At 70.7% G+C, this 111,711-nt stretch carries 113 protein-coding genes, 4 tRNA genes and 2 pseudogenes (2 of these 119 running past the window's edge); 24 read left to right on the top strand and 95 right to left on the bottom strand.

Annotated elements, in window-relative coordinates; genetic code table 11:
* From rplM to QSJ40_RS02345, 61 genes and pseudogenes are all read right to left on the bottom strand, one after another.
* Positions 1-92: the beginning of a 50S ribosomal protein L13 gene (rplM, locus tag QSJ40_RS02645; RefSeq protein WP_006213478.1), read on the bottom strand. Its footprint begins 352 nt before the window's first position; the window shows 92 of its 444 coding nt (coding positions 1-92); its start codon is at positions 90-92; its stop codon lies off the left edge, out of view.
* Positions 93-338: 246 nt separating this feature from the next.
* Positions 339-1,262, bottom strand: a complete 924-nt coding sequence (gene truA, locus QSJ40_RS02640) for a tRNA pseudouridine(38-40) synthase TruA (RefSeq protein WP_285728494.1) — start codon at positions 1,260-1,262, stop codon at positions 339-341.
* Positions 1,263-1,495: 233 nt separating this feature from the next.
* Positions 1,496-2,275, bottom strand: a complete 780-nt coding sequence (rplQ, locus tag QSJ40_RS02635) for a 50S ribosomal protein L17, sunset domain variant (RefSeq protein ID WP_053447817.1) — start codon at positions 2,273-2,275, stop codon at positions 1,496-1,498.
* 85 nt (positions 2,276-2,360) lie between these two features.
* Positions 2,361-3,362, bottom strand: coding sequence for a DNA-directed RNA polymerase subunit alpha (locus tag QSJ40_RS02630; RefSeq protein ID WP_006213481.1), 1,002 nt, complete (start codon positions 3,360-3,362; stop codon positions 2,361-2,363).
* A gap of 151 nt (positions 3,363-3,513) precedes the next feature.
* Positions 3,514-3,918 (bottom strand): 30S ribosomal protein S11, encoded by a 405-nt coding sequence (gene rpsK, locus QSJ40_RS02625; protein ID WP_006213482.1) that lies wholly within the window; start codon positions 3,916-3,918, stop codon positions 3,514-3,516.
* Between the two features lie 78 nt (positions 3,919-3,996).
* A complete protein-coding gene (gene rpsM, locus QSJ40_RS02620) occupies positions 3,997-4,365 on the bottom strand; it encodes a 30S ribosomal protein S13 (RefSeq protein WP_006213483.1) in 369 nt (122 codons plus the stop codon).
* 182 nt (positions 4,366-4,547) lie between these two features.
* Positions 4,548-4,661 carry a 50S ribosomal protein L36 gene (gene rpmJ / locus QSJ40_RS02615; protein ID WP_006213484.1) on the bottom strand — a complete coding sequence of 38 codons (114 nt, stop codon included), beginning with the start codon at positions 4,659-4,661 and terminating at the stop codon, positions 4,548-4,550.
* A 61-nt stretch (positions 4,662-4,722) separates the two neighbouring features.
* Positions 4,723-4,944 carry a translation initiation factor IF-1 gene (gene infA, locus QSJ40_RS02610; RefSeq protein ID WP_006213485.1) on the bottom strand — a complete coding sequence of 74 codons (222 nt, stop codon included), beginning with the start codon at positions 4,942-4,944 and terminating at the stop codon, positions 4,723-4,725.
* A 275-nt stretch (positions 4,945-5,219) separates the two neighbouring features.
* Complete coding sequence (gene rlmN / locus QSJ40_RS02605; protein ID WP_081609413.1) at positions 5,220-6,380, bottom strand: dual-specificity RNA methyltransferase RlmN; 1,161 nt, start codon at positions 6,378-6,380, stop codon at positions 5,220-5,222.
* A gap of 237 nt (positions 6,381-6,617) precedes the next feature.
* A complete protein-coding gene (gene map / locus QSJ40_RS02600) occupies positions 6,618-7,448 on the bottom strand; it encodes a type I methionyl aminopeptidase (protein WP_285728488.1) in 831 nt (276 codons plus the stop codon).
* 155 nt (positions 7,449-7,603) lie between these two features.
* Positions 7,604-8,167, bottom strand: coding sequence for an adenylate kinase (locus tag QSJ40_RS02595; protein ID WP_285728486.1), 564 nt, complete (start codon positions 8,165-8,167; stop codon positions 7,604-7,606).
* Between the two features lie 71 nt (positions 8,168-8,238).
* The gene (secY, locus tag QSJ40_RS02590; RefSeq protein WP_006213489.1) at positions 8,239-9,549 is read right to left on the bottom strand and encodes a preprotein translocase subunit SecY; all 1,311 of its coding nucleotides are present in this window, start codon (positions 9,547-9,549) and stop codon (positions 8,239-8,241) included.
* A 293-nt stretch (positions 9,550-9,842) separates the two neighbouring features.
* Positions 9,843-10,334 carry a 50S ribosomal protein L15 gene (gene rplO, locus QSJ40_RS02585; RefSeq protein ID WP_006213490.1) on the bottom strand — a complete coding sequence of 164 codons (492 nt, stop codon included), beginning with the start codon at positions 10,332-10,334 and terminating at the stop codon, positions 9,843-9,845.
* Between the two features lie 2 nt (positions 10,335-10,336).
* Positions 10,337-10,546, bottom strand: a complete 210-nt coding sequence (gene rpmD, locus QSJ40_RS02580; protein ID WP_024289934.1) for a 50S ribosomal protein L30 — start codon at positions 10,544-10,546, stop codon at positions 10,337-10,339.
* Complete coding sequence (gene rpsE, locus QSJ40_RS02575; protein ID WP_285728483.1) at positions 10,546-11,259, bottom strand: 30S ribosomal protein S5; 714 nt, start codon at positions 11,257-11,259, stop codon at positions 10,546-10,548. Before rpsE ends, rpmD begins: the two co-directional genes overlap by 1 nt.
* Complete coding sequence (gene rplR, locus QSJ40_RS02570) at positions 11,256-11,630, bottom strand: 50S ribosomal protein L18 (protein WP_024289933.1); 375 nt, start codon at positions 11,628-11,630, stop codon at positions 11,256-11,258. The genes rpsE and rplR overlap by 4 nt, the downstream gene beginning before the upstream one ends.
* A gap of 2 nt (positions 11,631-11,632) precedes the next feature.
* Complete coding sequence (rplF, locus tag QSJ40_RS02565; protein ID WP_024289932.1) at positions 11,633-12,169, bottom strand: 50S ribosomal protein L6; 537 nt, start codon at positions 12,167-12,169, stop codon at positions 11,633-11,635.
* A gap of 30 nt (positions 12,170-12,199) precedes the next feature.
* The gene (gene rpsH, locus QSJ40_RS02560) at positions 12,200-12,598 is read right to left on the bottom strand and encodes a 30S ribosomal protein S8 (RefSeq protein ID WP_006213495.1); all 399 of its coding nucleotides are present in this window, start codon (positions 12,596-12,598) and stop codon (positions 12,200-12,202) included.
* Positions 12,599-12,662: 64 nt separating this feature from the next.
* Positions 12,663-13,223 (bottom strand): 50S ribosomal protein L5, encoded by a 561-nt coding sequence (gene rplE / locus QSJ40_RS02555; RefSeq protein ID WP_006213496.1) that lies wholly within the window; start codon positions 13,221-13,223, stop codon positions 12,663-12,665.
* The gene (rplX, locus tag QSJ40_RS02550; RefSeq protein WP_006213497.1) at positions 13,223-13,567 is read right to left on the bottom strand and encodes a 50S ribosomal protein L24; all 345 of its coding nucleotides are present in this window, start codon (positions 13,565-13,567) and stop codon (positions 13,223-13,225) included. The genes rplE and rplX overlap by 1 nt, the downstream gene beginning before the upstream one ends.
* A complete protein-coding gene (gene rplN / locus QSJ40_RS02545) occupies positions 13,567-13,938 on the bottom strand; it encodes a 50S ribosomal protein L14 (protein ID WP_006213498.1) in 372 nt (123 codons plus the stop codon). The genes rplX and rplN overlap by 1 nt, the downstream gene beginning before the upstream one ends.
* Positions 13,939-14,407: 469 nt before the next feature.
* The gene (gene rpsQ / locus QSJ40_RS02540) at positions 14,408-14,695 is read right to left on the bottom strand and encodes a 30S ribosomal protein S17 (RefSeq protein WP_006213499.1); all 288 of its coding nucleotides are present in this window, start codon (positions 14,693-14,695) and stop codon (positions 14,408-14,410) included.
* On the bottom strand, positions 14,692-14,916 hold the full coding sequence (gene rpmC / locus QSJ40_RS02535; protein WP_006213500.1) for a 50S ribosomal protein L29: 225 nt from the start codon (positions 14,914-14,916) through the stop codon (positions 14,692-14,694). Before rpmC ends, rpsQ begins: the two co-directional genes overlap by 4 nt.
* A gap of 30 nt (positions 14,917-14,946) precedes the next feature.
* Entirely contained in the window at positions 14,947-15,363 is a 417-nt protein-coding gene (gene rplP / locus QSJ40_RS02530) for a 50S ribosomal protein L16 (protein ID WP_006213501.1), read from the bottom strand.
* The gene (gene rpsC / locus QSJ40_RS02525; RefSeq protein WP_006213502.1) at positions 15,363-16,181 is read right to left on the bottom strand and encodes a 30S ribosomal protein S3; all 819 of its coding nucleotides are present in this window, start codon (positions 16,179-16,181) and stop codon (positions 15,363-15,365) included. Before rpsC ends, rplP begins: the two co-directional genes overlap by 1 nt.
* Entirely contained in the window at positions 16,182-16,547 is a 366-nt protein-coding gene (rplV, locus tag QSJ40_RS02520) for a 50S ribosomal protein L22 (protein WP_006213503.1), read from the bottom strand.
* Positions 16,548-16,599: 52 nt separating this feature from the next.
* A complete protein-coding gene (gene rpsS / locus QSJ40_RS02515) occupies positions 16,600-16,881 on the bottom strand; it encodes a 30S ribosomal protein S19 (protein ID WP_006213504.1) in 282 nt (93 codons plus the stop codon).
* A 12-nt stretch (positions 16,882-16,893) separates the two neighbouring features.
* The gene (gene rplB / locus QSJ40_RS02510) at positions 16,894-17,733 is read right to left on the bottom strand and encodes a 50S ribosomal protein L2 (protein ID WP_006213505.1); all 840 of its coding nucleotides are present in this window, start codon (positions 17,731-17,733) and stop codon (positions 16,894-16,896) included.
* Between the two features lie 33 nt (positions 17,734-17,766).
* Positions 17,767-18,069, bottom strand: a complete 303-nt coding sequence (rplW, locus tag QSJ40_RS02505; RefSeq protein WP_006213506.1) for a 50S ribosomal protein L23 — start codon at positions 18,067-18,069, stop codon at positions 17,767-17,769.
* On the bottom strand, positions 18,066-18,692 hold the full coding sequence (gene rplD, locus QSJ40_RS02500; RefSeq protein WP_006213507.1) for a 50S ribosomal protein L4: 627 nt from the start codon (positions 18,690-18,692) through the stop codon (positions 18,066-18,068). Before rplD ends, rplW begins: the two co-directional genes overlap by 4 nt.
* Before the next feature lie 5 nt (positions 18,693-18,697).
* Positions 18,698-19,354 (bottom strand): 50S ribosomal protein L3, encoded by a 657-nt coding sequence (rplC, locus tag QSJ40_RS02495; RefSeq protein WP_024289929.1) that lies wholly within the window; start codon positions 19,352-19,354, stop codon positions 18,698-18,700.
* A gap of 17 nt (positions 19,355-19,371) precedes the next feature.
* Positions 19,372-19,680 carry a 30S ribosomal protein S10 gene (rpsJ, locus tag QSJ40_RS02490; RefSeq protein WP_006213509.1) on the bottom strand — a complete coding sequence of 103 codons (309 nt, stop codon included), beginning with the start codon at positions 19,678-19,680 and terminating at the stop codon, positions 19,372-19,374.
* A gap of 524 nt (positions 19,681-20,204) precedes the next feature.
* Positions 20,205-21,395 carry an elongation factor Tu gene (gene tuf, locus QSJ40_RS02485; protein WP_006213510.1) on the bottom strand — a complete coding sequence of 397 codons (1,191 nt, stop codon included), beginning with the start codon at positions 21,393-21,395 and terminating at the stop codon, positions 20,205-20,207.
* A gap of 211 nt (positions 21,396-21,606) precedes the next feature.
* Positions 21,607-23,721 (bottom strand): elongation factor G, encoded by a 2,115-nt coding sequence (gene fusA, locus QSJ40_RS02480; protein ID WP_053447820.1) that lies wholly within the window; start codon positions 23,719-23,721, stop codon positions 21,607-21,609.
* An 87-nt stretch (positions 23,722-23,808) separates the two neighbouring features.
* Positions 23,809-24,279 carry a 30S ribosomal protein S7 gene (rpsG, locus tag QSJ40_RS02475; protein ID WP_006213512.1) on the bottom strand — a complete coding sequence of 157 codons (471 nt, stop codon included), beginning with the start codon at positions 24,277-24,279 and terminating at the stop codon, positions 23,809-23,811.
* On the bottom strand, positions 24,279-24,653 hold the full coding sequence (gene rpsL, locus QSJ40_RS02470; protein WP_006213513.1) for a 30S ribosomal protein S12: 375 nt from the start codon (positions 24,651-24,653) through the stop codon (positions 24,279-24,281). The genes rpsG and rpsL overlap by 1 nt, the downstream gene beginning before the upstream one ends.
* Before the next feature lie 262 nt (positions 24,654-24,915).
* The gene (locus tag QSJ40_RS02465) at positions 24,916-25,791 is read right to left on the bottom strand and encodes an IclR family transcriptional regulator domain-containing protein (RefSeq protein WP_006213514.1); all 876 of its coding nucleotides are present in this window, start codon (positions 25,789-25,791) and stop codon (positions 24,916-24,918) included.
* 14 nt (positions 25,792-25,805) lie between these two features.
* The gene (locus QSJ40_RS02460; protein WP_006213515.1) at positions 25,806-26,465 is read right to left on the bottom strand and encodes a 3-oxoacid CoA-transferase subunit B; all 660 of its coding nucleotides are present in this window, start codon (positions 26,463-26,465) and stop codon (positions 25,806-25,808) included.
* A 109-nt stretch (positions 26,466-26,574) separates the two neighbouring features.
* Positions 26,575-27,258 (bottom strand): 3-oxoacid CoA-transferase subunit A, encoded by a 684-nt coding sequence (locus QSJ40_RS02455; protein ID WP_251714571.1) that lies wholly within the window; start codon positions 27,256-27,258, stop codon positions 26,575-26,577.
* Between the two features lie 44 nt (positions 27,259-27,302).
* Positions 27,303-28,529 carry a thiolase family protein gene (locus QSJ40_RS02450; RefSeq protein WP_285728467.1) on the bottom strand — a complete coding sequence of 409 codons (1,227 nt, stop codon included), beginning with the start codon at positions 28,527-28,529 and terminating at the stop codon, positions 27,303-27,305.
* Positions 28,526-29,902 (bottom strand): bifunctional 3-oxoadipate enol-lactonase/4-carboxymuconolactone decarboxylase PcaDC, encoded by a 1,377-nt coding sequence (gene pcaDC / locus QSJ40_RS12870; protein WP_502875230.1) that lies wholly within the window; start codon positions 29,900-29,902, stop codon positions 28,526-28,528. The genes QSJ40_RS02450 and pcaDC overlap by 4 nt, the downstream gene beginning before the upstream one ends.
* Complete coding sequence (locus QSJ40_RS02435; protein WP_285728465.1) at positions 29,899-31,386, bottom strand: lyase family protein; 1,488 nt, start codon at positions 31,384-31,386, stop codon at positions 29,899-29,901. The genes pcaDC and QSJ40_RS02435 overlap by 4 nt, the downstream gene beginning before the upstream one ends.
* Before the next feature lie 123 nt (positions 31,387-31,509).
* Complete coding sequence (pcaG, locus tag QSJ40_RS02430; protein ID WP_006213520.1) at positions 31,510-32,079, bottom strand: protocatechuate 3,4-dioxygenase subunit alpha; 570 nt, start codon at positions 32,077-32,079, stop codon at positions 31,510-31,512.
* Positions 32,072-32,860, bottom strand: coding sequence for a protocatechuate 3,4-dioxygenase subunit beta (gene pcaH, locus QSJ40_RS02425; RefSeq protein ID WP_100244608.1), 789 nt, complete (start codon positions 32,858-32,860; stop codon positions 32,072-32,074). Before pcaH ends, pcaG begins: the two co-directional genes overlap by 8 nt.
* 232 nt (positions 32,861-33,092) lie before the next feature.
* Positions 33,093-34,307 carry a 4-hydroxybenzoate 3-monooxygenase gene (locus QSJ40_RS02420; protein ID WP_285728463.1) on the bottom strand — a complete coding sequence of 405 codons (1,215 nt, stop codon included), beginning with the start codon at positions 34,305-34,307 and terminating at the stop codon, positions 33,093-33,095.
* A 70-nt stretch (positions 34,308-34,377) separates the two neighbouring features.
* Positions 34,378-35,151, bottom strand: coding sequence for an IclR family transcriptional regulator (locus QSJ40_RS02415; RefSeq protein WP_285728462.1), 774 nt, complete (start codon positions 35,149-35,151; stop codon positions 34,378-34,380).
* A 30-nt stretch (positions 35,152-35,181) separates the two neighbouring features.
* A complete protein-coding gene (locus QSJ40_RS02410; RefSeq protein WP_235044712.1) occupies positions 35,182-35,403 on the bottom strand; it encodes a neutral/alkaline non-lysosomal ceramidase C-terminal domain-containing protein in 222 nt (73 codons plus the stop codon).
* Entirely contained in the window at positions 35,310-35,666 is a 357-nt protein-coding gene (locus QSJ40_RS02405) for a neutral/alkaline non-lysosomal ceramidase C-terminal domain-containing protein (protein WP_285728880.1), read from the bottom strand. Before QSJ40_RS02405 ends, QSJ40_RS02410 begins: the two co-directional genes overlap by 94 nt.
* Before the next feature lie 24 nt (positions 35,667-35,690).
* Positions 35,691-36,509 (bottom strand): annotated as a pseudogene (locus QSJ40_RS02400) (neutral/alkaline non-lysosomal ceramidase N-terminal domain-containing protein); the annotation flags it as partial.
* 12 nt (positions 36,510-36,521) lie between these two features.
* The gene (locus QSJ40_RS02395) at positions 36,522-36,665 is read right to left on the bottom strand and encodes a hypothetical protein (protein ID WP_285728461.1); all 144 of its coding nucleotides are present in this window, start codon (positions 36,663-36,665) and stop codon (positions 36,522-36,524) included.
* A 52-nt stretch (positions 36,666-36,717) separates the two neighbouring features.
* Positions 36,718-36,985, bottom strand: a pseudogene (locus tag QSJ40_RS12765) (neutral/alkaline non-lysosomal ceramidase N-terminal domain-containing protein); the annotation flags it as partial.
* 331 nt (positions 36,986-37,316) lie between these two features.
* Positions 37,317-41,198, bottom strand: coding sequence for a DNA-directed RNA polymerase subunit beta' (locus QSJ40_RS02390; RefSeq protein WP_006213528.1), 3,882 nt, complete (start codon positions 41,196-41,198; stop codon positions 37,317-37,319).
* Between the two features lie 63 nt (positions 41,199-41,261).
* Positions 41,262-44,768 carry a DNA-directed RNA polymerase subunit beta gene (gene rpoB / locus QSJ40_RS02385; protein WP_024289921.1) on the bottom strand — a complete coding sequence of 1,169 codons (3,507 nt, stop codon included), beginning with the start codon at positions 44,766-44,768 and terminating at the stop codon, positions 41,262-41,264.
* 403 nt (positions 44,769-45,171) lie between these two features.
* On the bottom strand, positions 45,172-45,558 hold the full coding sequence (rplL, locus tag QSJ40_RS02380) for a 50S ribosomal protein L7/L12 (RefSeq protein WP_006213531.1): 387 nt from the start codon (positions 45,556-45,558) through the stop codon (positions 45,172-45,174).
* Positions 45,559-45,645: 87 nt separating this feature from the next.
* Entirely contained in the window at positions 45,646-46,188 is a 543-nt protein-coding gene (gene rplJ / locus QSJ40_RS02375; RefSeq protein ID WP_058871821.1) for a 50S ribosomal protein L10, read from the bottom strand.
* Positions 46,189-46,471: 283 nt separating this feature from the next.
* On the bottom strand, positions 46,472-47,623 hold the full coding sequence (locus QSJ40_RS02370) for a GNAT family N-acetyltransferase (RefSeq protein ID WP_058871822.1): 1,152 nt from the start codon (positions 47,621-47,623) through the stop codon (positions 46,472-46,474).
* A 194-nt stretch (positions 47,624-47,817) separates the two neighbouring features.
* Positions 47,818-48,525: a 50S ribosomal protein L1 gene (gene rplA, locus QSJ40_RS02365; protein WP_006213534.1), complete on the bottom strand. Its 708-nt coding sequence runs from the start codon at positions 48,523-48,525 to the stop codon at positions 47,818-47,820.
* 96 nt (positions 48,526-48,621) lie between these two features.
* The gene (rplK, locus tag QSJ40_RS02360) at positions 48,622-49,053 is read right to left on the bottom strand and encodes a 50S ribosomal protein L11 (protein WP_006213535.1); all 432 of its coding nucleotides are present in this window, start codon (positions 49,051-49,053) and stop codon (positions 48,622-48,624) included.
* 251 nt (positions 49,054-49,304) lie between these two features.
* Positions 49,305-50,156, bottom strand: coding sequence for a transcription termination/antitermination protein NusG (nusG, locus tag QSJ40_RS02355; RefSeq protein WP_006213536.1), 852 nt, complete (start codon positions 50,154-50,156; stop codon positions 49,305-49,307).
* A gap of 101 nt (positions 50,157-50,257) precedes the next feature.
* Entirely contained in the window at positions 50,258-50,521 is a 264-nt protein-coding gene (gene secE / locus QSJ40_RS02350; protein ID WP_006213537.1) for a preprotein translocase subunit SecE, read from the bottom strand.
* Positions 50,522-50,648: 127 nt separating this feature from the next.
* Positions 50,649-50,721, bottom strand: a tRNA-Trp gene (locus QSJ40_RS02345).
* Between the two features lie 278 nt (positions 50,722-50,999).
* Between QSJ40_RS02345 and QSJ40_RS02340 the strand changes: the two genes are divergently transcribed.
* Positions 51,000-52,202 (top strand): pyridoxal phosphate-dependent aminotransferase, encoded by a 1,203-nt coding sequence (locus QSJ40_RS02340; protein ID WP_285728460.1) that lies wholly within the window; start codon positions 51,000-51,002, stop codon positions 52,200-52,202.
* Positions 52,199-52,579 (top strand): hypothetical protein, encoded by a 381-nt coding sequence (locus QSJ40_RS02335; RefSeq protein ID WP_006213539.1) that lies wholly within the window; start codon positions 52,199-52,201, stop codon positions 52,577-52,579. The genes QSJ40_RS02340 and QSJ40_RS02335 overlap by 4 nt, the downstream gene beginning before the upstream one ends.
* A 90-nt stretch (positions 52,580-52,669) precedes the next feature.
* Here the strand turns inward: QSJ40_RS02335 and ppk2 are convergent, their stop codons facing one another.
* On the bottom strand, positions 52,670-53,575 hold the full coding sequence (ppk2, locus tag QSJ40_RS02330) for a polyphosphate kinase 2 (protein WP_006213540.1): 906 nt from the start codon (positions 53,573-53,575) through the stop codon (positions 52,670-52,672).
* Between the two features lie 278 nt (positions 53,576-53,853).
* Between ppk2 and QSJ40_RS02325 the strand changes: the two genes are divergently transcribed.
* Positions 53,854-54,885: a 6-phosphofructokinase gene (locus QSJ40_RS02325; RefSeq protein WP_006213541.1), complete on the top strand. Its 1,032-nt coding sequence runs from the start codon at positions 53,854-53,856 to the stop codon at positions 54,883-54,885.
* 158 nt (positions 54,886-55,043) lie between these two features.
* On the opposite strand, the gene ygfZ is transcribed toward QSJ40_RS02325, so the two are convergent.
* From ygfZ to QSJ40_RS02310, 3 genes are all read right to left on the bottom strand, one after another.
* Positions 55,044-56,273 carry a CAF17-like 4Fe-4S cluster assembly/insertion protein YgfZ gene (ygfZ, locus tag QSJ40_RS02320; protein ID WP_006213542.1) on the bottom strand — a complete coding sequence of 410 codons (1,230 nt, stop codon included), beginning with the start codon at positions 56,271-56,273 and terminating at the stop codon, positions 55,044-55,046.
* Positions 56,270-56,866 (bottom strand): heme-binding beta-barrel domain-containing protein, encoded by a 597-nt coding sequence (locus QSJ40_RS02315; RefSeq protein ID WP_006213543.1) that lies wholly within the window; start codon positions 56,864-56,866, stop codon positions 56,270-56,272. Before QSJ40_RS02315 ends, ygfZ begins: the two co-directional genes overlap by 4 nt.
* 118 nt (positions 56,867-56,984) lie before the next feature.
* Positions 56,985-57,638 (bottom strand): hypothetical protein, encoded by a 654-nt coding sequence (locus QSJ40_RS02310; protein ID WP_235444520.1) that lies wholly within the window; start codon positions 57,636-57,638, stop codon positions 56,985-56,987.
* 175 nt (positions 57,639-57,813) lie between these two features.
* Here QSJ40_RS02310 and QSJ40_RS02305 point away from each other — a divergent pair, with 175 nt between their 5' ends.
* The 7 genes from QSJ40_RS02305 (at position 57,814) to asd (ending at position 63,828) form a co-directional block, all read left to right on the top strand.
* The gene (locus QSJ40_RS02305) at positions 57,814-58,506 is read left to right on the top strand and encodes a response regulator transcription factor (RefSeq protein WP_278856763.1); all 693 of its coding nucleotides are present in this window, start codon (positions 57,814-57,816) and stop codon (positions 58,504-58,506) included.
* A gap of 53 nt (positions 58,507-58,559) precedes the next feature.
* Positions 58,560-59,483: a mycothiol synthase gene (mshD, locus tag QSJ40_RS02300; protein ID WP_285728459.1), complete on the top strand. Its 924-nt coding sequence runs from the start codon at positions 58,560-58,562 to the stop codon at positions 59,481-59,483.
* Between the two features lie 178 nt (positions 59,484-59,661).
* Positions 59,662-60,645, top strand: coding sequence for an NUDIX hydrolase (locus tag QSJ40_RS02295; RefSeq protein WP_006213548.1), 984 nt, complete (start codon positions 59,662-59,664; stop codon positions 60,643-60,645).
* 145 nt (positions 60,646-60,790) lie between these two features.
* A complete protein-coding gene (locus QSJ40_RS02290) occupies positions 60,791-61,627 on the top strand; it encodes a thymidylate synthase (protein WP_006213549.1) in 837 nt (278 codons plus the stop codon).
* Positions 61,627-62,157 carry a dihydrofolate reductase gene (locus QSJ40_RS02285; protein WP_285728458.1) on the top strand — a complete coding sequence of 177 codons (531 nt, stop codon included), beginning with the start codon at positions 61,627-61,629 and terminating at the stop codon, positions 62,155-62,157. Before QSJ40_RS02290 ends, QSJ40_RS02285 begins: the two co-directional genes overlap by 1 nt.
* A gap of 109 nt (positions 62,158-62,266) precedes the next feature.
* Positions 62,267-62,614, top strand: a complete 348-nt coding sequence (locus tag QSJ40_RS02280; RefSeq protein ID WP_053447834.1) for a GNAT family N-acetyltransferase — start codon at positions 62,267-62,269, stop codon at positions 62,612-62,614.
* A 65-nt stretch (positions 62,615-62,679) separates the two neighbouring features.
* Entirely contained in the window at positions 62,680-63,828 is a 1,149-nt protein-coding gene (gene asd, locus QSJ40_RS02275; RefSeq protein WP_278856754.1) for an aspartate-semialdehyde dehydrogenase, read from the top strand.
* Positions 63,829-63,932: 104 nt separating this feature from the next.
* Here the strand turns inward: asd and QSJ40_RS02270 are convergent, their stop codons facing one another.
* The 11 genes from QSJ40_RS02270 to QSJ40_RS02220 form a co-directional block, all read right to left on the bottom strand.
* A complete protein-coding gene (locus QSJ40_RS02270) occupies positions 63,933-64,418 on the bottom strand; it encodes a PGPGW domain-containing protein (RefSeq protein ID WP_006213553.1) in 486 nt (161 codons plus the stop codon).
* Positions 64,415-65,533, bottom strand: a complete 1,119-nt coding sequence (locus tag QSJ40_RS02265) for a UDP-N-acetylmuramate dehydrogenase (RefSeq protein ID WP_285728457.1) — start codon at positions 65,531-65,533, stop codon at positions 64,415-64,417. Before QSJ40_RS02265 ends, QSJ40_RS02270 begins: the two co-directional genes overlap by 4 nt.
* 19 nt (positions 65,534-65,552) lie before the next feature.
* Entirely contained in the window at positions 65,553-66,869 is a 1,317-nt protein-coding gene (locus tag QSJ40_RS02260; RefSeq protein WP_251714560.1) for an MFS transporter, read from the bottom strand.
* Positions 66,866-67,369, bottom strand: coding sequence for a MaoC/PaaZ C-terminal domain-containing protein (locus QSJ40_RS02255; protein ID WP_024289902.1), 504 nt, complete (start codon positions 67,367-67,369; stop codon positions 66,866-66,868). Before QSJ40_RS02255 ends, QSJ40_RS02260 begins: the two co-directional genes overlap by 4 nt.
* Positions 67,366-67,815 carry an FAS1-like dehydratase domain-containing protein gene (locus QSJ40_RS02250; RefSeq protein ID WP_053447838.1) on the bottom strand — a complete coding sequence of 150 codons (450 nt, stop codon included), beginning with the start codon at positions 67,813-67,815 and terminating at the stop codon, positions 67,366-67,368. The genes QSJ40_RS02255 and QSJ40_RS02250 overlap by 4 nt, the downstream gene beginning before the upstream one ends.
* Positions 67,816-67,976: 161 nt before the next feature.
* A tRNA-Met gene (locus QSJ40_RS02245) sits at positions 67,977-68,050 on the bottom strand.
* A 59-nt stretch (positions 68,051-68,109) separates the two neighbouring features.
* Positions 68,110-68,181 (bottom strand) — tRNA-Thr (locus tag QSJ40_RS02240).
* Between the two features lie 52 nt (positions 68,182-68,233).
* Complete coding sequence (locus QSJ40_RS02235) at positions 68,234-68,659, bottom strand: hypothetical protein (RefSeq protein WP_285728456.1); 426 nt, start codon at positions 68,657-68,659, stop codon at positions 68,234-68,236.
* A gap of 64 nt (positions 68,660-68,723) precedes the next feature.
* The gene (locus QSJ40_RS02230; RefSeq protein WP_024289899.1) at positions 68,724-69,389 is read right to left on the bottom strand and encodes a response regulator transcription factor; all 666 of its coding nucleotides are present in this window, start codon (positions 69,387-69,389) and stop codon (positions 68,724-68,726) included.
* 78 nt (positions 69,390-69,467) lie between these two features.
* A complete protein-coding gene (locus QSJ40_RS02225; RefSeq protein WP_285728455.1) occupies positions 69,468-71,024 on the bottom strand; it encodes a sensor histidine kinase in 1,557 nt (518 codons plus the stop codon).
* Between the two features lie 33 nt (positions 71,025-71,057).
* A complete protein-coding gene (locus QSJ40_RS02220; protein WP_285728454.1) occupies positions 71,058-72,887 on the bottom strand; it encodes a DEAD/DEAH box helicase in 1,830 nt (609 codons plus the stop codon).
* Positions 72,888-73,266: 379 nt separating this feature from the next.
* On the opposite strand from QSJ40_RS02220, the gene QSJ40_RS02215 reads away from it, so the two are divergent.
* Complete coding sequence (locus QSJ40_RS02215; RefSeq protein ID WP_235444521.1) at positions 73,267-74,283, top strand: DNA-3-methyladenine glycosylase family protein; 1,017 nt, start codon at positions 73,267-73,269, stop codon at positions 74,281-74,283.
* A gap of 133 nt (positions 74,284-74,416) precedes the next feature.
* On the opposite strand, the gene trxA is transcribed toward QSJ40_RS02215, so the two are convergent.
* From trxA to QSJ40_RS02200, 3 genes are all read right to left on the bottom strand, one after another.
* Positions 74,417-74,809, bottom strand: a complete 393-nt coding sequence (gene trxA / locus QSJ40_RS02210; protein WP_040560385.1) for a thioredoxin — start codon at positions 74,807-74,809, stop codon at positions 74,417-74,419.
* Between the two features lie 180 nt (positions 74,810-74,989).
* Positions 74,990-75,071: transfer RNA gene (locus tag QSJ40_RS02205), tRNA-Tyr, on the bottom strand.
* Between the two features lie 132 nt (positions 75,072-75,203).
* Positions 75,204-75,401, bottom strand: a complete 198-nt coding sequence (locus tag QSJ40_RS02200; protein ID WP_006215872.1) for a hypothetical protein — start codon at positions 75,399-75,401, stop codon at positions 75,204-75,206.
* Positions 75,402-75,611: 210 nt separating this feature from the next.
* On the opposite strand from QSJ40_RS02200, the gene QSJ40_RS02195 reads away from it, so the two are divergent.
* Complete coding sequence (locus QSJ40_RS02195; protein WP_006215871.1) at positions 75,612-76,103, top strand: YajQ family cyclic di-GMP-binding protein; 492 nt, start codon at positions 75,612-75,614, stop codon at positions 76,101-76,103.
* A gap of 87 nt (positions 76,104-76,190) precedes the next feature.
* Here the strand turns inward: QSJ40_RS02195 and htpX are convergent, their stop codons facing one another.
* Both htpX and QSJ40_RS02185 read right to left on the bottom strand, forming a co-directional pair.
* A complete protein-coding gene (gene htpX / locus QSJ40_RS02190) occupies positions 76,191-77,069 on the bottom strand; it encodes a zinc metalloprotease HtpX (protein WP_024289893.1) in 879 nt (292 codons plus the stop codon).
* Positions 77,070-77,218: 149 nt separating this feature from the next.
* The gene (locus QSJ40_RS02185; protein WP_285728453.1) at positions 77,219-79,735 is read right to left on the bottom strand and encodes a sigma-70 family RNA polymerase sigma factor; all 2,517 of its coding nucleotides are present in this window, start codon (positions 79,733-79,735) and stop codon (positions 77,219-77,221) included.
* Positions 79,736-80,060: 325 nt separating this feature from the next.
* Between QSJ40_RS02185 and QSJ40_RS02180 the strand changes: the two genes are divergently transcribed.
* Entirely contained in the window at positions 80,061-80,600 is a 540-nt protein-coding gene (locus tag QSJ40_RS02180) for a Fur family transcriptional regulator (RefSeq protein ID WP_235444522.1), read from the top strand.
* An 82-nt stretch (positions 80,601-80,682) separates the two neighbouring features.
* Positions 80,683-82,203: a catalase gene (locus QSJ40_RS02175; RefSeq protein WP_285728452.1), complete on the top strand. Its 1,521-nt coding sequence runs from the start codon at positions 80,683-80,685 to the stop codon at positions 82,201-82,203.
* Positions 82,204-82,358: 155 nt separating this feature from the next.
* On the opposite strand, the gene QSJ40_RS02170 is transcribed toward QSJ40_RS02175, so the two are convergent.
* A complete protein-coding gene (locus tag QSJ40_RS02170) occupies positions 82,359-83,864 on the bottom strand; it encodes an SseB family protein (protein ID WP_285728451.1) in 1,506 nt (501 codons plus the stop codon).
* A 63-nt stretch (positions 83,865-83,927) separates the two neighbouring features.
* Here QSJ40_RS02170 and QSJ40_RS02165 point away from each other — a divergent pair, with 63 nt between their 5' ends.
* A complete protein-coding gene (locus QSJ40_RS02165; RefSeq protein ID WP_285728450.1) occupies positions 83,928-85,352 on the top strand; it encodes a DUF6882 domain-containing protein in 1,425 nt (474 codons plus the stop codon).
* Positions 85,349-86,344, top strand: coding sequence for an EamA family transporter RarD (rarD, locus tag QSJ40_RS02160; protein ID WP_278858139.1), 996 nt, complete (start codon positions 85,349-85,351; stop codon positions 86,342-86,344). Before QSJ40_RS02165 ends, rarD begins: the two co-directional genes overlap by 4 nt.
* 143 nt (positions 86,345-86,487) lie before the next feature.
* Here rarD and QSJ40_RS02155 read toward each other — a convergent pair whose 3' ends face one another.
* The 5 genes from QSJ40_RS02155 to QSJ40_RS02135 all read right to left on the bottom strand — a co-directional run bounded on the left by QSJ40_RS02155 (position 86,488) and on the right by QSJ40_RS02135 (position 91,529).
* Positions 86,488-86,598 carry a methionine/alanine import family NSS transporter small subunit gene (locus QSJ40_RS02155; RefSeq protein WP_081609431.1) on the bottom strand — a complete coding sequence of 37 codons (111 nt, stop codon included), beginning with the start codon at positions 86,596-86,598 and terminating at the stop codon, positions 86,488-86,490.
* Positions 86,595-88,289, bottom strand: a complete 1,695-nt coding sequence (locus QSJ40_RS02150) for a sodium-dependent transporter (protein ID WP_285728449.1) — start codon at positions 88,287-88,289, stop codon at positions 86,595-86,597. The genes QSJ40_RS02155 and QSJ40_RS02150 overlap by 4 nt, the downstream gene beginning before the upstream one ends.
* Before the next feature lie 113 nt (positions 88,290-88,402).
* Positions 88,403-89,458, bottom strand: coding sequence for a polyprenyl synthetase family protein (locus tag QSJ40_RS02145; RefSeq protein ID WP_061712246.1), 1,056 nt, complete (start codon positions 89,456-89,458; stop codon positions 88,403-88,405).
* An 11-nt stretch (positions 89,459-89,469) separates the two neighbouring features.
* Entirely contained in the window at positions 89,470-90,801 is a 1,332-nt protein-coding gene (locus QSJ40_RS02140; RefSeq protein ID WP_285728448.1) for a geranylgeranyl reductase family protein, read from the bottom strand.
* A complete protein-coding gene (locus QSJ40_RS02135) occupies positions 90,798-91,529 on the bottom strand; it encodes a demethylmenaquinone methyltransferase (protein ID WP_024289884.1) in 732 nt (243 codons plus the stop codon). Before QSJ40_RS02135 ends, QSJ40_RS02140 begins: the two co-directional genes overlap by 4 nt.
* A gap of 74 nt (positions 91,530-91,603) precedes the next feature.
* Here QSJ40_RS02135 and QSJ40_RS02130 point away from each other — a divergent pair, with 74 nt between their 5' ends.
* Positions 91,604-92,992: an isochorismate synthase gene (locus QSJ40_RS02130; RefSeq protein ID WP_285728447.1), complete on the top strand. Its 1,389-nt coding sequence runs from the start codon at positions 91,604-91,606 to the stop codon at positions 92,990-92,992.
* 261 nt (positions 92,993-93,253) lie between these two features.
* The gene (locus QSJ40_RS02125; protein ID WP_285728876.1) at positions 93,254-94,366 is read left to right on the top strand and encodes an MFS transporter; all 1,113 of its coding nucleotides are present in this window, start codon (positions 93,254-93,256) and stop codon (positions 94,364-94,366) included.
* Positions 94,367-94,410: 44 nt separating this feature from the next.
* Here QSJ40_RS02125 and menD read toward each other — a convergent pair whose 3' ends face one another.
* The 4 genes from menD to QSJ40_RS02105 all read right to left on the bottom strand — a co-directional run bounded on the left by menD (position 94,411) and on the right by QSJ40_RS02105 (position 99,953).
* Positions 94,411-96,228: a 2-succinyl-5-enolpyruvyl-6-hydroxy-3-cyclohexene-1-carboxylic-acid synthase gene (gene menD / locus QSJ40_RS02120; RefSeq protein ID WP_285728446.1), complete on the bottom strand. Its 1,818-nt coding sequence runs from the start codon at positions 96,226-96,228 to the stop codon at positions 94,411-94,413.
* Between the two features lie 40 nt (positions 96,229-96,268).
* Complete coding sequence (locus QSJ40_RS02115; protein WP_285728445.1) at positions 96,269-98,443, bottom strand: PhoX family protein; 2,175 nt, start codon at positions 98,441-98,443, stop codon at positions 96,269-96,271.
* A gap of 201 nt (positions 98,444-98,644) precedes the next feature.
* Positions 98,645-99,694, bottom strand: a complete 1,050-nt coding sequence (locus tag QSJ40_RS02110; RefSeq protein ID WP_200904741.1) for an o-succinylbenzoate synthase — start codon at positions 99,692-99,694, stop codon at positions 98,645-98,647.
* A 121-nt stretch (positions 99,695-99,815) separates the two neighbouring features.
* Positions 99,816-99,953, bottom strand: coding sequence for a hypothetical protein (locus tag QSJ40_RS02105; protein ID WP_155930972.1), 138 nt, complete (start codon positions 99,951-99,953; stop codon positions 99,816-99,818).
* Between the two features lie 6 nt (positions 99,954-99,959).
* On the opposite strand from QSJ40_RS02105, the gene QSJ40_RS02100 reads away from it, so the two are divergent.
* Positions 99,960-100,937: a phosphatase PAP2 family protein gene (locus tag QSJ40_RS02100; RefSeq protein ID WP_144421669.1), complete on the top strand. Its 978-nt coding sequence runs from the start codon at positions 99,960-99,962 to the stop codon at positions 100,935-100,937.
* Here QSJ40_RS02100 and QSJ40_RS02095 read toward each other — a convergent pair.
* Positions 100,915-101,754, bottom strand: a complete 840-nt coding sequence (locus QSJ40_RS02095) for an MBL fold metallo-hydrolase (RefSeq protein WP_006213741.1) — start codon at positions 101,752-101,754, stop codon at positions 100,915-100,917. The two genes, QSJ40_RS02100 and QSJ40_RS02095, sit on opposite strands and share 23 nt — an antisense overlap.
* Positions 101,755-101,801: 47 nt before the next feature.
* Between QSJ40_RS02095 and gluQRS the strand changes: the two genes are divergently transcribed.
* Positions 101,802-102,728 carry a tRNA glutamyl-Q(34) synthetase GluQRS gene (gene gluQRS / locus QSJ40_RS02090; RefSeq protein ID WP_058871847.1) on the top strand — a complete coding sequence of 309 codons (927 nt, stop codon included), beginning with the start codon at positions 101,802-101,804 and terminating at the stop codon, positions 102,726-102,728.
* Between the two features lie 334 nt (positions 102,729-103,062).
* The gene (gene putP, locus QSJ40_RS02085; protein ID WP_053448322.1) at positions 103,063-104,763 is read left to right on the top strand and encodes a sodium/proline symporter PutP; all 1,701 of its coding nucleotides are present in this window, start codon (positions 103,063-103,065) and stop codon (positions 104,761-104,763) included.
* Between the two features lie 112 nt (positions 104,764-104,875).
* On the opposite strand, the gene hrpB is transcribed toward putP, so the two are convergent.
* Complete coding sequence (hrpB, locus tag QSJ40_RS02080) at positions 104,876-107,569, bottom strand: ATP-dependent helicase HrpB (RefSeq protein WP_285728444.1); 2,694 nt, start codon at positions 107,567-107,569, stop codon at positions 104,876-104,878.
* Between the two features lie 100 nt (positions 107,570-107,669).
* On the opposite strand from hrpB, the gene QSJ40_RS02075 reads away from it, so the two are divergent.
* From QSJ40_RS02075 to QSJ40_RS02065, 3 genes are all read left to right on the top strand, one after another.
* Positions 107,670-108,635 carry a 1,4-dihydroxy-2-naphthoyl-CoA synthase gene (locus QSJ40_RS02075; protein WP_006213747.1) on the top strand — a complete coding sequence of 322 codons (966 nt, stop codon included), beginning with the start codon at positions 107,670-107,672 and terminating at the stop codon, positions 108,633-108,635.
* A gap of 5 nt (positions 108,636-108,640) precedes the next feature.
* Positions 108,641-109,900, top strand: coding sequence for an AMP-binding protein (locus tag QSJ40_RS02070; RefSeq protein WP_285728443.1), 1,260 nt, complete (start codon positions 108,641-108,643; stop codon positions 109,898-109,900).
* Between the two features lie 74 nt (positions 109,901-109,974).
* Positions 109,975-110,856: a 1,4-dihydroxy-2-naphthoate polyprenyltransferase gene (locus tag QSJ40_RS02065; RefSeq protein ID WP_285728442.1), complete on the top strand. Its 882-nt coding sequence runs from the start codon at positions 109,975-109,977 to the stop codon at positions 110,854-110,856.
* A 79-nt stretch (positions 110,857-110,935) separates the two neighbouring features.
* Here QSJ40_RS02065 and QSJ40_RS02060 read toward each other — a convergent pair whose 3' ends face one another.
* Entirely contained in the window at positions 110,936-111,229 is a 294-nt protein-coding gene (locus QSJ40_RS02060) for a DUF4229 domain-containing protein (RefSeq protein ID WP_053447860.1), read from the bottom strand.
* 52 nt (positions 111,230-111,281) lie between these two features.
* Positions 111,282-111,711: the 3' portion of an RrF2 family transcriptional regulator gene (locus QSJ40_RS02055; RefSeq protein ID WP_006213752.1), read on the bottom strand. It continues 65 nt past the right edge of the window; 430 of the gene's 495 nt are visible here — the last part of the coding sequence; the start codon falls outside the window, past its right edge; it ends in the stop codon at positions 111,282-111,284.

The raw sequence follows: 111,711 nt of genomic DNA, 5'->3' as shown, positions 1-111,711 counted from the left end.
TGGCTGGCCAGACGGCCCAGGACGACGTCGGTCGCGTCGATGACGTACCAGTCACGCTGGACGTCACCGGGCTTCGGGGTATACGTGCGCACGTTGATCTGCCTTCGTTCGATGAAGAGTGGCCCTGAGTTGGGGTCAGGGGCCGGTTTCCGTGTGCCTCCGGGGCTCGGGTGAGGGCCGAGCAGCATCCGGGTCCCCAGAACCTCAGCGCACCAGATCGCCCTGTGCCCTGCAACTGGACGGCGGATCCGGGTACACGTGAACCGAGGCGGGACACGCACAACAACACGCCACCCTACCCGAAGCGGCCGTCCGTTTCCACCGGGGCCGGCCCCGGCTCAGGCCCCTTCCCGACGCGCTCGCGTGAGCCGGGCTCGCTGCGCCAGCTGCGAGTCCTCCGGATACACGACCTCCTCCAGGACGAGCCCCCGGGGAGGCGCCAGCAGCGTCTCGGAGGACCGGGACCGCTCCTCCAGCCTGTCCCGCAGCCAGGAGGCGGGCCGCTCGCCCTTGCCCACCCGGACCATCGAGCCGACGATCGAGCGGACCATCGAGTGGCAGAAGGCATCGGCGCGCAGCTCGACCTCGAGCAGACCGCTGTCGGTGCGCCGCAGGGAGATCCCCTGCAGCTCCCGGATGGTGGTCGCCCCCGTCCGGGGGCGGCAGAAGCTCAGGAAGTCGTGCAGCCCCGGAAGCGGCTCGACGGCCTCCCGCATGGCGGTCTCGTCCAGCCGATGATCGAGGGCCCAGGTGGACTTACGGGTCAGCGGGTCGTGGCCGGCCGCTCCGTCGTCGATCCGGTACACGTAGCGCCGCGCGACCGCCGAGAATCGGGCGTCGAAGCCCTCGGGGGCGGGCCTGGCTCGTCGCACGACGATCGCCCCCGGGATCTCCGGAAGCCCCCGTCGGCGCCTGTCGGAGCCCAGGATCCGGCTCAGGCCTCCGGCCAGGCGCCGCTCCAGTCCGTCCGGTCGCGGACCCTCCCGACCGCTGAGCACCCGCATCGCCTGCTCGCCGGTGAGATCGGCATGGGCGACCTGCCCGCGGGCGTGCACACCGGCATCGGTGCGTCCTGCCACCACGAGCCGGGCCGGAGCGCGAACGACCAGCTCCAGGGCAGCCTCCAGGCTGCCCTGGACCGTCTCCAGCCCGGGCTGCACAGCCCAGCCCGCGAACGGCGTGCCGTCGTAGGCCAGGTCCAGGCGGAAGCGCACCGCCTCGGCGGCGCCCGCCCCTGCTGGGCTCTGCCTCTGCGTGCTCATCGCCTCGCCTCCCTCATCCGTCGTCGATCGGTTGCCGCGCTCCTGGGCGGTTCACCGGGGCGGATCCTTCAGCCCCGGCAAGTGTCCTGTGCGCGATCGCTGCCCGACCAGCGCACGGCCCGGCTGCTGCCGCCGTCGGCCCTGCGGAAACGCGAAAGCCGCCGTGCGGATGCGCAGGCATCCGCACGGCGGCCGTCGTCGGCCCGAGACCCGAGAGCCTCAGAGCCCGAAGATCACTCGCCGTCGATCTTCTGGGCGGCTGCGCCGCCTGCCGGGGCGAACCCGGCCGCCTCGGCGTTGGCCTTGGTGTCGAACCAGACCTCGGCGCGGGTGGAGGCGTACCAGCGCGAGCCGGGCACGTGGAACTTCATGGAGTCCTTGTTGCCCTTGATGGTGAAGCCCTCGGGGGTCTCCCCGGACTCGAGCGGCTTGGCGGAGCCGGCGAACTCGTCGGCCTCGATGTCGCCGGAGGCCTGGGCCTGGGCCTCGGCATCCGCGGCGGCGGCGCTGACGCCGCCCTCCTCGGCCAGCGGGGTCGAGGGGTCGGACACGACGTCCTCGGCAGCAGCCGGCTCAGCGGCAGCGGCCGGCTCGGCGGCCGGAGCCGCAGTGCGCGTGGCCGCCTCGGCCTCGGCGACGGTCGCCTTGGTGGCCACGGGCTCCATGACGAGCTCGATGACCGCCATGGGCGCGTTGTCGCCCTTGCGGTTGCCGATCTTGGTGATGCGGGTGTAGCCGCCCGGACGGTCCTCCATCGCCGAGGCGATGGTGGTGAACAGCTCGTGCACGACGGACTTGTCGGACAGCTGGCCCAGGACCTTGCGGCGGGCGTTGAGATCGCCCTTCTTGGCGGCGGTGATCAGGTTCTCGGCGTACGGGCGCACGCGACGAGCACGGGTCACCGTGGTGGTGACGCGCTTGTGCTCGAAGAGCTGCTGCGACAGGTTGCGCAGGATCAGGCGCTGGTGCGCCGGGCTGCCGCCGAGACGGGGTCCCTTGGTAGGTGCAGGCATGGTGATTGGTCTCCTGGAAGTGACTCAGCCGTTGCCGTCCGGCGCTCGGGGCGCGCGGTGGTCCGGATGAGGAGAGGCGGAAGGATTACTGAACGTCGAACGGGTTCTCGTCGTCGATGGCGGCGGGCCGCGCGGCGGCCTCGAACCCGGGAGGCGAGTCCTTGAGGGCCAGACCCAGCTCCTGGAGCTTGGCCTTGACCTCGTCGATGGACTTCGCGCCGAAGTTGCGGATGTCCATGAGGTCCGCCTCGGAGCGGGTCACGAGCTCGCCCACGCTGTGGATCCCCTCGCGCTTGAGGCAGTTGTAGGAGCGCACCGTCAGCTCGAGATCCTCGATCGGCAGCGCCATGTCGGCGGACATGGCGGCGTCGGTCGGGGACGGGCCGATCTCGATGCCCTCCGCCTCGATGTTGAGCTCGCGAGCCAGGCCGAACAGCTCCACCAGCGTGGTGCCGGCCGAGGCCATGGCATCGCGCGGGGAGATGGACTCCTTGGTCTCCACGTCCAGGACCAGGCGGTCGAAGTCCGTGCGCTGCTCGACACGGGTGGCCTCCACGCGGAAGGTCACCTTGAGCACCGGCGAGTAGATCGAGTCGACCGGGATGCGGCCGATCTCGGCATCCGCCAGCTTGTTCTGAGCGGCGGTGACGTAGCCGCGGCCGCGCTCGATGGTCAGCTCGAGGTTGAGGCTGGCCTTCGAGTTCAGCGTGGCGATCGGCAGACCCGGGTTGTGGATCTCGACCCCGGCCGGCACCTGGATGTCAGCGGCAGTGACCTCGGCGGGCCCCTGCTTGTTCAGGTACGCGGTGACGGGCTCGTCCTCCTCGGAGGACACGGCCAGCTTCTTGACGTTCAGGATGAGCTCGGTGACATCCTCCTTCACGCCCTCGATGGTCGAGAACTCGTGGAGGACGCCGTCCATGCGCACGCTGGTGACAGCGGCACCGGGGATCGACGAGAGCAGGGTGCGGCGAAGCGAGTTGCCGAGGGTGTAGCCGAAGCCGGGCTCCAGCGGCTCGATGGTGAACCGGGAGCGGTTGTCGGCCACGACCTCTTCGGAAAGGGCAGGACGCTGTGCAATGAGCACTGATGTTTCCTTTCGGCGTGCCTCCGCTATATGACGCACGCAGGTGGTGGAGCACTCTCTGGACGCTGCCGTCGGAATCGGGCCCGACGGCTGCGGAGGGCACGGCCGGCGCGAGGGGCGAGGCCCCATCGCGGCTCAGCCGTGCCGGTGATCAGACGCGGCGGCGCTTCGGGGGGCGGCAGCCGTTGTGAGCGCTCGGGGTGACGTCCTGGATCGAGCCGACCTCGATGCCGGTGGCCTGCAGGGAGCGGATCGCGGTCTCGCGGCCGGATCCCGGGCCCTTCACGAAGACGTCGACCTTGCGGACGCCGTGCTCCTGCGCGCGCTTGGCAGCGGCCTCGGCGGCCATCTGAGCGGCGTACGGGGTCGACTTGCGGGAGCCGTTGAAGCCCATCTCGCCGGCCGAGGACCAGGAGAGGACCGCACCCGACGGGTCGGTGATGGTGACGATGGTGTTGTTGAACGTCGACTTGATGTGGGCCTGGCCCTGGGTGACGTTCTTCTTGTCCTTGCGACGCGGCTTGCGAGCGGCGGTCGCACGAGTCTTTGGGGGCATTTCTACTCCTGCTGCGTGGTGGTCTTCTGTGCATTCGGCGCGACGAGCGGTCGCACCGGTTCAGATCAGGTGAGCGCGTTACTTCTTCTTGCCGGCGACGGTGCGCTTGGGGCCCTTGCGGGTGCGAGCGTTCGTCTTGGTGCGCTGACCGTGCACAGGCAGACCGCGACGGTGGCGGATGCCCTGGTAGCTGCCGATCTCGACCTTGCGGCGGATGTCGGCGGCGACCTCGCGGCGGAGGTCGCCCTCGACCTTGAAGCTGCCCTCGATGAAGTCGCGCAGTGCGACCAGCTGGGAGTCGGTCAGGTCCTTGACCCGGACATCGGAGGGGATCTCGGTGGCCGCGAGGGCCTCCTTGGCGCGGGTCGGCCCGACGCCGTAGATGTACGTGAGTGCGATCACCACGCGCTTGTCGCGCGGAAGATCGACGCCTGCGAGACGTGCCATATCGGCTGTTCTCCTCGGTTCGTTCCGGAGGTCTGGAGCATCGCTGTCCATCGGTGGGCATGAGCCCTGTTCCGTGGTCCCCGGCCTCCGTGCCCGGGGGTGCCCGCCTGGATCTCTCCGGTCGGGAGCGGTGCCTCTGTCATCCGCCGCTGGTGCGGCGGATATCTCGCCTCAGGGCTGATTCAGCCCTGACGCTGCTTGTGGCGCGGGTTCTCGCAGATCACCATGACTCGTCCGTTGCGGCGAATCACCTTGCACTTCTCGCAGATCTGCTTCACGCTCGGCTGGACCTTCATCGCATTCCTTCGCGTTTGCTGGACGAATCGGCGCCGCCGGCAGGACCGACGACTCTCCGACTCACTTGTAGCGGTAGACGATCCGACCCCGTGAGAGGTCGTAGGGGCTCAGCTCCACCACCACACGGTCCTCCGGGAGGATCCTGATGTAGTGCTGGCGCATCTTTCCGGAGATGTGGGCCAGGACGATGTGGCCGTTGTCGAGCTCAACCCGGAACATTGCGTTCGGGAGCGCTTCGACCACGCCGCCTTCGATCTCGATGACTCCGTCTTTCTTAGCCATGTACTCCGCTCACTTCAGTGCCCGCTCCCGAAGGAGACGGGCGGGGTTCGGCTCTCTGTCTGCAGATCTCTGCTGCTTCCGGTCCCGCGCACGACAGCCGACGCCCGGGGGCGAGACAGGTGCGGGGCGATGTCCGGGCACGCAGAGGGATACGCAGACAACCAGCAGAAGACATTACGCTACTGCGGCCCTGTGGACAAGATGGTCCGGGGCCTCCTTCGGCCGCAGGAAGGGTGATCTCGATCCCTCCGGGCGGTCGCCCAGTGCTGCTCGGCTCAGCTCGCGGCGGCCAGCTGCCCGCAGGCGCCGTCGATGTCCGAGCCGCGGGTGTCGCGAACGGTCGTGGGGATGCCGTGGGCACGCAGGCGCTCGACGAAGTTCTGCTCCACGCCCCGGCGCGAGGCCGTCCACTTGGAGCCCGGGGTGGGGTTCAGCGGGATCGGGTTGACGTGGACCCAGCCTGCTCCGCGGGCGTTGAGCTTCTCCCCGAGCAGGTCGGCGCGCCAGCCCTGGTCGTTCATGTCCCGGATCAGGGCGTACTCGATGGACACACGCCGTCCGGTGGCATCGAAGTACTCACGGGCCGCATCCAGCGCCTCGTCGACCTTCCACCGGTTGTTGATCGGGATGAGCTCGTCGCGCAGCTCGTCGTCCGGCGCGTGCAGGGACAGGGCGAGGGTGATCGGCAGGCCCTCGCGGGTGAACTTGCGCATGCCCGGCACGAGCCCGACGGTCGACATGGTCAGCCCGCGCGCCGAGATGCCCAGGCCCTCCGGCGCCGGGTCGATCAGGCGGTGGACCGCCTGCATGGTCGACTTGTAGTTGGCCAGGGCCTCCCCCATCCCCATGAAGACGATGTTCGAGACACGCTGCGGATCCTGCTCGCGGCGCCCGACCTCGCCGTCGCGGGTCATGCGGATGCCCTCGACCACCTGGCCCACGATCTCGGCTGCCGAGAGGTTGCGGGTCAGCCCCGCCTGCCCCGTCGCGCAGAACGGGCAGTTCATGCCGCAGCCGGCCTGGGATGAGATGCACATGGTCACGCGGTTCGGATACCGCATGAGCACCGACTCCACGAGGGCTCCGTCGAAGAGCCGGTGCACGCGCTTGACGGTGTCTCCGCCGTCGGCCCTGAGCGTGCGCACGGTGCTGAGCAGCTCGGGCATGGTGTCGTGCACCAGCTGCTCGCGCCCGTCCTTGGGCAGATCGGTCATATCCGCCGGATCGGAGGCGAAGCGCTCGAAGTAGTGGCGCGAGAGCTGCTCGGCGCGGAAGGGCTTGTGCCCCATCTCCTTGAGCATCTCCCGGCGTCCTGCCATGTTCGTGTCGGCGAGATGGCGCGGAGGCTTGCCGCGACGGGCGGCCTGGAACACGAGCTGGCCCGGCACCGGGCGCGGGGTGTCCGCGGTGCCGGCATCCGGGTCGGTCTGCTCCATGTCCACCGGCGGCTGGGCGGTCTCGACCTCCGAGATCTCGGTCTCGGCGTCATCTCCCAGGATCTGCGCCTCGTCGAGCTCCTCGACGGGGGCGATCGGCGTCTCGGGCCGACCCACGGTCGGATCCGGCAGCGGCTGGTTGGTCTGGCTCACGATGTCTCCAGGCCCCGGTGGGGCGGTGTCGGTTCTGCGGCGCGTCCCGATCAGGGTCGCTCATGAGGGGAGGGCTGTGTCTTCTCAGCTGCCGGGGATCGGCACGGGCGTGACGCCCAGGGGCTCGAGCTCGGAGGCACCGCCGTCCTCGGCGGTCAGCACCCACAGCCCGCCGCGGTGGATCGCCACGGAGTGCTCCCACTGGCTGGCGCGGCCGCCGTCGTCGGTGACCACGGTCCAGTCATCGGACAGGGTCGAGGTAGCGATGCCTCCGGTGACGAGCATGGGCTCGATGGCCAGGCACATGCCCGGCTTGAGCGCCGGCGAGCCGCCCGAGGAGCGGTAGTTGAGCACGTCCGGGGCCATGTGCATCTGCGAGCCGATGCCGTGGCCCACGTAGTCCTCCAGGATCCCCAGGCGCTGGCCCACGCGCTCGCGCACGTGGTCCTCGATCGCCGCGCCGATGTCGCCGACACGGGTTCCGGTGGCCGCCGCGGCGATGCCGCGCCACATGGCCTCGCGGGTCACGTCCGAGAGCAGCTGGTCCTCCTCCGACGGGTTGCCGAGGATCACGGTGCGGGCGGAGTCGCCGTTCCAGCCGTCGACGATCGCGCCGCCGTCGATCGAGAGGATGTCCCCCGTCTCCAGGACGCGCTCGCCCGGGATGCCGTGGACGACCTCCTCGTTGACGGACACGCAGACCGTCGCCGGGTAGCCGAAGTAGCCCAGGAAGTTGGACGTGGCCCCGTTGGCGGCCAGCACCTCGCGGAAGGCGGCGTCGACGTCTGCCGTCGTGGCCCCCGGGCGTGCGGCGGCCACCGCGGCGTCGAGCGCGCGGGAGGTCACCACGCCGGCACGGACCATGCCGCGCAGCTGCTCATCGGTCTTGTACTCGATCTTGCGGCGGCCGAACATGCCGCCCCCTCTCTTCTCGGGCAGTGCGCAGGGCCGGTGCTCGCGGCACCGGCCCTGCGCTGTCGTGCGACCCCGCTGGGGCCATGGTGGTCTCCGCCGCGCCGCGCACCCGTGGGTGCATCATGCTCTCGGAGGCTGCGCCGTCCGGCGGCGGATCAGGCCAGGGCCTGAGCGATCCGATCGGTGACCTCGTCGATCGTGCCGAGGCCGTCGACCTCGGTGACCAAGCCGCGGTCGGCGTAGAGGCTGATCACCGGGGCGGTCTCGCGGTCGTAGACGTCCAGTCGGTGCCGGATGACGTCCTCGGTGTCATCCGTGCGGCCCTGCTCCTGGGCGCGGTTGAGCAGTCTCGCGACCAGCTCGTCCCGATCCGCGGTCAGCTGCAGGACGACATCCAGCTGGGTGCCGGACTCCTGCAGGATGCGGTCGAGCTCCTCCGCCTGGGCGGTGTTGCGCGGGTAGCCGTCGAGCAGGAAGCCCTCGGCGCAGTCGTCCCACGACAGCCGATCGCGCACCATGCGGTTGGTCACGGAGTCCGGGACCAGGTTGCCGGCATCGGTGTAGGACTGGGCCTCCTTGCCGAGCTCGGTGCCGCTGCGGATGTTCTCCCGGAAGATGTCCCCGGTCGAGATGGCCGGGATCCCCAGGCGCTCGGCGATGCGCACCGCCTGGGTGCCCTTGCCCGCACCGGGCGGGCCGATGATCAGCATGCGAGTCATGTGCTTCTCCTGATCTGGAGCGGATGGTGGATGGCTGCGCCGGGCCCGCTCTGCACGCCGACGTCAGCGCTTCAGCGCAGCAGGCCCTCGTAGTGGCGCTGCTGGAGCTGAGCGTCGATCTGCTTCACAGTATCCAGGCCCACGCCCACCATGATGAGCAGCGACGGACCGCCGAACGGGAAGTTCTGGTTGGCATCGAAGAGCACCAGGGCCACCAGCGGGATCATCGAGATCACGCCGAGGTACAGCGCGCCGGGCAGCGTGATGCGGCTGATGACGTACTGCAGGTACTTCTCCGTGGGCCGCCCGGCGCGGATGCCCGGGATGAAGCCGCCGTAGCGCTTCATGTTCCCGGCGACCTCCTCCGGGTTGAAGGTGATCGAGACGTAGAAGTACGTGAAGAACACGATCAGCAGGAAATACGTGACCATGTAGACCGGGTGGTCGCCGGAGGCCAGGTAGGTGTTGATCCAGTTGATCCACCCCGGCATGGGCGAGCCGTCCGTGGGCGCCGCGAACTGGGTCACGAGCCCGGGGAGCATCAGCATGGACGAAGCGAAGATGATCGGGATGACGCCGGCCATGTTGACCTTGAGCGGGATGTACGTGGTCGAGCCGCCGATCGTGCGGCGGCCGATCATCCGCTTGGCGTACTGCACCGGCACGCGGCGCTGCGACTGCTCCACGAAGACCACGCAGATGATCACCACGAGGCCCACCAGGCAGACGAGCCCGAAGACCAGCGCGCCCTGCGTGTTGAAGATCTGGCCCAGGGCCGACGGGAACGACGCCGCGATCGAGGTGAAGATCAGCAGCGACATCCCGTTGCCCACGCCGTGCTCCGTGATCCGCTCGCCGAGCCACATGATCACGGTCGTGCCGGCGGTCAGCGCGATGATGATGATCGCGATGGTCAGCACCGAGTCGTTCGGGATGATCGGCAGCGGGCAGTCGCCCAGCAGCTGGCCCGACCGGGCCAGGGAGACGATCGTGGTCGCGTTCAGCAGCGCCAGCCCGATGGTGAGGTAGCGCGTGTACTGCGTGAGCTTGGCCTGGCCCTGCGGACCCTCCTCATGCAGCTCCTGGAAGCGCGGGATGACCACTCGCAGCAGCTGGACGATGATGCTCGCCGTGATATAGGGCATCACTCCCAGGGCGAAGATGGAGACCTGCAGCAGGGCTCCGCCGCTGAAGAGGTTGACCAGGTCGTAGACGCCGCCGCTGGCATTGCCCAGGGCCAGGCACTGCTGGACGTTGCCGTAGTCCACACCGGGAGCCGGGACAAAGGTGCCCAGGCGGTAGATCACGATGATCCCGATGGTGAACAGCAGCTTGTTCCGCAGCTCGGGAGTCTTGAACGCCCGTCCGAAAGCGCTGAGCAATCGACTCTCCTCTGGTCGTGGGGGCAGACCGTCGGCCGGTCTTCCGTCATCCGGCGAACGCCCTGGGACGGGCGGGGGTCGGCATGGGGCTGTGATGGCCCGTGCAAGTCTAACCATCGTGTCCAGCATCAGCGCATCGGGCCCGGGAGCGCCTCCTCACAGCCGAAGGCGGCCCTCCGCCTGCGCAGACGGCAGAAGGGCCCGTCCCCCGTGAGGGAGACAGGCCCTTCTGGTCGCGATCCGGTGGCGGACTCGGGGCGGATCCTCGGGGATCGCCTAGCCCGCCGCCAGGATCACAGAGCGGTGGTCGAACCGCCCGCGGCGGAGATCTTCTCAGCGGCCGACTTGGAGAACTTGTGCGCCGTGACATTCACGGCCACAGAGATCTCGCCGTCGCCCAGCACCTTGACCGGCTGGTTCTTGCGAACCGCGCCCTTGGCCACGAGCTGGTCGACGTCCACCGTGCCGCCCTGGGGGAACAGCTCCCCCAGGCGGTCCAGGTTCACGACCTGGTACTCGACGCGGAACGGGTTGGTGAAGCCGCGCAGCTTCGGCAGGCGCATGTGCAGCGCGAGCTGCCCGCCTGCGAAGCCCGGACGCACCTGGTAGCGGGCCTTGGTGCCCTTGGTGCCGCGGCCTGCGGTCTTGCCCTTCGACGCCTCACCGCGGCCCACGCGCTGGCGGGCCTTCTTGGCGCCCGGAGCCGGACGCAGGTGATGGATCTTCAGGGCGCTCGAGGTCGTGCCGTCCACGGACACGACGCTGTCGGTGTTCTGCTCAGCCATGATCAGGCCTCCTCAACCTGCACGAGGTGGGCGGCGGTGTTGACCATGCCGACCGTCACCTCATCCGCCTTGCGGACGACCACGTTGCCGGGGCGCTTGAGGCCCAGGGAACGCAGGGTGTCGCGCATGTTCTGCTTCTGGCCGACCACGGAACGGGTCTGGGTGATCCGGATGTCCCGGCCGTCAGCCTTGATTCGCTTCGGAGTGGTCATCACGCACCTGCCTTCTGCTGGATGCCGCGCAGGGGCGCCGGGATGGCGTCCTCCATCGACAGGCCGCGACGAGCAGCCACAGCAGCGGGCTCCTCGAGCATGCGCAGCGCCTCGATGGTCGCGTGCACGATGTTGATCTGGTTCGACGAGCCCAGCGACTTCGACAGGACGTCGTGGATGCCGGCGCACTCGAGCACGGCGCGCACCGGACCGCCGGCGATCACGCCGGTACCCGGAGTGGCCGGACGCAGCATGACGACGCCTGCGGCGGCCTCGCCCTGCACGCGGTGCGGGATGGTGCGGTCCTCGATGCGCGGGACGCGGAAGAAGTTCTTCTTCGCCTCCTCGACGCCCTTCTGGATCGCCGCGGGGACCTCCTTGGCCTTGCCGTAGCCGACGCCGACCATGCCCTCGCCATCGCCCACCACGACGAGTGCGGTGAAGCTGAAGCGACGGCCGCCCTTGACGACCTTGGACACGCGGTTGATGGTCACGACGCGCTCGAGGAACTTGTCCTTCTCCTCGTCGCGACCTCCGCGGCCGCCACGGCCGCCGCGGCCGCCGCGGTCGTTGCCACCGCGTCCGCCACGATCGTTGCGACCGCCGCGGTCATTGCCGCCGCGCCCGCCGCCGCTACCCTGGTTGGACTGCTCTGCACCGGTGGACTCGGTCTGAGTCTCGGTGGTGGTGTTCTCGGTGTTCTGCTCGCTCACAGTGCCAGACCTCCCTCACGGGCGCCGTCAGCGACGGCTGCCACACGACCGTGGTACTTGTTGCCCCCGCGGTCGAACACGACGGCCTCGATGCCGGCTGCCTTCGCGCGCTCGGCGACGAGCTCGCCCACGCGCTTGGCCTTCTCCGACTTGTCCGACTCCGCGGCGCGGAGCTCGGCTTCCATGGTGGATGCGGACGCGAGCGTCACACCGGCCTTGTCGTCGATGACCTGGACGAACATGTGCCGGCTGGAGCGGTTCACGACCAGGCGCGGACGCTCGGCGGTTCCCGAGACGTGCTTGCGGACGCGAAGGTGACGGCGGTTGCGCGCCGCGGACTTCGACTTGCCCCTCTTCAACTTGAGAGCCATGGTCACTTACCTGCCTTTCCGGCCTTGCGACGGATCTGCTCGCCCGCGTAGCGAACGCCCTTGCCCTTGTAGGGCTCCGGGGCGCGCAGGGCGCGGATCTTGGCGGCCACATAGCCGACCTGCTGCTTGTCGGTGCCCTTCACGAACACCTTGTTCGCGCCCTCGACGGCGAACTCGATGCCCTCGGGAGCCTCGAACTGGACCGGGTGCGAGTAGCCGAGGGCGAACTCGAGGTCCTTGCCCCTCGGCGTGACGCGGTAGCCCGTGCCGACGATCTCGAGGCCCTTCGAGTAGCCGTCGGTGACACCGACGATCATGTTGTTGATGAGAGTGCGGGTCAGCCCGTGCAGGGACCGCGACTCGCGCTCGTCATCGGGTCGCGACACCGTGATCACACCGTCCTCCAGGACGGCGGTGATCGGCGCTGCGATCTGGTGCTGGTGCTCCCCCTTAGGTCCCTTGACGGTGACCAGGGAGCCATCGATCTTCACCTCGACGCCGCTGGGCACAGAGATGGGGAGACGTCCGATACGTGACATGTTCTCTTCCTTCCTTCCTCTGCTAGCGGGTCACCAGACGTAGGCGACGACTTCGCCGCCCACGCCCTTCTTCGCGGCCTGACGATCGGTCAGCAGGCCGGAAGAGGTGGAGATGATCGCGATGCCCATGCCGCCCAGGACTCGGGGCAGGTTGGTGGACTTCGCGTAGACGCGAAGGCCGGGCTTGGAGATGCGGCGCACACCCGCGATGGAGCGCTCGCGCTGCGGGCCGAACTTGAGGTTCAGGACCAGGGTCTTGCCGACGCGAGCCGGCTCCTCGGTCCAGTCCTCGATGTAGCCCTCGGCCTTGAGGATCTCCGCCAGGCGGGCCTTCAGCTTCGAGTACGGCATGGCCACGGTGTCGTGGTAGGCCGAGTTGGCATTGCGCAGACGGGTCAGCATGTCTGCGACAGGATCTGTCATTGTCATGGTGGGCTCTAGCCCTTCCTCGTCATGGTTTCCCGCCCGGGGGCGGGACCTGCGACGTAGTGGTTCAGTTGGTCTTGAAGGGGAAGCCGAGCGCCTTGAGCAGTGCGCGGCCCTCATCATCGGAGGTGGCGGTCGTGACCACGGTGATGTCCATGCCGCGGACGCGGTCGATCTTGTCCTGATCGATCTCGTGGAACATCGCCTGCTCGGTCAGGCCGAACGTGTAGTTGCCGTTGCCGTCGAACTGACGGTCCGACAGACCGCGGAAGTCGCGGATGCGGGGCAGAGCCAGGGTCACGAGGCGATCCAGGAACTCCCACATGCGCTCGCCGCGCAGCGTGGTGTGGCAGCCGATCGGCATGCCCTCACGCAGCTTGAACTGGGCGATGGACTTCCGGGCGCGGTTGATGACCGGCTTCTGGCCGGTGATCGCGGTGAGGTCGCGCACGGCGCCGTCGATGAGCTTGGAGTCCTTGGCGGCATCTCCGACGCCCATGTTGACGACGACCTTGGTGATGCGCGGCATCTGCATGACGTTCTTGTAGCCGAACTGCTCCTGCAGCGCCGGCGCGACGACCTCGTCGTACTTGGTCTTGAAGCGCGGGGCGGTGGTGGTCTCAGTCATCACAGATCCTTGCCGGTGGTCTTGGAGACGCGGACGCGCACGGTCTTCGTCCGGCCGTTGCGCTCCACCGTCTCGGTGCGGTAGCCGACCTTGGTCGGCTTGTTGGTCTCGGGATCGACCAGGGCGACGTTCGAGATGTGGATCGGGGCCTCGACCTTCTCGATCCCGCCGGACTCACCCTGCATGGTCGGGCGCTTGTGACGGGTCATCACATTGACGCCCTCCACGACCACACGCTCGGTCTCGGTGATGACACGCAGGACCTTGCCCTGCTTGCCCTTGTTTTCCTTCTTGCCGGTGATGACCTGGACCAGGTCGCCGGTCTTGATCTTGAACTTGGGCATCAGAGCACCTCCGGTGCCAGGGAGACGATCTTCATGAACTTCTTGTCGCGCAGCTCGCGCCCGACCGGGCCGAAGATGCGCGTGCCGCGCGGATCGCCGCCCTCGGACTTGAGGATGACGGCCGCGTTCTCGTCGAAGCGGATGTACGAGCCGTCCGAGCGGCGACGCGACTTGCGCGTGCGCACGATGACGGCCTTGACGACATCGCCGCGCTTGACGTTGCCGCCGGGGATGGCGTCCTTCACGGTGGCGACGATGGTGTCGCCGATGCCTGCGTAGCGTCGACCAGAGCCGCCGAGGACACGGATGGTGAGAATCTCCTTCGCACCCGTGTTGTCGGCGACCTTGAGTCGCGACTCCTGCTGAATCACTGTTGCTCTCCTGTCGTCACGCTGGTTCTCGCACCCTTCGAGAGCAGGGGCGGGCCTTGCGGAACAGTTCGTCGGATGGATCCCCCTCCACCGGCTCCGCGCGAGGCGCTCCCGGCAGGGGCTCCGCCGCACCGTGCCAGAAGCATCTGGACTCGTGGTCTTGCCGGTGTGCCCGAAGGCGCGCCGAAGCCGCGAGCATTATGCGCTGGCACGGAAGGCAGAGGGTCGGGGGCATAGAGATGCCCACACAAGGGAGAAACTTTAGCACATGAGGAACCCGCCCGTCAGGCCGTGATCCGCGCCAGGACGCGGATCACGGCTTGAGCCGCATCACGTCCTGGCGGGCAGGACCGGCCGGCGGGGACGGCGAAGCGCCCCTCCCCCGCGCGAGCGGTGAAGGGGCGCTAGCCCTGCGGTGCCCCGCATGCGACGGGGTCCCGTGTGGCTCCCGCAGCGCGGGAGCCTCAGATCACTTGGCCTTCTCGACGATCTCCACGATGCGCCAGTTCTTCTGAGCCGACAGCGGGCGGGTCTCAGCGATGCGGACGAGATCGCCCACGCCGCACTCGTTGGCCTCGTCGTGGGCCTTGACCTTCTGCGTGCGGCGGATCACCTTGCCGTAGAGGGCATGGGTGACGTTGTCCTGCAGCTGCACGACGACGGTCTTGTCCATCTTGTCCGAGACGACGTAGCCGCGGCGGGTCTTGCGATCCCCGCGCTGGTCGGTCTCAGCGGTCTTCTGAGGCTGCTCGGTCACTTGGCACCATCCTTCGAGGTCTCGGCTGCGCCGCGGATGCCCAGCTCGCGCTCACGCAGCACCGTGTAGATGCGCGCGATGTCGCGCTTGACGGCCTTCAGACGGCCATTGCTCTCGAGCTGACCCGTGGCCGACTGGAAGCGCAGGTTGAACAGCTCCTCCTTGGCCTTCTTCAGCTCGGACTGGAGAGCGGCGTCGTCGAGCTCGACGAGCTTCTCCATGTTCAGATCCTTGGATCCAACGGCCATTGATCATTCACCGCCTTCGCGACGCACGATGCGCGCCTTCATCGGGAGCTTGTGGATGGCCAGGCGAAGGGCCTCACGGGCCACCTCGTCGGACACGCCGCCCAGCTCGAACATCACGCGACCCGGCTTGACGTTGGCGACCCACCACTCGGGCGAGCCCTTGCCGGAGCCCATGCGGGTCTCAGCGGGGCGCTTGGTCAGCGGACGGTCCGGGAAGATGTTGATCCAGACCTTGCCACCGCGCTTGATGTGGCGGGTCATGGCGATACGAGCCGCCTCGATCTGCCGGTTGGTGACGTAGGCCGGGGTCAGTGCCTGGACGCCCCAGTCTCCGAAAGAGACCGTGGTGCCGCCGGTCGCAGTGCCACCGCGCTTGGGGTGGTGCTGCTTGCGGTGCTTCACACGACGGGGGATGAGCATCAGTTACCACCCTCTGCATTCGCTGCGGGGGCGTCGCCGGAGCGCTCTCCACGACGTCCACCGCGATCATTGCGGTCAGTGCGCTCGGGACGGCGACGGCGATCGCCGGCGCCTCCGCCGCGACGGTCTCCGCCGCGGCCGCGGGACTGGGTTGCCGCCTCCTGAGCTGCGAGCTCCTTGGAGGTCAGGTCGCCCTTGTAGATCCAGACCTTCACGCCGATGCGGCCGAAGGTGGTCTTGGCCTCGAAGAAGCCGTAGTCGATGTTCGCGCGGAGCGTGTGCAGGGGCACGCGGCCCTCGCGGTAGAACTCCGAGCGGGACATCTCGGCGCCGCCCAGACGGCCGGCGCACTGGATGCGGATGCCCTTCGCGCCGGCGCGCTGCGCCGACTGGATGGACTTCTTCATGGCGCGGCGGAAGGCCACGCGCGAGGCGAGCTGCTCAGCGACGCCCTGGGCGACCAGCTGCGCATCGATCTCGGGGTTCTTGACCTCGAGGATGTTCAGCTGGATCTGCTTGCCCGTGAGCTTCTCGAGCTCGCCGCGGATGCGATCGGCCTCGGCGCCGCGGCGGCCGATGACGATGCCCGGACGCGCCGTGTGGATGTCCACGCGGACGCGGTCACGGGTGCGCTCGATATCGACCTTCGAGATGCCGGCGCGCTCCATGCCGGTGTCCATGAGCTTGCGGATCATGATGTCCTCGCGGACATAGTCCTTGTACTGCTGGCCCGCCTTGTTGGAATCGGTGAACCAGTGCGAGACGTGGTCCGTGGTGATTCCCAGACGGAAGCCGTTGGGATTGATCTTCTGTCCCACTTAGCGGACCTCCTCGTTCTCCGGGGTCGCCACGACCAGGGTGATGTGGCTCGTGCGCTTGTTGATGCGGAACGCGCGGCCCTGGGCTCGCGGACGGAACCGCTTCATCGTCGGACCCTCGTCCACGAAGGCCTCGCTCACGACGAGCTCCTCCTCGCGGAACGGCAGTCCCTTCTGATCGGCGGTCTGTCGCGCGTTGGCGACCGCCGAGGACAGGACCTTGAACACCGGCTCGGAAGCGCCCTGCTGGGCGAACTTCAGAATCGCCAGAGCCTCGTGCGCCTGCTGGCCACGGATCAGGTTGACGACGCGCCGGGCCTTCATCGGCGTCACGCGAACGTAGCGCGCGGATGCCTTGGCTTCCATTGCTTTCCTCTTCTCGTCTTATCGGGAAGTCAAACGCTGCGACCTGAGAAGGTCAGCGGCGCTTGCCCTTCCTGTCGTCCTTCACGTGGCCGCGGTAGGTGCGCGTGGGCGCGAACTCGCCGAGCTTGTGACCGACCATGGACTCGGTGACGAACACCGGGATGTGCTTGCGTCCGTCGTGCACCGCGATGGTGTGGCCGAGCATGTCCGGCACGATCATCGAGCGACGGGACCACGTCTTGATGACGTTCTTGGTGCCCTTCTCGTTCTCCTTGGCCACCTTGAGATACAGGTGCTGGTCGACGAAGGGGCCCTTCTTCAGGCTGCGTGGCATGGTTCAGGCTCCTCAGCGCTTGTTCTTGCCGGTGCGACGGCGACGGACGATGAGCTTGTCGCTCTCCTTGTTGGGGCGACGGGTGCGACCCTCGGGCTTGCCGTTCGGGTTGACCGGGTGACGGCCGCCGGAGGTCTTGCCCTCGCCACCGCCGTGCGGGTGGTCCACCGGGTTCATGACGACGCCGCGCACGGTCGGGCGGATGCCCTTCCAGCGGTTGCGGCCGGCCTTGCCCCAGTTGATGTTCGACTGCTCGGCATTGCCGACCTCGCCGACGGTCGCGCGGCAGCGGACGTCGACGTTGCGGATCTCGCCGGAGGGCAGACGGAGCTGTCCGTACTTGCCCTCCTTGGCGACCAGCTGCACCGAGGCGCCGGCCGAGCGGGCCAGCTTGGCGCCGCCGCCCGGACGCAGCTCCACAGCGTGCAGCGTGGTGCCGACCGGGATGTTGCGCAGCGGCAGGTTGTTGCCGGGCTTGATGTCGGCCGCCGGACCGGACTCGACGATGCTGCCCTGAGTCAGGCGCTTGGGCGCCAGGATGTAGCGCTTGGTGCCGTCCACGTAGTGCAGCAGCGCGATGCGCGCGGTGCGGTTCGGGTCGTACTCGATGTGCGCGACCTTGGCGTCCACGCCGTCCTTGTCATGGCGACGGAAGTCGATGACGCGGTACTGGCGCTTGTGCCCGCCGCCCTTGTGGCGCGTGGTGATGCGACCCAGGTTGTTGCGTCCGCCCTTCTTGGGCAGCGGGCGCAGCAGGGACTTCTCCGGGGTCGAGCGCGTGATCTCTGCGAAGTCCGCGACGGACGAGCCGCGGCGGCCCGGCGTCGTGGGCTTGTGAATGCGAATAGCCATGTTCTAGTTCCTCGTTGACTCTGTTCCCGGGCCTCAGCCCTGGGAACCGCCGAAGATGTCGATGGTGCCCTCGGACAGCGTCACCACAGCACGCTTGGTGCTGTTGCGCTGCCCCCAGCCGAAGCGCGTGCGCTTCCGCTTGCCGGCACGGTTGATCGTGTTCACGGAGGCCACCTTGACGTCGAAGATGGACTCGACGGCCTGGCGGATCTCGATCTTGTTCGCATCCGGGGTCACCTGGAAGATGTACTGGCCCTGATCCATCAGGGAGTACGACTTCTCGGAGAGCACCGGAGCGACGATGACGTCGCGGGGGTCCTTGTAGGTCACGCTCACTTGGCGTCCTCCTGCTTCTTGCCGGCCGTGGCGGCCTCGACGAATGCGTCGTACGCATCCTTGGTGAAGACCACGTCGTCGCTGACCAGCACGTCGTAGGTGTTCAGCTGATCCGCGTAGATGCTGTGCACGTTCTGCAGGTTGCGCACCGACAGAGCGGCGACGTCATCCTGGCGCGAGAGCACCACGAGCGCGTGCCTGCGCGAGGTCAGACCCGCCAGCGCGGCCTTGGCGGCTGCGGTGGACGGGGTCGTGCCCTCGACGAGGGTCGACACCACGTGGATGCGGCCGTGACGGGCACGGTCCGACAGGGCACCGCGCAGGGCGGCGGCCTTCATCTTCTTGGGCGTGCGCTGCGAGTAGTCGCGCGGCACCGGGCCGTGCACGATGCCGCCGCCGGTCATCTGGGGCTCGCGGATGGAGCCCTGACGGGCGCGGCCCGTGCCCTTCTGCTTGAAGGGCTTGCGGCCGGCGCCGGAAACCTCGGCGCGGGTCTTGGTCTTGTGGGTGCCCTGACGGGCGGCCGCGAGCTGCGCCACGACGACCTGGTGCATCAGCGGCACCGAGGACTTGGCGTCGAAGATCTCAGCGGGGAGGTCCACGTTGATGGTCTCAGTTGCCATGAGTATCAGGCTCCCTTCACGGAGGTGCGGACGAGGACGACCGAACCCTTGGCGCCCGGCAGGGCGCCCTTGATGAGCAGCAGGGAGTTCTCGGCATCCACACCGTGCACCTTGAGGTTCGTGGTGGTGTGGCGCTCGTTGCCCATGCGGCCGGCCATGCGCATGCCCTTGAAGACGCGCGCTGCGTAGGACGCATTGCCGATCGAGCCCGGCTTGCGGTGGTTCTTGTGGGCACCGTGGGAGGCGGAGACGCCGGCGAAGCCGTGGCGCTTCATGACACCTGCGGTGCCCTTGCCCTTGGTGGTGCCGACGACGTCGACGCGTGCGCCGGCCTCGAAGATCTCCACGGAGAGCTCCTGGCCCAGGGAGTACTCGGCGGCATCCGACGTGCGCAGCTCGACCAGGTGGCGGCGCGGGGTCACACCGGCCTTCTCGAAGTGACCGGCCAGGGGCTTGGTCACCTTGCGCGGGTCGATCTGGCCGTAGCCGATCTGGACGGCGGAGTAGCCGTCGTTCTCCGGGGTCCGCAGCTGGGTCACAACGTTGGTGTCAGCCCGGACCACGGTGACGGGAACCAGGTTCCCGTTCTCGTCCCAGACCTGGGTCATGCCGAGCTTGGTGCCCAGGATGCCCTTCATCTGGCGTTCGTAAGTCGTAGTCATTGCGTCTGCGGTCCTTATCAGAGCTTGATTTCGATGTTCACATCGGCCGGCAGGTCGAGTCGCATGAGCGAGTCGACCGCCTTCGGCGTGGGATCGACGATGTCGATCAGGCGCTTGTGCGTGCGCATCTCGAAGTGCTCACGGCTGTCCTTGTACTTGTGCGGCGACCGGATCACGGTGTACACGTTCTTCTCGGTCGGCAGCGGCACCGGACCGACGACGGTTGCGCCGGCACGGGTCACCGTCTCGACGATCTTGCGGGCCGAGACGTCGATGACCTCGTGGTCATAGGACTTCAGCCGGATGCGGATTTTCTGTCCCGCCATGGCGTCGTGACTCTCTTTCTTCAAGTACTTCCCTGTGACGGAGCCGAGGCTCCTTATGCGTGGCGCTGCCTTCAGCGCCGCTCCGCACGGGCTGAATCCGACGTCGTCGGGTTCCTCAGCCTGCCGGAGCACCGTCCCCCGGGGTCGGGCGTGTCGTCTATTCGCTCTGCGCAGACGACAGCATCGATCCCGGATCGCGGGAGGGTCGTTCAGAGGGGTTCGCTGCGGCCCAGGCCTCGCCAGGAGGCCGGACCCTGCATCGTTCGGTGCGCTGCGAGCAGCGCCGATGCGCGAACAACGCCGTCCATCTTGCCACGATCCTCGGATGCCCCGCAACCCCGGGTGCGTCGATGTGGCTCAGCTCTCCCGCCGCGCGCAGCTCGAGCGACGGCCTGAGGCAGCGGAGCCCCACTGTCGGGTGGGCACGGCGAAGGGCCCCGCACCGACGGATCGGTGCGGGGCCCTTCGAGGCTTCCGGGACTCAGGCTCGTGCGAGCCCGCGTCCGGGATCAGTCAGCCGATGATCACTTGGTGATCTTGGTGACCTTGCCGGAGCCCACGGTGCGGCCGCCCTCGCGGATGGCGAAGCCGAGGCCCTCCTCCATGGCGATCGGCTGGATGAGCTCGACCGACATCTCGGTGTTGTCGCCGGGCATGACCATCTCGGTGCCCTCGGGCAGGGAGATGACGCCGGTGACGTCGGTGGTGCGGAAGTAGAACTGCGGGCGGTAGTTCGTGTAGAAGGGGTTGTGACGCCCACCCTCATCCTTGGACAGGATGTACACGTTGGCCTCGAAGTCCGTGTGCGGGGTGATCGAGCCGGGCTTGCAGACGACCTGGCCGCGCTCGACGTCGTCGCGCTTCAGGCCGCGCAGCAGCAGGCCGCAGTTCTCGCCGGCCATGGCCTCGTCCATCTGCTTGTGGAACATCTCGATGCCGGTGACCGTGGTCTTCTGGATCGGGCGGATGCCGACGATCTCGACCTCGGAGTTGATCGGCAGGGTGCCGCGCTCGGCACGGCCGGTCACGACGGTGCCGCGGCCGGTGATCGTGAAGACGTCCTCGACGGGCATGAGGAAGGGCTTGTCGGTGTCGCGGACCGGGTCCGGGATGAACTCATCGACGTTGTCCATGAGCTCCTCGATCTTGGCAACCCACTCCGGGTCGCCCTCGAGGGCCTTCAGCGCCGAGACGCGCACGACGGGGGCGTTGTCGCCGTCGAACTCCTGGTCCGAGAGCAGCTCGCGGACCTCCATCTCGACGAGGTCCAGCAGCTCCTCGTCATCGACCATGTCCGACTTGTTCAGGGCGACCATCAGGGTCGGCACGCCGACCTGACGGGCGAGCAGGACGTGCTCGCGGGTCTGCGCCATGGGGCCGTCGGTGGCGGCGACCACGAGGATCGCGCCGTCCATCTGGGCCGCGCCGGTGATCATGTTCTTGACGTAGTCGGCGTGGCCGGGGGCGTCGACGTGCGCGTAGTGGCGCTTCTCGGTCTGGTACTCGATGTGCGAGATGTTGATCGTGATGCCGCGCTGGCGCTCCTCCGGAGCGGAGTCGATGCCGCCGAAGTCGCGGGCCTCGTTGAGGTCCGGGTACTTGTCGGCCAGGACCTTGGAGATCGCAGCGGTCAGCGTGGTCTTGCCGTGGTCGACGTGACCGATGGTGCCGATGTTGACGTGCGGCTTGCTGCGCTCGAACTTGGCCTTCGCCATGGTGGTTCCTCCTAGAGAATGATGCGAACTTGCTCGCCCTTGACGCGTGCAGAGGCGCTCAGCGGGCGGAATCCTCTGCAAGTGTAGTCGGGCTGGTTGGGGGTGAGAAATCGGTCGGTGCGGCGGGCCCGCCCGGCTCGGGGTCGGCTGCGGGCCCGCGATCGAGGCCGTGGGGCCGTCGGCGGCTCCTCACAAGGAAGCCGCCGACGGATCACTCGCCGCGGTTCTTCTGGATGATCTCCTCGGCGACGTTCTTCGGGACCTCCGTGTAGGAGTCGAAGGACATCGAGTACACCGCGCGGCCCTGCGTCTTGGAGCGCAGATCGCCGATGTAGCCGAACATCTCGGACAGCGGAACGCTGGCCTTGACGAGCTTGATCCCGGAGACGTCCTCCATGGACTGGATCATGCCGCGGCGCGAGTTCAGGTCGCCGATGACATCGCCCATGTACTCCTCGGGCGTGCGGACCTCGACGGCCATGGTCGGCTCGAGCAGAACCGGGTTGGCGCGCTTGGCGCCCTCCTTGAAGACCATGGAGCCGGCGATCTTGAACGCCATCTCCGAGGAGTCGACGTCGTGGTAGGCGCCGTCGAGCAGCGTGGCCTTGACGCCCACGACCGGGTAGCCGGCCAGCACGCCGAGCTGCATGGCGTCCTGGATTCCGGCGTCCACCGACGGGATGTACTCGCGCGGGATGCGACCGCCGGTGACGGCGTTGTCGAACTCGTAGAGCTCCTCGGCCTCGAGGTCGATCGGCTCGAAGGAGACCTGCACCTTGGCGAACTGACCGGAGCCGCCGGTCTGCTTCTTGTGGGTGTAGTCGACCTTCTCGACGGACTTCCTGATGGTCTCGCGGTAGGCGACCTGGGGCTTGCCCACGTTCGCCTCGACGCGGAACTCGCGCTTCATGCGATCCACCAGGATGTCCAGGTGCAGCTCGCCCATGCCGCCGATCTCGGTCTGACCGGTCTCCTCGTTGAGGGAGACCGTGAAGGTCGGATCCTCAGCGGAGAGCTTCTGGATGGCGGTGGAGAGCTTCTCCTGGTCGCCCTTGGTCTTGGGCTCGATCGCCACGAAGATCACGGGAGCCGGGAAGGACATGGACTCCAGCACGATCGGGTTGGCCGCATCGCACAGGGTGTCACCCGTGGTGGTGTCCTTCAGGCCGATAATCGCGTAGATGTGACCGGCCTGGATCTCCTCGACCGGGTTCTCCTTGTTGGAGTGCATCTGGAACAGCTTGCCGATGCGCTCCTTCTTGGACTTGGTCGAGTTCAGGACCTGCTCGCCGGCCTTGGCCGTGCCCGAGTAGACGCGGGTGTAGGTCAGCTGGCCGTAGAACGGGTGCGCAGCGACCTTGAAGGCCAGAGCGGAGAACGGAGCGGTGCGATCGGCCGGACGGGTCATGACCTCGTCCTCGTCGCGCACCGAGTGGCCCTGGACGTCGTCGACGTCGAGCGGCGAGGGCAGGTAGTCCACGACGGCGTCGAGCATCGGCTGCACGCCGCGGTTCTTGAACGCGGAGCCGCAGAAGACCGGGTAGGCCTCCGAGGCGATGGTCAGCTTGCGGACGCCGGCCTTGATCTCATCGATCGTCAGCTCCTCGCCGCCGAGGTACTTCTCCATGAGCTCGTCATCGGCCTCGGCCACGTTCTCGACCAGCTCGGCGCGGTACTGCTCGGCGCGCTCCTGGAGATCCGCGGGGATCTCCTCGGTCTTGTACGAGGCGCCCAGGGAGACGTCTCCCTTGGAGTCGCCCTCCCAGACCAGGGCCTTCATGTGGACCAGGTCCACGACGCCCACGAAGTCGCTCTCCGAGCCGATCGGCAGCTGCATGACCAGCGGCTTGGCCTTGAGGCGGTTGATGATGGTGTCGACGGTGAAGTAGAAGTCCGCGCCCAGCTTGTCCATCTTGTTGACGAAGCAGATGCGGGGGACGTCGTACTTGTCCGCCTGGCGCCAGACGGTCTCCGACTGGGGCTCGACGCCCTCCTTGCCGTCGAAGACGGCGACGGCGCCGTCGAGGACGCGCAGGGAGCGCTCGACCTCGACCGTGAAGTCCACGTGGCCCGGGGTGTCGATGATGTTGATCTGGTTGCCGTCCCAGAAGCAGGTGGTGGCCGCGGAGGTGATCGTGATGCCACGCTCCTGCTCCTGAGCCATCCAGTCCATCGTGGACGCACCCTCATGGGTCTCACCGAGCTTGTGGTTGATGCCCGTGTAGAACAGGATGCGCTCGGTGGTGGTGGTCTTGCCGGCGTCGATGTGCGCCATGATGCCGATGTTGCGGACCTTCTTCAGGTCGGTAAGCACGTCTTGTGCCACGGTGAGTCCCTTCTGAGGTGTTCCCGGCGGTCTGCCGCCCCCGATGAGGGGCGGCAGACCGAGCCGATGCTACCAGCGGAGCCGGAATTACCAGCGGTAGTGGGCGAAGGCCTTGTTCGAATCGGCCATCTTGTGAGTGTCCTCGCGACGCTTCACAGCGGCACCCAGACCGTTCGAGGCGTCCAGGATCTCGTTCATCAGACGCTCGGTCATGGTGTTCTCGCGACGGGCCTTGGAGTAGCCGACGAGCCAGCGCAGGGCCAGTGCCTGTGAACGGCCCGCGCGGACCTCGATCGGCACCTGGTAGGTGGCGCCGCCGACGCGGCGGGAGCGGACCTCGAGGGCCGGCTTGATGTTCTCCAGGGCCTTCTTGAGCGTGGCGACCGGCTCCTCGCCGGACTTGCGCTCGACACCGGCCAGCGCGCCGTAGACGATGCGCTCGGCGGTGGACTTCTTGCCGTCCTGGAGGACCTTGTTGATCAGCTGCGTGACGACCGGGGATCCGTAGACCGGGTCGACGACGAGCGGGCGCTTGGGGGCGGGACCCTTACGAGGCATTACTTCTTCTCCTTCTTCACGCCGTAGCGGGAGCGGGCCTGGCCGCGGCCCTTGACGCCCTGGGTGTCGAGGGCGCCGCGCACGATGCGGTAGCGGACGCCGGGGAGGTCCTTCACTCGGCCGCCGCGCACGAGCACGATGGAGTGCTCCTGCAGGTTGTGGCCCTCACCGGGGATGTAGGCCGTGACCTCGACCCCGTTGTTCAGGCGCACGCGCGCGATCTTGCGCAGCGCGGAGTTCGGCTTCTTGGGCGTGGTCGTGTACACGCGGGTGCAGACGCCGCGCTTCATGGGGCTGCCCTGGAGGGCCGGCGCCTTGGTCTTCACGACCTTCGGGGTGCGGCCCTTGCGGACCAGCTGCTGGATAGTGGGCACATCGTCTCCTGATGGTGGCGCGCCGGTGCGGCGCGCGACGTTGGTGGATAGGCCTGCCATGGGCCGCTCGACGCGGACCCGCGGCCGATGCCTCGAGGGGTGCTGCAGGAGATCGACGATGCGATCGCTGCGGGCAGCAGGGGCGAGACCCTCGAGGCATGACAAAAAGTGGCATTCGGGCACACCCTGCGTGCCTGAGGACGGAGTCCATACCTGCCACTGGAAGCGACCACGGATGGTCGAGCCAATCCCGTCAACTGTATCAGACGCCTCCGCGCGCCGCGATCGCGGGGTCCTGGTGCCCACCCGCCCCGGACGCGGCCAGGTCCTGCTGGATGGCACCTGCGCACTCGCGCAGCGCCGGGAGGATCGCACGCAGCGGATCCTCGTGCTCCTCCGTGGCGCCCACGCGCATGGAGACGTTGACCGCGGCGATGATCTGCCCCCGGGCGTCCCGGATCGGCACAGCCACCGAGCGCAGCCCGGCTTCGAGCTCCTGGTCCACGTCCGCCCACCCGCTGCGGCGCACCTCGGCCAGGCGATGGCGCAGCCCGTCGAGGGTCGTGACGGTGCGACGGGCCGGCGGATGAGCCAGAGCAGCCTCGCAGCGAGCGCGGACCTGGTCGTCGGGAAGCTCGCTGAGCAGCACGCGGCCCATGGAGGTCGCATGCGCCGGGAAGCGCGTGCCCACCGAGATCGCGACATTCATGATGTGCCGGGCCTGGACCCGGGCCACGTAGGCGATCTCCGAGCCGTCCAATACGGCCACGGAGGTGGACTCCCCCACGGTCTCGGAGAGCCGGCGCAGGTGCGGGGCGGCGATCTCCGGCAGACTCAGCGCGGAGAGGTAGGCGTAGCCGAGCTCGAGGACCTTGGCGGTGAGCTCGAAGTCGCGGCCGTCGGTGCGCACGTAGCCCAACTGCTCGAGCGTCAGCAGGAGCCTGCGCGCCGTCGCCCGGGACAGGCCCCTGCGCCGGGCGACCTCGGACAGCGTCATCCGAGGTCGCCCGGCGTCGAAGGCGGTGATCACGCCGAGGCCGCGGGCCAGCGACTGCACCGTGTCCGTGCCCGAGCGCGACGACGACCCGGCGGCGCGCTCGGACTCCCCCGACCCGTCGGCGGAATGCTCGACTGCCATCTGCGCTGCTGTCCTCAGGCCTGCTCGAGCGGGAAGGGCACGAGCTGTTGGATCTGCTCGAACGTGGCCCCGAAGGTCTCGCGCACCACCACGCGGCCGTCGCCCTCGATGAGGAAGACGGCGCGGTCGGTGTAGACGCGCGAGACGCAGCCGACGCCCGTCAGGGGCATATCGCACTGCTCGACCAGCTTGGGCTGGTCCTTCTTGGTGCGCAGGTCCATCATCACGAATGTCTGCTTGGCGCCGGTGGCCAGGTCCATGGCCCCGCCGACCGCGGGGATGGCCCCGGGCTTGCCGGTCGACCAGTTGGCCAGGTTGCCGTTGCGGTCCACCTGGAAGGCGCCGAGGACGCAGCAGTCCAGATGGCCGCCGCGCATCATGGCGAACGAGTCCGCGTGGTGGAAGTACGAGCAGCCGTCGGTCTCCACGACCGGGATCTTGCCCGCGTTGATCAGATCGGGGTCGATGTCCTCGCCGTGGGCGGCCGCACCCATGCCGAGCATGCCGTTCTCCGTGTGGAGGGTGACGTCGTCCTCGGGCGTGAGGTAGTCGGAGACCAGCGTGGGCTGGCCGATGCCGAGGTTCACATAGGCGCCGGCGGGGATGTCGCGGGCGACGAGCTCGGCGAGCTGCTGGTTGTCCAGCGCCGCGTCCTGGGTCTGGGGAGTGCTCATGGTCGTGTCTCGCTCTCTGCGCGGCCTGGCTGCCGCTGCGGTGGCGTGTCTGCTCGCGGTGGATCGGGACGGGCGCTGCCTGCGGCGGCGGTCCTGATCCGTGAGGGGATCAGCCCACGTCGGGCGTCTTGGGGGCCTGGATGTGCACGACGGTGTCGACGTAGATACCCGGGGTCACCACGGTCTCCGGATCCATCTGCCCGCGCTCCACGAGCTCCGAGACCTGCACGATCGACGTCCGGGCGGCCGCGGCCATGATCGGGCCGAAGTTGCGCGCCGTCTTGCGGTAGGTGAGGTTGCCCGCGGTGTCGGCGGTGTGCGCCTTGGTCAGGGCGTAGTCGGCGACGATCGGGTACTCGAGGATCTGGTGGCGTCCGTCGAGCTCGCGGACCTCCTTGCCCTCGGCCAGCGGCGTGCCGTAGCCCGTGGGGGTGAAGAACGCGCCGATGCCGGCGCCTGCGGCGCGGATGCGCTCGGCCAGGTTGCCCTGCGGGACGACCTCCAGCTCGATCTCGCCGGCGTGGTACTTCTCGTCGAAGTGCCACGAGTCCGACTGGCGCGGGAACGAGCAGATGATCTTCTTCACCCGTCCCAGCTGGATGAGCTTGGCCAGCCCGACGTCGCCGTTGCCCGCGTTGTTGTTCACGACGGTCAGGTCGTTCGCGCCCTGCTCGATCAGGGCGTCGATCAGCTCGACGGGCTGACCCGCCACCCCGAAGCCCCCGATCATGACGGTCGAGCCGTCCTCGATCTGCTCGACGGCCTGGGCCGCGGTGTCCGCGATGCTCAGCATGCTCTCTCCTTGCGAATGATCGTTCGGTCTCTGGTGCGCCGGGCTCAGGCGGCGTCGGTGTTCTCGAGCACGACGGCCAGGCCCTGGCCCACGCCGATGCACAGCGAAGCCACGCCCCAGCGGCCGCCCTCCGCCCGGAGGCGCCGAGCCAGGGTTCCCAGCACTCGGGTACCGGAGGCGCCGAGCGGGTGGCCGATCGCGATCGCGCCGCCCCACGCGTTGACGATCGACTCCTCGATCCCCCACTGGCGGAGGCACGCCAGCGACTGGGCCGCGAAGGCCTCGTTGAGCTCGACGGCGCTGACATCCTCCCAGCCGATCCCGGCGCGCTTCAGGGCCAGGTTCGCGGCCTCGACCGGCGCCTCGCCGAAGAACTGCGGCTCATTGGCCGCAGCGCCGCGCCCGGCGATGCGCGCCAGCGGCGTGCGTCCCAGAAGAACGGCAGCCTTCTCGGACCCGAGCCACGCGGCGGAGGCGCCGTCGTTCATGGGCGAGGCGTTGCCGGCGGTGACCGTGCCGTTGTCCTTGCGGAACACGGTGCGCAGACCGCCGAGCGTCTCCGGGGTGGAATCGGCGCGGACGGTCTCATCGCGGGTGACGTCGCTGCCGCGCTTGGAGTTGGCCTTCACGGTTACGGTGAGGTCGTCGTAGCGGCCCTCGTCCCAGGCCTTCGCGGCCAGCTGGTGGGAGCGCGCCGAGAAGACGTCCTGCTCCTCGCGGGTGATCCCGTGCTTCTCGCGCAGCTGCTCGGTGGCCTCGCCCAACGAGACCGTCCAGGCATCGGGCATCTCGGGATTGACCAGCCGCCAGCCGAGCGTGGTGTTGGCCAGGTGCAGGTCCTGCATGGGGAACGGACGTTCGGTCTTGGGCAGGACCCAGGGAGCGCGCGACATGGACTCGACGCCGCCCACGAGCATCAGGTCGGCCTCATCGACCTCGATCTGGCGCGAGGCCAACATGGCGGCATCCAGCGAGGAGCCGCAGAGGCGGTTGACCGTGGTGCCCGGCAGCGAGGTGGGCAGACCGGCCAGCAGCGTGGCCATGCGCGCCACGTTGCGGTTCTCCTCGCCGGCGCCGTTGGCGTTGCCGAACACGACCTCGTCGATGCTCTCCGGGTCCAGGCCCTCAGCTCGCTCGACCATGCTGCGCACCACGAGCGCTGCGAGGTCGTCGGGGCGGTGGCCGGACAGGGCGCCGCCGATCTTGGCGAACGGGGTGCGCACGGCGTCGTAGATGTAGGCGTCCTGGCGGCCGCTGGCTGCGGTGCTCATGAGGTGACTCCTTCGTCGTCTGATGATGCTCGGTCTGTCGTGGCGGGCGAGGAGGCGCTGGCGGCCTCCGCGTCCAGACGGTCGAAGACCGCCTTGGCATGGGAGAAGGCGTTGTTGGCGGAGGGCACCGAGAGGTAGATCGAGCTCTGCAGCAGGATCTCCTTGATCTGCTCGCGCGTCAGCCCGTTGCGCAGTGCCGCGCGCACGTGCATCTCGAACTCGCCCCAGTGCCCCGCCGCGATCAGGGCGGTCAGCGTGATGGCGCTGCGCATGGGCCGATCCAGGCCCGGACGGGTCCAGATCTCGCCCCAGGCGTAGCGGGAGATGAAGTCCTGCCACTCGGCCGTGAACTCGTCCTTGTTGGCCTCCGAGCGATCCACGTGGGCGTCGGAGAGGACCTCCCGGCGCACCCGCATGCCGTCGGCATGCGTCTGGGAGGCGGTGCGGTCGCCGCCCGCGCGTGGTGCAGGCGCCTGAGTCGAGGCGCTCCCCGGGGCCGAGTCGCCGACCGAGGACGGCGCCCCTTCACGCCGCAGCGGATCGGTCGACGCGGAGCCCGGCGTCTGCGCTGCCAGCTCCTTGATCAGCCCGGCGAGCGCGGCCGGCTGCTGGGCGGGGATCATGTGCGCGGCCTGCTCGATCAGCTCGAAGCGCGCACCGGGCACCTGCTGCGCCCAGTCCCGCACCGCCTGCGCCTCGACCGAGGGGTCCTGCTCGCCGGCCACGGCGATCACCGGGGCGACGATCTCCCCCAGTCGCCCGGTGAGGTCGAACGCGGCGATCGCACGGCACACCTGGGCGTAGCCGTGGCGGTCGGCGGACTGCAGCGCGTGCAGCAGACCCGTGGTGATCCCGGTGCCGGCGGCGGCGTCGCGCTCGATGAAGTCCTGGGTGAGCCAGCGCTGCGCACTGCCGATGACCTGCGTGGGAGTTCCCGCGGCCTCCACCAGCGCGGCGCGCTCGCGCCACTGCTCGGGATCGCCCAGCTGCGGTGCGGAGGCGGTGATGACGGCGCCTCGGACGCGCTGCGGTGCATCGACCAGCAGCTGCAGCCCCACGGCCCCGCCCACGGAGCAGCCCGCATACCAGAACGGGGATTCGGCCGGGAGCTCCTCGACTGCATCCACGGCGGCCAGGACGCCCTGGGCGAGCTCCTCGATCGAGAAGTCGTCGGAGCCGGCCGGTGCGCCCCCGTGGCCCGGCAGCTCCCAGCCGATGATGCGGAAGCGCCCTTCCAGCTCGCGGACGACCCCGCCCCACAGCGGGACGAGAGCCGTGCCCAGCGCCGGGCCGAGCAGCAGCACCGGCCGCTGCTCGTCCTGCGCCGCAGCGGGCGCGCTCAGCTCCACGAGGCGGATGCTTGGAACGCTCATGAGTCCTCTCCTGTTCTGGCGCCGCCGCCGGGCAGCGCCTCTCGCTCGTCCTGGCGCGCGAAAGCCCGATCGATCAGCAGATCGGCCGCGCCCAGATAGCCGCGCGGGTCGCACAGCTGCTGCAGCCGCTGCCGGTCGAGGACATGCCCCTGGGCGTCGCGGCCCTCCCCCGTGATCTCCGCCAGGCCGTCGACGGCTGCCTCGACATCCGCACCGGCCCGGGCCAGCACGGCCTGGATGCGCTGGGCTCCCGTGGCCCCGTCCGCCTCCTGCACCGCGGGCTTCAGCGCCGTGACGATCCGCTCGGAGAGCAGCGCCGGCCCCGAGGCGCGCAGGTTCTCCTCCATGCGCTCGACATCCACGCGCAGCCCCTGGGCAAGCTCTGCCAGCTGGGAGCACGCCGTCAGGCTCAGTCGCAGCAGCTGCTGCAGCGCCGGCCACTCCACGTGCCAGGCGCCGTCCGGACGCTCGTCGACCGAGGAGGAGGCGGCAGTGAACAGCGAGGCGAGCAGCTGCGGTGCGCTCAGGGCGGTGCGCTTGAGCTGGACCGAGAGCACCGGGTTCTGCTTCTGCGGCATGGCCGAGGACACGCCCCTGCCCGGGCCCGTGGGCTCGCGCAGCTCGCCGAGCTCGGGGCGCGAGAGCAGCAGGACGTCGTCGGCGATCCTGCCGATCGCCGCGCAGACGCTGCCGAGCGCGGCCCCGGCGTCCAGAACGGGCTGGCGGGCGGTGTGCCAGACGTGGGGCGCCTCCTCCAGCCCGAGCTGCCTGGCCCAGGCGGCGTGCAGCTGCAGGACCTGCTCGGAGAGCTGCGCGGAGCAGGCACTGCCGCGCTGGAGGTCTTCCTGCTGCTCGAACAGGGCCTGCGATCCGGCCAGGGTGCCGGCCGCACCGCCGATGGCCACCGGAGTGCTCAGCCGGTCCAGCCGCTCATGGGCATCCGCCAGCCCCTCGAGCCACTGGGCGCAGCGCAGGCCGAAGGTCGTGGGCAGCGCGTGCTGCGTCAGGGTGCGCGCGGCGCACAGAGCGTGGCGGTGGCGCTGGGCCAGTCCGGCCAGCGCGGACCGCGCCTGGGACAGGGAGTCATCGAGATGCTGGAGGGCCTCGCGCAGCACCAGCATCAGGGCGGTGTCCAGAACGTCCTGACTGGTCAGCCCGCGGTGCACTGCGCCGACGGCCTCCGGGTCGATCTCCCGCACCGCTGCGCGCAGATCCGCGAGCATGGGGATCACCGGGTTCCCGCCCAGCTCGCTGCGCTCGGCGAGATCCGCCAGGTCGAAGCTGCGATCGAGCACCTCGTCCGTGAGGACGTCGGCCGCCGCCTCCGCGGCGCTGTCCGGGACGAGCCCGAGCTGCGCCTGCGCCGCGACCCAAGCGGTCTCCGCTCGCACCAGGCAGCGCAGCACCTGTCGATCACCGGCGAGTCCCCGGGCCCGATGGGCTCCGGGGACGAGCAGACAATAGTCGGCGTCCTGTGCTGCCATGCGTCTCGTCGTCGTCCTGTCGTCGCGCTGCTCTGAAGATGGTGGTGACGCCGTCGCGAGTCGTCCCCGCGCGGCGGAGGGGGGGCGGGGCGACGATGGACGTCGGCCCGGCCCCGTGCCTGCTCAGTCCGCGTGCTGCGGGTAGCGCAGGAACACGGTCTCCGCCTCGCCCTGCAGGCGGACGTCGAAGCGCAGCGAGCCGTCCTGCTCGCGGCGGGCGATCAGGGTCTCGCGCCGATCCGCCGGCACCGAGGACAGCAGCGGGTCCCGCTCCAGGGCCTCCTGGTCCTCCGGGAGGTAGATCCGGGTGAAGAGCCGGTTGAGCAGACCGCGGGCGAAGACCGTCATGGCGATGAACGGGGCCGCCCCGGGCTCCGTGGGGCCGGGGGCCACCGTGGTGAACGAGTACGCCCCCACGTTGTCCACGGCCTGCCTGCCGAAGCCCGTGAAGGTGTAGCCGTCGCGGATCAGGGAGCCGGGCTCCTGCGAGATCCGCCCGTGCTCATCCGCCTGCCAGATCTCCAGCAGGGAGTCCGGCACGGGATCGCCGTTGCCGTCGTAGACGACCCCGTGCAGGCGCACGGCCTGGGGATGCGTCCGATCCACCAGGTTCTCCCCGCCGTCGAACGGCAGGGCGTAGCCGTAGAAGGGGCCGACGGTCTGACCGGGCGTGGGTGTCAGCTGCTCAGACATCGGTGTCCTCCTCCATGAGCGTGCGGTGGGTTCCGGTGAGCACGATGTCCCACTTGTAGCCCAGCGACCACTCGTGGGCCGAGAGGTCGTGGTCGTAGTTCGCCACCAGGCGCTCGCGCGCCTTGGGGTCGACGATCGCCTGGTAGATCGGGTCCAGGGCGAACAGGGGATCGCCCGGGAAGTACATCTGGGTCACCATGCGCTGGGTGAACTCCGTGCCGAACAGCGAGAAGTGCACGTGAGCCGGACGCCACGCGTTGTAGTGGTTCTTCCACGGGTACGGGCCCGGCTTGATCGTGGTGAACGAGTACGAGCCGTCGTCGCCGGTCAGGCAGCGGCCCACCCCGGTGAAGTTCGGGTCGATCGGAGCCGGGTGCTGATCGCGCTTGTGGATGTACCGGCCCGCCGCATTGGCCTGCCAGATCTCCACCAGCTGGCGGCGCACCGGCCGGCCCTCGCCGTCGAGCACGCGCCCGCTGATCGTGATCCGCTCGCCGATGGGCTCGCCCTTGTCCTGGATCGTGAGGTCCGACTCGAGGGCGTGGACGTCGCGGGGGCCGAAGGCCGGGGCCCACAGCTCGACGGTCTCCGGATCCGCATGATGCAGATCCTTGGTGGGGTGGCGCAGGACCGAGCTGCGATAGGGCGCGTAGTCGAGTCGAGGCTGGGTCTCGACGGATCCGGAGGCCGCATAGCTCTCCGAGATCGCGTCCATCTCCGCGCTCAGGACCGACTGGGAATCCGCTGCCGCGTCCGAGGACGAGACGGGGGTGTCCGCCATGGTCATCTCCTTCATCAGCCGGGCAGTAGAGGTGCTGCCGCGGGGCTGCCCCGCGGCTCCGTCATCCCAGGGCTGCTGCCCGTGCTCTCCAGCACCTGAGAATAACGTGCGTCACTCCGAAACTGAACACCTGTGCGCAGAGCGCACGGATGGCGATCGGAGCGCGGTCCGTCGTCGGACCTGGGCATGGGGGGTGCGCCATCGACGGCCCACCGTGGGCTTCAGCGCCCGCTCAGGCCTGCCAGCCCGTGTAGGAGTCGGCGAAGTACGCCCGGCCGTACGGCGAGTCCGTGATCGCATGCAGCTCGCCGAGCTGGCGGCGGGAGTCGAACTCGGAGTCCTCGGAGCTGCTGTGCAGCATGCGGGTGACCCAGTACGAGAAGTTCTGCGCCTTCCACACGCGCTCCAGCGCCGCCCCCGAGTAGCCGGCCAGCGGCCGCTCATCGCCGTCGCGCAGCAGGGCCACGAGGGCCGGGGCCAGGACGCGGACGTCGCAGAAGGCGAGGTTCAGGCCCTTGGCGCCGGTCGGGGGGACCGTGTGCCCGGCATCGCCCACGAGCACGAGGGAGCCGTGGCGCAGCGGCTCGCACACATAGGAGCGGAAGGGCAGGACCGTCTTGTCGATGATCGGCCCCTCCTGCAGGCGGAAGCCGTCCGGGCCGGAGACGCACTCCTGCAGCCGGGCCCAGATCTGCTCGTCCGACCAGTCGTCGGGATCCTCCGTGGGGTCGCACTGGAAGTACATCCGCTGGACGTCGTCCGAGCGCTGGGAGATCAGCGCGAACCCGGACTCGGAGCGGGTGTAGATCAGCTCGTGGTGGCTCGGCGGCGCCTGGCACAGGATGCCGAACCAGGCGAACGGGTATTCGGTGAAGTGATCCGTGCGCACGTCCTCCGGAATCGCCTTGCGGCACACCGAGCGGGAGCCGTCGGCACCCACCAGGATCCGGCAGCGGATCTCGCGCGCCGCGCCCTCGGCATCGACGAACGTGACCCCCGGGCGATCCGACTCGACGTCATGGACGGCGACGTTGTCGACCGACCAGAAGACCGTGCCGCCGTCGCGCTCGGAGGCCTCCTTGAGGTCCCAGAACACCTCGTTCTGCGGGTAGAGCCGCACGGAGCGCCCGACTGCCTCCTGGAAGTCGATGTGGTGGCTGCGGCCCTCGAAGCGCAGGGACGTGCCCTCATGCTCGTGGCCCTCCGTGAGCACTCGGCCGTCGACGCCGGAGTCCACCAGCATGTCCACGGTGCCGGCCTCCAGGATCCCGGCGCGGTGGGTGGCCCGGATCGTCTCCGGGTCGCGCTTCTCGATCACGATCGTCTCGAGGCCCTCGCGACGCAGCAGGTGCGCGAGCATCAGCCCGGCGGGGCCGGCGCCGACGATCGCGACCTGCGTCTCGAGGAGGGGTGCGGCCGATGCGGGCTGCGCGGGGTTCTGGCTCACGGGATGTCCTCCTGGCGAACGGTTGTGCGCACAGTCTCAGGCTCACAGTGAGGCCTGCGCCACATAATGCTCATTCAACGGGATGATCCGGTCCTTCGGCCGCGCGGGCGATCCCGTGAGCGGCCGTGTGCAGCGCCTGCACGACGGCTGAGGGATCCACGGGGGCCAGGGCCCGATCGGCGACGATGCCCAGGCCTGCGAGCACCGAGCCGTCGGCGGCATGGACGGGCACGGCGATGCCCGTGCGGTCCGGCTCAAGATTGCCGGTCTGCACGCAGTGGCCGCTCGCGCGGATCTCGCGCAGCACCTGCTCGAGCTGCTCGGGCCCGCCCTGCGGCAGCTGCTCGCCGCGCTCGAGCACACGTCGGGCGTGGTCGCGGCGCTGCGCCTCCGGCAGCCCCGCCAGCAGCACCAGGCCGGTGGCCGAGAGGTGCAGCGGCAGCCTCCCCGCCACCGCGGAGCTGATGGGGCGGGTGCCGGGCTGGGAGAGCCTCTGCACGAACAGGACCTCGTCGCCCTGGATGCGACCGAGCTGGACATGCTGTCGCAGCGCCGACTGGACGCCGTGCAGGAACGGCGCGGCCGCCGCCGCCAGGGAGGTCTCCGGGGCCGACCGGGTGGCCAGCTCCCACAGCCGGGTCCCCACGGAGTAGGAGCCCCCCGCCCCGCGCGTCAGCCAGCCGGCTGCCGCCAGATCGGCGCACAGGCGATGGGCGGTGGCCGGAGGCAGCCCAGTGCGTCGCGCGATCTGCGCGGAGGTCAGCCGGGGCTGGTCGCGCCCGAAGGCGGCCAGCACCCGGTCGAGGCGCACGAGCACGGAGTCTCCGGAGGACGAATTGGCCATGTCCCGGATTCTCCCTCGCTCGGGCCAGTATCAGCGCACGGTGAAGGCCCGGCTGGTCGCCGTGATCGGCGGGATCCTCCTGAGACCGGTGCGGCGATCGCCCTGGTAGACGAAGCGGCAGGTGCCGGCAGCACCGGCGGGCACGGTCCACTCGAGGGTCACCAGCGAGCGCGAGAACAGCCTGTCCTCCCAGAGAAACCGTGTGTCGAAGTCCTGGTCGTCGCGGAAGCGCTGCCAGGAGCCGTCCGCCAGGCGCCGTCCGCCTGGCGCTCGAGCACCAGGTACGAGCCGCCGTGGCGGACGTTGTTGTTCGGGTTCGCCCCCACGAACACGGCGCGGGCCACCTGCCCGGCGGTGACGCCGACCGGCTGCGTCCAGACATCGCCGAAGGCCCGCATCGGCATGGGCAGGTCAGCGCCGTCGGCTCCCTGCAGGGATCGCAGCGCCTTGGCCGACTCATCCCGCGGCACGAGGCCCAGGGCCACCTCCGTGTCGTCGACGATCGCCCGGGCCAGCCCGTCGAGGATCTGGCAGTACGCGGCCGCCGAGTGCTTGCCGTAGACCGTGGCCCCGCCCTCGTACTGCTGAGACTCGTACTCCCAGCGCGTCGTGACGTAGTGCGTGCAGCCGTTGGAGGTCGCCTGGATGATGACATCGCGCTCCTGCGCGCCGGTGGCCTCAGCGACCGCCCTGCGGTACATCACGCCCACGGCGGCCGTGACCTCGCCGGGCATGACCGCCAGCCACAGCCGGCCCAGGCGGATCAGCTGCACCGGGACCTGATGCTGGACCCAGCCCATGGCCCCGACGGACAGCAGGGTGGACTTGGGCGCGTGGATGGCCGCCTCGTAGCGGTCGACCCGGTAGCGCCACGAGGCCAGCGTGGCCGAGAAGGGGTTGTTCCACAGCTCCTCGCTGAAGATGCTCGGGCCCGGCCCGTCCTCCTGGGATCCGGCGCCGAAGGCCGTGCCCAGGATCGCCCAGCCCGTGCGCTCGGTGCGACCCGTGCCGGAGAACTCCGGGCGCACCTGGTAGCCGCGCATGTCCACGTAGGTGATCCGGCTGGCCACCCCCGAGCCCACCGGGTCTCCCGACGAGGCCAGCTGGGAGCGCACCGCATCGGCCTGGCGCGTGCCGATCTCCGGCGTGTTCTCGAACTCGTCGTCGGTGGGCCCGCTGCCCGGGCTCCGGTTCAGGTTCGGGCTGATGTCGCCGGAGTTCGAGTTGGCGAACGCCGCCACGAACTCCGGTCGCTGCTGCGCCGTGAGGTGCACGCCGTGGTCCAGGCGCTCGAGGGTGTACTCGGCGCAGCCCTTGTTCTCCCCCGAGACCAGGCGGTCGGTGTTCGTCAGCGAGGTGCTGTGGGTCGATTACCAGTTCACGATGGCGTCGACCGCTCCCCCGCTCTCCATCCGCAGCGTGGTCGAGGAGGTGTCCAGGCCGCCGGGCAGCGCCGAGCCCAGGTCCTCGGGATTCAGGCGGAAGGCCTCCATGTACCGGTTGCCCCCCCGCATCGGCCAGCTCCGAGCGGCTCACTCGCAGTCTGCCCTCCGCCCGGTCGGCGTCTGCGGCCAGGATCGCGGCCACGATGCGCTCGACCTGCGCCTCGAAGACCTGGGGCTGGAAGCCCAGCGTGGTGATGTTCTGCAGCTCGTCGACTCCGGCGCCGCCCGGAGTGGCATGGGTGTGGGCGGCTCCCAGGCTGACCGTGGCCTGCGACCAGCGCCACGTGCGAGCCGTCGGCCGGGTCCTCGATGACGAAGGCGCGGGCGTGCTGGCGAATGTGGACGCCGAGCCCCAGCTTGCTCGTGGACCCGTAGCCCAGGAAGCCCACCCCGGCGAGCCTGCCGATGATGTCCCGCACCGCGCGTCCGATCAGGAAGCGGCCGTCCCCCTCGTCGCCGGGAGCCGCCGCAGCACCGAGGGCACCCCGCCCGACCTGCCTGCGCGACGGGCCGCTGAAGCCCTCGCTGTCGGCTTCGGCCCGCGCCCGGCGCCGGGGGCTCGACGCGGTCTCGGTGGACCGTGCGACGTCACGATCGGCAGAGACGGCGGAAGCCCCGCTCCTGCCAGTGCAGGAGCGGGGCTTCCGGTCTGGGACGCCGAGCGTCCGGGTCTGATCTCGGCGCGGCACCTCAGCTCAGCGCCGAGGTGCCGCCGACCGATCAGTTGGCGCCGAAGTCGTAATCCTCCAGCGGGATCGCCTGGAACTCGCCCAGCGACGAGTCGTCGGCGTACGAGAAGTCCGCGTACGCGCCGCTGTCCGTGAACAGGGCGGCCTTGGCCTCCTCGGTGGGCTCCACGCTCACATCGTTGTAGCGAGCCAGGCCGGTGCCGGCCGGGATCAGCTTGCCGATGATCACGTTCTCCTTCAGGCCCACCAGCGGATCCGACTTGGCCTCCATGGCGGCCTGCGTCAGCACTCGGGTCGTCTCCTGGAAGGAGGCGGCCGACAGCCACGAGTCCGTGGCCAGCGAGGCCTTGGTGATGCCCATCAGCTCCGGACGGCCTGCGGCCGGACGCTGCTGCGAGGTCACCGCCTTGCGGTTGGCCTCGCGGTAGCGGACGTCGTCCACGAGCTCGCCCGGCAGCAGGTCGGTGTCGCCGGACTCGATGACCGTGTTGCGACGCAGCATCTGCCGGACGATGACCTCCACGTGCTTGTCGTGGATGCCCACGCCCTGGGAGCGGTACACGCCCTGGACCTCGTCCACCAGGTGCTTCTGGGCCGCACGGCGACCGCGGATGCGCAGGACCTCCTTGGGGTCCACCGCACCGGCCACCAGCTGCTGGCCGACCTCGACGGACTCGCCGTCGGCCACGAGCAGCTTGGCGCGGCGCAGCACCGGGTACGCGAAGTCCTCGTCCCCGTTGTCCGGGGTGATGACGACGCGCACGCCCTTCTCCGTGTCCTCGATCGTGGCGCGACCGGCGACCTCCGAGATCGGCGCGACGCCCTTGGGCGTGCGGGCCTCGAAGAGCTCCTGGATTCGCGGCAGACCCTGCGTGATGTCGCCGTCCGAGGAGGCGACGCCGCCCGTGTGGAACGTGCGCATGGTCAGCTGCGTGCCGGGCTCGCCGATCGACTGAGCCGCGATGATGCCCACGGCCTCGCCGATGTCGACCAGCTTGTTGGTCGCCAGCGAGCGGCCGTAGCAGGCCGCGCACACGCCGACGGCGGAGTCGCAGGTCAGCACCGAGCGCACGCGGACCTCGTCCACGCCGGCGTCGAAGATCGCCTTGATGAGCCCGTCCGAGAGGTCCTGGCCCGCCTGGGCCACGATCTCGCCGTTCGCATCGGCCACGTCCACGGCCAGCACGCGGCCGTGGATGGTGTTCTCCACCTCGGCATCCAGCACGCGCTGACCCGTCTCCGAGGTCTCGGAGACCGGCAGCGTCAGGCCGCGATCCGTGCCGCAGTCGCCCTCGCGGACGATGACGTCCTGGGAGACGTCGACGAGACGACGGGTCAGGTAGCCCGAGTTCGCCGTGCGCAGCGCGGTGTCGGCCAGGCCCTTGCGGGCGCCGTGGGTCGCGATGAAGTACTCCAGCACCGTCAGGCCCTCGCGGTACGAGGACTTGATCGGACGGGGCATGATCTCGCCCTTGGGGTTGGCCACCAGGCCGCGGATGCCCGCGATCTGACGGACCTGCATCCAGTTGCCTCGTGCACCCGAGGAGACCATCCGGTTGATGTTGTTCAGCCGGCCGAGGTTCTCGCGCATGGCCGCAGCGACCTCGTCGGTCGCCTTGGTCCAGATGTCGATCTGCTCGGTGCGGCGCTCGTCGTCGTCGATCAGACCGGTCTCGTACTGGGTCTGGATCTTGGCGGCCTGCGCCTCGTAGCCCTCCATGATCTGGGGCTTGGACGGAGGCGTGGCGATATCCGAGATCGCCACCGTGATGCCCGACCAGGCGGCCCAGTAGAAGCCGGCGTCCTTGAAGTTGTCGAGGGTCTGCGCCACGACGCCCATCGAGTTCTCCTCGGCGAGGTCGTTGACCAGGCGCGAGAGGCTCTTCTTGTCCGCGACGCCCTCGAACCACGGGTGCCCGGCGGGCAGCTGCTGGTTGAAGATGACGCGGCCCAGGGTGGTCTCGACCGTGGCGGTGTCGCCCTCGGTCCAGCCCTCCGGAGCCTCCCAGCCCTCACCGGGGACGAAGTCCTCGATGCGGACCTTGATCGGCGCGTTGAGGTGCAGCTTGCGGGCGTCGAAGGCCATGACGGCCTCGGCCACCGACGAGTAGCTCTCCCCGGCCCCGACCTCGTCCTCGCGGACGGTGGTCAGGTGGTACAGGCCGATGATCATGTCCTGCGAGGGCAGGGCGATCGGCTTGCCGTCCGACGGCTTGAGGATGTTGTTCGACGACAGCATCAGCACGCGCGCCTCGGCCTGGGCCTCCGGCGACAGCGGCAGGTGCACGGCCATCTGGTCGCCGTCGAAGTCCGCGTTGAACGCCGAGCACACGAGCGGGTGCAGCTGGATGGCCTTGCCCTCGACGAGCTGCGGCTCGAAGGCCTGGATGCCCAGGCGGTGCAGGGTGGGGGCGCGGTTGAGCAGCACCGGGTGCTCGGTGATGACCTCTTCCAGGACGTCCCACACCTGCGGGCGGAAGCGCTCGACCATCCGCTTGGCCGACTTGATGTTCTGCGCGTGGTTCAGATCGACCAGGCGCTTCATCACGAACGGCTTGAACAGCTCGAGCGCCATCTGCTTGGGCAGACCGCACTGGTGCATGCGCAGCTGCGGGCCGACCACGATGACCGAGCGGCCCGAGTAGTCCACGCGCTTGCCGAGCAGGTTCTGGCGGAAGCGGCCCTGCTTGCCCTTGAGCATGTCCGACAGCGACTTGAGCGCGCGGTTGCCCGGGCCCGTGACGGGACGGCCGCGACGGCCGTTGTCGAACAGGGAGTCCACAGCCTCCTGGAGCATGCGCTTCTCGTTGTTCACGATGATCTCGGGGGCGCCGAGATCGAGCAGGCGCTTCAGGCGGTTATTGCGGTTGATCACGCGTCGGTACAGATCGTTGAGATCCGAGGTCGCGAAGCGGCCGCCGTCGAGCTGGACCATGGGACGCAGCTCCGGCGGGATGACCGGGACGGCGTCCAGGACCATGCCCAGCGGCGAGTTGTCCGTGGACAGGAACGCGTTGACGACCTTGAGGCGCTTCAGGGCGCGCGACTTGCGCTGGCCCTTGCCCGTGGCGATGGTCTCGCGCAGGGCCTCGGCCTCAGCAGCCAGGTCGAAGGTCTCGAGGCGCTTCTTGATCGCCTCGGCGCCCATGGAGCCCTCGAAGTACATGCCGAAGCGGTCCTGCAACTGGCGGTACAGCGCCTCGTCGCCCTCGAGGTCGTTGACCTTGAGGTTCTTGAAGCGCTCCCACACGCGGTCGATCGAGTCGATCTCGCGGTCGGCGCGCTTGCGCACGTTGGCCATCTGGCGGTCGGCGGCATCGCGCAGCTTGCGCTTCTCGGCGGCCTTGCCACCCTCCTTCTCCACCTCGGCCAGATCGCTCTCGAGGTCCCCGGCGATGGCGACGACGTCGGCATCGCGCTGGTCCTCGAGGGCCTTCTTCTCGCGGTCGATCGAGGCCTGGAGGTTCGGGAGGTCCTCGTGGCGGGCCTCCTCATCGACCTTCGTGACCATGTAGGCCGCGAAGTAGATGACCTTCTCCAGGTCCTTGGGCGCCAGGTCCAGCAGGTAGCCCAGACGAGAGGGCACGCCCTTGAAGTACCAGATGTGGGTCACCGGAGCGGCGAGCTCCAGGTGCCCCATGCGCTCGCGGCGCACCTTGGCACGGGTCACCTCGACGCCGCAGCGCTCGCAGATGATGCCCTTGTAGCGCACGCGCTTGTACTTGCCGCAGGCGCACTCCCAATCGCGGGTGGGGCCGAAGATCCTCTCGCAGAAGAGCCCGTCCTTCTCCGGCTTGAGCGTGCGGTAGTTGATGGTCTCGGGCTTCTTGACCTCGCCGTACGACCAGGAGCGGATCTGGTCGGCCGTGGCGAGGCCGATGCGCATGAGGTTGAGCGAAGAATCGTTGGACATGAGGATCCTTGATCCCTTTCTAAGCAGTCTTCAAAAAGAGTGGGCGGTCGACGTCGGAGGTGATCAGACCTCTTCGACCGAGCTCGGCTCGGAGTGGGACAGGTCGATGCCCAGCTCTTCAGCGGCGCGGAAGACTTCGTCATCCGCATCGCGCATCTCGACGGTCTGGCCGTCGGCCGAGAGGACCTCGACGTTCAGGCACAGGGACTTCATCTCCTTGATGAGGACCTTGAACGACTCGGGAACGCCCGGCTCCGGGATGTTCTCGCCCTTGACGATCGCCTCGTAGACCTTCACGCGGCCGTGCACGTCATCCGACTTCACGGTCAGGATCTCCTGCAGCGTGTAGGCGGCGCCGTAGGCCTCCAGCGCCCAGACCTCCATCTCGCCGAAGCGCTGGCCGCCGAACTGGGCCTTACCGCCCAGGGGCTGCTGCGTGATCATCGAGTACGGACCGGTCGAGCGGGCGTGGATCTTGTCGTCCACCAGGTGGTGCAGCTTCAGGATGTACTGGTAGCCGACCGAGATCGGATCCGGGAACGGCTCGCCGGAGCGGCCGTCGAACAGCTGCGCCTTGCCCGTGTGGTTGATCAGGCGATCTCCGTCGCGGGTCACGTTGGAGTGATCCAGCAGGTCGAAGATCTCGTCCTCGCGGGCACCGTCGAACACCGGGGTCGCCACGTTGGTGGGGCCGGTCTCCTTGGGGAAGTTCGTGAGGTGATCCAGCCACTGCGGGTCGCCCTCGACCTTCCAGCCCTGCTTGGCCAGCCAGCCGGTGTGGACCTCGAGCACCTGGCCGAGGTTCATGCGCCCGGGCACGCCCAGCGGGTTCAGGATGACGTCGACGGGGGTGCCGTCCGCCAGGAACGGCATGTCCTCCAGGGGCAGGATCTTGGAGATGACGCCCTTGTTGCCGTGGCGTCCGGCGAGCTTGTCGCCGTCCGTGATCTTGCGCTTCTGCGCGACGTAGACGCGCACGACCTGGTTGACGCCGGCGGGGAGATCGTCCGAATCCTCGTCGCGGTCGAAGACGCGCACGCCGATGACCGTTCCCGACTCGCCGTGGGGCACCTTCAGGGAGGTGTCGCGGACCTCGCGGGACTTCTCGCCGAAGATCGCGCGCAGCAGGCGCTCCTCCGGGGTCAGCTCGGTCTCGCCCTTGGGCGTGACCTTGCCGACCAGGATGTCGCCGGCCTGGACCTCGGCGCCGATGTGGATGACGCCCCGCTCGTCCAGAGCCGAGAGCACCTCCTCCGACACGTTGGGGATGTCGCGCGTGATCTCCTCGGCACCGAGCTTGGTGTCGCGGGCATCGATCTCGTGCTCCTCGATGTGGATCGAGGTCAGGACGTCGTCCGAGACCATGCGCTGGGACAGGATGATGGCGTCCTCGTAGTTGAGGCCCTCCCAGGACATGTAGGCCACGAGCAGGTTCTTGCCCAGGGCCAGCTCGCCGTGATCGGTCGACGGGCCGTCGGCCAGCACGGTGCGCGGCTCGACGCGATCTCCCTCGGAGACCACGACGCGCTGGTTGTACGTGTTGCCCGGGTTGGAGCGCACGAACTTGCCGATCGTGTACTCCTTCTCGGTGCCGTCGTCGTTGGCCACGATCACGTGATCGGCGGCCACCTCGGTGACCACGCCGGCCTTGACGGCCAGCACGGAGTCGCCGGCATCCATGGCGGCGTAGCGCTCCATGCCGGTGCCCACGAGCGGGGCCTCCGACACGAGCAGCGGCACGGCCTGGCGCTGCATGTTGGCGCCCATGAGCGCGCGGTTGGCGTCGTCGTGCTCGAGGTACGGGATCAGGGCGGTCGCCACCGACACCATCTGGCGCGGGGAGACGTCCATGAACTCGACGTCCGCGGGCTCGACCAGCACGGCCTCGCCGGAGCCGTCGGCGGCACGGGCCAGCACGGCGTCCTCGGCGAAGCGCATGTCGTCCGTCAGCGGGGCGTTGGCCTGGGCGATCGTGGCGCCGCGCTCGTCATCGGCCGTCAGGTAGACGACCTCGTCGGTGACGACGCCGTCGCGGACCTTGCGGTATGGGGTCTCGATGAAGCCGAACGGGTTGATGCGGGCGTAGGTGGCCAGCGAGCCGATCAGGCCGATGTTCGAGCCCTCAGGGGTCTCGATCGGGCACATGCGGCCGTAGTGCGACGGGTGGACGTCGCGGACTTCCATGCCGGCGCGGTCGCGGGACAGGCCGCCGGGGCCCAGAGCGGACAGCCGACGCTTGTGGGTCAGGCCCGCGAGCGGGTTGTTCTGATCCATGAACTGCGACAGCTGGGAGGTGCCGAAGAACTCCTTGATCGCCGCCACCACGGGGCGGATGTTGATCAGGGTCTGCGGGGTGATCGCCTCGACGTCCTGGGTGGTCATGCGCTCGCGCACGACGCGCTCCATGCGGGACAGACCGGTGCGGATCTGGTTCTCGATCAGCTCGCCCACCGCGCGGATGCGGCGGTTGCCGAAGTGGTCGATGTCATCGACGTCGATGCGGATCTCGCGGGTCTCGCCGTCGCGCACGCCCTCGATGGAGTCTCCCCCTGCGTGCAGCGTGACGAGGTAGCGGATCATGGCGACGATGTCCTCGACCGAGAGCACGGAGGCATCCGGGTCGGTGAAGGGCTTGTCGATCCCGAGCTTCCGGTTGATCTTGTACCGGCCGACCTTGGCGAGGTCGTAGCGCTTGGGGTTGAAGTACATGTTGTCCAGCAGCTGCTGGGCGGCCTCGACCGTGGGCGGCTCGCCCGGACGCAGCTTGCGGTAGATGTCCAGCAGCGCATCGTCGCGGGTCTCGGTCGCGTCCTTCTCGAGGGTGGCGCGGATCGAGTCGAACTCGCCGAACTCCTCGAGGATCTTGGACTCGGACCAGCCCAGAGCCTTGAGCAGCACCGTGACGGACTGCTTGCGCTTGCGGTCCAGGCGCACGCCGACCTGATCGCGCTTGTCGATCTCGAGCTCGAACCAGGCGCCGCGCGAGGGGATGATGCGCGCCGAGTAGATGTCCTTGTCCGAGGTGCGGTCCTGGCCGCGCTCGAAGTAGGCGCCGGGCGAGCGGACCAGCTGCGAGACGACGACGCGCTCGGTGCCGTTGATCACGAACGTGCCCTTGTCGGTCATGAGCGGGAAGTCGCCCATGAAGACCGTCTGCTGCTTGATCTCGCCGGTGGTGTTGTTCATGAACTCGGCCTTGACGTACAGCGGGGCCGAGTAGGTGGCGTCACGGTCCTTGCACTCATCGACCGTGTACTTGGGGTCGTAGAACTCCGGCTCCGTGAAGGACAGGGACATGGTGCCCTGGAAGTCCTCGATCGGGGAGATCTCCTCGAAGATGTCCGAGAGGCCAGAGGTGGTGGCGACGCCGGTCTCGCCGGCCTCCAGGGCCAGGCGCAGGCGCTCCTGCCACTTCTCGTTGCCGATGAGGCGATCGAAGCTCTCGGTCTGGAGGGCCAGGAGGTTGGGGACCTCCAGGGGCTCGTGGATCTTGGCGAAGGAGACGCGGCGGGGCACGCTGCCTCCTGCCTGGGATGCGGTGACGGACGAATCGGTGCTCGAGGCGACCAAAGTGAGATTCCTTCCACAGATCTGCAGGTGAATCGCGCGGTTCCCGTCCGGAGGACTCGGAGACGGCCGGAACGCGGCGCTGCGGGCGAGGGGACTGTTCGCACGGGGCGCAGGGTGCCGTGCGAGGATCGATCCGACGCGGGTCGCAGAGCCGGCGGCTCGGGTCCGAGGGGCGCCCACCGCTATATGAAGGCACGCAGAACTCAGGGACGACGCAAAGAAACAGGTTACGTCAAGTCCAGAGCCGTTGTCTACCCCTTGTCGAACGTCCATCGGCCTCGGTCGACGGCGGCGCAGCGGCGACCCGTGAGACGACGAGCGCCCCGCCCGGCCGGAGCCGTGCGGGGCGCTGATCCGACCGCGAGGCGGTCTGGAGCGAGGTGCGGGCTCAGGCCCGCACGGATCACTTGAGGGTGACGGTGGCGCCGGCGCCCTCGAGCTGCTCCTTGGCCTTCTCGGCGTCCTCCTTGGAAGCGCCCTCGAGGACGGGCTTGGGAGCGCCGTCGACGAGCTCCTTGGCCTCCTTCAGGCCGAGGGAGGTCAGGGCGCGCACCTCCTTGATGACGCCGATCTTCTTGTCGCCGGCAGCCTCGAGGATGACGTCGAACTCGGTCTGCTCCTCCTCGGCGGCGGCGGCGTCGCCACCGGCAGCCGGGGCGGCGGCCACGGCGGCCGGGGCCGCAGCGGTGACGTCGAAGGTCTCCTCGAAAGCCTTGACGAACTCGGAGAGCTCGATGAGGGAGAGCTCCTTGAAGGCCTCGATCAGTTCATCGGTGGTCAGCTTGGCCATGATGTGGCTCCTTCTGGTGTCTGTTCCCGTCGGCCGCATGGGGCGCGGCGCGACGGAGGATGGTTCTGGTACGTGGTGAGTCGACGCTCAGGCGTCGGCAGCGGTGTCCGAGCCGGTCTCCTCGACCTTGGCGCGCAGCGCCTCGGCCGTGCGGACCGTCTTGGACAGCGGCGCCTGGAACAGCGCTGCGGCCTGGGACAGCGAAGCCTGTGCGGCTCCGGCGACCTTGGCCAGCAGGACCTCGCGGGACTCGAGGTCCGCGAGCTTCTTGATGCCGGCCTCATCGAGGGCGGCACCGTCCATGTAGCCGCCCTTGACGACGAGCGCGGGGTTCTCCTTGGCGAAGTCGCGCAGGCCCTTGGCGACGGCGACCGCATCGCCGGAGACGAACGCAATCGCGGTGGGGCCCTGGAGCTGTCCCTCGAATGCGTCGATCCCGGCCTCGCGGGCGGCGATGCCGGCCAGCGTGTTCTTCACCACGGCGTACTCGGCGTTCTCGCCGAGCGAGCGGCGCAGCTGCGAGATCTGCGCCACCGAGAGCCCGCGGTATTCGGTCAGCACAGCTGCAGTGGACGACTCGAAGCGTCCCTTCAGCTCGGCCACCGCGGCGTACTTCTCAGAGTTCGCCATGGCACTCCTTCCTGGTGTGCCGGGCGCCTGCCGTTCGTGCCCCAGACGAGAAAAGCGCCCCGGCAGGAGCCGAGGCGCATCAGGACGCTGACCGCCAGAGGCGGATCAGAGGTCTTGCACGTTCAGGACACCTGCGCTGGACGCCCCGAGGGGCTCTTACGGCGATCCGCTCCGTCCGCTTCGAGGTGAAGCAGGCACGACGGATCCGCGACCGGCGGTCTTTGGATGCCACGAGAGTACCCGCTCGCGCAGCCAGCGGCAACTCCACCGCGGAAGCCTCGCCTCAGGCCTCCCCGATCGCCCGCTCCCAGACCGCGGAGCGGCCCACCACGACGGAGCCCAGTCGGCGGTTCACCAAGTTCATGCGGGTGTTGCCGCTGTGCGTCCACACGTAGATCGACTCGACGCCCGGGGTCTCCCGCGCGATCTGACGGAGGTTCTCGAGCTTGAGCCGCAGTCCCAGCCGCCGACCGCGATGCTCCCGCAGCACGACGGTCTCGTCCTGCAGCCCGGCCCCGCGATGGGGACGGGGCACGACGACCTCGGTCATCCCCACGAGCTCGCCGGAGGGGATGTGCTCCATGACGGCCATCAGGGACCGATCGCCGCCGGAGCTGCGCAGCGCCTCGGTGCGCCGGACCCGCTCGGCGTCCCACGGCTCCGGGTCCCACACCTCCGGGGCGGCGAAGGCGTCCGACGGGATCCGCGAATGCAGGCGGGCGAGCGACTCGAGCCACTGCTCCGGCGCCTCGTCCTTCCACACGTGGGTCCGGTAGTCCTCCGCGCCCTCGCTGGCCAGCACATCCTGGCCGAGCCTGCGCATCTCCTCCGGATCCAGGGGGACGGACAGCCGGCTCACGTCCGAGACGGTGCGCAGGGTGTACCCCGCGCGCTGGGCGAAGCGTGTCTGACGATTGGACAGCGGCAGCCGCCCCGAGCCGTCCGAGGCGGTGATCCAGTCCTCGGGGCTGACCTGGGCCATGGTCCCGGTGGGGGATCCGATGCGGCCATCGCCCTGCAGGTCCCCGGGCCCGGGGTGCTCCGACTGGAGCGTGACGCGGCGCCGAGCCTCCGCACCGGAGAGCTGCTCCGCGGCCGCCAGCAGCTCCAGGCCCACTCCCCTGTCCTCGCACTCCGGATCGACCGTCACGAGCACCACGGCGGAGCGGGTGTGCACGACGAGCGGCAGCCGGATCTCGGCGCGCCCCACGAGCCGGTCCTCCAGGAAGGCGCCCAGCAGGACCACGCGCTCCCACGGATCATGGAGGTCGTGGAAGATGTCCTCGGCCTCGTTCGACAGCTGCCCGGTGCCCCAGATCGCCTCTCGCGAGCGGCGCACCAGATCGGCCACCTCGCCCAGGGTGCGCTCGGCGGCCTCGTCGAAGACCTCCGGCGTGCGGATCTGGCGGATCTGGACGGCTTCGCTCGGGAGCACATCGGGCCTTTCGACGGTGAGCGCGCCCGGCTGCGCACGTGCGGCAGGGGCCGCACGGAGGGCTTCGCTCGTCAACGGAAGAGGGGCCCAGTCGCTGTCGACTGGACCCCTCAGGATCATGCATCCCTCCCGCGGCGGTCAATCACCGGGGAAAAGAGCGGTCATCTGCTCATCGGCAGATGATCGTGCGGGGCTCAGGCCTCGGACTCGACGGAGGTGGCGTTCGGATCCACCGGGATGCCGGGGCCCCAGGTGGAGGCGACGGTCATCTTGGAGACGTAGCGGCCCTTGGACGAGGCCGGCTTGAGGCGCAGGACCTCCTCCAGAGCGGCGGCGAAGTTCTCCGCCAGCGCCTTCTGGTCGAACGAGGTCTTGCCCACGATGAAGTGCAGGTTCGAGTGCTTGTCGACGCGGAAGTCGATCTTGCCGCCCTTGATGTCGCCGACGGCCTTGGCGACATCCATGGTGACGGTGCCGGTCTTGGGGTTCGGCATCAGGTTGCGGGGGCCCAGGACCTTGCCCAGGCGGCCGACCTTGCCCATCATGTCCGGCGTGGCCACGGCGGCGTCGAAGTCGACCCAGCCGCCCTGGACCTTGGCGATCAGGTCGTCGGCGCCCACGAAGTCGGCGCCTGCGGCCTCAGCGGCCGCGGCCTTGTCGCCCTGGGCGAAGACGACCACGCGAGCGGTCTTGCCCGTGCCGTTCGGCAGGTTGACGGTGCCGCGCACCATCTGGTCGGCCTTGCGGGGATCCACGCCGAGCCGCATGGCGACCTCGACGGTCGAATCGGCCTTGGAGCCGTCGAGCTCCTTGACGAGTGCGATCGCCTCGGCCGGGGTGTAGAGACGGTCGCCGTCGATCTTCTCGGCGGCGGCCCGGTACGCCTTGCTGCGCTTTGCCATCTGCTTGTTCTCCTTGTGCAGTCGTGGTCATGCGGACCGCGCTCGGCCCTGCCACGGGATTACGTGTGCTGTGTCGTGCTGCGGCTGGAAGCCGGATCAGACGACGTCGATGCCCATCGAGCGTGCGGTGCCCGCGATCGCCTTGGCGCCGGCCTCGACGTCGTTGGCGTTCATGTCCGCGGCCTTGGTCTGGGCGATCTCGCGCGCCTGGTCCCAGGTGATCGAGCCGACCTTGTCCGTGTGCGGGACGCCGGAGCCCTTCTGGATGCCGGCTGCCTTCTTGATCAGCTGCGCGGCAGGCGGGGTCTTGGTGACGAAGGTGAACGAGCGATCCTCGTAGACCGTGATCTCGACCGGGATGATGTTGCCGCGCTGGGATTCCGTGGCCGCGTTGTAGGCCTTGCAGAACTCCATGATGTTGACGCCCTGCGCACCGAGCGCGGGGCCGACGGGCGGTGCCGGGTTGGCGGCGCCGGCCTGGATCTGCAGCTTGATCAGACCCGAGACCTTCTTCTTCTTGGGAGCCATGGTGTGGTCCTCCTGACGTGATGTACCGCCGCACAGGAGCGTACGACGGCGGTGTGGCCGCCGTGGCGCGGCGGCCGGACGGCGCCCGCCGCGCGAAAGCGCGTCCCGCGGCGGTGCCGAAGCATGTGGGGCAGGCCCTGGGCCTGCAGTCGGCATCCGAGTCGGGCCCCCGGAGGAGCAGCCGGCGTCAGGACGACGATCGACCAGTCTGCCAGATCCGCGCGCGCGGGCCCCGGCGGACCGGTCGGGGATCAGATCTTGGAGACCTGGTCGAACGAGATGGTGACCGGCGTCTCGCGCTCGAAGATCGACACGAGGACGACCAGCTGCTGGGACTCCACCTTGATCTCGGAGATGGTCGCCGGGAGGGTCGCGAACGCGCCCTCCTTGACGATCACGGACTCGCCGACCTCGAAGTCGACGGTCACGGCCGGAGCCGAGGCGGTCGCACCGGCGGAGCCGCCCGAGGACGGGGCCTGGCCCTCTGCCGCGGCGGGGGCCTCGAACACCGGGTTGAGCATGTCGACGACCTCGTCGATGCGCAGCGGGTTGGGGTTGTAGGCGTCCTGCCCGACGAACCCGGTCACACCCGGGGTGTGGCGCACGGCGCCCCAGGAGGCGTCGGTGAGGTTCATGCGCACCAGGACGTAGCCGGGGATCCGGACGCGGCGCACGGTCTTGCGCTGCGCGTTCTTGATCTCCACGACTTCCTCCATGGGGACCTCGATCTGGAAGATGTCCTCCTCCATGTTCAAGGACTGGATGCGGGTCTCCAGGTTGGTCTTCACGCGGTTCTCGTAGCCGGCGTAGGTGTGGATGACGAACCAGTCGCCCTCCTGCCGACGCAGCTTGGCCGCGAACTCCTTGCGGGGATCCTCGGCGGGCGCCTCCTCCACGGGGGCCTGGGCGGGCTCCTCCGACTCGGCGCCCTCGGCGATCGCCAGGTCGGCGTCCTGCACGGACTCCTGCTCGACGGGGGCCTCGACGGCCTCTGCCGAGACGCTCGCCGGCGCAGCCGTCTCAGCCTGCTCGGCGGCGTCCTGCGCGGGAGTCGTGTCCTCCGGCGCCAGGTCGACGTCGTTCTCAGCTTCGTGCTGGGTCACTGGGAGTCCCTGCTTTCCTCTGCTCTGGGGTGGCCGCGAGGCCGTGCTCGCGAAGCGGTCGTGCTCTGCGCCGGTGTCTGCTCCCGGCGGGCGTGCGTCGTTCAGGAGGCGATCGCGCCGTCGCCGAAGACCAGCATGGCCAGCTGGCCGAAGCCGAAGTCCAGCAGCGAGATCAGGCCCATCATGAAGGCCACGAAGACGAGGACGACGAGCGTGTACTGCACGAGCTCGCGACGCGTGGGGGTGTGGACCTTGCGCAGCTCGGCGATGACCTGGCGCAGGAACAGGAGGAGTCCGCCGAACATCCCGTTCGACTTCTGCTCCGGCTCACCGCCCGGCTGATCAGCGGCTGTGCTCTGCGACATCGGTTCTCCTCAAGAGGGCCTCGCGCTTGGTCCGCACCATCGGGTGATGGTCTGCGCTGTTCGCATCCGCCCTCCCGCGAGCGCTCGGCGACGCCATGCTGCTCACGGGAGGAGGACGCGGGCTGCGCAGGGCAGACAGGACTCGAACCTGCAACCTGCGGTTTTGGAGACCGCTGCGCTACCAATTGCGCCACTGCCCTTCAGGCCTGTGGGGCGGATGCCCCGCACGCCGGTCCTCGAGCCTACCACTGCCGCGGTGCGCCCCGTGCGGGGCGCCCGTGCGAGCGGCGGGCTCGGTTGGACACCAGCGGGCGATTCTAGTCCAGACAACGCCGCTCGGCAAGGCCCGACGGCGCCTCATCGCCCGGGGATCGCCCCCGGTGCAGTGGCAGCGCCCCAGTAGCATGGGAGGGGGCCGCGGCCGCGACGAGCGGCGGACGGCTCTCCCAGGCTCACCCAGATGGAGGAACCGCAGGTCATGTCCGAACGCATCTCCCGCCGCATCGCGGCGATCGCCCCGTCGGCCACACTGGCAGTCGACGCTCAGGCCAAGGCCCTCAAGGCCGAGGGGCATCCGATCATCGGCTTCGGCGCCGGCGAGCCCGACTTCCCGACCCCCGCGCACATCGTCGAGGCCGCTGCCGAGGCCCTGCAGGACCCGTCGAACTTCCGCTACTCCCCCGGCCCCGGCCTGCCCGATCTGCGCCGCGCGATCGCGGACACGACCGCCGAGCGCAGCGGCTGGCAGGTGGACCCCTCGCAGGTCGTGGTGACCAACGGCGGCAAGCAGGCCGTCTACGAGGCCTTCGCCGCGGTGCTGGACGAGGGCGACGAGGTCCTGCTGCCCGCCCCGTACTGGACCACGTACCCGGAGGCCATCCGCCTGGCCGGCGGCGTGCCCGTCGAGGTCTTCGCCGGTGCCGAGCACGGCTACAAGGTGACCCCCGAGATGCTCGAGGAGAAGCTCACCGCTCGCACCAAGGCGATCCTGCACTGCTCGCCGTCGAACCCGACCGGCGCGGTGTTCTCCCCGGAGGAGACCAGGGCGCTGGGCGCCTGGGCCGCCAAGAAGGGGATCTTCGTGATCGCCGATGAGATCTACCAGCAGCTCACCTACGATGGCACCCCGTTCACCTCGATCGCCGGGGCCTGCCCGGAGCTCGGCGAGAACGTCATCGTGCTCAACGGCGTGGCCAAGACCTACGCCATGACCGGCTGGCGCGTGGGCTGGCTGATCGGCCCCGCGGACGTCGTGAAGGCCGTGAGCACGCTGCAGTCGCACCTGACCTCGAACGTCAACAACATCGCCCAGCGCGCGGCGGTCGCCGCGCTGACCGGGCCGCAGGACGATGTCACCGCCATGGGCGAGGCCTTCGACCGCCGTCGGCGGCTGGCCGTGGAGATGCTCTCGGCGATCGACGGCGTCACCGTCCCCGAGCCCCAGGGCGCGTTCTACGTCTATCCGGACGTCAGCGCGCTGCTGGGCCGCGACTTCGAGGGCAGCACCCCGCAGACCTCGGCCGAGCTGGCCGGGCTGATCCTCGAGAAGGCGCAGGTGGCGGTCGTTCCGGGCGAGGCCTTCGGCCCGTCGGGCTACTTCCGGCTCTCCTACGCCCTGGGCGACGACGACCTGCGCGAGGGCCTGACCCGGCTGCAGGACTTCCTGGGCGGTGCCCGATGAGCGCGGGCACGTCCGAGCCCACCGGTGCCCAGCGCGCCGGTGAGGCCGCAGCGCGGGCCGTCGGGGTCTTCGAGCAGATCCCGACCGCGGCCTGGACCACGGTCGGGCTGATCGGCGGCTACGGGATCGCCCGGGCGACCGGGGTGCGCTGGCTCGGCGGCGCGGCGCTGCTCGGCGCAGGGGCGGCTGCGGCCCACACCTGGTGGCACCGCGGCGGGCCCGCTCAGACCAGTGCGCTCAGCGCGGTCTACCTCCTGGGCTTCGGGCTCTCCCATCCGCTGGCCAGGAAGCTCGGCGCCTGGCCCTCCGTGCTCACGGTCACCGCCGTGTCCGCCGCAGCCAGCTGGGCCCTGGTGGACAGCCGCCTTCAGGACTGAGCCCCGCAGACGTCAGGGCCCGCAGGTGGAGCACCTTCCGGTGCTCCACCTGCGGGCCCTGACTGCGTCCCAGGCGCTCTGCCGGGCGGATCAGTCGTCGACGGCGTCGCGGCCGCGGCGCACGATCTGCGGATCGGGCGGGTAGACGACCGACTCGTCCTTGTCCTCGTAGTCGAACTGGTTCAGGAAGTAGCGCATGGCGTTGAGGCGCGCTCGCTTCTTGTCATTCGACTTGATCGTGATCCAGGGAGCGTGATCCGTGTCCGTGCGGCGGAACGTCTCCTCCTTGGCCAGCGTGTAGTCGTCCCAGCGATCGAGCGAGGCGAGATCGTTCGGCGAGAGCTTCCAGCGCCGGACGGGATCGATCTGGCGGATCGCGAACCGGGTGCGCTGCTCGTGCTGGGTGACCGAGAACCAGAACTTGGTCAGGTGGATCCCGGCGTCCACGAGCATCTTCTCGAAGACCGGGGCCTGCTTCATGAAGACCTCGTACTCCTCATCGGTGCAGTAGCCCATGACCCGCTCGACATTGCCCCGGTTGTACCAGGATCGGTCGAACATCACGATCTCGCCGTTCGTGGGGAAGTGCTCGATGTAGCGCTGGAAGTACCACTGCCCCTTCTCCCGCTCGGTGGGGGTGCTCAGAGCGACGGTGCGCGCGGCACGGGGGTTCAGGTGCTCGGTGAAGCGCTTGATCGTGCCGCCCTTGCCGGCGGCGTCGCGGCCCTCGAACAGGATGATGTGCTTGAGGTCGTTGTCCTGGCCCCAGTACTGGAACTTCAGCAGCTCGATCTGCAGGCGGTACTTCTCGAGCTCGTAGTCCTCGCGCGACATCCGCTCGTCGTACGGGTACCCGCCTTCGCGCCAGGTCTCCACGGCGGATCCGCCCGGATCGATCAGATCGGGGTCGGCGGTATGGCCGTCGGTGACGGTGTAGCCCTGCTCGACGAGCTTGTCGATGAACTCGCGGAGGTTCTCCTGCGGCGCTTCTGCCATTGCGGCTCCCAAGGGCTGGGACCGCGGCCCCGAAGGGCTGCGATCGTTGCGGCGGCCCCGAGGCGCTGCCAGCCGCCGGGGCCTGTGGCTGACTGACCGTCCATTCTAGTCGGGTGCAGGTGAACGGCTCCTGAACTGCCGCGAATTGCCGCGGGCCGACACCCACGCCCAGCCCCGCACCTAGACTGGGAGCAGAATCCATCGGCTGCAGGCGGGTCCGCTTCCGCGACCCCTCGCCTGCGGGCGTGGCCCGTCCCCGAGCAGGAGGAGCGACACCCATGAAGATCGGTCTGCTGACCAGCGGCGGCGACTGCCCCGGGCTCAACGCCGTCATCCGCGCGGCGGTGCTGCACGGCATCAAGAGCTACGACCACGAGTTCGTCGGCTTCCGCGACGGATGGCGCGGCCTGGTCGAGGGAGACATCATCGATCTTCCCCGCACCAAGGTGCGCGGCCTGGCGCGCCAGGGCGGCACGATCCTGGGCACCTCGCGCACCAACCCGTACGACCATCCCCAGGGCGGTCCGGAGAACATCTCGATCATGCTCGAGAGGCACGGGATCGACGCCGTCGTGGCCATCGGCGGCGAGGGAACCTTGGCCGGCGCCCGTCGGCTGGCGCTGGACGGGCTTCCCGTCGTCGGCGTGCCCAAGACCATCGACAACGACCTGATGGGCACCGACTACACGTTCGGCTTCGACACCGCGGTCTCCATCGCGACCGATTCCATGGACCGCCTGCGCACCACCGGCGAGTCGCATCACCGCTGCATGGTCGCCGAGGTCATGGGCCGTCATGTCGGCTGGATCGCCCTGCACTCCGGCATGGCCGCCGGTGCGCACGCGGTGCTGATCCCCGAGCAGCGCACGAGCATGGACGAGGTCTGCCGCTGGGTCACCGAGGTCCACGAGCGCGGACGCTCCCCGCTGGTCGTGGTGGCCGAGGGCTTCATCCCGGAGGGCTTCGACGACGTCACCGCCGTGCACGGCACCGAGGCCGACGGCCGTCCTCGCCTGGGCGGGATCGGCGAGTACATCACTCAGCAGATCGAGGAACGCACGGGCATCGAGACCCGCAACACCATCCTGGGCCACATCCAGCGCGGCGGCGCCCCCACGGGCTACGACCGCGTGCTGGCCACGCGCTTCGGCATGAGCGTGGTCGATCTGATCCAGCAGAAGAAGTGGGGCTACATGGTGGCCCTGCGCGGCACGGACATGGTCCCGGTGAGCTTCGACGAGGCTCTCACCGGCCTGAAGACCGTCCCGCAGGATCGCTGGGACGAAGCCCGGGTCCTCTTCGGGCGCTGAGCGCTCCCCGACCCGCAAAGACCGGGGCCCCGCGATCGTCGTGATCGCGGGGCCCCGGTCTGCGCCTGCGCGGTCCTGGCGTCTGCGCCCGTCCGTGCCGCGCGCCGCATCGATCGGGCGCGCTGCCTGCCCGCGCGCCTCCAGCGGCCCCGGTGCGCTCAGCCGCGAGGGCGGCGCAGGAAGCCGGATTCGCGCTGGACCACCTGACCGGCATCCGGCGGCACCACGACGGTCTGGGCGGCGGCCCACTGCTCGGACTGCGGGGCCTCTGCCTGCTCGCCCTCGGTCTGCTCCGGGGCCTCGAGGACCTCGCGCACCCGCAGCTCGGCCTGGGTGTCCACCGAGCGCTTGACGACCGCCAGCGCGATGGGCCCGGCCTCGTGGTGCAGCTGAACGGAGGTCACCCGGCCGACCGTGCGCTGCCCGGCGATCACCTCGGCTCCGGCGGAGGGCAGGGTGTGCTCAGAGCCATCGAGGTCCAGGAAGACCAGGCGCCGCGGAGGATGGCCCAGGTTGTGGACCCGCGCGACCGTCTCCTGGCCCTTGTAGCAGCCCTTGGCCAGATGGACCGCCGTGCGCAGCCAGTCGAGCTCGTGCGGCACGGTGCGGTCATCGGTGTCCGGGCCCAGGCGGGGCCGCCACGCCTCGATGCGCAGGGCCTCCCCCGCCCACGAGCCGGCCAGGCTCAGCCCGTCGGCCTGGGGGCCGGTCACGGCCTGCACGAGGCGCTCGCGCGGCACGAGGATCTCGTGCCAGCGCCGCTGCTCGCCCGGATGATCCTGCTGCTCGCCGTAGGCCCATCCGCCCTCGGCGACCCCGGGCCACGGATCCGTCCAGACCAGCTCGCAGCGCCCCTCGGCCGGCTCGGCCGCCAGCAGGCGCAGGTGCTCCGGCACCTCCGCGGCGCCGAGCACGGCCACCTCCTGAGTGCGGTCCTCGATCTCGACCCGCAGCGCGAAGCGCATGGACTCGAGCCACTGGCGCAGCGGCTCGGTCTCCTGCGGCTCCGTGATCAGCCAGGCGGTGCGCCCGTCCTCGATCACATGGGGTGCGAACTCCACGCGTCCCTGCACGGACAGGAACAGCGTCTCCGAGGACTGCCCCGGCCCCAGCCCGGTGAGGATCTGGGAGCTCAGGGTGCTCAGCCAGGACAACCGATCGGGTCCGCTGACGCAGACGACACCCTTGTGCGACAGGTCCACGATCGCGCTGCCGCGGGCCAGCGCCCGCTGCTCCCTGACCGGGTCGCCGTAGTGGGCGGCCGTCCCGGCATCCTGGCCGGTGGCCTCGACGGCTCCGTCGACGACGTCCAGAAGCGCGGATCGCCGCACCTGGGCCTGGGGCTCGGATGCGGCGATGGAGGCGGGGTCATGCGAAGTGTCAGTCATATCCTCTTCAGCTCAGCCGAGGCGTGCGTGCTCAGCGATCGGCCTTCGGCCGCCATGTCCCAGGCCCAGAAGAGGTCTCCGTTGACCAGGCCGAACATGCGGGTCGAGGCGGTGTGCTCCTTGGCTCCCTCGGCGCGGACGACGGCGTCCGTGCCCATCTGGATGCGGGGACCGTCGATCTCTCCGACGTAGAGCTCGCTCACGCCGCCGGGGCGGCTGAACGTGGCCACGAGGGGGAATCCGCCTCCGGGCAGGCGCAGGGCCTCGACCTGATCGGCGGTGGTGATCTCCGGCTCCGGCGCCCCGGGCATCAGGCCGGGTCCGGAGTCGCCGCTGCGCTGCGGGCGCGCCAGCTGCCAGAAGCCGTGCTCGACCGTGATCAGGCGCTCCGGCTTGCCGTCCTGGTCCACCAGGTGGGACTCGGCGCGGTACTCCAGGAAGGGCAGGCCGCTGTGCGCGAACTGGACGTGCTGGCGGAAGGGGCGCTGCTCGGACTCGCCGTAGCCGGCGAAGCCGTCGCCCTGCCACTCGCCCAGCAGCCAGGCGAAGGGGACGAGCTCAGCAGGGAGATCGGTGGGGATCTCGACAGGCACGGCTTACATCTGCCCCTTGTAGAGGTTCTTGACGACGACCACGCTGATGAGGCCGATCGTCACGACCGCGAGGGCGAGCAGGACCAGGAAGAAGATCTCGATAGCAAGGAGCATGGGCTCAAAATACCATGAGCGCCACGATGCGGGCCGCGAAGAGGGCGGTCGGGCCCAGCAGAGCGACCGGCAGGACGCTCAGCGCCAGCAGGCCGCGCTTGGGTCCGCGCTCGGGCGCCGAGAGCAGCAGGCGCAGGCCCACTACGCCGATGATCAGTCCCGTGAGCACCCCGGGGACCACGACCATGGCGACGGGGGTGTCGCCCAGATCGTGCAGGTGCCGCGACAGGGCGATCCAGCCCGAGGAGGAGACGGCGGCGAGCACCCCGGCGGTCGAGGAGATCGTGGACTCCAGGCGGTGCTCGGCGCCCTCGCCGCGCACGAGCTCGGCCACGAAGATCGCGATCAGTGCGACCGCCACGATGGCCGGGATCCAGGTCAGGCGATCGCCTGCCGGCAGAGCAGAGACCGCGGCGGCCAGGGCGCCGCTGAGCAGGATGATGATGCTGTGCCGGTACCGGGCGCGGATGCCCACCGCCGAGGCCCATCCCAGGCCGAGCACCAGGCTCATGGCGGCGGCCAGCAGGTAGGGCGCGATGCCTCCCGCCACGGCCGCGGCCAGCGCGAGACCCAGCACGAGGGTCGCGCACACGCCGATCGTGGCCACCTTCATGCCCGGTCGGGGCGCGGTTCTCGCCTCTGTCCTGAGCGCTGTCATGGAAGACCACGATAGTTGCCCGGAGCCGACAGGCCGACCGTGACGCCGCGTGGAGCCGCCGGGACGGCCCACGACTCGCCCCGCGTAAGCTGGTCGGGCGCCGGCGCCGCCATCGACCACACTGTCTCGGCGTCCGCCCCGGAAGGCATTGCACGACGATGGAAGTGGAGCCTGGATGACCCGGATCATCATGCTGGCCGATCCCGGCCAGGCGCCGTCTGCGGTGCTCCCCGCCCTGGATCTGCTCCCCCACCCCGTCTCGACCCTGGATCGCGACGCCGTCGGCGGGTCCGTGCCGGAGCTGCAGCAGGCGGACCTGCTGCTGATCGACGGCCGCTCGGGACTGGTCGCGGCGCGCAACCTGGCCCAGCTGCTGCGCGGGATCGCCCCGGACAAGGCCGTGATCATGGTGCTGACCGAGGGCGGGCTGGCCGCCGTGGCCGCCACCTGGCTCGTGGACGACATCGTCCTGGCAGGCGCCGGACCCGCCGAGCTCGATGCCCGCATCCGCCTGGCCTCGGCGCGCAGCCAGGCCGACGAATCGGCGGGCGGCGAGCTGATCACGGCTGGCTCGATCATGATCGACGAGGCCGCCTACTCTGCTCACGTGGCCGGCGAGAGCCTGAATCTCACGTTCAAGGAGTTCGAGCTGCTGAAGTTCCTCGCCCACAACGAGGGCCGGGTCTTCACCCGCAGCCAGCTGCTCTCCGAGGTGTGGGGCTACGACTACTTCGGCGGCACGCGCACCGTCGACGTCCATATCCGGCGCCTGCGGGCGAAGCTGGGGCCGGATCACGAGAAGATGGTCACGACCGTGCGCAACGTCGGGTACAGCCTGACCGCCCGACGCGCTCCCGAGGGACGCTGAGACCACCGCCCGACGAGCACCGCACGAGACCCGAGGCAACCCAGGAGGTTCCGATGGACCGCAGCACGCACCCCATCCAGCGTCTGAGCCCCGAGGAGGCCGATCTGGAGGCCGTCCTGGCCCTGGCCCGGGCCGCCGAGGACGACGACGGCGACCCCCCGCTGTCCGATCAGACCCTGGTCGACCTCCGCACGGAGCCCGAGCGCGCGGACCTGGCGGAGGCCTCGGCGGACGGCCGGGCGCTGGCGGCCGCCGTGCTCGTGCGCTCCCGCGCCCAGGGCGCACCGGCGCTGCTCGAGGGCGTCGTGGACTCCCAGGAGCGTGGCCGGGGGCTGGGGCGCCGCCTCATCGAGACGATCCTCGAGGGCCATCACGGCCCGGTTGACGCCTGGTCCCACGGCGACCACCCCGCCGCCCGGCATCTGGCGCAGACGCTGGGCTTCGAGCCGGTGCGCGAGCTGCACCGGCTGCTGCGCACCGATGCGCGCCCGGAGCGGCTTCCGGAGGTCAAGCTGCCAGACGGCGTGGTCATCCGCTCGTTCGAGCCCGGCCGGGACGAGCAGGAGCTGCTGCGGGTCAACGCCGCGGCCTTCGCCGACCACCCCGAGCAGGGCCAGATGAGCCTCGAGGACCTGCGCCAGCGACAGGCGGAGTCCTGGTTCGACCCCGCAGGGCTGCTGCTGGCCGTCGAGCAGGACGATCCTGATCGCGTGCTCGGCTTCCACTGGACCAAGCGGCACCCGGGCTCCGGCCAGGAGCCGGCCCGCGGCGAGGTCTACGTGGTGGGCATCGCCCCCGATCAGCAGGGGCGTCGCCTGGGCCGGGCGCTGACCGTCGCGGGGATGCGGCATCTGGCCGAGCAGGGGCTCGACGAGATCCTGCTCTACGTCGATGCCGAGAACACGGCCGCCTTCCGGCTCTACGAGTCCCTGGGCTTCGAGCGCTGGCACGTGGATGTGATGTTCTCGCGGCGCTGAGAGCGCCGGCCCTGATCAGCGGTGCGCGCCGCGATCGGGTCCTGAGTCGCGGCCGCGGGCCGGTTAGCATGACTGCGCGCCGCCGTCGGAGCCAGAGCGTCAGGGCCTCCGGCCGGAGGCCCTGACGGACGCGCCGCACGGCGATCGCATCCCACCACGAGAGGACCCGAAAGCCGATATGGCCAAGAACCCGGACCGGCTGGCGTACCGCATGACGGAGCCGTCGCCCGATACCGATCCCTCGGTGCGCGCCGCCGGCTGCCTGTGCTGGCGCTCCGACGGCAGATCAGGCCTGGAGCTGCTGATCATCCACCGGCCCCGCTACGACGACTGGTCCTGGCCCAAGGGCAAGCAGGAGGACCAGGAGACGCTGCCCGAGACGGCGCACCGCGAGGTGCTCGAGGAGGTCGGGCTCGACGTCAGGCTGGGCGTCCCGCTGCCCGCGATCCGCTACAGGGCCAAGAGCGCGGAGAAGCACGTCCACTACTGGAGCGCCGAGATCGGCCCCCAGGATCGCCCGGAGGCCGACGGCCACGAGGTCGACCGGCTGGAGTGGGTCTCCCCCGAGCGAGCCCGCGAGCTGCTGAGCAACCGGAGCGACCTGGAGCCGCTGGAGCGGCTCGTCGAGCTGCACGCCGCCGGCGATCTCTCGGTGCGGCCCGTGATCATCGTGCGCCACGCGAAGGCCAAGCCGCGCTCGTCGTGGTCGCGCCCGGAGGGCGATCGTCCCCTGGCCGCCACGGGCAAGCGCCAGGCCATGGCGGTCACGCGCCTGCTCGAGGTCTGGTCCCCGAAGCGCGTGGTCAGCTCGCCGTGGCTGCGCTGCCTGTCCACCGTGACTCCGTACGCGCGCGCGGCCGGGCTCAAGCTCAAGGAGAAGCCGCAGCTCACCGAGGCCGCTCACAAGCGGCGTCCGGCGAAGGCAGGGGCCGTGGTGGAGTCACTGTTCGACAAGGAGCCCTCGGCGGCGCTGTGCACCCACCGGCCCGTGCTGCCCACCGTCCTGCGCGTGCTGCGCGGCCGGCTCGATCCGCAGCTGCGCTCGATCCTGCCGGAGGAGGATCCCTACCTGGCCCCCGGCGAGATGATCGTGCTGCAGGTCTCGCGCAAGCACCGCCGCCGCGTGGTGACGGTCGAGATCGTCAAGCCGTTCGACGACTGACCCGAAGGCCGCACCCTCTTCCGTCCGGGGCGGCCGGCCCCGCCGCCTCGCCGCATGAGCGCCGCGCGGAAGAACCGCTCCCTCGGCAGCGCTGACGACACCGCAGCCGACACGCACGAGACCCCGCACCTGGAGGCGACCCCACGTGAGCCCGAACCCGTCCACGGCCATCCCGACCCCCTACGAGGACCTCCTGCGCGAGGTCATGGCCGATGGCGTGCACACCTCCGATCGCACCGGCACGGGCACCCGCTCCGTGTTCGGGCGCCAGATCCGCTACGACCTCTCGCAGGGCTTCCCGCTGCTGACGACCAAGCGCGTGCACTTCCGCTCGGTGGCCCTGGAGCTGCTGTGGTTCCTGCGCGGGTCCTCGAACGTGCGCTGGCTGCAGGAGCGCGGCGTGAGCATCTGGGACGAGTGGGCCGACGCCGACGGCGAGCTCGGCCCCGTCTACGGAGTCCAGTGGCGCTCGTGGCCGGCTCCGGACGGCAGCGGCATCGACCAGATCGCCCGGGTGGTGGACTCGATCCGCACGAACCCCTACTCGCGCCGCCACATCGTCAGCGCCTGGAACCCGGCGGAGGTCGATCAGATGGCCCTGCCCCCATGCCACGCGCTCTTCCAGTTCCACGTGCAGCCGCAGCAGGACGGTCCGGGACGGCTGTCGTGCCAGCTCTACCAGCGCTCGGCGGACATGTTCCTGGGGGTCCCCTTCAACATCGCCTCCTACGCGCTGCTGACGCACATGATCGCCCAGCAGACCGATCTGGTGCCCGGGGACTTCGTGTGGACCGGCGGCGACGTCCACGTCTACGACAACCACGTGGAGCAGGTGCAGCGCCAGCTCGCCCGCGAGCCGTACCCGTATCCGCGGCTGCGCTTCGCGCGCAGGCCGGAGGACCTCTTCAGCTACGACTTCGAGGACTTCGTCCTCGAGGGCTATGAGCACCACCCCGGAATCAAGGCCCCGGTGGCGGTCTGATGCCCGCCCCGCGCCTGTCCGCGATCTGGGCCCAGACCCCCGACGGGGTGATGGGCCGAGACGGCGGCATGCCGTGGCGCCTGCCCGAGGACCTGGCTCATTTCAAGGCCACCACGCAGGGCCATCCCGTGCTCATGGGCCGGCGCACCTGGGAGTCCTTCCCCGAGCGCTTCCGCCCCCTGCCGGGCCGGACCAACGTGGTCGTGACCTCCCGCCCCGAGGACCCGGGGCTGCAGGCGGACCCGCGCGAGGACGGCACCGCGGTCATCGCGGTGAGCTCGTGGCGCGAGGCCGTGCGCGCCGGCGCCGAGGCGCCGGGCGGCGAGCACCTCTGGGTCATCGGCGGGGCGCGCCTGCTCGAGGACGCCATGCCCGAGCTCGAGCACGCGGTCGTGACGGTGATCGAGATCGACGAGCCCGGAGACACCCGCGCACCCCGTCTGGAGACCCCGTGGCGGCTGGAGCGCCGCGACGAGGACCGCCTCTCGCGCACAGGGCTGCGCTGGCACGTGGAGCACTGGCGGCGCTGATCCGCCGCGCCGTCGTCGCGGCCGGTAGAGTGGTGCGCACCATATCCATGGCCGACCCGGGGCCCCGTCGATGGCGGGGGGACCGGCGGCGGCCGGGCAGGAGGCCCTCGTGAGCACCCAGCAGGACGTCCCGGGCGATGCGCAGCGCCCCGAGCCGGAGATCCACGACGAGCCGGGTCTGCGCCTGGTCGACAACACCACAAACGGGCGCGTGGAGCTGTGGCTCGACCAGACCTTCATCGGGTTCGAGGGCGTCGAGAAGCACCCGGACGGCACGCTCGAGCTGCAGCACACGATCATCGACGAGCGCCACGGCCGCCAGGGCTACGCCCGCACGCTCGTGACGCTCCTGCTGGAGGCCTGCCAGGCGGCCGGCGTGCTGGTGCGTCCCACCTGCACCTACGTCCAGGACTACCTGGAGCGCTTCCCGCAGTACCGCTCAGCCGTCGCGGACTGAGCCCTCTCGGGTCTCGGAGCCCGGACAAGGAATCGCAAGGGTCCCTTGACGCCGCCTAGACTGGGATGATGACCATCGATCACAGCTCCGCACCCGCCGTCGGCTTCGTCGGATGGCGCGGGATGGTCGGCTCCGTCCTCATGGACCGCATGCGCGCCGAGGGCGACTTCGCCGACATCCAGCCCGTCTTCTTCTCGACCTCCTCCCCCGGGGCCCCCGCTCCGCAGATCGAGGGCCTCGGCGACACCGGGGTCCTCCAGGACGCGAACGACATCGAGGCTCTTCGGCGCCTGCCGATCATCGTGACCGCCCAGGGCGGCGGCTACACCTCCGAGGTCCACCGGAAGCTGCGCGAGACCGGATGGGACGGCCTGTGGATCGACGCCGCCTCGACCCTGCGCATGGAGGACAGCTCGGTCATCGTGCTGGACCCCGTGAACCGCGACGTCATCGACGCAGCGCTGGCCGGCGGCACCAAGGACTTCGTGGGCGGCAACTGCACCGTGTCCTGCATGCTCATGGGCCTGGGCGGGCTGTTCCGCAGCGGGCTCGTCGAATGGGCCACCTCCATGACGTATCAGGCGGCCTCCGGCGGAGGCGCCCGTCACATGCGCGAGGTCCTGCGCCAGTTCGGCGACCTCTCCTCGGCCGTGTCCGACGAGCTCGCCGATCCGGCCTCGGCCATCCTGGAGATCGATCGCAGGGTCCTGGAGACCCAGCGCTCCGGGCAGCTCGACGTCGAGCAGTTCGGCGTGCCGCTGGCCGGCTCCCTCATCCCCTGGATCGACGCCGATCTGGGCAACGGCCAGTCCCGCGAGGAGTGGAAGGCCGAGAAGGAGACCAACAAGATCCTGGGCCTGTCCGGCGACGACCAGATCGCGATCGACGGGCTGTGCGTGCGCATCGCCGCCATGCGCTCGCACTCGCAGGCGCTGACGATCAAGCTCACCGAGGACGTCCCCGTCGAGGAGATCGAGCGGATCCTCGATGCCGACAACGAGTGGGCCACCGTGGTCGCGAACGAGAAGGAGGCCTCCATGAACGGACTGACCCCCGTCTCGGCCTCGGGGTCCCTGCAGATCCCGGTGGGGCGCCTGCGCAAGATGTCCATGGGCCCGCAGTACCTCTCGGCCTTCACGGTGGGCGACCAGCTGCTGTGGGGCGCGGCCGAGCCGCTGCGCCGCATGCTGCGCATCGCCATCGGAGCGCTGTGAGGCGCACGCGGCGCTGAGCACCGCCGCTCGTCCCGGTGCGGCCCCTCGGGGCCGCGGATGCGCCGCCCTGCGCGCCGACCACGAGCGGCTCGAGCAGCCCCTCGTCAGGCACCCGGGGCTGCATTATGAGGGCCGCCGCGCACGCGGCGGCCCTCTCGCTGCGCCTGGGCCGCCTCCTCAGCTCGACGGGAGCGCTCCGCGGCTCCGGAGAGGCACCAGCGCCACCAGCCCGCCGCACTCGTGCCCTTCCACCAGGCCCACAGGCGGGTCACCTGGTGCAGCGCCCAGTGGTTGAGCCGCTCGGCCCAGGCGAACTCGAGCGACCACACGCCGATGCCGAGGAACACGAACAGCCAGCCCGGCCCCGGGATGAACCACATGATCACCCCGGCCATCAGCAGGACGAATCCCGCCACGGAGATCAGCCCGACCACCAGCGTGCGCCGCAGGCGGGATCCTCGGTGCGACCAGTCCTGGAACGCGCGCATCCGCCGCCGGATCGGGTGGCTGTGGCTCTGACCGCGGCGGATCTCGTCGGCCAGGTCCTCGCCCTGCGGCGGAACCTCGGCGAGAGGCTCCTGCGGGGTCACAGGCGGAAGCCCACCATCACCGGCTCGGGCACCAGCTGCACGCCGAAGGCCTCCTGGACTCCGTCGCGCACGGTGCGGGCCAGGGCCTCCACGTCCGAGGCGCTGGCCGAGCCGCGATTGGTCATGGCCAGGGTGTGCTTGGTCGACACGGCGGCTCGGCCCTGGGCCACATCCGGGCCCTCGAGCCCGAGGCGCTCGTTGCGCGTGCCGGGCAGCCCGAAGCCCTTGCCGAACCCCGAGCGATCGATCAGCCAGGCCGCCGAGAGCTTCAGCCGGCCCTCGACGGGCGAGCCGGAGCCGTCGAGCACCGGATAGCGCGGGGCCTCGGCCGGCAGCAGCCGCTCGGCCTCCTGGGCCTCGACGATGGGGTTGGTGAAGAACGAGCCGGTGGAGAAGGTATCGGGGTCCTGCGGGTCCAGGACCATGCCCTTGGAGGCTCGCAGCTCCAGGACGGTGCGACGCACCTGGGCCGGATCCGCGCTGCCGCCGACCTCCACGGCCAGGGCGTCGGCCAGCTGGCCGTACTGGATCGGCGCGGAGTCCGTGCCCTGTGCCAGCCGGAAGCCGACCTCGAGGACCACGTAGCGCGGAGAGCCCGCCTCGGTGGTGCGCTTGAGCAGGGAGTCGCGGTAGGCGAAGTCGAGCTCGGCGGCCTCGAACTCGCGGACCTCCCGCGCGCGCCGATCCCAGGTGCTGACACGCACGATCGTGCGGGAGACCTCCGCGCCGTAGGCCCCGACGTTCTGCACCGGGGTGGCCCCTGCGGTGCCCGGGATGCCGGACAGGGCCTCGAGGCCCACCAGCCCGCGGGAGACGGTCTGCTCGACGACGTCGTCCCAGGCATGCCCCGCCTGCACGGTCACGATCACGGAGCCGTCGTCCGACGGGTCCGAGACCTCGAGGCCCTGCGAGGCCAGGTGCACCACCACGCCGTCGAAGCCGTCATCGCCGACCAGCAGGTTGGATCCGCCGCCGACGAGCAGCACGGGCCTGCCCCGCTCGTCGGCGGCGCGGACGGCGTCGATGATCTCCCGCTGGCTGCCGGCGCGGATCAGGGACCCGGCGGGGCCGCCGATGCGGGTGGTGGTCAGCGTGGAGAGCTCGGGGGAAGTCATGCCCCCGATCCTATCGACCTCAGGCCGCGGTGCCCGCTCGAGCTCCGGCCGAGGCCGGCGGCCGCAGATTCGAGACCAGCAGCATCGAGACGATCACGAAGATCATCACGAAGCCCAGGGCGCCTCGCACGCCCACGGCCTCGCCGAGCAGCCCCAGCAGCGGCGGACCGCCCAGGAACGCGCCGTAGCCGATGGTCGAGACCACGGAGACATTGGCGGCGGCCCGACGGGGATCGTCGGCGGCGGCGGACATGCCCACGGGGAAGCCGAGGGAGGCGCCGATGCCCCACAGGAACAGCGCGATCATGCCGGCGGCAAGGGAGGGTGAGAACACGAAGACGCCCAGTCCGACCAAGGCGAGCGCGCAGGCGGTGCGCAGCACCGCGAGGCGGCCGAACCGGTCGATCAGCCGGGTGCCGCTGAGCCGGCCGGTGGTCATGGCAGCCACGAAGATGCCGTAGCCGATCGCGCCCAGGTGCGCCGGGGCCTCGTAGCCGTCGGTGATGGCCAGGGCCACCCAGTCGTTGGCCGCGCCCTCCGTCAGCGCCATGCCGAGCACGAAGACCCCCACCAGGACGGTGCGCTTGTCTCTCCAGGCATCGCCGACCCCATAGGTCTCGTCCTGCGCGGTCGCAGCGCCGGAGTCGCGTCCGCGGCCGTCGGAGGCCAGGTCGATCTGCTGCATGGTGCCGGTGATGATGGGCATCTGCGAGGAGACGGGGTTGAGCTCGGCGGCGGCCCGCCGGTCGCCCTGGAAGCGCGGCAGCGCCAGGGCCACCAGCAGACCCATGACCAGGGCCATGGCACCCACATGCCACACCACGGCCACCCCGCCGGCGGTCGCGATCGAGCCCACGACGGCACCGGTCACCGTGCCGATCGAGAAGAACGCGTGCATCAGCGGCATGATGCTGCGGCCCATGGCCGTCTCCAGCGCGGTTCCCTCGACGTTGGAGGCCACGTTCCACGTGGCGGAACCCAGGCCGAAGAGCAGCATGCCCACGGCGGTCACCAGGACCGAGCCGATGACGCTGACGCCCACGCCGATCAGGATCATGCCCATCACGACCATGGATGCGGTGACGGCGATGCTGCGCTTGGCCCCCAGCCGCATCACGGTCATGCCCGAGGTGGACACCGAGGCGAAGGCCGCGATGGTCTGCGTGAGCAGCAGCGCCCCCATGGCCGCCGGGCCCAGCTCGAGCCGCTCGGAGATCGCGGGGATGCGGGTGAGCCATGCGGAGATGCCGATGCCCGAGGCGAAGTAGATCGCGAAGACGCTGATGCGCCACGGGCGCAGGCTGGACGGCTCAGGCTTCGTGCGCCCCCGGGTCAACGGCAGACCACCATCGCCTGCGCCTTGACCAGGACCTTCTGCGAGGCCGCCTCAGCGGGATCGGCCTGCGGGTCCGAGAGATCGGGGGCCGTGACGGTCAGGTCGATGCGGGCGGTGCCGGCCTGCTCGTCCAGGGCACCCACGACGCCGACGATGCTCAGCGTGGTGGACGGCTGGATCTCGGCGGCGCCCTCGCGGACGCCGTTCGGCACCACGACCGGCTTGGTGAAGCGGGTCTGGACGTCGACGACGCGCCCCGGATCCCCCGCCCAGTCGGCCACGAGCTGCATGGCGGCACCCATGGTCAGCATGCCGTGGGCGATGACGTCCGGCAGGCCCACGGAGACGGCGAACTCCTGGTTCCAGTGGATGGGGTTGAAGTCCCCGGAGGCGGCGGCGTAGCGCACGAGATCGGCGCGGGAGAGCTGGAGGTCGCGGCGAGCGACCTCCTGGCCCTTCTCGAGCTGGGCGAGCACCGGAGCGGTGTCTGCAGCGGTCACTGGTCGTCTCCTCTCACCAGCAGGGACGAGCGCGCGGTGGAGACCGGCTGGCCCTGGCGGTCGGTGATCTCGGTGCGGAACGTCACCATGGCCCCGGTGCCGACGGCGCGCACGGCATCGACGGTCGTGGCCGCGACGAGCTCGTCGCCGACGACGATGGGGCGGGCGTGGGTGAAGCGCTGATCGGCGTGCACGACGCGGGAGAAGTCGATCCCGGCCTCCGGGTCCGCCACCACGGCGGCCTCCGCGCGCTGGGCGACGATGATCGCGAAGGTCGGCGGGGCGAGGAGGTCCGCATGGCCCAGAGCACGAGCTGCCTCCGGGTCCGTGTGGGCCGGGTCCTGCGCGAAGACGGCCGCGGCGAACGCGCGCACGGCCTCCCGCGAGACGGTGTAGGGCTCGATGGCCGGATACGTCCGACCGACGAGCTCGGGGCTGATGGCCATGGCGGTGCAACCTCCCGTGGGTGCGCGGGCCCGATCCTGCGGCCGCTGACGGATTCTCGGGGACGGGGCCCCGGAGGCTGCACCGGGAAGGCGCCCCCACCGCTGCCCCTGCAATAGGAGAAGCCCGCGATCCGAGTGGGGATCACGGGCTTCATCTTCCGTAGCGGTGGACGGGCTCGATCCGTCGACCTCACGATTATGAGTCGTGCGCTCTAACCAGCTGAGCTACACCGCCAGGAGAGACGATGACGCCCGCATCCCCGTCATGACGCGGATGCGGGCCCTCATCTCGAGAGCCCCGACCGGGAATCGATCCCGGGACCTCCATCTTACCAAGATGGCGCTCTACCACTGAGCTATCGGGGCAACGCGGAATACTGTACAGCACACCTGGCTGAGACATGAAATCGGAGCCGACTCAGTCATCATCCCAGTCGTCGTCGTAGTCGCCGTCCGCGTCGTCGTCCCAGTCGTCGTCGTAGCCCTGGGACTGCTCGAGCGGAACGGGAACGGGGACGGGCTCCTGCGCCGGGGCCGGAGCAGGCGTCGCGGCCGGCTGCTGCCCTTCCCGGGTCGACTGCGAGGCGGCCTCCGCCCGTGACGGCTCCGACGACGGCTGCGCCGAGGCCTCATGCGACGGGCCCGCAGAAGGATCCTGCGACGCAGCGGACGAGGAGTCGTCCTCGGCTGGCTCGCTCGTGGCGCCGTCCTCGGGATCCTCGCTGCTGCCGACGCCGTCGCGCAGGACCTCGGTCTCCGGGGCCGCAGGGCCCGCAGAGACCCACAGGGCGACGGCGAGGATCGAGGCGACGATCAGGGCGAGGGCGGACCAGAGGATGCGCATGTCCCCACCATGGCCTCCGCACGTGAGACGAGCATGAGGACCGCCTCGCTCGGCGCCGATCGGCTCAGATCTCCGCGAGCCTGTAGCCGGCTCCGCGCACCGTGATGATCCGCTCGGGCCCGAGCTTGTTGCGCAGGTAGCGCACGTAGACGTCCACCACGTTCGAGGAGCCCTCGAAGTCGTAGCCCCAGACCTTGTACAGCAGCAGGTCGCGGGTGAGCACCTGGCCCGTGTTCTCGAGGAGCACCTGGGCCATCGAGAACTCGCGGGCCGACAGGGCGATCTCCTGGTCGTGGACGAACGCGCAGCGCCGCGAGATGTCCAGCGTCAGGCTCCCGGCGGTGAGCCTGCCGTCGTCCCCGGCGGAGCCCGTCTGGCGCAGGCGCGCCTTCACCCGCGCCAGCAGCTCGGCGAAGCGGAAGGGCTTGGCCAGGTAGTCATCGGCCCCGGAGTCCAGGCCCTGCACGGTGTCCTCCACCGAGTCCCGAGCCGTGCACATGATCACGGGCATTCCGGAGCCGCCGGCGCGCAGCTCGGCGAGCACCTGGAAGCCGTCGAGCCCGGGCAGTCCGACGTCGAGCACGAGGAGGTCGTAGACGCCGGTGCTGGCCAGATCCAGGGCCTCGACGCCGTCCTCGACGACCGCGGTCTCGTAGCCGGAGGCGCGCAGCCCTTTCTGGATGAAGCGGGAGATCCGCTCCTCGTCCTCCGCGATCAGGATGTTGGCCATCTCCCGGTCCCTTCCTGGTGTCGTGACTGCCGCGGGGCTCTCCCGCTCGGGGCAGGCTCGCACAGGAAGATGAGGGGATCAGGAGAGAGATTCGACCGGCGTCTCGGCGGGCTCCGGCGAGGGCCCGCCCTCCGGCAGCATCAGGGTGAACTGAGAGCCCGCGCCGAGCGACGAGCGCAGCGCGACCCGCCCGCCGTGCCCGCGCGCGATGGCCTCGACGATGGCCAGGCCCAGCCCGGAGCCCTCGACCGTGCGCCCCGCCGAGGCCCGGCCGAAGCGCTCGAAGATCCGGGCCTGGTCCTTCACATCGATGCCGGCGCCGGTGTCGCGCACCCACAGCTGCAGCCGCCTGCCGCCGTCGTCGGGCTCGCCCCAGGAGGCGCCGATCGCGATGGTGTCGTCCTCGGCGCTGAACTTCACGGCGTTGGCGGCCAGCTGGATGACGGCCTGCATGAGCCGTTCGCGGTCGGCCACCAGCAGGCCCTCGCAGCGGGAGTCGACCCGCCAGCGGCGCTGCCCGGAGAGGGCCGAGAGCCGCGCGAAGGCGTCGTCCAGGAAGGCGGAGACCTCGAAGGAGGCCGGGCGCACGAAGTCCGGGCGCCGCGACCGGGCCAGCATCAGGAGGTCATCGACCAGGCGGTTCATCCGCGAGATCTCGTCGAGCATCAGATCGCGGGTCTCGGCGGCGTCGTGCGGATCGTGCTCGTCCATCAGCTCGAGGTTGCCGTGCAGGATGGTCAGCGGCGTGCGCAGCTCGTGGGCGGCGTCGTCCAGGAACTGGCGCTGCTCCTCGAAGCCCTCCTGGAGGCGGTCGAGCATCCCGTTGAAGTTCTCCGCCAGGTGAGCCACGTCCGAATCCTGGCTGGGCACCTCCACGCGGCCGGAGAGATCGTTCACCGAGATCGACTCGGTGGCCTCGCGCAGCCTCGAGATCGGTGCGGTGACGCGCCCGATCAGGTAGTAGGCCACCGCTGAGGCGGCGACCAGGAACAGCAGGGAGATCATGACGTAGCGCCACCATGAGTCCAGGATTTCCTGGCGGCCCTGCGTGATGTCCGTGGCCACGACCAGGTAGCCCTCGGACGCATCGCCGTCGATGTCCACGTGGATCAGCCCGAAGCCGATGTCGCGGCCGTCGTGCTGTCCGATGGTGTGGACCGTGCGGTCCGGCTGGCCGTGCTCGCTCACGACCTCCTCGATCACGTCGTGGCTCAGGCCCTCGCCGGCCGGGCCGTCGTAGGTGTAGCGGACCTCGCCGTCGACCAGCCCCACGATGACCTCGTCAGGGGCCGGCACGGAGGTGGACATGAACGTCCACAGCAGGTGCTCGACGCTGTCGAACCGGCTGTCGAAGGCGTCCTCCGGTGCCGTCTCGGCAGGCGGGCCGGCCATGGCATCGGCCTCCGCCGAGGCGGGGCCGCGATCGAGCAGCCGCTGCAGCTCCCCGGCCTCCTGCTCGGTGCCCTGGGCCACCGAGGCCTCGAGCTGGCCGTAGCGGACCCAGTGCGTGGCCGCGCCGATCGCCAGCACCGTCAGAGCGGTGATGGTCACGACCACCACGAGGGCCCGTCCACGCACCGACGTCAGCTGCCGGAGCACAGCGCCGCCCCGGGCGGCGGCGGGCTCTGCTGTCATGACTCACACGATACGCAGGCCCGCCTTCTACGATCAGCGCGATCCGTGGCGCTGCGAGCCCTTCCGGCCGCCCGTGAACTTCTTGTGGCCGCCGCTGTGCTCGGGACGGGCCGAGCGGCCTCCGCGGCGGTCGTCGCCGCGGTAGCCGCCGCGATCGCCGCGGTCGCTGCGCGCGCCGCTGGACTTGGGGCCGCGGTCCTGGCGGATGTCCAGGCGCTGGCCGTTGATCTCGATGGCGCCCAGGCGGTCCAGGTCTGCGCGGGAGAGATCGTCCGGCAGCCCGATCAGGGTGAACGACGGCTTGATCTCGATCGCGCCGATGTCCGAGCCCTTGAGCCCGCCCTCGTTGGTCAGGGCGCCGACGATCGAGCCCGGAAGCGCACGGTGCTTGTGGCCCACGGCCATCCAGTACGTCGCCTTGCCCTCCTCGGAGCGCGGGGTGCGTCCGCCGCGCTCCGAGCGCTCGCCGCGATCGCGCTCCTTGCGCTTGGGCTCGGGCAGCTCCTGGGCGAAGAAGGGCTGGTCGCCCTGCGAGATCACGGCCAGGGCCGCGGCGACCTCGAGCGGGTCGACGTCGTGGTCCTCGACGTAGGCGGTGACCATCTCGCGGAAGGCCGAGAGATCCTGGGTCTCGATCGTGTCCGTGATCGACTGCCCGAACTGATCGACGCGAGTGCGGTTCACGTCCTCGACCGAGGGCATGGGCATCTGCTCGACCGGCTGGCGCGTGGTCTTCTCGATCGCGCGCAGCAGGTACTTCTCGCGCGGGGTCATGAACAGGATCGCATCGCCCGAGCGGCCCGCGCGGCCGGTGCGGCCGATGCGGTGGACGTAGGACTCGGTGTCGTGCGGGATGTCGTAGTTCACGACCAGGGAGATGCGCTCCACGTCCAGTCCGCGGGCGGCGACGTCGGTGGCGACCAGGATGTCGATCTTGCCGCTGCGCAGCTGCTCCACGGACTTCTCGCGGGCCTGCTGCGGGATGTCGCCGTTGATCGCGGTGGCGGCATGGCCGCGGGCGCGCAGCTTCTCGGCGACCTCCTCGGTCGCGGCCTTGGTGCGCACGAAGACGATGATGCCGTCGTGCTCCTCGACCTCGAGCAGGCGCGTCATGGCCTCGAGCTTGTGGGCGCCCATGACCTGCAGGTAGCGCTGGCGGATGTTCGTGGCGGTGGAGGTCTTGGCCTTGACCGAGATCTCCTGCGGGTTGCGCAGGTAGCGCTGGGCGATCTTGCGGATCGCCGGGGGCATGGTCGCGGAGAACAGGGCGACCTGCTTGTCCTCGGGGGTCTGCGACAGGATCGTCTCGACGTCCTCGGCGAAGCCCATGCGCAGCATCTCGTCGGCCTCGTCGAGCACGAGGTACTGGAGGTCGTCGAGCTTCAGGGAGCCGCGCTTGAGGTGATCGATCACGCGGCCCGGCGTGCCGACGACCACCTGGGCGCCGCGGCGCAGCCCGGCCAGCTGCGGACCGTAGGAGGAGCCGCCGTAGACCGGCAGGACGGTGAAGTCCTCGAGCTGGACGGCGTAGGAGGCGAAGGCCTCGCCGACCTGCAGCGCCAGTTCGCGGGTGGGGGCCAGCACCAGGACCTGCGTGGAGGTCGACGGGCCGTTGAGATCGGCCAGCTCGGCCAGGCGCGACAGGGCCGGGACCGCGAAGGCCGCGGTCTTGCCGGTGCCCGTCTGCGCCATGCCGACGACGTCGCGGCCCTCCAGCAGGACCGGGATGGTCGCCTCCTGGATGGGCGAGGGCTTCTCGTAGCCGATGGCCTCGAGCGCTGCGAGCACGCGGGCGTCGATGCCGAGCTCGGCGAAGGTGGGGGTGGTGTCCTGGGTGTTCTGGTCGGGGGCGTTCTCGCTCATCCGAGCTCCTCACGGGATCGAGCGCACGACGAGGCGCCGCTGGAGGAGCGGTCGTCTGAAGTGGCTGCACATGGCTCCGGTGCTCCCCGAGTGCAGAAGGCGTCCTGCGTCGCTGGGTCCGCGCGGTTCGAAGCGCGGTGCGAGCCGAGGCTCGACGGTGGAGGCGACGGGATTCCAGCGGCCTGAGGCGGCCGCCGATCACCGACGAGAAGACGTCGGTGCACGACAGACAGATCCAGGGATGTGACCGGAAGGGTCGATCCACCCTAACCCACGCCTCCGCTGCTCGACCGGGGATGCAGGCCATCGTGAGCAGAGACACTCGGGCGGCCGCACCGCCGCGGCTGTGCTGTCGCCCCGCTGTGCCACGATCAGCGCCATGTCCGCCGGTCTCGCACGCAGCACCCCCGCTCGCCCTCGCGGCGCGGTCCAGGACGGGACAGCGCAGGCCGGCGAACATCGTCGGCGCTGGAGCCCGCCGGGGCCGGTGGACCTGGCGCAGTCGCTGGGGACGCTGGCGCGCGGGGCGCAGCACACGACCGCGCAGGTCCCCTCCCCGCAGCAGGCCTGGATCACCGCCCGGGTCGACGGCGCCCCGCTCACCGCGCGCTTCACCCGCGCCGGGGACGGCGACCTCCTGCGCCGGGACATCCTCGTCGACGCCTGGGGCCCCGGAGCGCGGGGCTTCCTGGACGAGGCTCCCCTGTGGTGCGGGGCCCGCGACGACTGGTCCGCGTTCGAGGACTCCCCCGACTGGGACGCCCTGCCGAGTTCCCTGCGTCAGGCCCGGCATCACAGCCCGGGGATGCGCCTGATCTCCACCGGGCGGCTCTTCGAGGCTCTGTGCGCCGCGGTGCTCGAGCAGCGCGTCACCGGGCACGAGGCCATCCGCGAGCAGCGCTGGCTGGCCCGCGCCCATGGGGACGCAGCCCCGGGTCCCGCACCGCGCGGCATGGCGGTCGCACCGACCCCGCAGCAGGTGCGGGCGATCCCGTCCTGGGCCTGGCACCGAGCAGGGGTCGATCCCGCCCGCTCGCGGACCATGGCTCTCATCGCCGCCCGGGCCGGTGCGCTGGCCCGCTGGAACCGCCGCCCGCTGGATGAGGATCTTGAGCGCGCGCTGAGATCCCTGCCCGGCGTGGGCCCGTGGACCGTCGCCGAGACCCTTCAGGTCACGCACGGCGATCCCGATCGCGTCAGCGTGGCCGACTACCACCTGGCGCATCACGTCACCGAGTTCTTCGACGGTTGCCGGGGCGACGACGCCCGCATGCTCGAGCTGCTCGAACCCTGGCGCGGGCACCGTCAGCGCGTCGTGCGGCTGCTGCACGCCTCGCAGTGGCGGGCCCAGCGCATGGGGCCGCGGCTGTCCCCCGAGGACCACCGCGAGCACTGACTCCAGGCGCTGCAGGGCGGTCTCCGGAGCTGCCTGCGCGCCGGTCGAGGCCATCCGGCCTGGACACGGCGAAGGGCGCCTCCCTTCGGGGGAGACGCCCTTGCGCTGGGGTGTCGGTGCCTGGCGGGTGGACTCAGCTCTGCTGGTCGTCGCCGGACTCCGCAGCGGCCTGCTGCTCGGCGACCTGCTTGTGGACCTCCTCCATGTCCAGGCCCTTCACGGCCTCGACGACCTGGTCCAGCCCGGACTCGGGCAGCACGCCGGCCTGCGAGAAGACGAGCACGCCCTCGCGGAAGGCCATCAGGGTGGGGATCGAGCTGATCTGGGCGGAGGCGGCCAGCATCTGCTGGTCCTCGGTGTCGATCTTGCCGTGCACGACGTCCTGGTGCTTCTCCGAGGACGCCTCGAAGGTGGGTGCGAACTGCTTGCAGGGCCCGCACCAGTCCGCCCACCAGTCCAGCAGGACGATGTCGTTCTGGGTGAGGGTCTCCTGCAGGTTCTCCTGCGTGATCTCAACGGTAGCCATGGCCGCCACCCTACGGACCGCGGCCTCGCGCGTCAGCGGCGGTTCGCCGTCGGTGGACACACCCCTTCCCGCGAGGGCCGACGAGGGACCTGCCGGGGCGCCCGGAGCCGCAGATGCGAGAAGGCGCCCCGGACCGTGTGGTCCGGGGCGCCTTCCTGGTCCTGCACAGCAGGACGCGTGTGGCAGATGAGGGATTCGAACCCCCGTAGGCAGTGCCAGCTGATTTACAGTCAGCCCCCTTTGGCCGCTCGGGTAATCTGCCGCGACCGCACCGGACGAGCCGATGCCGGAGATGCTCCCTGTGCGGGAGCACCGCTACTTTAGCGAAGCACCGGCCTGCGGCCAAATCCCGGCACGAGGCCAGTGCTCGCCCGCTCCGTCAGAGCTCGCCGGCCTAGGGCGCTGAGACGCGGGCGGACAGGCGGCCGAGAAAGGCATCGGCCTGCTCGCGGGAGACGTCTCCGCGCGAGACGGCCTGAGCCAGCTCCTCCGCCACCCCTTCCAGGCGGGGGTCGGAGCCAGCGGTGCTTCCGCCGAGGCGTGAGCTCGCGATCGCGGCGCTGCGACTCGAGGGGCTGTCGATCAGATTCATGCCTCCATGCTCGGCCGTTCACCTGTGCGAACCCGGTGGAGAGCATCACGGATTCATCACGACTCCCTAGACTGGAGCCCAGAGGCCCGTGATCACGCGGGCGACGGCCCCGTCGTCGACCGGAATTTCCAGGCAACTGCTGCGACTTGTTGCCGAGCAATGCGTCCGACGACCCCGTCGATGACCCTGAAGAGCCCCAGGAGGAGCACCATGGCCAGCGATTCCACCTTCGATGTCGTGAGCAAGGTCGACAAGCAGGAGGTCTCCAACGCGATGAACCAGGCGCAGAAGGAGGTCGCCCAGCGCTACGACTTCCGCGGCGTGGGCGCAGAGATCGACTTCTCCGGCGAGAAGATCCTCATCAAGGCCAACTCCGAGGAGCGGGCCAAGGCCGTGCTGGACGTCTTCCAGTCCAAGCTGGCCAAGCGCGGCATCTCCCTGAAGTCCTTGGACTCCGGCGAGCCCTTCGCCTCGGGCAAGGAGTACCGGATCGAGTCCACCATCAAGGAGGGCATCGCCCAGGACGACGCCAAGAAGATCACCAAGATCGTGCGCGATGAGGGCCCCAAGGGCGTCAAGGCCACGATCCAGGGCGACGAGCTGCGCGTCTCGTCCAAGTCCCGCGACGACCTCCAGGAGACCATCGCGCTGCTCAAGGGCAAGGACCTGGACGTCGACCTGCAGTTCATCAACTTCCGCTGATAGTCCCCCACCGCCGCCCCCTGGCGAACGACGAAGGGGCGCCGTCGCAGCATCTCGGCTGCGACGGCGCCCCTTCGTCGTGTCGGCTCAGCCCTCGTGGAGCATGGCCTGCAGGCGCTCGATGCGCTGGGCCGTGGGCGGGTGCGTGCTGAACATCCGGGAGAGTCCGCCGCCGCGGAACGGGTTCGCGATCATCATGGACGACGTGTTGACCACCCTCTGGTCATCGGCCGGCAGCGGCCTGGCGTTGACTCCGTTCTCGATCTTGTTCAGCGCATTGGCCAGGGCCAGCGGATCGCCCGTCAGCCGGGCGCCGTCCTCGTCGGCGTCGAACTCCCGGGTGCGCGAGATCGCCATCTGGATGACCGAGGCGGCCACCGGGGCCAGGAAGGCGACGGCCAGGGCCGCCAGCGGGTTGCCCCTCTCGTCGCCCCCGCGCCCGCCGAAGATCGCGGTGAACTGCAGGAACTGCGCGATCGAGGTGATGATGCCCGCGATCGCCGCAGCCACGGACGAGGTGAGGATGTCCCGGTTGTAGACGTGCTGAAGCTCGTGGCCCAGCACGCCGCGCAGCTCGCGCTCGCTGAGCAGCTGCAGGATCCCCTCCGTGACGCACACCGCGGAGTTCTTGGGGTCGCGGCCGGTGGCGAAGGCGTTGGGACTCGAGGTGGGCGAGACGTAGAGCCGGGGCATGGGCTGTCCGGCGCGATCGGAGAGCTCGCGCACCGTGGCGTACAGCCAGGGCGCCTGCTGCTCGCTGACCTCGACGGCGTGCATGGAGCGCAGCGCGAGCTTGTCGCTGTTCCAGTAGCTGTAGGCCGTGGAAGCCAGCCCGATCAGCGCGAAGAGGAGGATGAAGATCGAGCTGCCCGTGCTCAGCGAGATGCCGTACCCGATCAGCACGAGCAGGCCCCACATCCCCCCGAGCAGCGCTGCGGTCTTCAGCCCGTTGAAATGTCGGTGCATGCGAGGCCTCTTCCTCTCGTACGTCGGGTCGGTCACGCCGCACTCGGCGCGCGGAAGCTGCCTGCGGCCCCTCGGGCCGGCAGCTGCCGGGCGATGCGAGCGATCCCTCGTTCACCGGTCTGAACCGGCAGGCTCCGTGGGGATGTTCCCTAGGCCACCGTTTCCGCAGACAGTTCCCAGTATCCGGCCACGCCGGGCCACAGGACCTGCCACAGCCACAACCACTCGCTGCGCGGGACCCACACCCAGGTGCCGCCGGCCACCTCGGTCGGCGGCTGGTTCGGGTCCGTGCTGCCGCTGCCCGGAGTCGTGCCGTCCGTGTCCGGCTGGTCGGGGTCCGCAGACTCCCCGCCCGTGGCCGGCTGGTCGGAGTCCGCAGACTCCTCGCCCGTGTCCGACTGGTCGGTGGAATCGGTCGAGTCGTCGGTGGTCGGAGGGCTCTCCCCGTCCCCCGGCTCGGGGGGCTCCGTGGTCTGCTCGGGGGTGGGCTCCGGCTCCGATGCGGACTCGCCGGTGGCAGTGGGCTGCGGAGCCGGATCGGTCGTGCCGCTCGAACCGGGATCGCCGCTGGAGCTGCCGCTGCCCGGAGTCGTGCCGTCCGTGTCCGACTGGCCGGAGTCCGCAGACTCCGCGTCCGTGGCCTGATCGGTCGAGTCGTCGGTGGTCGGAGGGCTCTCCCGGTCCCCCGGCTCGGTGGGATCCGTGGTCTGCTCGGGGGTGGACTCCGGCTCCGGTGCGGGCTCGCCGGTGGGAGCGGGCTGCGGAGCCGGATCGGTCGTGCCGCTCGAACCGGGATCGCCGCTGGAGCTGCCGCTGCCGGAGGCCTCTCCGCTGCTCGAGCCGCCGGGGGCGCCTTCGCCCCCCGTACCGCCCGACACCCCGCCGTCGCTGCCGGAGGCACCGCTGCCGGAGCCGCCGCCGCTCGCGGGCCGATCGGCTCCGTCATCAGCACCGCCGGCAGCGGCGTCGCCGGCGGCGCCGGAGTCCGCCCCGTTTCCTGCCCGACTGTCCTCGGCCGAGGCCTCGCTGCCGGAGTCCGCGCCGTTGCCAGCGCTCTGGTCATCGGCCTGGTCGGCCGGACCGAAGGCCGCGAGCCGGTCGGCGCTGTCCGACGCATCGGCCGGATCCGCCGAGGAGGTTCCGCCGCCGGGCGCCGAGTCAGCGCCGGCATCGCCGGCAGCGTCCCCGAACAGGGAGCCGCCCGAGTCCGCGCCGTCATCGCCGCCACGGCCGTCGCCGTCACCCTCGCCGTCGCCGCTCTGCTCGTCGCTGCTGTCGACCTCGCCCTCGCCCGCGGGGAAGGGCAGTCCCCCGATGGCGCTGGCGCCGCCGTCGTCATGGCGGACGAGCGTGGACACGCCCAGGCCGACGAGCGAGACCGCAGCCGCCGCAGCGACCACGCCGACCGCGACCTTCAACCCGATGCCGCCGGCCACGTCCGCACCCATGCCGAGCTTGCCGCCCTCGCTCGCCGAGCCTGCCCCACCGGCGGAGCCGCCGCCCGCTGAGCCTGCGGCTGTCGCGGAGCCTGCGGCGACTGCGCCGTCGGCGGGTGCCGGAGTCAGCATTGAAGGGTCTGCGGGGGCCTGGCCGGAACCGCCCGATACCTCCGCAGATCCCCCGGCGGAGCTCCCGCCGGCCCCTGCGGCGAGCGCACTGCCCGTGCCGGAGGCGAGGATCGCGGTGAGCACCTTGGACTCGGTGCCCCACAGCGGCAGCGCCGCCAGCACCGGGAGGATCCAGACGCGCAGACCCACGCCGACGTCCTCGAGCTGGAGGTACTCGGCGGTGCAGCGCGGGCAGGCGTCGAGGTGCTGCTGCAGCTTGGCGCGGCGCCGGGAGGCCAGGGTCCCTGCGGCGAACGCGCCCAGCTCGCCGGCGTACTCCGGGCAGGCGTCGGTGGCCTCGGCCGAGACCTGCGCCTGCAGGTAGGCGCTCTGCAGGCCCTGCCGGGCCCGCTTGGCCAGGGCAGAGACGGCGTTGGGGCTGATCTGCAGCTCCTCGGCCACCGCCGCGGGCTTCATGCCCTCGATCTCGGTGTGCCACAGCACGGCCTGCCAGCGCTCGGGCAGCGAGCCGTAGGCCGTGGCCACCACGGCGGCCTCGCACTGTCGCACGACGACGTCGTCGAACTCCTCGGGTCGATCCAGCTCGGCCTCGTCCTCCGAGGGGCGCACGCGGCCGGCCGCCATGCCGTGGTCGACCGCCAGACGGCCGATGGTGGTGACCAGGTAGCTGCGCATGTACTTGCGGGGGCCGCCGCCGCGGCGCAGGACGCTGAGGATGCGGGCGAAGGCCTCGGAGACCAGGTCCTCGGCGTCGTGCACATTGCGGGTGTGCATGCGCGCGACGTTCAGCGCGGTCGAGCGGTGCCGCTCGTAGAGCGCGGCGTACGAGCTCTCGTCGCCGGCGCGAGCCGAATCCAGCAGCGCCTCATCGGCGATCGCCTCATCCTCGGGGGCCGCGGACTCCTCCTGCGGGGACTCGAGGTCTGCGGGGGCGATCGGTGCGGCGGCCGCACCGGCATCGTCGGCAGCGGACCAAGGCGTCTGCGGGCCCGGGCCGGCCTCCGCCCCGTCCTGAGGGCGCGGCTCGTGCCCGGAGGCGGGCTCGTGGCTCGTCGCCTCCGGCTCGCTGTCCGCAGGATTCTCGTGATGGGGGTTCATGGGGCGCATTCGGTGCTCGGACGTGGGAGGCGGCTTCTTCAGCCCTGTTCGTCAAACGGATGCATCCGCCAGGAGGCGCAGTCCGCCCCCGTGTGCGGGCGCTCGCGTCGAGGCCGCCGAACCGCATCAGGCCCTCCCGGAGGGGACGCGGCGATCTGCACCTGAGGATAGGCAAGGCCGACGCGCGGGGCCAGTCGGATGACGGCGCCGCAAGAGACATATGCGTTCGCATCACCGCAGATCAGCGTCGTCGCCTCCCCGAGACGAGTGATGCAGGACATGCCGTTCTTGTGAGTTTCTCAGAATTATCGCTACACTCGGGACCATGAGGACATCAGCACTCGAGACGGAGACCCACGGGTACCCGCCGCACGAGGGCCGCGTCGTGACCAGCGAGGACTGGAGCGCACAGCTGCGAGCCCAGGGGCGCCGGGTCACCCGTCAGCGCCTGGCCGTCCTGGCCGCAGTCCAGGACCACCCCCACAGCTCGGCCGAGCAGATCGCCGAGCTCGTGCGGGGTCAGCTGCCCAGCATCAGCACTCAGTCGGTGTACGTCGTGCTGACGGACCTGACGAGCCTGGAGATGCTGCGCAAGTTCGAGCCCCCGGGCCGACCCGCCCTCTACGAGACCCGCACCGGCGACAACCACCATCACGCCTACTGCGTGCGCTGCGGGCAGGTGGAGGACGTCGACTGCGCGGTCGGCGCCGCGCCGTGCCTGAGACCCTCGGATGACCTCGGCATGCAGCTGCTCTCCGCCGACGTCCTCTACCGCGGCATCTGCCGCAGCTGTCGTGCGGCCGAGGCCGCCGCAGCAGCGGAAGCCGCCCCACAGACCCCCGGAGCGGTCGCTGCTGCTGGCTGACCCGGGCCGTCGCAGGGGCGGCGCGTCAAGCGCGGCGCCCGGATCGACGACCATCGCAAGATCACCTCACAGGAGGAACACCGTGGCCGAGAAGAACATCTACGAAGACGGACTGCGCCCCACCGGCGAGTTCACGACCGATCAGCTGGGCAAGCCCGTCCAGTCGGACGCCCACTCGCTGACGAGCGGCGGCCCCGACGGCGTCATCGCCCTGCACGACACCTACGTCGTGGAGAAGCTGGCGGCCTTCGACCGCGAGCGCGTCCCCGAGCGCGTGGTGCACGCCAAGGGCGGCGGCGCCTTCGGCGAGCTCGAGATCACCGAGGACGTCTCGGAGTACACCCGTGCGGCGGTCTTCCAGAAGGGCACCAAGACGCCCATGCTGGCCCGCTTCTCCACGGTCGCCGGCGAGCAGGGCTCGCCCGATACCTGGCGCGATCCCCGCGGCTTCGCGCTGAAGTTCTACACCACCGAGGGCAACCTCGACATCGTGGGCAACAACACCCCGATCTTCTTCATCCGCGACGGCATCAAGTTCCCGGACTTCATCCACTCGCAGAAGCGCCTCCCCGGCTCGGGCCTGCGCGACAACACCATGCAGTGGGACTTCTGGACCCAGTCCCCGGAGTCGGCCCACCAGGTCACCTACCTCATGGGCTCGCGCGGCATCCCCAAGAACTGGCGCCACATGAACGGCTACGGCTCGCACACCTACCAGTGGGTCAATGAGGCCGGCGAGCGCTTCTGGGTGAAGTACCACTTCATCTCCGAGCAGGGCGTCGAGGGGCTCACCGGCGAGGAGGCCGCGCACATCGCCGGCCAGGACGCCGACGCCCACCGCCGCGACCTCTACGACTCCATCGAGAAGGGCGACTTCCCGGCCTGGTCGGTCGAGGTGCAGATCATGCCCTACGAGGACGGCAAGACCTACAAGGTCAACCCGTTCGACGTCACCAAGACGCTCTCGCACAAGGACTACCCGCGGAAGAAGATCGGCCGGTTCGTGCTGAACCAGAACCCGCTGAACTACTTCGCCCAGATCGAGCAGGCGGCCTTCTCCCCGGGCAACACCGTGCCCGGCCACGAGATCTCCCCGGACAAGATGCTCATGACCCGCGTGTTCTCCTACCCGGACACGCACCGTCACCGCATCGGGGCGAACTTCGCGGAGCTGCCGGTGAACTACCCGCACTACGCCGAGAACAACTCGTACTCGCACGACGGCCCCATGCGCTACACCTTCAAGGCCCCGACCCAGCCGGTCTACGCGCCCAACACCGCCGGCGGCCCCGTCGCCGGCCAGGGCGTCAAGCCGGCCGACGAGATGCGCTGGGAGACGGACGGCGAGATGGTGCGCGCCGCCGCGACCCTGCGCGCCGAGGACGACGACTTCTCGCAGCCCGGCAAGCTGTACTCGGAGGTCATGGACGCCGAGGAGCAGCAGATCCTGGTGGACAACATCGCCGGGCACGTGGGCGACGTCCAGGACGAGACGATCAAGGAGCGCGCCTTCCAGTACTGGGAGAACGTGCACCCCGAGCTGGGCAAGCGCGTGCGCGAGGCGGAGGCCGCCAACCGCGGCGCCGACGCCAAGTACGTGTGATCCGCTGATCCGCCTCCGGCCGCTGCGCGGCCGATGAGCGACAGGCCCCCTCGACCATCCGGTCGAGGGGGCCTGCTTCCATCCCGCTGCCCTGCGGCCACGAGCTCCAGCGCAGCAGGACGGATGCCGCGCGGAGGCGCCGCCCGGGCGCCCCCTCAGCGGAGGTCAGGCGAGAACGGCTGGCTGCCCGGTATGGCGCCCGGGTCCTCCGACTCGGCTTCGAAGTCCTCGTCGTCCGCCTCCGCCGCGCGGCGCTGCTGGTCCTCGGACTCCTCGAGCGAGGCCAGCAGGCGGAAGATCTCGTCCATCTCGAACACGGCCATGGGCGCCCTGGCGTTGAGCCGGATGCGCCGCGCCCCCGAGTCCAGGGCCATGCGCAGGACATCGCGTCCGGAGGCCGCACGGGACTCGAGGCTGCGGTCCAGGGCCGCGACCTCGGCCACGGAGGTGAAGACGTAGAGCGTGTCCGCGGTGCCGTCGTCGTTCGAGGCGAAGACCGGCGGCGGGACGGAGCCGTCCTGCGGGGGCTCGGTGGCCACGAGCAGCCTGGACTCCCGCCCGACCATGCCGCCGAGGATCTGCGGGATGCTGCCGGAGACCAGACCGCCCTTGACGACGTCGTTGTGCGGCGAGGACAGGGCCCACTGGATCTGCCGACGCGGGATGCGGCAGGAGGCCTTCCCAGGATCGACCACCAGGTGGTCGTACTGCTCGTCCTGCATCAGGATCTGCAGCGGCACGAGCGTCGGCTGGCGCAGCAGCGTGGGCTCGCCGGCCTCCTGGCCCGAGAACCGCCGGAAGGCCTCCCGGGCCTCCTCCTCCGAGGTGAACACTGCCAGGCCCACCGCGCCGTCCTGATCGCGCAGGCTCTGCAGCCGGATCGTCGACTCGGGACCGGGCTGGGCTCCCTCCGCATCGGGCACCAGGTCGGAGCCGCTGGCATCGAGCACCACGGTCCCCTGCATGGCCTGGCGGAGGACCTCGATCATCGCCTCCTCCGAAGGGGCGGCGGCGAAGCCGAGCACGGCTTCGCGCAGCAGCGGATTGACGGTGGACCCGTCCACCGCGGAGGCGACGTCCTCCGGGGCCAGCACGGGGATGCTCACGTCCGCCTGCGCGGCCATCTCGGCCAGCCACGACGGGACCCGGTCCTCCGTGCGCGGGAAGCGCTCGAGGTGCGCGAGGGCGTCCTCGAGCCCGTACGGGCCCTCCTCCCCGAGGACCTCCGGGCGCTCGTCGTAGACGTGGTGGGCCGTGAAGCGGTGCTCGGGCTCCGGCCAGCCCTCGGCGATCACGATCACGCTGGTCGCGAACCAGGTGCCGCGTCCGGGACGGTAGCTCAGCGACTGCAGCCGCTCGATGCTGCGCAGCACGGGGCTCGCCGCATTGAGGGGGCCCACGGTGCCGGGCTGGACCCGGCCATCGCGCTCCTCCGAGATCCGCAGCCACACGCGGCCGTCCTGCGGCTTGAGATCGAGGATCATCCGCTGCCAGCCGGGCCGGGCGTTCACGACGCTGAGCACCCACTGCCCGATCGTGCGCAGCTGCTGCTGCAGCAGCTCGGCGGTCTGGGCGTCGGTGCGCTGCTCGGCGCCGTGGCTGCCCGGACGGCGACGGCCGGAGGGCTCGGGAACGGGGGCGGGGGCGGGATCCTGCGTCATGGCTCAACCCTATCCAGGTCCTGCCACCGCCCGGGCGCGCTCTGCCTTGCTAGCCTGGGGCCCATGACGACATCACTGCAGCAGCTGATCGACGATTCGGTCTTCATCTCGACCGAGCACCAGGCCCGCCTGGCCGAACTGAGCCAGGGCGTCGAGTGGGACGTCGACTTCTCGGCAGCCTCGTTCACCCTGCAGTCCGACCCGCCGGTCACGCTGCGGCCCCACCTGCTGGGCACCGACTCCACCAGCCGCGGCTCGTGGATCTGGGCCTGGCAGGAGCTCGGGCACTTCCCTCCGGAGGTCGTCGCCGCCTCGGTGCAGGCCCGCCAGGCCGGCTCGCGCAGCGATGTCGAGGAGCTGATCGCCGATGAGATCCCCCGCGAGGACGGGCTGGCTCGTCGCCTTGCCCTGGCCGCGAAGTCCGTCACGGGGATCTGGGCCCACTACCCCGCCGGCGTGGGCGGCCAGGTCACCGCGTGGCTGCTGCTCGAGGGCCCCGAGCTCGAGCTGCCCGCGCTGGACGTCGAGACGATGATGCGCGTGATCGCCGAGGCGCTGCAGACCGGCACCGCCGAGGACCACTGCCGCGCAGTGGACTCCTACATCCGCCTGCGCGGCGCCCACATCGACTGGGACGGCGAGACCACCTGCGTCATCACGACCCGCTCCGGCGCCCAGCGGCTGTGGTTCGAGGACCGGAAGATCGACGCCGCCGAGTCCGCCGATCCCCTGGTCGGGGAGCAGGAGCTCAGCGTCCTCGAGGAGGAGGCCGTCTCCCGCCGCGAGGCCCTGCGCGCCGATCGCGACGATGCGCTGCGTCTGGCCGCTGCGGAGGCCGAGCGCGATCGCGCCGCCCGCCAGGCCGACGAGCAGGCTCGCCGGGAGGCCACCGCAGCCCAGGAGCGCGCCGAGCAGGAGCCGGCGGCTCCCGCCGCCGATGCCGAGCAGACCCCGCTTCCCGACCAGCTCTCCCGCGAGGAGCTCGAGGCCCCCGTGCCGGCCTCCGAGCAGCCCGAGATCCAGGACGACGAGCCCGCCTACGAGATCTCCCACGACGAGCCGGAGCAGCCGCGCGAGGACGAGCCGACCGTCACCTACGGCGGTGCTGCCGCCGAGGACGACCTCCCCTACGACCAGGATCCGCGCCGCGACGTGGCTCCCGGCGAGGTCACGACCTCCACGGTGCCCGTGGCCGAGACCCCGGACGTGGCGGAGACCTCGGACGAGGACTCCCACGACGACGAGCGCTCTTCCGAGGAGGCTGCGGCGGCCCCTGCCGAGCAGGACCGCCCGGAGGCTCGGGAGGCCGAGACCGTCGAGCGCATCGATGCCGAGGACCTGCGCCGCCAGGACTCCGAGCGCACCGTCGCCCCGGTCGAGGACCCGCAGGACGTAGCCGTCGACGACCAGGCCGCCGAGCGGACCCGCCCGGCCGAGGACGACCAGCCGCGCAAGAGGGGCTTCCTGAGCCGCTTCTTCGGACGGTGAGTCTGACGCCGGACCCGGCCCCGACCTCCGGTCCGGCCCCGGAGGTCGTCGACGTCCGCCATGTGCGCAGCCCCCGCGCGGGGCTGGCACAGGGCATCGCCGCCTACACCTTCTGGGGCGTGCTCCCGCTGTACTTCGTGGCGCTGGCGCCTGCCGGCCCCTGGGAGATCGTCTCCATGCGCATCGGGTTCGCGCTGGTGCTGTGCATGATCATGCTCGGGGTCTTCCGGCAGTTCGGCCGCTTCGCGGCGGCGCTGTCCCAGCCGCGAGTGCTCGGCCTCCTCGCGCTGGCCGCCGTGCTCGTGGGGATGAACTGGACGCTCTACACGATCGCCACGACCTCCGGGCACACGCTCGAGGCTTCGCTGGGGTACTTCATCAATCCTCTGGTCTCGATCCTGCTGGGCGTCCTGGTGCTGCGTGAGCGGCTGCGGACCCTCCAGTGGGGCGCCCTGATCCTGGGGGCGACCGCTGTGCTGGTCATGTCGGTCTTCTACGGCCAGGTGCCCTGGATGTCGCTCGGGCTGGCCTTCACCTTCGGCTTCTACGGGCTCGTGAAGTCCATGGTCGGCAGCAGCTGGCCCGCCCTGGTGACCCTGTCGGTCGAGACGCTCGTCCTGCTGATCCCGTCCTCGATCATCGTGGGGCTGCTGATCAGCCGCGATGCGCTGGTCTTCGGCACCGCCGGCCCGGCCAACACGGCCCTCATGATCGGCACGGGCGTGATCACCGTGGGCCCGCTGCTGCTGTTCGGGCTCGCGGCCTCCAACCTCCCGCTGTCCACAGTGGGCATGCTGCAGTACATCGCCCCGATCCTGCAGTTCATCGTGGCGGTGGTCATCCTGCACGAGGCCATGCCGCCGGAGCGCTGGGCCGGGTTCTTCGTCGTCTGGGCCGCCGTCGTGTTGATGATCGCCGACGCGGTCCTCGCCGGGCGTCGCCGCCGCCGCGACCGCGCAGCCGAGCCCGTCGAGGCTCGCCCCCTCGGCTGAGCCGGCCACCGCGCGGAGCACGGCCCCGGGACAGAGACGACGAGTCGCCCCGAGCAAGAGGCCCCTGCCTCCGGCTGCCCGTCAGGCAGCGGAGGCAGGGGCCTCTGCGGTTCACCGGAGCCCGCACGGAGCGGTTGCCGGTCTCAGTCGTCCTGCTCCTCCGGGGAGTTGCGCAGGTGCAGCAGCGAGGCGAGCAGGCCGCCCCAGACCGTCACCATGGCGACGATCATCATGACCACGGCGGTGGTGCTCATCGGACGTTCTCCTCGTTCTCAGCGGGAATCTCGGTGCGGACGCCGGGCTCGGAGCCCTGTGCCCAGGGGCTGCGGGGGCCGTCCTGCAGCGGTGAGTGCCCGGAGGTCCCGAGCAGGCGCCGATCCAGCACGGAGTCCAGGATGGCCGGGGCCGGGGACTGCTGGGAGGCGCGCGAGCGCTCGGACCAGGGGATGCGGGTCATCAGCCAGGACAGCACCGGCAGCGCCAGCGCCATGCCCCAGCCGAACACGCCCACATACCAGCTCGGGTATCCCCCGTAGCCCTCGGACAGGGTCACGGACAGCTGGCCGATCAGGGAGTAGCCCAGCACGACGACGCCCAGGCCGCCGACCAGCAGCATCCAGGTGCGCCCGAGCTTGAAGGTGGACACCGAGTTGAGGTGATCGCGCAGCACCGGCAGTGCCGTCAGCCCGGAAGTGAGCAGCACGACCGCCACCAGGGCCACGAGCATGATGCCGTAGTTGTTCACGAAGGCGTCGGCGACGTCCAGCAGGCTCAGGCCCGTGGTCGTGGGCAACAGCGCAAGGGAGACGATCGCCAGCGGGACGGTGACCACCAGGACGGCCGGCACGCGGGTCAGGCCCAGCTTGTCCTGGAAGCCCGCGATGATGACCTCCACGATCGAGATCAGCGAGGTGAACCCGGCGAAGGTCAGGGCCCCGAAGAACAGGACGCCGATCAGGGTGCCGGCGGGCGCCTCCGAGATGATCGTGGGGAAGGCGATGAAGGCCAGGCCGATGCCGTTGGTCGCGACATCGCCGACGGCGACTCCGGACGCGCTGGCCATGAAGCCCAGGGCGGCGAAGACGCCGATGCCCGCGAGGATCTCGAAGCTCGAGTTCGCGAAGCCGACCACCAGCGCGGAGCTGGTGAGATCGGTCTTGGGCTTGAGGTAGGAGGCGTAGGTGACCATGATCCCGAAGCCCACGGACAGCGAGAAGAAGATCTGGCCGTAGGCGGCCATCCACACCGACGGGTTGGACAGCGCCGACCAGTCCGGGGTGAACAGGGCGTCCAGGCCCATGCCCGCCCCGTCCAGGGTCAGCGAGATGACCACCATGACGACGAACATGACGATCAGCAGCGGCAGGAAGATCACGTTGAAGCGGCCGATGCCCTTCTGCACGCCCAGCGACATCACGACGATCAGCACGCCCCACACGAGGATCATGCCGATGAGCACCTGGGGCACGAAGTCGAAGCTCGGGGCGACGGTCTCGGCGACCTGGAGGTACTGGCCCATCAGGAAGCCCTCGGGGTCATCGCCCCAGGCCTTGGTGAAGGAGAAGATCGTGTAGGACCCGGCCCAGGCCAGGATCGCGGCGTAGTACACGGCGATGACGCAGCAGATGGCCAGCTGCCACCAGCCCAGGACCTCCGCCTTGGGGTGCAGGCGGCGGAAGGCCAGCGGGGCGGAGGCGCGGAAGCGGTGTCCCACGGCGTAGTCCAGCATGAGCAGCGGCAGGCCGGCCGAGAGCAGCGCGACCAGGTACGGGATCATGAAGGCGCCGCCGCCGTTGTCGTAGGCGATGTACGGGAAGCGCCAGATGTTGCCCAGGCCGATGGCGGAGCCCATGGCGGCCAGGATGAAGACGGTGCGGCTGGAGAAGGCTTCGCGCTCGTGCGAGGAGCGGACCTCCGTGGTCGCGGAAGCGTTGGGTGAGGACACGTTCCACCTCGAGAAATCAGGGCTCGACGGCGCGTGTGCGTCCCGCCGCCTCGGTCATCGAGGTCATGCCCCGGGAATCGGGATCATTTCAGCGGTGCATTTATACCGCATTCTCAGGAACGGCGGTGAACCATGTCACGCCCGAAGGCCTCCAGCGCCGAGCGAGCGGCCGAGGCGGGCAGCGGCTCCAGGGCCCGCAGGGCGTCGTCGACCCACTCCTGCGCGACGGCCCACGACCGCTCGACGGCCTCGTGCGCGCAGATCGCCTCGACGGCGGCGGCCAGGGCGTCGTCGCTGGTCAGATCTGCGTCCACGAGCTCGAGGACGCGCGCCGCGGAGGCATCGCCGTCCTCTGCCATGCGCCGCAGCATGAGCACCGGCAGGGTGAGCACGCCCTCGCGCAGGTCCGTGCCGGTGGTCTTGCCGGTGACCTCCGAGGGCGAGGTGATGTCGATGATGTCGTCAGCCAGCTGGAAGGCCACGCCGATGCGCTCGCCATAGGTCTCCATGGCGGCGCGCACGTGCTCGTCCGCACCGGAGAGGCCTGCGCCGTAGATCCCGCACGCGGCGATCAGCGAGCCGGTCTTGCCCGCCAGCACCTCGAGGTAGTGCTCGAGGGCATCCGTGCCCTCCGGGACGCCGGAGGTCTCCTTGAGCTGGCCCTCGACCAGTCGGGCAAAGGCGTTGGCCTGGACCTTGAAGGAGTCCCCGGGCAGCTCGGCCACCAGGGACGAGGCGCGGGCGAAGATGAGATCGCCGGTCAGGATCGCGACCGAGTTGCCCCACACCGTGTGCGCGGCTTCGACTCCGCGGCGGACGGGGGCGGAGTCCATGACGTCGTCGTGGTACAGCGAGGCCAGGTGGGTCAGCTCGACGACCACAGCGGCGTCGACGACGTCGTCGTTGATGCCCCCGCCCACCTGGGCGCTGAGCAGCGTCAGCAGCGGGCGCACCCGCTTGCCGCCTGCCTGCAGCAGGTGCGAGGACGTCACCTGGATCAGCGGATCCGTGCTGCGCACGCACTCGGCCAGTCGGTCCTCGATCGCCGAGAGGCCTTCGAGCAGCTGCGGTCCCAGCACCTCGTCCTGAGCGACGGCGGCGAAGCTCGGGGGCAGGATGCCCGACAGCGAGTCGTCGGGGCGCGCGGGGGCCTGGGAGGAGTCAGTCACGATCGGACACTCTACTTCGTCGGGGACGGCTTCTGGAGGCGCTCGTCCGGGATCCCGGACGAGCGCCTCCGGTTGGAGGTGGCCGGGGTGAGGGCGTCCAGCAGCGCGATGGCCCGGTCCTCCCAGGTGTGCGCCGGGCGGTCGCTGAGCTCGGTCATGACCTGCACCACGAAGCGCATCAGCGCGGGCAAGGACATGCCGGTGGCGACGGCGGCCTTCATGATCCGCGGCCGCCCGATCAGCTGCGCCAGCGCGCGCCCCTGGGTGAAGTGGGCTCCCCATTCGTCCTGCAGCAGCTGCGGATAGCGCGCCAGGACCACGTCGCGCTGAGCCGGGCCGTTGGCCCCGGCGGCCTCGTGGATCTGCTCGGCGGCCAGGCGCGCCGACTGCATGGCATTCGAGATGCCCTCGCCGTTGAACGCCGAGACCAGTCCCGCGGAGTCGCCGAGCAGCATCATCCCGGGCACCCAGTGCGGCGTGCGGGAGAAGGCCATGGGCAGTGCAGCCGAGAGGATGCGGCCGCGCTGATGCTCGGAATCGAACGTCCACTGGCTGGGCATGGAGGCCGCCCAGTCCTGCAGCACGCGTCGGTAGTCCGTGCCGCGGAAGGCCTTGGAGGTGCTGAGCATGCCCAGGCCCACGTTGGCGGTGCCGTCGCCGGCGCCGAAGACCCAGCCGTAGCCGGGCAGCAGGGAGCCCGAGGGGTCCGTGCCGTCGCGCAGCTCGAGCCAGCCCTCCATCCACTCGATGTCCGTGCGCGGGGACTCGTAGTAGCCGCGCACGGCCACGCCCATCAGCCGGTCCGGATCGCGATGCAGGCCCGAGCTGACGGCCGTGCGCGAGGAGACGCCGTCGGCGGCCAGGACCAGATCGCCGAGATGGCGCTCGGTCTCGCCGGTGCGCCGACCGTCCGCGCCGAGCACCGAGGCGTCGGCGCCGATCACGCGGCCGTCGTCGTCGCGGACCACGGAGGTCACGGAGCGGTGCTCGATCAGCCGGGCACCGGCCGCCTCGGCGTGGCGGGCCAGGTGCTGGTCGAAGCCCGAGCGGGGCCGCACCAGCCCGTAGGACGGGAAGTCGGTCAGCTCGGGCCAGGGGACCTCGATCGCGCGGTCGCGGGCGCACAGCCTCAGCCCGCGATTGGCGCGATAGCCGTCCTGCGCGCCGTGCGGCAGGTCCATGAGCTGCATCTCGTGCACGGCGCGCGGAGTGAGGCCGTCGCCGCAGACCTTCTCGCGCGGATGCGCCGTCTTCTCCAGGACCACGACCTCATGGCCGTGGGCGGCGAGCCAGTAGGCGGCGGTGGATCCCGCAGGACCGCCGCCTGCGATCACGACCTTCACGCCAGATCGATGGTGGGCGCGCCGTAGGTGTGCTCGAGCGACTTCACCGCGTGATGCAGGGCCACGATGCCGCCGGTGAGATTGCGGTAGCGCACCTCCTGCCACCCGACCTCGCTCAGGTGCTCGGACAGCGTCTCCTGGTCCGGCCAGTCGCGGATGGACTCGGCCAGGTACTCGTAGGCCTCCGGGTTGGAGCTCACCTTCTGCGCGATGCCCGGGATCGCGCGGACCAGGTACTCGCTGTAGAGCGTGCGGAAGGGCTTGAAGACCGGCGTGGAGAACTCGCAGATCACCAGGCGCCCGCCCGGCTTGGTCACGCGCAGCATCTCGAACAGAGCCTGGCGGTGCTCGGCGATGTTGCGCAGGCCGAACGAGATCGTCACGGCGTCGAAGGTCTCGTCGGCGAACGGCAGGTGCGTGGCGTCCGCCTGGATGAAGTCGATGTCCGGGCGGCGATCGCGCCCGACGCGCAGCATGCCCTCGGAGAGGTCCACGGCGACGACCTCCGCGCCGGCATCCACGAACGGCTCCGAGGAGGTCCCCGTGCCGGCGGCGACGTCGAGCACGCGCTCGCCGGGGACCGCGCCCACAGCGCTGGTGACAGCACGACGCCAGCCCCTGGTCTGGCCCAGGGCGAGGATGTCGTTGGCGAGGTCGTACCGCGGGGCCACCTGATCGAACATGGAGGCGACGGCGTCGGTGCGCTTGGACAGGTCTGCACGATTCACGGGCTCCATTGTGGCACCGCCGCCCGACAGCCCGAACCGACATGCCCCGCGGCCGCGGCCTACACTGAGCCGCTATGCCCGTCAGCCACTGCTCACCCGCCCCGTCGGCCCTGCGCCGCAGCCTCACCATGCCCCTCGAGCAGCTGCGCGACGCACTGCCCACGGTCCTGCACGAAGACGCAGATCTGCGCGCCATGCTGCCCGCAGGACCCGAGGCCTGCTGGACGATCGGCGGCCTGGGGCTGATCGGCTTCGGTCGGGCGGCCTCGTTCGCGATCACCGGCGAGGACCGGTTCACGGGCGCCCGGGCATGGTGGGACGACGTCGTGGACGGGCTGCGGATCGAGGATCCGCTGCAGCGCTCGGCCACCGGGCCCGTGGCCTTCGGCGCATTCGCCTTCGCGCGCTCCTCCCAGCGCCGCTCCGGGCTGGTGGTCCCCGAGCTGGTGCTGGGCCGCGACGGCGACGGCGCCTGGGCGACCCTGGTCTCCTCCTCCCCCGATCCCCTGGGGCCCGACGACATCGCTGAGGCCGTCCGCCGCCTGATCCAGCTCCCGGACGGGCCCGCCCCCGAGACCGCGGCGCCGCGCGCCCTCGAGGATCCTTCTGCCCAGGCAGCGTGGCTGGACGGGGTGGCCTCCGGGATCGAGGAGATCCGCTCCGGGAGCCTCGAGAAGATCGTGCTGGCACGGCGCGTCCCGGTGCGCGCGGCCGAGGGCTCGCAGCTGGACATGCCGAGGGCGCTGAGCCGCCTGGCCGCCGACTACGACCGCTGCTGGACCTACACCGTGGACATCCTCGGCCGGCCGAGCCCGGACGGCGGTCGGGCCTTCGGAGCCACGCCCGAGCGACTGGTGCGCGTGCTCGACGGCGCCGTGCACGCCCGGGTGCTGGCCGGCACCGTCGCGCGGACGTCGTCGGGTCCCGCGAGCGCCGCCGAGCGGGCCTGGGCACACGAGCGGCTCATGGAGGACGCCAAGCAGCGCTCGGAGCACGAGTTCGCGATCGCCTCGTTCCTGGAGGGGATCGCCGCCTACACGGACGCGGTGCGCTCCTCGACCGAGCCGTACCTGCTCGAGCTGCCCAATGTGTGGCACCTGGCCTCGGACGTGACCTGCGATCTGCGCCGCGGCCCCGACGGCACCGTGGCCTCCGCCCTCGAGCTGGTGGAGGCCGTGCACCCCACTGCCGCCGTGTGCGGCACGCCGACCGCCGCCGCGGCCGCTTCCATCGCCCGGCTCGAGGGGATGGATCGAGGCCTCTACGCGGGCCCCGTCGGCTGGGTCGATGCCCGGCACAACGGCGACTTCGGCATCGCCCTGCGCGGCGGGATCCTGGAGGACGCAGCGACCGCCGGCGTCTATGCCGGCTGCGGCATCGTGGGCGCCTCCGACCCCGCGGAGGAACTCGCCGAGACGCGCGCCAAGCTGCGTCCCGTGCTGGGGGCCCTGGGGGCCGAGTGAGGCCCATGTGCCGGATCATTCCATCGACCCGGCATGCTCAGGGCTTATTGATATCCCAGACACCCTTAGGAGTACCTGGTGATATCCCAGGGATTCCCCTCATCTGAACTGGATCACACTCCTGCGAGCATCGTGGCACTCGAAGAGGTCCGCCTCCTCGAGCCCGCTCGGCGAATCTGCCGCCGCGCCCAGACACGACGGAGAGATCGGGGACCCCTGTCCACGACCCAGACCCTCGCGAAGGAGAACCGCTCGCTCGTGATGAAGACGGCCATCTGGGTGGCCGCCATCGCCTCGACCGCGCTGATCTTCGACGGCTATGACCTCGTGGTGTTCGGCACCGTGATGCCGACCCTCATGAACGACCCCTCGCAGATCGGCCCGCTGGATCCGTCCATCGTCGGAACCGTCGGATCGCTCGCTCTGATCGGCGTGCTGCTCGGATCGTTCGCCTCCGGATTCATCGGAGACATCCTCGGCCGCAAGCGCATGCTCATGAGCGGCATCGCCTGGTTCTCCAGCGGCATGGCCATCACCGCCCTGACCGGGACCGTCTTCACCTTCGGCCTGCTGCGCTTCCTCACCGGCCTGGGCCTGGGCCTGGTCATCGCCACGGCCGGTCCGATCATGGCCGAGTTCGCCCCCAAGGACCGCCGAGGCGTCTTCAACGCCATCGTCTGCTCGGGCGTCCCGGCCGGCGGCATGTTCGCCTCGCTGTGCGGCATCTTCCTGGGCGAGGCCATCGGCTGGCGCGGCCTGCTCCTCATCGCCGCCACGCCGATCCTCTTCCTCTTCCCCCTGGCTGCCCTGAAGCTGCCGGAGTCCCCGCGCTGGCTGCTGACCCGCGGGCACGACCAGCGCGCGATCGAGGTCGCCAACCGCACCGGCGTGCCGCTGCAGGAGGAGCTCATGGTCTCCCGCGCCGCGACCGCCTCCGAACGCCTGGGCAAGCCGCAGAACGTCATCGCCACGACCTTCGCCCTGGCCGCGATCACGCTGGTGCTCGTGACCTTCCACTTCCCGCTGCCGCTGCTGGTCCTCTTCATCGCGGTGGCCGGCGTGGGCAACCTGGGCACCCAGGTGCTGGTCTACGGCTTCCAGGCCAACTACTGCACCTCGAACGCCCGTGCCGCAGGCGCGGCCATGTGCGCCTCGCAGCAGTTCTACGTGTTCGCGGTGGTCGCGCTGCTCGGCGCCATCGTCACGGTGCTGGTGCCCCGCAAGCACAACACCTACCTGATCGAGCGCCGCCTGCTGATCGACGGCGACGCGAAGCCGGAGGAGGTCCGGGCCGCTCGCGAGGCGGCCGCCGAGTCCCCGCTCGTCGAGGACGGCGCCTTCGTCCCCGCCCAGGGACCCCGCACCGGAGCCTGAGCAGCCGCGCGGCCGGCAGGCGCTTCAGCAGTCCTCCCAGGAGCTCATCCGCGCACGGCGCGGGTGAGCTCCTGGCTCATCTGCCGAAGACCGACGCGCTGGGCACGCACCACGACCGCGCTCACCCCCGGAGCCGGGTCGTGCAGCTGCTCCTCCAGCTCCTGGACGGTGCCCGCCTGATGCACGGGGATCCCGTAGCCGGCGCAGACCTCGGCCACCCGTGCGCTGGGCGGCGTGCCGAAGAAGCGCTCGACGATCTGCCCGTAGGCCCGGTGCTCCCCCAGCGCGCCGTGCTCGAGCGTGGCGAAGATGCCCCCGCCGCCGTCGTCGAGCACGACGATCTGCAGCTGCGGGGCCCGTTCGCCGCGCAGGCTCAGCAGCGAACCGGCATCGTGCAGCAGGGTGAGATCGCCGAGCAGGACCCGGACCGGACGCCCGGAGGACAGCGCAGCCCCGGCAGCCGTGGCGACCAGTCCGTCGATCCCGGCCAGTCCCCGGTTCGCCAGGACCTCCACACCCTCGTCGGCGCGGGGATCAGGCTGGCCCAGCAGGTCCAGATCCCGGATCGGATTCGACGAGCCCATCACCAGCAGTCGGCCGTCGGCGCGGCATGCTTCCCAGACGGCCCGTGCGGTCAGCGGACCGGGGACCCCGTCGCTGACGGAAGCCGCCCGCTGCAGGACCTCGAGCGCACGACGCTGGCCCTCGGCCCCGGCTCTGCTCCAGGCCTCGGTCCACTCCCGCGGAGCCCGCCCGAGGAATGCGGCCGCCTCAGCCGCCGTCGTGAGCTCGCGCTCAGACCTGCGGCCGTCGTCGAACCACGGGACCGGCCGGGGCCGCCATGCCGCGACCTCCACCCCGCGACGCTGCAGCAGCGCGGCCACCGGGCGCGAGAGCGTGGGGCGCCCGACCAGCAGGACGCGCTCGATGCCCTCGCCGAGTGCGGTGTCCAGCAGGGCACGGTAGGGGCCGATGGCCGTGGAGCCGCGACGGGCCTGAGAGGACGGCTCGGCCAGCAGCGGAGTCCCGAGCGCCTCGGCCAGCTGAGCGGCGCCCGCTCCTGCACCATCGCCGGCGACCAGCACGCTGCGCCGCAGGCCGTCCGGCTCCTCCGGGAGCCTGATCTCGGCAGGATCCAGCGGCGGGATCTCCACGGACAGGCGCAGCCGATCGGCGGGCTCTTCTGCCTGATCCGCAGCGCCGGCGGGGGCATCGGCGGCGTCGTCCGCACGCGGTTGCCCCGGGGTCGCCGCGGTCGTGCCGGGACCTTCATCGTCCGCAGCGTCCTCGGTCGGCGGCTGCGGCTGCAGCGGATCGCGCAGCGCGACGTTCAGGTGCACGGGCCCCGCCGGAGCCTCGTGCCCTTCCGATCGGAGCGCGGCGAGCGCGGGGGCCAGGGTCTCCAGCACCAGCCCGCGCAGCGCCTGCGGATCGTGCGCCGAGTCCTCGAGCACCACATCGAGCTCGACGCGCACGAAGCCCGCGAAGATCCCGGGCTGCACGGTGGTCTGGTTCGCCCCGGTGCCGCGCAGCTCCGGCGGTCGGTCGGCGGTGATCGCCACGAGCGGGACCCCTGCATGATGGGCCTCCATGACCGCCGGCAGCAGGTTCCCGGCGGCGGTGCCCGATGTCGTCACGACGGCCGCGGGACGCCCCGTGGCCCGAGCCGCGCCCAGGGCGTGGAAGGCCGCCGAGCGCTCGTCGAGGCGCACGTGCACCGACAGGTCGCGTCCGTCGCGACGGGCGGCCTCGTAGGCGAACGGGGCCGAGCGGGAGCCGGGGCACACGAACAGCTCGCGCAGCCCGGAGTCGGTGAGCCCGTCCAGGACGGCGGCGGCGGTCAGCAGGGCGTCGGAGGTCATCCGCTCACCCTACTGACCGCCGGCTGCCGTCGGAGGGGCCTCAGTCCGTGTAGGACCGTCGAGCGCGACGCGCCTTGTCGCGGATGGCCTTGGTCGAACGGCCCTTGTAGCCCTCCATCTCCAGACCGCGCGCCGACTTGCGCTCACGGGCGAGCTCCTTGCCGCGGCCGAACTGCCCGCGGCCCTTGCCGGTCGAGTAGACCTGCACGACCGAGGGGCGGGGCAGAGAGAACTTGCCGTCGCCCTGGCGGGTCTTGAGCACGTAGTCCGGGAAGTACGAGCGCGGATCCTCGAAGGTGCCGTCCTCGCCCGGGTGCTGGACGGCCACGTAGGCCATCTGCTCCTTGTCGTGGATGACCGGGCCGCAGGTCTCGGCGTCCTGCGGGACGGAGAGGAACTGCTCGACCAGACCGCGCTCGCGCCCCTCGAGGCCCACCCGGAACAGCCCGTCGTTGTAGCCGATCGTGCCGGGAGCCCCGTCGGTCGAGATCCAGAGGTGGCCCTCGGCGTCGAAGGCGACGTTGTCCGGGCAGGAGATCGGCGAGACCCGATCCGCCGGGAAGCCCGCGAAGTAGGTCGACGAGTTGGCGGCCGGGTCGCCGCAGACCAGCAGGATCGACCAGTGGAAGGTCGTGCCGCCGGAGTTCGCCGCGTCCTCGGTGAGCTCGATGATGTGCCCGTCGCGGTTGCTGCTGCGCGGGTTGGCCTCGTCCGCCGCCGCCTTGCCCGGGGTGCCCCGCTCGGTGTTGTTCGTGCAGGCCACATAGACCTTGCCGGTGTGCGGGTTGGGCTCGACGTCCTCGGGGCGGTCCATCTTGGTGGCGCCGACCTTGTCGCCCGCCAGGCGGGTGTGCACGAGCACGTCCTCGACGGACATGCCCTGGACCTTCGACTTGCCGCCGACGACCAGGGGCAGCCACTGTCCCTTGCCGTCGAACGCGCCGTCGGAGGGCAGGCGCCCGGAGCCGTCGATCTCCTTCTCGGAGTCGCCGGTGAACTTGGCGACGTAGAGATCGCCCTCGGACAGCAGCGTCATGTTGTGGCGGCGGTCGCCCTGCTTGTGCTTCTTGGCCGAGACGAACTTGTACAGGTAGTCGAAGCGCTGGTCATCGCCCGAGTAGGCGACCACGGTGCCGTCCGCGGCCACGTAGACGTTGGCGCCCTCGTGCTTGAAGCGGCCCATGGAGGTGTGCTTGACCGGGGTCGACGACGGATCCTGCGGGTCGATCTCCACGACCCAGCCGAAGCGATTGATCTCGTTCTCGTAGCCCTCGTTGTTGCCGTCCCAGCGGGGGTCCACGAGATCCCAGCGGCGCGAGGTCGGCTTGGTGCCGATGCCGTAGCGGGTGGCCTCCGGGGAGGCCTTGGCGGTGAGGACGTTGTTGATGTTCTCCTCGCCGGACAGGACCGTGCCCCACGGGGTCACGCCGCCCGAGCAGTTGCTCTGGGTGCCCAGCACGAGCCTGCCGGTGGGATCGGCCACGGTCTTGAGCATGTCCGAGCCGGCGGCGGGGCCGTCGACGGAGAAGGGGGTGTCGGCGGTGATGCGCCGGTTGCGCCGACCGCCCACCACATAGGTCCAGGGCTGGCCGGGGGCCGAGCGCTCGATCTCCACGACCGCCATGCCGTGGGCTGCGATCCCGACGGCGGCCGTGCGCTCGAGATCGTTCTCGAGCTGATCGGCCGGGAACATGGTGTTCTCGTTCGTGTACTCGTGGTTGCACACGAGCACGCCGGTGCGGCCGCCGCGGTCCGGGATGATGTCGAGGTAGTCGTTGTTGAAGCCGAACTGCGCCTTCTGCGACTCGTAGGTCTGGTTCTGCGGGTCGAAGGCCGGGGAGTCGGCGAACAGCGGGTCGCCCCAGCGGATGATCGGCGACCAGTCGAAGCCCTCCGGGACGTTGAGGTCGTCGACCGCGGCATCCACGGGATCGATCGGCGTGAAGTCCATCCTGCCGCCGCGCTCGCCCCAGTAGGCGAAGGTCGCCTCGGCGCGGGTCCCGGTGGCCACGACGCCCACGGAGACCGCGGCGGCCGCACCCAGGCCCAGGGCCGAGCGGCGCGAGAGCGCCGTGGAGGCGACCTCGTGGAAGGTGGCGTTGTCGGACTGGTTGCAGTCCGGCTTGGCGCAGGCGGAGTCGCACTTCAGGGCGCACGTCAGCGGCGAGCGCTTGCCGTTCGTGTGGCCGAGCATGGGCAGGAGCTGGTGGCGCATGGGTTCCCTCTCATCGGCCCGTCGGACGAGCGGCGGGCGTCGGTTCCTTCGTCGCAGACCACCTAACCCGTCGTGCGTGAGGGCCTGTTGGTCGCCGGGAGAACGCGCAGTGATCAGGACGACGACGGCAGAAAAAGGACAGGAAGCCATGCCGTATCCCCGATGAATCCGCATGTCGAGGGAACCTCGAGGGGGCTCCGATCAGGCGCGATGCTGCGCTTCGGTCCGCTCGAGCAGGCCGTGCACCCGGCGAGCGCGGTCTCGCCACCACTGCTCGCGCTGCGGCGAGGCCCGGTGCCGGGCCAGCAGCTCCGGATCGGCGGCGACGGGGCCCACCGGCAGGACGCCGCCGCTCGGCAGCAGCGGGCTGCCCGTCACGTCCTCGGCCAGCAGCGCTGCCGTGCCGAGCCCGCACGCGTACGGCAGCTCGGGCAGCGCTGCGGCCAGGGCGAGACCCGCGCTGAGGCCCACGCTCGTCTCGAGGGCGGAGCTCACCACGGCCGGCAGCCCGGCCTGCTCGACGACCGCGAGCGCCCGTCGCGCCCCGCCCAGCGGAGCGGCCTTGATGACGATCAGATCGGCGGCCTCGGCTCGGGCCACCGCGAGCGGATCCTCGGCCTTGCGCACGGACTCGTCCGCGGCGATCGGCAGGGGCTCCCCGCGGCCGCGCAGCTCGCTGCGCACGCGGGCCAGGCCCTCGATCCCGGGGCTGGGCTGCTCGGCGTACTCGAGCCCGTGGCGGGCCAGCCGGATCAGCGCCTCGACCGCCTCCTCGGGGCCCCACCCGGCGTTGGCATCCACGCGCAGCGCGGCCTCCGGCAGGACCGCGCGCACGGCGGCCACGCGGGCGTCGTCGTCGGCCAGCGACTGGCCGTGCTCGGCCACCTTGACCTTCACCGCGGCGATGCCCTCCCCGTAGCGGGCCAGCACGCGGGGGACCTCCGCGGCGGGCACCGCCGGGACGGTGGCATTGACCGAGACGGTCGTGCGCCGCGGCCGCGGCAGCCCGAGCCAGGCGACCTCGAGGGCGCAGCGCCACCAGGCCAGAGCCTCGGCATCGTCGTACTCGTGGAAGGCGGCGAACTCGGCCCAGCCCTGCGGACCGCGCACCAGCATGGATTCGCGGCGCTGCAGACCGCGGAAGCGCGAGGTCATCGGCAGGTCCACGACCGCGGCGTCCTCAAGCACCTCCTCGAGGGAGGGCAGCGGCTGCGGCAGGGGGCTGAAGGCCAGGGGCTCGGTTCGGGACATGGATCCAGCCTAGGGCCGGGCCGCGCAGGGGCTGCGCCCGAGTCCTCGGGAATCCGAGGCTCGGTCCCAGGATCCGCGAAGGCTCCGATGCCACACTGGGGCCCTTCCCAAGCCTGGGCGATCAGGCAGTGTCGATCAGGGGACGACGAGCGTGACCTACATTCCGGCTGAGACCGATCCGCAGCGAGGACAGCGGGGCGACCGCCACTCCGCGGCGCAGGATCGGCACCCGCAGGGCGAGCATCTCGGGGTCGAGCACCACCGGATGAGGCCCGACACGGCGCAGGAGACCCGGCTCGTCGCCGGGGTCCCTGCGCCGACGGCTCCGCTGCAGCGGCAGCAGGTCTGGGCCCCGCAGCGCATCGACGATCGCCCCGACTACCCGGGCCAGGCCGCCTACCAGTACGGCGGCGAGCACCGCCCGCAGCCGCGGCGCGATCTCACGGTCGGCTCCGCAGTGGGCCAGCTGGTGCGCGCAGGCGTGCTCTTCGCCCTGGCCGGGCTGATCGCCTGGGCCGCGCTGCGCACGGTGAACGGGCAGTGGGTGGATGAGGTCGCCCTGCGCCAGGCCTCTGCGGTCAACGAACGCCTCCCCTCCACGGTGACCGGCCTGCTCGCCTCGGCCACCCTCATCACCTGCGCGGCCTCCGCTGTGATCTCACTGATCCTGGCCGCCTCGAACCGCCGCTGGATCCCGCTGGTGATCGCCGTGCTCACCGCGGTGCCGGCCCTGGCCTCCGTCCAGCTGCTCAAGCACAGCCTGCTGGACAAGACCGCCTACGGGATCCAGGAGTCGGCCCAGAACTCCCTGCCCTCCGGGCACACCGCCGCAGCAGCGGCAGCCGTGGCGGTCGTCGTCATGGTCGCTCCCGCGCGCCAGCGCAAGGCGTGGGCGCTGCTGGGCGCTGCGGCAGTCACTGTGGCCGGGGTGGGGACGGTCATCAACGGCTGGCACCGGCCCGCCGATGCCGCCGTGTCCGTGCTGCTGGTCGCCGGCTGGTTCGTGCTCGGATCCCTGGTGCTGCGCGCGCTGATCCCGGCCGAGCCCTGGGTCCCGCAGCGCGGCCTCACGCTGCTGGTCCTGTTCGTGCTGGGGGCCGGGCTCACGATCCTGGCCTTGACGGCTCAGCAGACGATCCCGGCACCGGGCCTGGCACTGGCCTTCGGCGCCCTGGGCGTGCTGAGCGCCTCCCTGCTCTCGGCCCAGCAGATGGTGCGGGCTATGCGCCCGCGCCGGCGATGACGGCCAGCCGGTCCAGCAGGATCCTGGAGGCCGCCGCCCCGTAGGGCAGCTGGTACAGCGCGGCGGTCACCGGACCGGCGGCGTCCTGCACCGGGGCCGCAGGCGCATCCAGGCGCTCGATCGCCGCGGCCATGTTCTCGGCCATGTCCCGCACCGCGCCGCGCGATACCGGGGAGCCGTGGCCCGGCACGACCACCGAGTAGCGCTCCAGATCCGCGATCTGCTCCAGGGCCCGCACCCATTCGTGCGGATAGGCGTCCTCGAAGGCCGGATCCGCACCCTGCTCCACCACGTCGCCGGCGAACAGGACCTCGTCCACGCCCGCGAAGATGTCGTTGTCCGTGTGCGCCCGTCCCACCGAGAACACGACCACGTGCCGACCGCCCAGGTCGATCCGGCTCAGCGCGGGGCGCAGACCGGTGCCGGGCAGGTGCCGCTGCGGCACCACGATCCGCGTCCCCAGACCCTTGCCCTCCCCCATCTCCGGCTCCAGGACTCCCACGAAGGAGCGCTGGAAGTCGCCGTGGGTGCCGATGGCCGCGGCGGCGTCGCGGTGCGACCAGAACTCGGTGACTCCGGCCCGCTCGAAGACCGCGTTGCCCATGTAGTGGTCGTAGTGGGCGTGGGTGTTCAGCACCACGAGCGGCAGCTGGGTCACCGTGCGCACGGCCTCGAGGATCTCGCGTCCCTGCCGCGGCCCGGCGCCGGTGTCGATCACGAGCGCGCGCGAGGACCCCACGACCAGGCCCGAGTTCAGGCGCCAGTTCTCCGTGGTGATGACATGGATGTCGTCGCCGACTTCGCTGAGGGAGCTCACCCGTCCAGCGTACGGTGCCGCACCGCGCGTGGCCTACGGTGGTGGCCATGCTGAGCCGCGGATCCGGGCGCTACGCGCCCTCCCCCTCCGGGGACCTCCACCTGGGCAACCTGCGCACCGCCGTGCTGGCCTGGGCGATCGCCCGCGCCGACGGCCGCGGGTTCGCGCTGCGCCTCGAGGACCTCGACCGCGTCAAGGAGGGCGCGGCCGAGCGCCAGCTCGAGGACCTGGCCGCGATCGGCCTGGACTGGCAGGAGCCCGTGCTCGTGCAGTCGCAGCGGATCCCGGCCCACCTCCAGGCCGTCGACAGGCTGCGCGAGCGCGATCTGGTCTACGAGTGCTTCTGCACGCGCCGCGAGATCCGCGAGGAGATCGAGGCCTCAGGCGGCGCGCCGCACGGGGCGCCGGGGGCCTATCCGGGCACCTGCCGCGATCTGACGCCCGCCCAGCGCGATGCCCGCCGCGCCGAGCGCCCGGCCGCGCTGCGACTGCGCGCCCAGACGGATTCCGCGACCGTCCGCGACCGCCTGCTGGGCGAGCACACCGCTGCCGTCGACGACTTCGTTCTCGTGCGCAACGACGGCCGCCCCGCCTACAACCTCGCGGTCGTCGTCGACGACGCCCATCAGGGCGTCGATCAGGTGGTGCGCGGCGACGACCTGCTGTCCTCCGCGCCCAGGCAGGCCCATCTGGCGCAGCTGCTCGGGCTGCCCGAGCCGCAGTGGATCCACGTCCCCCTCGTGCTCAATCCCGACGGCGACCGCCTGGCCAAGCGCGACGGCGCCGTGAGCCTGGCGGACCTGCGCGGCCTGGGGGTGGGGCCGGGTGAGGCGATGGGCTGGATCGGAGCCTCCCTGGGGCTCGGCGACGGCATCCGCACGGCTTCCGATGTGCTCGAGCGCTTCGACGAGGTGCGCCTGGACCAGGGCCCCTGGATCCTGGACCCCCCGCGCCGGGCCGCCGAGACCGGCTGAGCGACGCCCCGACACCACCTGGACACAACCTGTCAAGCTTTTCATCGCCCCAGGTCAGAGCGGCATATCTGCGTCATATCGGGGGGGGCGATGAGCGACCTTCCCGTATCCTTTCAGTCGTTTTGTCCGCGCTTGGGCGCTGCCTCGCACTCGCCCACCGCGGTCCGGGCTGCTGGCCTTCCGCAGCCCGACCCGCAGGACCGCACGATCTCGCGCGACCCGCTTGAGCGGCCCCGCTGCCCGCAACCCCCGCACTTCCCGATTCGGAGAACACGCCCGGACGATCGATGGACGCCGCTGCGCGCCCCATCCGCACCGAGGCGGAGAGGAACCCATGATCGAAGCAGGATCCGGCTTCTGGTGGATGATGGCCGCCATCGCCCTGTACTTCCTGGCGATGGTCGGCATCGGCCTCTGGGCGTCCACGCGCACCAATGACAAGGACGACTACATGATCGGCGGGCGTGATCTGCCCGCCCCGGTCGCCGCGCTGTCCGCCGGCGCCTCCGACATGTCCGGCTGGCTGCTCATGGGCCTGCCCGGAGCGCTCTACCTCGGCGGCATGGCACAGTCCTGGATCGCCATCGGCCTGACGTTGGGAGCCTGGGTCAACTGGAAGGTCGTGGCCCCGCGACTGCGCCTGTTCACCGAGCAGTACGGCAATGCCATCACCCTCCCCTCCTACTTCGGCAACCGCCTGGTGCGCGGCGGCCGGATGCTGCGGGTGGTCTCGGGACTGGTCATCCTCATCTTCTTCACGTTCTACATCTCCTCCGGCATGGTCGCCGGCGGCAACTTCGCGGCGGCCTCGTTCGGCGGTGCCCTCGAGCAGAGCTTCGGCTGGTCCAACAGCGAGACCTACCTGATCGGCATGCTGGTCATCGCCGCGGTCACGATCCTCTACACGCTGATCGGCGGATTCCTGGGCGCCAGCTTCACCGACTTCGTGCAGGGCACCCTGATGTTCCTGGCCCTGCTGGCGGTGCCCGTCGTGACCATGATCATCGCCGGCGGCCCGGCGACCATCGTCCAGCGCGTGGACGAGGTCCACCCCGGCGCCTGGAACCTCTTCGACTGGAGCGCGGCCGGCGGCGCCATCGGCGCGATCTCGCTGTTCGCCTGGTTCCTCGGCTACTTCGGCCAGCCGCACATCCTGGTGCGCTTCATGGCCCTGCGCAGCCACCACGAGGCCGTCTCCGGGCGCCGCTGGAACATCGTGTGGATGGCCCTGTGCGCGATCGGCGCGATCCTCACCGCCCTGTTCGCGATCCCGCTGGTGGAGCGCGGACGCGTGAGCCTCACCAACTCCGAGACTGCCGAGACCGTGTTCCTGGACTCCGCGATCGGCCTGTTCCCGGCGTTCGTGGCCGGGCTCGTGCTGGCCGCCGTGCTCGCCGCGATCATGTCCACGCTGTCCTCGCAGCTCGTGGTCACCGCCTCCGCGTTCGTGGAGGACCTCATGCTGCTGCTGCGCCGCCGCCCTCTGACCGGTCGCTCGTCGCTGTGGGTCTCCCGCGCCGCCGTGTTCGTCGTGGCGGTCGTCGCCGCGCTCATGGCCCTGAACCCGTCCGAATCGATCCTGGCCCTGGTCGGCTTCGCCTGGGCCGGCTTCGGCGCGGCCTTCGGCCCGATCGTGCTGCTGTCGCTGTACTGGAAGAAGCTCACCGGCTACGGCGCCACCGCCTCCATGGTGGTCGGCGCGGCCGTCGTGCTGATCTGGCCCTCGACCCCGTGGGCGGATCTGTACGAGATCATCCCTGGCTTCGCCGCCGCGCTCATCGTGGCCGTGCTGGTCTCCCTGGCCACCTACAGCAACGAGCCGGGCATCGACGACCACTTCGACGCCGCCGTCGCCCGCTCCCGCGAGGGCCTGCCGGAGGGCCACTCCGAGCTCGAAGCTCCCCGTGCCGCAGGTGCGGCCTCGGCGCCGGGCCAGGCCGGTGCGAGCTCTGCGCAGGACGCGGACGGCTCCGCTCGGGCCACCGGCGCCGCCGAGGGCGGCACCCCGCCTGCGCCGTGGGCGCACAACGGCTGAGCGATCCAGCTGCGCTGAAGCCTCAGGGGGCCCGGGACGATGAGCATCGTCCCGGGCCCCCTGTCCGACTCCGGGCCAGGTCCCGGCAGAGCCTCCCGCGCCGCTGCCGGCTTCAGCCGCGCCGACGGGTCCTGGCGGTGGCCTGGGCGGCCCACGGGTCCTCCGGCCACGGGTGCTTGGGATAGCGCCCGCGCATCTCGGCGCGGACCTGGCGGTACGGCCCGTCCCAGAACGAGGCCAGATCGGCCGTGATCGCCAGTTCCCGCCCGGCCGGGGAGAGCAGGTGGAAGAGCACCGGCAGACGACCGTCGAGCAGCCGGGGCGACTCCGCCAGGCCGAAGCACTCCTGGAGCTTGACCCGCACGATCGGCTGCGGGACCTGCCCGCGCCCGCTGCCGGCCTGCTCCTCCTGGTCGGTGAGCGCGACCTCCTCGGACTCCCACTGCTGCGGCCACAGGATCCGGTGCGAGGCGCCCGACGGCACGGCCAGCCGCTGCGGGGCCAGCTCCTCGAAGCGCGAGGCCTCCGGCCAGGGCAGCAGCCGTCGCAGAGCCGAGACGGTGTCGATCGAGCGCACCGAGGCCCCTCGTGCCAGCGCCGCGAGCTCCGGGCCGAGCCAGACCTGCGCCTGGGCTCCCAGGGAGTCGTCGTCCATGGCCGGCCAGGGCTCGCCCAGGTGCCGGTGGCAGGCCGCCATCCGAGCGCGCAGCTGCAGCGCCTGCTCGGACATCTCCAGCAGCGCCGGGCCCTGCTCCTCGAGCGCACGGCCGATCGCCTCGGCGGCCTGCTCGGGGTCCGGGCGCGCCGGGGTGGCCGCGAGCTCGATGGCCCCCAGCGACTCGACGTCGCGAGCCCTGGCCCGCCCGTCGACGAAGCGCACGGACAGCTCGCGCCGGTGCAGTCGACCCGCGGCGCGCTCGGCCGTGGCCCGCTCCAGCCCGGCGGCAGCGCGGATCAGGGCCCCGGTGCCCGCGGCGGCCGAGGCCTGCGAGCGCGTGACATCGGCGACGGCCAGCCACTGCTCGTGGACCAGCGGGGACTCGCGAGGCAGGCCGGCGCGGGTCCCCGAGGCCAGCAGCCACTGCTCGCCGCGCTCATCCATCCGCCGGGCGATCCGCTCGGGGAAGGCCAGGCCCACCACCAGCCCGAGGACCTCCTGGGCATCGGCAGGGGCGTGAGCGGCGGGCTCTCGGCTCGCCTCGGGATCGGCTCGTCGCCGCTGCGGCTCGGGGCCAGGCGACTCGCCAGACGGCTCCACAGCCGTTCCCGCGATCAGCGAGCGCAGCCGTCGAGCCTCGGCCTGCCAGCGCCGGGAGCCCGAATGCTGCCCGCGGCGCAGCTCGCGCAGCAGACCGGCGAGGTCGCCGTCGGGGGCCCGGTGGTCGTCGGCGACGGCCGCCACGATCTCGGCGGCCGTGGACTCCTCCACCGACTGTGCGCCGACGAGCAGAGCGCGGCCCCAGCGCGGATCCAGCGGCAGCCCCGCCAGGCGGCGGCCGACGGCAGTGGGACGCAGGTCCTCGTCGAGGGCCTCCAGCGAGCGCAGCGTGCGGTGAGCATCGGCCAGGGCCCGGGGCGCAGGCGGATCCAGCAGGGCCATGCCCTCGCCTCCCGGGGCTCCCCAGCAGGACAGCACGAGTGCTGCGGAGGTCAGATCGGCCGTGCGGATCTCCGGGACGGCGCGCTCGGGCATGGCCGCCCACGCCGACTCGTCGTAGCAGCGCACGACCGCTCCGGGACCGGTGCGCGCGGCACGGCCCGCCCGCTGCCGTCCCGAGGCCCGAGAGGCCGAGACCGTGACGAGCCCGGACATGCGGCGCACCGCGTCCCTGCGCGGCTCGCGCGAGAGACCGGCATCGATCACCAGGCGCACCCCGGGCACCGTCAGCGAGGACTCGGCCAGGGCCGTGGAGACAACGATCCGGGGGCGGCCGTCCGGCTCGCGCCCGGCCACCGCGAGGTTCTGCTCGTGCGCGGGGATGCGCCCATGCAGCTCGAGCACCTCGGCCTCCGAGAGCTCCCGGAGCCGAGAAGCCACGTGGGAGACCTCCCCGGCCCCGGGCAGGAAGACGAGGGCGTCGAGGCCAGGGTCCTGGGCCAGGCCGCGCTCGTGCTCCCGATGCGCCGTGCGGGCCACGTGGTCCAGGAACTCCCGCCGCACGCCGCGCTCGTCGAGCCGCGGCCCCGTCCCCGGAGCCCAGCGGACCTCGAGGGGGTGCTCGACCGCCAGGCTGTCCACGAGCGGGACCTCGTCCAGCCCGAGCGCCTGCCCGATCAGGTCGCGGAAGGATCCGGCGTCGAGGGTGGCGGACATGACGATCAGGGCCAGGTCCTCGCGCAGCTGCCGCAGCTCCAGGACCATGCCCAGCAGCAGGTCGATCTCCAGGCCGCGCTCGTGGACCTCGTCGAGCACGATCGCTCGGGTCCCGCTCAGCTCCGGGTCCGCCAGCAGGCGCCCGATCAGCACGCCCGGGGTCACGAACTCGATGGCAGTCCCCGAGCCGACCTCGCGCTGCCCGCGCACGGTGAGCCCGGACAGCTCGCCGAGCCTCGTTCCGCTCAGCTGGGCCAGCCGCTGGGCCGCGGCCCGCGCGGCCACCCGCCGCGGCTGCACGACGACGACCCTGCTGCGCGCATCCGCCCCGAGCTCGAGGGCCGCCGCCGGCGGGGCGAGCGTGGTCTTGCCGGTGCCCGGAGGCGCCTCCACGACGGCGACTCCGTGGCCGGCCAGCGCCGCCCGCAGCCGCGGGACGGCCTGCGCGAAGGGCAGGTCCGCGCCGAGGCGCTCGAGATCCAGATCCATCATCCGGCCAGTCTCCCATCTGCCGTGCGGCAGCAGCTCCGCGGGCGTCGACGGCCCCAGCGGGCCCGTTCCGGCGTCGGCGAGCGCTCGTAGACTGGCCGCTGTGAACGACTCCAGCGCATCCCAGCTCTCCCGCCAGGTCTCCGAGATCTTCGATCCCGTGCAGTGGCGCACGGTCGAAGGGTTCGAGGACCTGACGGACATCACCTACCACCGCGGCGTCCAGCGCGGACCCGACGGCGCCCTCGAGCGCGACCTGCCCTGGGTCCGGGTGGCCTTCGACCGCCCCGAGGTCCGCAATGCCTTCCGCCCGGGGACGGTGGACGAGCTCTACCGCGTGCTCGATCACGCCCGCATGAGCTCGGACGTGGGCGCCGTGATCCTCACCGGCAACGGCCCGTCGGCCAAGGACGGCGGCTGGGCCTTCTGCTCGGGCGGCGATCAGCGCATCCGCGGCCGCGACGGCTACCGCTACGCCGAGGGCGAGACCGCCGAGTCGGTGGATCCGGCCCGCGCCGGGCGCCTGCACATCCTGGAGGTCCAGCGTCTGATCCGCACCATGCCCAAGCCCGTGATCGCCGCGGTCTCCGGCTGGGCAGCAGGCGGCGGGCACTCCCTGCACGTGGTCTGCGACCTCACGCTGGCCTCGGCAGAGCACGGGAGGTTCAAGCAGACCGACGCCACCGTCGGCTCCTTCGACGCCGGCTACGGCTCCGCCCTGCTGGCCCGCCAGGTGGGCCAGAAGAACGCCCGCGAGATCTTCTTCCTGGCCCGCGAGTACTCCGCCCAGGACATGCACCGCATGGGCGCGGTCAACGAGGTCGTGGAGCACTCCGAGCTCGAGGCCACGGCCATCGAGTGGTGCCGCATGATCTGCGCGCAGTCCCCGCAGGCGATCCGCATGCTCAAGTACGCCTTCAACCTCCCGGACGACGGCATGGTCGGGCAGCAGGTCTTCGCCGGTGAGGCCACGCGCCTGGCCTACATGACCGACGAGGCCGTCGAGGGCCGCGATGCCTTCCTGGGCAAGCGCGATCCCGATTGGTCGTCCTACCCGTACTACTTCTGATCCCCGTGGCGGACACCTCCTCTGCGGGGCAGGAGCTGCCCGGTCGCGCGATGCCGGCGCCGCGCACCGCGGACCTGCCTTCGGACGCCGTTGTCCTCGACGGCCCTCAGGCCCTGCCCGGGCTCGGCGGTGCGGCCGGTCTGCTCGAGCGGCTCCGGGATGCGCTGTCGCGGCCCGGTCCGGCCGTCGTCGTCTCGACCTCGGGCTCGACCGGGCGCCCCAAGGCCACGGTGCTCGAGGCGCAGTCGCTGCGCGCCTCCGGTGAGGCCACAGCCGTGCGCACCGGCGGGCACGGCCAGTGGCTGCTGTGCCTGCCCGCGCACTACGTGGCCGGTGTCCAGGTCCTGGCCCGATCGGCACTTGCAGGGACCGAGCCGGTGATCATGGACGACGGACCCTTCCGCGCGGAGGCCTTCGCGGGCGCCGCCGAGAGGATGACGGACGAGGTCCGGCACGTCTCGCTCGTGCCGACCCAGCTCTCCCGACTGGTCGAGGTCGCAGATGATCCGGCAGGCGGGCGCGCGGTGCGCCGGGCGCTGGCATCCTTCGACTCGGTGCTGCTCGGAGGCTCGGCGGCCTCGCCCGTGCTGCTTGAGCGCGCCCGCGCCCTCGGGGCCCGCGTGGCCACCACCTACGGGATGTCGGAGACCTGCGGCGGCTGCGTGTACGACGGCCGACCGCTCGACGGCATCGAGGTCCGGATCGAGGCTTCGGAGGGGTCCTCGTCACCGGCTCCTGCGCAGGGCCGCGCCCCGCTGGCGCCCGAGGGATCCGGGCGGATCTGGCTCGGCGGGGCCGCGGTCACGACCGGCTACCTCGACGACGATGCCCAGACCGCCCGCCATGTCCGCCTGATCGACGGCCGGCGCTGGTACCGCACCGATGACCTCGGCACCTGGGACGGGCGGCTGCTGGAGATCGCCGGTCGCGCCGACGACGTCGTGGTTACCGGCGGGCTCAAGGTCTCGGCCGGCGTGGTGGCCCAGCAGCTGCTTCGCGATCCCGAGATCGAGCAGGCCGTCGTGCTCGGGGTGCCGGATCCGCAGTGGGGACAGGCCGTGGCCGCGCTCGTCGTCCCGCGCTCGAGCGCCCATCAGCGGGAGGAGACCGCGCTGCGGGAGCGGCTGTCCGCCGAGATCCGCTCAGCACTGGGCGCTGCGGCCGTTCCCAAGCGCTGGCTCATCGCGGCGCAGATGCCCATGCTCGTCACCGGCAAGCCGGATCGGGCCGAGGTGCGCCGCCTGCTGGAGGGCGTCAGCGGCTGAGCAGCGGTCGGGTCCGTCGGGTTCTCATGAAATGATGGGCCGGTTCACAGCCGTCGGCCGAGGAGGTCCTGTTCGTGGCTACACCTGCGCAGTGGGTCGAGGGTGCGCGCCTGCGCACCCTGCCCATGGCCCTGGCCCCGGTCATCGCCGGGACCGCCGCCGCCCAGTCCATGTGGGGCTCGGACGTGGTGCGCGCGCTGCTGGCCTTCGCCGTGGCGCTGCTGCTGCAGATCGGCGTGAACTACGCCAACGACTACTCGGACGGCATCAAGGGCACCGACGACGACCGCGTGGGCCCCATGCGCCTGGTCGGCTCCGGGGCCGCCGCACCGCGGCAGGTGCTGGCTGCCGCGCTGGGCTGCTTCGTGCTGGCCATGGTGGCCGGCGTCGCCCTGGTGGCGCTGTCAGGCCAGTGGTGGTTCCTGGTGATCGGCGCCTCCGCGGTGCTGGCCGCCTGGGGCTACACCGGAGGCCCCTGGCCCTACGGCTACCGCGGGCTGGGCGATGCGGCGGTGTTCGTCTACTTCGGGCTCGTGGCCGTGCTGTGCACCGCCGTGACCCAGGCCGGCGAGCTGAACCTGCAGGCCTGGATCGCCGCCGTGGCCACGGGACTGTTCGCCTGCGCGCTGCTGATGGCCAACAACATCCGCGACATCCCCGGCGACCAGGAGGTCGGCAAGCGCACCCTGGCCGTGCGGCTGGGCGATCGCTGGGCCCGCGTGGTCTTCACCGCCGAGCTCGGGCTGGCCTTCGCGCTGCATGTGTTCCTGCTCCCGCAGAACCCGTGGTTCCTGCTGGTGCTGCTGGCGGCCCCGCTGGCGATCATGGCCGCGCGCACCGTGCTGGGTACCACCGAGCGCACCGCGCTGATCCCGGTGCTCAAGCAGTGCGGGATCCTCAACCTCGTGTGGTCCGTGCTGTTCCTCATCGCCGTGGTGGCGCACCAGAGCCTGTGAGACAGGCGGCCCTGCGTTCAGGGCCTCAGCGGCCGCGTTCAGGGGCCCGGGCTGGTGCGCCCGGGCCCCTTCCGCATCCTCAGGGAAGGTCGTCCTCGCCGCGGCTGCGGCGGTAGGCGTCGGCCTCGGCGTCCTCGTCCTGGGTGTCGCGCAGGCGCTCTCGTCTGCGGGGCTTGGGCGAGCGCGAGATCGCGCGGTTGAGGTCCTCGCTCGCGGCGATGTGCAGCTTGGGGAAGAAGAGATAGCACACCGCGAACGCCACGATCACGGCGGCGATGCCGGAGAAGATCAGGCCGAGGTCCAGTGCCATGAACAGCACGAACGCGACGGCGAGGATGGCCAGACGCAGGGCGGAGTACTTCAGGAAGTTCACCGGAGCATCCTAAGGCCCGCCCCTGGATGCGGCCTCCGCGCGCGCATGGGCATCAGCCCTGCGAGCGCCCGCCCTCGATCGGCCAGCGGTCCGTCCAGGCTCCGGGCTCCTCGGCGAAGGCCCGCACGTGCTCCGGGAAGCCGCCGGTCAGGACATCTGCCAGCGTGACCTCGTCGAGCACCCGGCGCATGGCCGAGCGCAGCGCGACCCACACGACCGGCAGGTGCTCAGCAGCACCCGTGTAGGCGGTGTCCGACGGGCGCTGCCCCCGGATGCCGGCCAGCGGCCCCTCCACCGTGCGGATCACCGCGCCGATCGTGATCTCCTGCGCCTGGGAGGCCAGCCGGTAGCCGCCTGCGGCTCCGCGGCGGCTGACGACGAGCCCCCCGCGGCGCAGCTGCCCGAGGACCACCTCGAGGAACTTGGCCGGCAGCTGCTGACGCTGGGCCAGCTCCTGGGCGGGCATGGCGGCGGTGCCCGCC

This window comes from Kocuria sp. NBRC 114282 (genome assembly GCF_030268385.1).
Lineage (GTDB): Bacteria > Actinomycetota > Actinomycetes > Actinomycetales > Micrococcaceae > Kocuria > Kocuria palustris.
This window is presented reverse-complemented; position numbering and strand designations above follow the sequence as displayed.

Excerpts from the sequence above, each read along its gene's own strand:
- QSJ40_RS02285 (WP_285728458.1), top strand. The coding sequence starts at position 61,627 with ATGCCCGCCCCGCGCCTGTCCGCGATCTGGGCCCAGACCCCCGACGGG.
- QSJ40_RS02395 (WP_285728461.1), bottom strand. The coding sequence starts at position 36,665 with ATGCGGGGGGGCAACCGGTACATGGAGGCCTTCCGCCTGAATCCCGAG.
- QSJ40_RS02435 (WP_285728465.1), bottom strand. The coding sequence starts at position 31,386 with ATGGCAGCACAGGACGCCGACTATTGTCTGCTCGTCCCCGGAGCCCAT.
- hrpB (WP_285728444.1), bottom strand. The coding sequence starts at position 107,569 with ATGATGGATCTGGATCTCGAGCGCCTCGGCGCGGACCTGCCCTTCGCG.
- QSJ40_RS02180 (WP_235444522.1), top strand. The coding sequence starts at position 80,061 with ATGAGGACATCAGCACTCGAGACGGAGACCCACGGGTACCCGCCGCAC.
- QSJ40_RS02170 (WP_285728451.1), bottom strand. The coding sequence starts at position 83,864 with ATGACGCAGGATCCCGCCCCCGCCCCCGTTCCCGAGCCCTCCGGCCGT.
- QSJ40_RS02235 (WP_285728456.1), bottom strand. The coding sequence starts at position 68,659 with ATGCGCATCCTCTGGTCCGCCCTCGCCCTGATCGTCGCCTCGATCCTC.
- rplF (WP_024289932.1), bottom strand. The coding sequence starts at position 12,169 with ATGTCACGTATCGGACGTCTCCCCATCTCTGTGCCCAGCGGCGTCGAG.
- map (WP_285728488.1), bottom strand. The coding sequence starts at position 7,448 with ATGTTCGGCCGCCGCAAGATCGAGTACAAGACCGATGAGCAGCTGCGC.
- QSJ40_RS02100 (WP_144421669.1), top strand. The coding sequence starts at position 99,960 with ATGAGGCCCGACACGGCGCAGGAGACCCGGCTCGTCGCCGGGGTCCCT.
- rplC (WP_024289929.1), bottom strand. The coding sequence starts at position 19,354 with ATGACTACGACTTACGAACGCCAGATGAAGGGCATCCTGGGCACCAAG.
- QSJ40_RS02195 (WP_006215871.1), top strand. The coding sequence starts at position 75,612 with ATGGCCAGCGATTCCACCTTCGATGTCGTGAGCAAGGTCGACAAGCAG.
- rplQ (WP_053447817.1), bottom strand. The coding sequence starts at position 2,275 with ATGCCTGCACCTACCAAGGGACCCCGTCTCGGCGGCAGCCCGGCGCAC.
- QSJ40_RS02165 (WP_285728450.1), top strand. The coding sequence starts at position 83,928 with ATGACGACATCACTGCAGCAGCTGATCGACGATTCGGTCTTCATCTCG.
- truA (WP_285728494.1), bottom strand. The coding sequence starts at position 1,262 with ATGAGCACGCAGAGGCAGAGCCCAGCAGGGGCGGGCGCCGCCGAGGCG.
- gluQRS (WP_058871847.1), top strand. The coding sequence starts at position 101,802 with ATGCTGAGCCGCGGATCCGGGCGCTACGCGCCCTCCCCCTCCGGGGAC.
- QSJ40_RS02115 (WP_285728445.1), bottom strand. The coding sequence starts at position 98,443 with ATGCGCCACCAGCTCCTGCCCATGCTCGGCCACACGAACGGCAAGCGC.
- asd (WP_278856754.1), top strand. The coding sequence starts at position 62,680 with ATGATGACCATCGATCACAGCTCCGCACCCGCCGTCGGCTTCGTCGGA.
- trxA (WP_040560385.1), bottom strand. The coding sequence starts at position 74,809 with ATGGCTACCGTTGAGATCACGCAGGAGAACCTGCAGGAGACCCTCACC.
- tuf (WP_006213510.1), bottom strand. The coding sequence starts at position 21,395 with ATGGCGAAGGCCAAGTTCGAGCGCAGCAAGCCGCACGTCAACATCGGC.
- QSJ40_RS02465 (WP_006213514.1), bottom strand. The coding sequence starts at position 25,791 with ATGGCAGTCGAGCATTCCGCCGACGGGTCGGGGGAGTCCGAGCGCGCC.
- rpsJ (WP_006213509.1), bottom strand. The coding sequence starts at position 19,680 with ATGGCGGGACAGAAAATCCGCATCCGGCTGAAGTCCTATGACCACGAG.
- QSJ40_RS02225 (WP_285728455.1), bottom strand. The coding sequence starts at position 71,024 with ATGACAGCAGAGCCCGCCGCCGCCCGGGGCGGCGCTGTGCTCCGGCAG.
- mshD (WP_285728459.1), top strand. The coding sequence starts at position 58,560 with ATGGACCGCAGCACGCACCCCATCCAGCGTCTGAGCCCCGAGGAGGCC.
- QSJ40_RS02310 (WP_235444520.1), bottom strand. The coding sequence starts at position 57,638 with ATGACAGCGCTCAGGACAGAGGCGAGAACCGCGCCCCGACCGGGCATG.
- ygfZ (WP_006213542.1), bottom strand. The coding sequence starts at position 56,273 with ATGACTGACACTTCGCATGACCCCGCCTCCATCGCCGCATCCGAGCCC.
- infA (WP_006213485.1), bottom strand. The coding sequence starts at position 4,944 with ATGGCTAAGAAAGACGGAGTCATCGAGATCGAAGGCGGCGTGGTCGAA.
- rplV (WP_006213503.1), bottom strand. The coding sequence starts at position 16,547 with ATGGAAGCCAAGGCATCCGCGCGCTACGTTCGCGTGACGCCGATGAAG.
- rplK (WP_006213535.1), bottom strand. The coding sequence starts at position 49,053 with ATGGCTCCCAAGAAGAAGAAGGTCTCGGGTCTGATCAAGCTGCAGATC.
- rplB (WP_006213505.1), bottom strand. The coding sequence starts at position 17,733 with ATGGCTATTCGCATTCACAAGCCCACGACGCCGGGCCGCCGCGGCTCG.
- rpmJ (WP_006213484.1), bottom strand. The coding sequence starts at position 4,661 with ATGAAGGTCCAGCCGAGCGTGAAGCAGATCTGCGAGAAGTGCAAGGTG.
- menD (WP_285728446.1), bottom strand. The coding sequence starts at position 96,228 with ATGACCTCCGACGCCCTGCTGACCGCCGCCGCCGTCCTGGACGGGCTC.
- rplR (WP_024289933.1), bottom strand. The coding sequence starts at position 11,630 with ATGGCTCTCAAGTTGAAGAGGGGCAAGTCGAAGTCCGCGGCGCGCAAC.
- htpX (WP_024289893.1), bottom strand. The coding sequence starts at position 77,069 with ATGCACCGACATTTCAACGGGCTGAAGACCGCAGCGCTGCTCGGGGGG.
- QSJ40_RS02125 (WP_285728876.1), top strand. The coding sequence starts at position 93,254 with ATGAAGACGGCCATCTGGGTGGCCGCCATCGCCTCGACCGCGCTGATC.
- QSJ40_RS02340 (WP_285728460.1), top strand. The coding sequence starts at position 51,000 with ATGTCCGAACGCATCTCCCGCCGCATCGCGGCGATCGCCCCGTCGGCC.
- putP (WP_053448322.1), top strand. The coding sequence starts at position 103,063 with ATGATCGAAGCAGGATCCGGCTTCTGGTGGATGATGGCCGCCATCGCC.
- QSJ40_RS02335 (WP_006213539.1), top strand. The coding sequence starts at position 52,199 with ATGAGCGCGGGCACGTCCGAGCCCACCGGTGCCCAGCGCGCCGGTGAG.
- pcaG (WP_006213520.1), bottom strand. The coding sequence starts at position 32,079 with ATGTCTGAGCAGCTGACACCCACGCCCGGTCAGACCGTCGGCCCCTTC.
- rplL (WP_006213531.1), bottom strand. The coding sequence starts at position 45,558 with ATGGCCAAGCTGACCACCGATGAACTGATCGAGGCCTTCAAGGAGCTC.
- QSJ40_RS02305 (WP_278856763.1), top strand. The coding sequence starts at position 57,814 with ATGACCCGGATCATCATGCTGGCCGATCCCGGCCAGGCGCCGTCTGCG.
- rplO (WP_006213490.1), bottom strand. The coding sequence starts at position 10,334 with ATGGCTGAGCAGAACACCGACAGCGTCGTGTCCGTGGACGGCACGACC.
- rlmN (WP_081609413.1), bottom strand. The coding sequence starts at position 6,380 with ATGGAGCAGACCGACCCGGATGCCGGCACCGCGGACACCCCGCGCCCG.
- rplX (WP_006213497.1), bottom strand. The coding sequence starts at position 13,567 with ATGCCCAAGTTCAAGATCAAGACCGGCGACCTGGTCCAGGTCATCACC.
- ppk2 (WP_006213540.1), bottom strand. The coding sequence starts at position 53,575 with ATGGCAGAAGCGCCGCAGGAGAACCTCCGCGAGTTCATCGACAAGCTC.
- QSJ40_RS02155 (WP_081609431.1), bottom strand. The coding sequence starts at position 86,598 with ATGAGCACCACCGCCGTGGTCATGATGATCGTCGCCATGGTGACGGTC.
- rplP (WP_006213501.1), bottom strand. The coding sequence starts at position 15,363 with ATGCTCATCCCCCGTCGTGTGAAGCACCGCAAGCAGCACCACCCCAAG.
- rpsK (WP_006213482.1), bottom strand. The coding sequence starts at position 3,918 with ATGCCCCCAAAGACTCGTGCGACCGCCGCTCGCAAGCCGCGTCGCAAG.
- QSJ40_RS02455 (WP_251714571.1), bottom strand. The coding sequence starts at position 27,258 with ATGCTGAGCATCGCGGACACCGCGGCCCAGGCCGTCGAGCAGATCGAG.
- rpsS (WP_006213504.1), bottom strand. The coding sequence starts at position 16,881 with ATGCCACGCAGCCTGAAGAAGGGCCCCTTCGTCGACCAGCACCTGTAT.
- QSJ40_RS02220 (WP_285728454.1), bottom strand. The coding sequence starts at position 72,887 with ATGAGCGAGAACGCCCCCGACCAGAACACCCAGGACACCACCCCCACC.
- pcaDC (WP_502875230.1), bottom strand. The coding sequence starts at position 29,902 with ATGAGCGTTCCAAGCATCCGCCTCGTGGAGCTGAGCGCGCCCGCTGCG.
- rplJ (WP_058871821.1), bottom strand. The coding sequence starts at position 46,188 with ATGGCGAACTCTGAGAAGTACGCCGCGGTGGCCGAGCTGAAGGGACGC.
- QSJ40_RS02185 (WP_285728453.1), bottom strand. The coding sequence starts at position 79,735 with ATGAACCCCCATCACGAGAATCCTGCGGACAGCGAGCCGGAGGCGACG.
- QSJ40_RS02460 (WP_006213515.1), bottom strand. The coding sequence starts at position 26,465 with ATGAGCACTCCCCAGACCCAGGACGCGGCGCTGGACAACCAGCAGCTC.
- rplD (WP_006213507.1), bottom strand. The coding sequence starts at position 18,692 with ATGGCAACTGAGACCATCAACGTGGACCTCCCCGCTGAGATCTTCGAC.
- rplE (WP_006213496.1), bottom strand. The coding sequence starts at position 13,223 with ATGACTGAGACCACCACCGCCCCGCGCTTCAAGACCAAGTACGACGAG.
- QSJ40_RS02415 (WP_285728462.1), bottom strand. The coding sequence starts at position 35,151 with ATGGCCAATTCGTCCTCCGGAGACTCCGTGCTCGTGCGCCTCGACCGG.
- QSJ40_RS02130 (WP_285728447.1), top strand. The coding sequence starts at position 91,604 with ATGCCCGTCAGCCACTGCTCACCCGCCCCGTCGGCCCTGCGCCGCAGC.
- QSJ40_RS02250 (WP_053447838.1), bottom strand. The coding sequence starts at position 67,815 with ATGGCCATCAGCCCCGAGCTCGTCGGTCGGACGTATCCGGCCATCGAG.
- QSJ40_RS02450 (WP_285728467.1), bottom strand. The coding sequence starts at position 28,529 with ATGAGCACCGCAGCCAGCGGCCGCCAGGACGCCTACATCTACGACGCC.
- rplA (WP_006213534.1), bottom strand. The coding sequence starts at position 48,525 with ATGGCAAAGCGCAGCAAGGCGTACCGGGCCGCCGCCGAGAAGATCGAC.
- rpsM (WP_006213483.1), bottom strand. The coding sequence starts at position 4,365 with ATGGCACGTCTCGCAGGCGTCGATCTTCCGCGCGACAAGCGCGTGGTG.
- rpsH (WP_006213495.1), bottom strand. The coding sequence starts at position 12,598 with ATGACAATGACAGATCCTGTCGCAGACATGCTGACCCGTCTGCGCAAT.
- rpmD (WP_024289934.1), bottom strand. The coding sequence starts at position 10,546 with ATGACCACTCCGAAGCGAATCAAGGCTGACGGCCGGGACATCCGGATC.
- QSJ40_RS02110 (WP_200904741.1), bottom strand. The coding sequence starts at position 99,694 with ATGTCCCGAACCGAGCCCCTGGCCTTCAGCCCCCTGCCGCAGCCGCTG.
- QSJ40_RS02265 (WP_285728457.1), bottom strand. The coding sequence starts at position 65,533 with ATGACTTCCCCCGAGCTCTCCACGCTGACCACCACCCGCATCGGCGGC.
- rpmC (WP_006213500.1), bottom strand. The coding sequence starts at position 14,916 with ATGGAGAAGCTCGTCGAGCTCGACGACGCCGCTCTCCAGTCCGAGCTG.
- QSJ40_RS02325 (WP_006213541.1), top strand. The coding sequence starts at position 53,854 with ATGAAGATCGGTCTGCTGACCAGCGGCGGCGACTGCCCCGGGCTCAAC.
- rpsG (WP_006213512.1), bottom strand. The coding sequence starts at position 24,279 with ATGCCTCGTAAGGGTCCCGCCCCCAAGCGCCCGCTCGTCGTCGACCCG.
- QSJ40_RS02215 (WP_235444521.1), top strand. The coding sequence starts at position 73,267 with ATGTCCGCCGGTCTCGCACGCAGCACCCCCGCTCGCCCTCGCGGCGCG.
- QSJ40_RS02295 (WP_006213548.1), top strand. The coding sequence starts at position 59,662 with ATGGCCAAGAACCCGGACCGGCTGGCGTACCGCATGACGGAGCCGTCG.
- secE (WP_006213537.1), bottom strand. The coding sequence starts at position 50,521 with ATGTCGCAGAGCACAGCCGCTGATCAGCCGGGCGGTGAGCCGGAGCAG.
- QSJ40_RS02595 (WP_285728486.1), bottom strand. The coding sequence starts at position 8,167 with ATGACTCGCATGCTGATCATCGGCCCGCCCGGTGCGGGCAAGGGCACC.
- QSJ40_RS02200 (WP_006215872.1), bottom strand. The coding sequence starts at position 75,401 with ATGAATCTGATCGACAGCCCCTCGAGTCGCAGCGCCGCGATCGCGAGC.
- QSJ40_RS02390 (WP_006213528.1), bottom strand. The coding sequence starts at position 41,198 with ATGTCCAACGATTCTTCGCTCAACCTCATGCGCATCGGCCTCGCCACG.
- QSJ40_RS02230 (WP_024289899.1), bottom strand. The coding sequence starts at position 69,389 with ATGGCCAACATCCTGATCGCGGAGGACGAGGAGCGGATCTCCCGCTTC.
- pcaH (WP_100244608.1), bottom strand. The coding sequence starts at position 32,860 with ATGGCGGACACCCCCGTCTCGTCCTCGGACGCGGCAGCGGATTCCCAG.